The 114701-nt window shown below is 72.8% G+C and carries 99 protein-coding genes and 6 tRNA genes (2 of these 105 cut by a window edge); 52 read left to right on the plus strand and 53 right to left on the minus strand.

What is annotated here, in order from left to right:
* The 3 genes from ATJ88_RS18070 to ATJ88_RS10155 all read left to right on the plus strand — a co-directional run.
* On the plus strand, positions 1–489 hold the 3' portion of the coding sequence (locus tag ATJ88_RS18070; RefSeq protein ID WP_141538647.1) for a hypothetical protein. It extends 126 nt beyond the left edge of the window; 489 of the gene's 615 nt are visible here — the last part of the coding sequence; its start codon lies off the left edge, out of view; the stop codon is at positions 487–489.
* 550 nt (positions 490–1039) lie between these two features.
* Positions 1040–1327, plus strand: coding sequence for a transposase (locus tag ATJ88_RS10150; RefSeq protein WP_170023584.1), 288 nt, complete (start codon positions 1040–1042; stop codon positions 1325–1327).
* Positions 1324–2199 (plus strand): IS3 family transposase, encoded by an 876-nt coding sequence (locus tag ATJ88_RS10155; protein ID WP_098463725.1) that lies wholly within the window; start codon positions 1324–1326, stop codon positions 2197–2199. Before ATJ88_RS10150 ends, ATJ88_RS10155 begins: the two co-directional genes overlap by 4 nt.
* Before the next feature lie 300 nt (positions 2200–2499).
* Here the strand turns inward: ATJ88_RS10155 and ATJ88_RS10160 are convergent, their stop codons facing one another.
* The 4 genes from ATJ88_RS10160 to ATJ88_RS19020 all read right to left on the minus strand — a co-directional run bounded on the left by ATJ88_RS10160 (position 2500) and on the right by ATJ88_RS19020 (position 8938).
* Positions 2500–3096 carry a phosphoribosyltransferase gene (locus ATJ88_RS10160; RefSeq protein WP_141538648.1) on the minus strand — a complete coding sequence of 199 codons (597 nt, stop codon included), beginning with the start codon at positions 3094–3096 and terminating at the stop codon, positions 2500–2502.
* Positions 3097–3293: 197 nt separating this feature from the next.
* Positions 3294–4223: a DNA-processing protein DprA gene (locus tag ATJ88_RS10165; protein ID WP_098463727.1), complete on the minus strand. Its 930-nt coding sequence runs from the start codon at positions 4221–4223 to the stop codon at positions 3294–3296.
* 544 nt (positions 4224–4767) lie between these two features.
* Positions 4768–8487, minus strand: a complete 3720-nt coding sequence (locus ATJ88_RS10170) for a hypothetical protein (protein WP_141538649.1) — start codon at positions 8485–8487, stop codon at positions 4768–4770.
* Between the two features lie 328 nt (positions 8488–8815).
* Positions 8816–8938 (minus strand): hypothetical protein, encoded by a 123-nt coding sequence (locus ATJ88_RS19020; protein ID WP_281255248.1) that lies wholly within the window; start codon positions 8936–8938, stop codon positions 8816–8818.
* A 180-nt stretch (positions 8939–9118) separates the two neighbouring features.
* Between ATJ88_RS19020 and ATJ88_RS10175 the strand changes: the two genes are divergently transcribed.
* Complete coding sequence (locus tag ATJ88_RS10175; protein WP_098463729.1) at positions 9119–9427, plus strand: DUF7677 family protein; 309 nt, start codon at positions 9119–9121, stop codon at positions 9425–9427.
* Between the two features lie 927 nt (positions 9428–10354).
* Here ATJ88_RS10175 and ATJ88_RS10180 read toward each other — a convergent pair.
* Positions 10355–10606 carry a type II toxin-antitoxin system PemK/MazF family toxin gene (locus ATJ88_RS10180; protein WP_245852332.1) on the minus strand — a complete coding sequence of 84 codons (252 nt, stop codon included), beginning with the start codon at positions 10604–10606 and terminating at the stop codon, positions 10355–10357.
* A 296-nt stretch (positions 10607–10902) separates the two neighbouring features.
* Between ATJ88_RS10180 and ATJ88_RS10185 the strand changes: the two genes are divergently transcribed.
* From ATJ88_RS10185 to ATJ88_RS10210, 6 genes are all read left to right on the plus strand, one after another.
* A complete protein-coding gene (locus ATJ88_RS10185; protein WP_098463730.1) occupies positions 10903–11892 on the plus strand; it encodes an ABC transporter substrate-binding protein in 990 nt (329 codons plus the stop codon).
* A gap of 13 nt (positions 11893–11905) precedes the next feature.
* Positions 11906–12847 carry an amino acid ABC transporter permease gene (locus tag ATJ88_RS10190; RefSeq protein WP_098465266.1) on the plus strand — a complete coding sequence of 314 codons (942 nt, stop codon included), beginning with the start codon at positions 11906–11908 and terminating at the stop codon, positions 12845–12847.
* Positions 12844–13659, plus strand: coding sequence for an amino acid ABC transporter ATP-binding protein (locus ATJ88_RS10195; RefSeq protein WP_098463731.1), 816 nt, complete (start codon positions 12844–12846; stop codon positions 13657–13659). The genes ATJ88_RS10190 and ATJ88_RS10195 overlap by 4 nt, the downstream gene beginning before the upstream one ends.
* Positions 13656–14909 (plus strand): M20/M25/M40 family metallo-hydrolase, encoded by a 1254-nt coding sequence (locus tag ATJ88_RS10200; RefSeq protein ID WP_098463732.1) that lies wholly within the window; start codon positions 13656–13658, stop codon positions 14907–14909. Before ATJ88_RS10195 ends, ATJ88_RS10200 begins: the two co-directional genes overlap by 4 nt.
* Before the next feature lies 1 nt (position 14910).
* Positions 14911–16188, plus strand: coding sequence for a cyanophycinase (locus ATJ88_RS10205; protein ID WP_141538650.1), 1278 nt, complete (start codon positions 14911–14913; stop codon positions 16186–16188).
* An 89-nt stretch (positions 16189–16277) separates the two neighbouring features.
* A complete protein-coding gene (locus ATJ88_RS10210) occupies positions 16278–17180 on the plus strand; it encodes a MurR/RpiR family transcriptional regulator (RefSeq protein WP_098463734.1) in 903 nt (300 codons plus the stop codon).
* A gap of 265 nt (positions 17181–17445) precedes the next feature.
* Here ATJ88_RS10210 and ATJ88_RS10215 read toward each other — a convergent pair whose 3' ends face one another.
* Positions 17446–17880: a MarR family winged helix-turn-helix transcriptional regulator gene (locus ATJ88_RS10215; RefSeq protein ID WP_170023586.1), complete on the minus strand. Its 435-nt coding sequence runs from the start codon at positions 17878–17880 to the stop codon at positions 17446–17448.
* Between the two features lie 36 nt (positions 17881–17916).
* On the opposite strand from ATJ88_RS10215, the gene ATJ88_RS10220 reads away from it, so the two are divergent.
* Both ATJ88_RS10220 and ATJ88_RS10225 read left to right on the plus strand, forming a co-directional pair.
* On the plus strand, positions 17917–18813 hold the full coding sequence (locus ATJ88_RS10220) for an NmrA family NAD(P)-binding protein (protein WP_098463736.1): 897 nt from the start codon (positions 17917–17919) through the stop codon (positions 18811–18813).
* A complete protein-coding gene (locus tag ATJ88_RS10225; protein WP_170023588.1) occupies positions 18810–19448 on the plus strand; it encodes an NAD(P)-dependent oxidoreductase in 639 nt (212 codons plus the stop codon). Before ATJ88_RS10220 ends, ATJ88_RS10225 begins: the two co-directional genes overlap by 4 nt.
* Positions 19449–19489: 41 nt before the next feature.
* Here ATJ88_RS10225 and ATJ88_RS10230 read toward each other — a convergent pair whose 3' ends face one another.
* Genes ATJ88_RS10230 through ATJ88_RS10240 form a run of 3 tightly spaced genes read right to left on the minus strand, consistent with a single transcriptional unit; the run spans position 19490 to position 21818 of the window.
* Entirely contained in the window at positions 19490–20059 is a 570-nt protein-coding gene (locus ATJ88_RS10230; RefSeq protein WP_098463738.1) for a TetR/AcrR family transcriptional regulator, read from the minus strand.
* A gap of 14 nt (positions 20060–20073) precedes the next feature.
* Positions 20074–20874 (minus strand): hypothetical protein, encoded by an 801-nt coding sequence (locus ATJ88_RS10235; protein WP_098463739.1) that lies wholly within the window; start codon positions 20872–20874, stop codon positions 20074–20076.
* Positions 20871–21818: an ATP-binding cassette domain-containing protein gene (locus tag ATJ88_RS10240; RefSeq protein WP_098463740.1), complete on the minus strand. Its 948-nt coding sequence runs from the start codon at positions 21816–21818 to the stop codon at positions 20871–20873. The genes ATJ88_RS10235 and ATJ88_RS10240 overlap by 4 nt, the downstream gene beginning before the upstream one ends.
* An 847-nt stretch (positions 21819–22665) precedes the next feature.
* Here ATJ88_RS10240 and ATJ88_RS10250 point away from each other — a divergent pair.
* The 4 genes from ATJ88_RS10250 to ATJ88_RS10265 all read left to right on the plus strand — a co-directional run bounded on the left by ATJ88_RS10250 (position 22666) and on the right by ATJ88_RS10265 (position 26667).
* Complete coding sequence (locus ATJ88_RS10250) at positions 22666–23523, plus strand: SDR family oxidoreductase (RefSeq protein WP_098463741.1); 858 nt, start codon at positions 22666–22668, stop codon at positions 23521–23523.
* 29 nt (positions 23524–23552) lie between these two features.
* Complete coding sequence (locus tag ATJ88_RS10255) at positions 23553–23822, plus strand: DUF7218 family protein (RefSeq protein WP_098465267.1); 270 nt, start codon at positions 23553–23555, stop codon at positions 23820–23822.
* A gap of 133 nt (positions 23823–23955) precedes the next feature.
* Positions 23956–24609 carry a DUF305 domain-containing protein gene (locus ATJ88_RS10260; RefSeq protein WP_211287497.1) on the plus strand — a complete coding sequence of 218 codons (654 nt, stop codon included), beginning with the start codon at positions 23956–23958 and terminating at the stop codon, positions 24607–24609.
* A gap of 735 nt (positions 24610–25344) precedes the next feature.
* The gene (locus tag ATJ88_RS10265) at positions 25345–26667 is read left to right on the plus strand and encodes an ISL3 family transposase (protein ID WP_425432668.1); all 1323 of its coding nucleotides are present in this window, start codon (positions 25345–25347) and stop codon (positions 26665–26667) included.
* A 630-nt stretch (positions 26668–27297) separates the two neighbouring features.
* On the opposite strand, the gene ATJ88_RS18075 is transcribed toward ATJ88_RS10265, so the two are convergent.
* From ATJ88_RS18075 to ATJ88_RS10305, 9 genes are all read right to left on the minus strand, one after another.
* On the minus strand, positions 27298–27717 hold the full coding sequence (locus ATJ88_RS18075) for a toxin-antitoxin system YwqK family antitoxin (RefSeq protein WP_141538651.1): 420 nt from the start codon (positions 27715–27717) through the stop codon (positions 27298–27300).
* Positions 27718–27843: 126 nt separating this feature from the next.
* Positions 27844–28227, minus strand: a complete 384-nt coding sequence (locus ATJ88_RS18080) for a hypothetical protein (protein WP_141538652.1) — start codon at positions 28225–28227, stop codon at positions 27844–27846.
* Positions 28228–28282: 55 nt separating this feature from the next.
* Positions 28283–35875, minus strand: a complete 7593-nt coding sequence (locus tag ATJ88_RS10275) for an RHS repeat-associated core domain-containing protein (protein ID WP_098463743.1) — start codon at positions 35873–35875, stop codon at positions 28283–28285.
* A gap of 56 nt (positions 35876–35931) precedes the next feature.
* On the minus strand, positions 35932–39195 hold the full coding sequence (locus tag ATJ88_RS10280) for a LamG domain-containing protein (RefSeq protein ID WP_098463744.1): 3264 nt from the start codon (positions 39193–39195) through the stop codon (positions 35932–35934).
* A 602-nt stretch (positions 39196–39797) separates the two neighbouring features.
* A tRNA-Val gene (locus ATJ88_RS10285) sits at positions 39798–39869 on the minus strand.
* Positions 39870–39972: 103 nt separating this feature from the next.
* Positions 39973–40839, minus strand: coding sequence for an aminotransferase class IV (locus ATJ88_RS10290; protein WP_098463745.1), 867 nt, complete (start codon positions 40837–40839; stop codon positions 39973–39975).
* A gap of 5 nt (positions 40840–40844) precedes the next feature.
* A complete protein-coding gene (locus ATJ88_RS10295; protein WP_098463746.1) occupies positions 40845–41453 on the minus strand; it encodes a dihydrofolate reductase family protein in 609 nt (202 codons plus the stop codon).
* Positions 41454–41507: 54 nt separating this feature from the next.
* Positions 41508–41888, minus strand: coding sequence for a VOC family protein (locus ATJ88_RS10300; RefSeq protein WP_098463747.1), 381 nt, complete (start codon positions 41886–41888; stop codon positions 41508–41510).
* A 118-nt stretch (positions 41889–42006) separates the two neighbouring features.
* Positions 42007–43074: a chorismate-binding protein gene (locus ATJ88_RS10305; RefSeq protein ID WP_098463748.1), complete on the minus strand. Its 1068-nt coding sequence runs from the start codon at positions 43072–43074 to the stop codon at positions 42007–42009.
* Between the two features lie 114 nt (positions 43075–43188).
* On the opposite strand from ATJ88_RS10305, the gene ATJ88_RS10310 reads away from it, so the two are divergent.
* The 8 genes from ATJ88_RS10310 to ATJ88_RS10345 all read left to right on the plus strand — a co-directional run bounded on the left by ATJ88_RS10310 (position 43189) and on the right by ATJ88_RS10345 (position 45108).
* Positions 43189–43261: transfer RNA gene (locus tag ATJ88_RS10310), tRNA-Gly, on the plus strand.
* 59 nt (positions 43262–43320) lie between these two features.
* Positions 43321–43391: transfer RNA gene (locus tag ATJ88_RS10315), tRNA-Cys, on the plus strand.
* A gap of 1 nt (position 43392) precedes the next feature.
* Positions 43393–43467: transfer RNA gene (locus ATJ88_RS10320), tRNA-Val, on the plus strand.
* A gap of 220 nt (positions 43468–43687) precedes the next feature.
* Positions 43688–44059, plus strand: coding sequence for a rhodanese-like domain-containing protein (locus ATJ88_RS10325; protein ID WP_098463749.1), 372 nt, complete (start codon positions 43688–43690; stop codon positions 44057–44059).
* 45 nt (positions 44060–44104) lie between these two features.
* Positions 44105–44461 carry a DUF2277 domain-containing protein gene (locus tag ATJ88_RS10330; RefSeq protein WP_098463750.1) on the plus strand — a complete coding sequence of 119 codons (357 nt, stop codon included), beginning with the start codon at positions 44105–44107 and terminating at the stop codon, positions 44459–44461.
* Between the two features lie 112 nt (positions 44462–44573).
* Positions 44574–44649: transfer RNA gene (locus ATJ88_RS10335), tRNA-Gly, on the plus strand.
* A 1-nt stretch (position 44650) separates the two neighbouring features.
* Positions 44651–44725 (plus strand) — tRNA-Val (locus ATJ88_RS10340).
* A gap of 95 nt (positions 44726–44820) precedes the next feature.
* On the plus strand, positions 44821–45108 hold the full coding sequence (locus ATJ88_RS10345; RefSeq protein WP_245852337.1) for a hypothetical protein: 288 nt from the start codon (positions 44821–44823) through the stop codon (positions 45106–45108).
* Between the two features lie 18 nt (positions 45109–45126).
* Here ATJ88_RS10345 and ATJ88_RS10350 read toward each other — a convergent pair whose 3' ends face one another.
* Positions 45127–45360: a hypothetical protein gene (locus ATJ88_RS10350; RefSeq protein ID WP_098463752.1), complete on the minus strand. Its 234-nt coding sequence runs from the start codon at positions 45358–45360 to the stop codon at positions 45127–45129.
* Positions 45361–45665: 305 nt separating this feature from the next.
* Between ATJ88_RS10350 and ATJ88_RS10355 the strand changes: the two genes are divergently transcribed.
* Entirely contained in the window at positions 45666–47186 is a 1521-nt protein-coding gene (locus tag ATJ88_RS10355; RefSeq protein ID WP_141538653.1) for an alpha-amylase family protein, read from the plus strand.
* Here the strand turns inward: ATJ88_RS10355 and zapE are convergent, their stop codons facing one another.
* Positions 47187–48257 (minus strand): cell division protein ZapE, encoded by a 1071-nt coding sequence (gene zapE, locus ATJ88_RS10360; protein WP_098463754.1) that lies wholly within the window; start codon positions 48255–48257, stop codon positions 47187–47189.
* Between the two features lie 38 nt (positions 48258–48295).
* Between zapE and ATJ88_RS10365 the strand changes: the two genes are divergently transcribed.
* A complete protein-coding gene (locus ATJ88_RS10365; RefSeq protein WP_245852339.1) occupies positions 48296–49078 on the plus strand; it encodes a dihydrofolate reductase family protein in 783 nt (260 codons plus the stop codon).
* 39 nt (positions 49079–49117) lie between these two features.
* Positions 49118–49609 (plus strand): hypothetical protein, encoded by a 492-nt coding sequence (locus ATJ88_RS10370; protein ID WP_098463755.1) that lies wholly within the window; start codon positions 49118–49120, stop codon positions 49607–49609.
* Positions 49610–49796: 187 nt separating this feature from the next.
* Here ATJ88_RS10370 and cuyB read toward each other — a convergent pair whose 3' ends face one another.
* From cuyB to gndA, 4 genes are read right to left on the minus strand one after another with little or no spacing between them, the layout of a single operon-like run.
* On the minus strand, positions 49797–50525 hold the full coding sequence (cuyB, locus tag ATJ88_RS10375; RefSeq protein ID WP_098463756.1) for a cysteate racemase: 729 nt from the start codon (positions 50523–50525) through the stop codon (positions 49797–49799).
* On the minus strand, positions 50522–51805 hold the full coding sequence (locus tag ATJ88_RS10380) for a carboxylate--amine ligase (RefSeq protein WP_098463757.1): 1284 nt from the start codon (positions 51803–51805) through the stop codon (positions 50522–50524). Before ATJ88_RS10380 ends, cuyB begins: the two co-directional genes overlap by 4 nt.
* A complete protein-coding gene (locus ATJ88_RS10385; RefSeq protein WP_098463758.1) occupies positions 51802–53133 on the minus strand; it encodes a carboxylate--amine ligase in 1332 nt (443 codons plus the stop codon). Before ATJ88_RS10385 ends, ATJ88_RS10380 begins: the two co-directional genes overlap by 4 nt.
* A 7-nt stretch (positions 53134–53140) precedes the next feature.
* Positions 53141–54577 (minus strand): NADP-dependent phosphogluconate dehydrogenase, encoded by a 1437-nt coding sequence (gene gndA, locus ATJ88_RS10390; protein WP_098463759.1) that lies wholly within the window; start codon positions 54575–54577, stop codon positions 53141–53143.
* 217 nt (positions 54578–54794) lie between these two features.
* Here gndA and ATJ88_RS10395 point away from each other — a divergent pair, with 217 nt between their 5' ends.
* From ATJ88_RS10395 to ATJ88_RS10410, 4 genes are all read left to right on the plus strand, one after another.
* Positions 54795–55376, plus strand: coding sequence for a DUF3000 domain-containing protein (locus tag ATJ88_RS10395; RefSeq protein ID WP_098465270.1), 582 nt, complete (start codon positions 54795–54797; stop codon positions 55374–55376).
* The gene (locus ATJ88_RS10400; protein WP_098463760.1) at positions 55373–56599 is read left to right on the plus strand and encodes an HRDC domain-containing protein; all 1227 of its coding nucleotides are present in this window, start codon (positions 55373–55375) and stop codon (positions 56597–56599) included. Before ATJ88_RS10395 ends, ATJ88_RS10400 begins: the two co-directional genes overlap by 4 nt.
* 142 nt (positions 56600–56741) lie before the next feature.
* A complete protein-coding gene (locus ATJ88_RS10405; RefSeq protein WP_098463761.1) occupies positions 56742–58010 on the plus strand; it encodes a thiolase family protein in 1269 nt (422 codons plus the stop codon).
* Between the two features lie 6 nt (positions 58011–58016).
* Positions 58017–60161, plus strand: a complete 2145-nt coding sequence (locus tag ATJ88_RS10410) for a 3-hydroxyacyl-CoA dehydrogenase NAD-binding domain-containing protein (RefSeq protein WP_098463762.1) — start codon at positions 58017–58019, stop codon at positions 60159–60161.
* Between the two features lie 112 nt (positions 60162–60273).
* On the opposite strand, the gene ATJ88_RS10415 is transcribed toward ATJ88_RS10410, so the two are convergent.
* From ATJ88_RS10415 to ATJ88_RS10430, 4 genes are all read right to left on the minus strand, one after another.
* Positions 60274–61452 (minus strand): IS30 family transposase, encoded by a 1179-nt coding sequence (locus tag ATJ88_RS10415; RefSeq protein WP_141538634.1) that lies wholly within the window; start codon positions 61450–61452, stop codon positions 60274–60276.
* 302 nt (positions 61453–61754) lie between these two features.
* Positions 61755–62696 (minus strand): hypothetical protein, encoded by a 942-nt coding sequence (locus ATJ88_RS10420; RefSeq protein WP_098463763.1) that lies wholly within the window; start codon positions 62694–62696, stop codon positions 61755–61757.
* A 62-nt stretch (positions 62697–62758) separates the two neighbouring features.
* Positions 62759–63442, minus strand: a complete 684-nt coding sequence (locus tag ATJ88_RS10425) for an HAD family hydrolase (protein WP_098463764.1) — start codon at positions 63440–63442, stop codon at positions 62759–62761.
* A 20-nt stretch (positions 63443–63462) separates the two neighbouring features.
* Positions 63463–64308 (minus strand): SGNH/GDSL hydrolase family protein, encoded by an 846-nt coding sequence (locus ATJ88_RS10430; protein ID WP_245852341.1) that lies wholly within the window; start codon positions 64306–64308, stop codon positions 63463–63465.
* 118 nt (positions 64309–64426) lie between these two features.
* On the opposite strand from ATJ88_RS10430, the gene ATJ88_RS10435 reads away from it, so the two are divergent.
* A complete protein-coding gene (locus tag ATJ88_RS10435; protein WP_098463765.1) occupies positions 64427–65527 on the plus strand; it encodes a carboxylate-amine ligase in 1101 nt (366 codons plus the stop codon).
* Between the two features lie 70 nt (positions 65528–65597).
* On the opposite strand, the gene pflA is transcribed toward ATJ88_RS10435, so the two are convergent.
* The 3 genes from pflA to dxs form a co-directional block, all read right to left on the minus strand.
* Positions 65598–66461, minus strand: a complete 864-nt coding sequence (gene pflA, locus ATJ88_RS10440) for a pyruvate formate-lyase-activating protein (protein WP_098463766.1) — start codon at positions 66459–66461, stop codon at positions 65598–65600.
* 1 nt (position 66462) lies between these two features.
* On the minus strand, positions 66463–68727 hold the full coding sequence (pflB, locus tag ATJ88_RS10445; protein WP_098463767.1) for a formate C-acetyltransferase: 2265 nt from the start codon (positions 68725–68727) through the stop codon (positions 66463–66465).
* A gap of 129 nt (positions 68728–68856) precedes the next feature.
* The gene (gene dxs / locus ATJ88_RS10450; RefSeq protein WP_098463768.1) at positions 68857–70767 is read right to left on the minus strand and encodes a 1-deoxy-D-xylulose-5-phosphate synthase; all 1911 of its coding nucleotides are present in this window, start codon (positions 70765–70767) and stop codon (positions 68857–68859) included.
* Positions 70768–70825: 58 nt separating this feature from the next.
* On the opposite strand from dxs, the gene guaB1 reads away from it, so the two are divergent.
* From guaB1 to ATJ88_RS10485, 7 genes are all read left to right on the plus strand, one after another.
* Positions 70826–72274: a GMP reductase gene (gene guaB1 / locus ATJ88_RS10455; RefSeq protein ID WP_098463769.1), complete on the plus strand. Its 1449-nt coding sequence runs from the start codon at positions 70826–70828 to the stop codon at positions 72272–72274.
* A gap of 115 nt (positions 72275–72389) precedes the next feature.
* Positions 72390–73085, plus strand: coding sequence for an NUDIX hydrolase (locus ATJ88_RS10460; protein ID WP_098463770.1), 696 nt, complete (start codon positions 72390–72392; stop codon positions 73083–73085).
* A gap of 30 nt (positions 73086–73115) precedes the next feature.
* Positions 73116–73805: a DUF4241 domain-containing protein gene (locus tag ATJ88_RS10465; RefSeq protein ID WP_098463771.1), complete on the plus strand. Its 690-nt coding sequence runs from the start codon at positions 73116–73118 to the stop codon at positions 73803–73805.
* 93 nt (positions 73806–73898) lie between these two features.
* On the plus strand, positions 73899–74795 hold the full coding sequence (locus ATJ88_RS10470; RefSeq protein ID WP_098463772.1) for an aminoglycoside phosphotransferase family protein: 897 nt from the start codon (positions 73899–73901) through the stop codon (positions 74793–74795).
* 17 nt (positions 74796–74812) lie between these two features.
* On the plus strand, positions 74813–75334 hold the full coding sequence (locus tag ATJ88_RS10475) for a DUF1801 domain-containing protein (RefSeq protein WP_245852344.1): 522 nt from the start codon (positions 74813–74815) through the stop codon (positions 75332–75334).
* Between the two features lie 121 nt (positions 75335–75455).
* A complete protein-coding gene (locus ATJ88_RS10480; RefSeq protein ID WP_098463773.1) occupies positions 75456–75863 on the plus strand; it encodes a PadR family transcriptional regulator in 408 nt (135 codons plus the stop codon).
* Entirely contained in the window at positions 75863–77212 is a 1350-nt protein-coding gene (locus ATJ88_RS10485; protein ID WP_098463774.1) for a permease prefix domain 1-containing protein, read from the plus strand. Before ATJ88_RS10480 ends, ATJ88_RS10485 begins: the two co-directional genes overlap by 1 nt.
* 3 nt (positions 77213–77215) lie before the next feature.
* Here ATJ88_RS10485 and ATJ88_RS18340 read toward each other — a convergent pair whose 3' ends face one another.
* Positions 77216–77620: a TetR family transcriptional regulator C-terminal domain-containing protein gene (locus ATJ88_RS18340; protein WP_170023590.1), complete on the minus strand. Its 405-nt coding sequence runs from the start codon at positions 77618–77620 to the stop codon at positions 77216–77218.
* Between ATJ88_RS18340 and ATJ88_RS10490 the strand changes: the two genes are divergently transcribed.
* Positions 77615–78415 carry an alpha/beta hydrolase gene (locus tag ATJ88_RS10490; protein ID WP_170023592.1) on the plus strand — a complete coding sequence of 267 codons (801 nt, stop codon included), beginning with the start codon at positions 77615–77617 and terminating at the stop codon, positions 78413–78415. The genes ATJ88_RS18340 and ATJ88_RS10490 overlap by 6 nt on opposite strands.
* On the opposite strand, the gene acnA is transcribed toward ATJ88_RS10490, so the two are convergent.
* Positions 78364–81132: an aconitate hydratase AcnA gene (gene acnA, locus ATJ88_RS10495; protein ID WP_098463776.1), complete on the minus strand. Its 2769-nt coding sequence runs from the start codon at positions 81130–81132 to the stop codon at positions 78364–78366. The genes ATJ88_RS10490 and acnA overlap by 52 nt on opposite strands.
* A 271-nt stretch (positions 81133–81403) precedes the next feature.
* Between acnA and ATJ88_RS10500 the strand changes: the two genes are divergently transcribed.
* The gene (locus ATJ88_RS10500) at positions 81404–82123 is read left to right on the plus strand and encodes a DUF5701 family protein (RefSeq protein ID WP_098463777.1); all 720 of its coding nucleotides are present in this window, start codon (positions 81404–81406) and stop codon (positions 82121–82123) included.
* Between the two features lie 32 nt (positions 82124–82155).
* Here the strand turns inward: ATJ88_RS10500 and ATJ88_RS10505 are convergent, their stop codons facing one another.
* Complete coding sequence (locus tag ATJ88_RS10505; RefSeq protein WP_098463778.1) at positions 82156–83163, minus strand: GT-D fold domain-containing glycosyltransferase; 1008 nt, start codon at positions 83161–83163, stop codon at positions 82156–82158.
* 220 nt (positions 83164–83383) lie between these two features.
* Here ATJ88_RS10505 and ATJ88_RS10510 point away from each other — a divergent pair, with 220 nt between their 5' ends.
* Positions 83384–84415 (plus strand): M14 family zinc carboxypeptidase, encoded by a 1032-nt coding sequence (locus ATJ88_RS10510; protein ID WP_245852346.1) that lies wholly within the window; start codon positions 83384–83386, stop codon positions 84413–84415.
* Between the two features lie 43 nt (positions 84416–84458).
* On the opposite strand, the gene ATJ88_RS10515 is transcribed toward ATJ88_RS10510, so the two are convergent.
* Positions 84459–85751 (minus strand): class I SAM-dependent RNA methyltransferase, encoded by a 1293-nt coding sequence (locus tag ATJ88_RS10515; protein WP_098463780.1) that lies wholly within the window; start codon positions 85749–85751, stop codon positions 84459–84461.
* A gap of 10 nt (positions 85752–85761) precedes the next feature.
* Complete coding sequence (locus tag ATJ88_RS10520; protein WP_098463781.1) at positions 85762–87762, minus strand: APC family permease; 2001 nt, start codon at positions 87760–87762, stop codon at positions 85762–85764.
* A gap of 94 nt (positions 87763–87856) precedes the next feature.
* Between ATJ88_RS10520 and ATJ88_RS10525 the strand changes: the two genes are divergently transcribed.
* A complete protein-coding gene (locus ATJ88_RS10525; protein WP_098465273.1) occupies positions 87857–88519 on the plus strand; it encodes a potassium channel family protein in 663 nt (220 codons plus the stop codon).
* A complete protein-coding gene (locus ATJ88_RS10530; RefSeq protein ID WP_098463782.1) occupies positions 88519–89193 on the plus strand; it encodes a potassium channel family protein in 675 nt (224 codons plus the stop codon). Before ATJ88_RS10525 ends, ATJ88_RS10530 begins: the two co-directional genes overlap by 1 nt.
* 92 nt (positions 89194–89285) lie before the next feature.
* On the opposite strand, the gene ATJ88_RS10535 is transcribed toward ATJ88_RS10530, so the two are convergent.
* The 4 genes from ATJ88_RS10535 to dut all read right to left on the minus strand — a co-directional run bounded on the left by ATJ88_RS10535 (position 89286) and on the right by dut (position 91769).
* Positions 89286–90086 carry a DUF3159 domain-containing protein gene (locus tag ATJ88_RS10535; protein WP_245852348.1) on the minus strand — a complete coding sequence of 267 codons (801 nt, stop codon included), beginning with the start codon at positions 90084–90086 and terminating at the stop codon, positions 89286–89288.
* Entirely contained in the window at positions 90083–90451 is a 369-nt protein-coding gene (locus ATJ88_RS10540) for an OB-fold nucleic acid binding domain-containing protein (protein ID WP_098463783.1), read from the minus strand. The genes ATJ88_RS10535 and ATJ88_RS10540 overlap by 4 nt, the downstream gene beginning before the upstream one ends.
* A 5-nt stretch (positions 90452–90456) precedes the next feature.
* A complete protein-coding gene (locus ATJ88_RS10545; RefSeq protein ID WP_098463784.1) occupies positions 90457–91194 on the minus strand; it encodes a DUF3710 domain-containing protein in 738 nt (245 codons plus the stop codon).
* Between the two features lie 92 nt (positions 91195–91286).
* Positions 91287–91769 (minus strand): dUTP diphosphatase, encoded by a 483-nt coding sequence (gene dut, locus ATJ88_RS10550; protein ID WP_245852349.1) that lies wholly within the window; start codon positions 91767–91769, stop codon positions 91287–91289.
* Positions 91770–91812: 43 nt separating this feature from the next.
* On the opposite strand from dut, the gene ATJ88_RS10555 reads away from it, so the two are divergent.
* On the plus strand, positions 91813–92307 hold the full coding sequence (locus ATJ88_RS10555) for a DUF3093 domain-containing protein (RefSeq protein ID WP_098463785.1): 495 nt from the start codon (positions 91813–91815) through the stop codon (positions 92305–92307).
* A gap of 93 nt (positions 92308–92400) precedes the next feature.
* Here the strand turns inward: ATJ88_RS10555 and ATJ88_RS10560 are convergent, their stop codons facing one another.
* From ATJ88_RS10560 to ATJ88_RS10570, 3 genes are all read right to left on the minus strand, one after another.
* Positions 92401–92700: a DUF4193 domain-containing protein gene (locus ATJ88_RS10560; RefSeq protein WP_098463786.1), complete on the minus strand. Its 300-nt coding sequence runs from the start codon at positions 92698–92700 to the stop codon at positions 92401–92403.
* A 221-nt stretch (positions 92701–92921) separates the two neighbouring features.
* Complete coding sequence (locus ATJ88_RS10565) at positions 92922–93767, minus strand: inositol monophosphatase family protein (protein WP_245852351.1); 846 nt, start codon at positions 93765–93767, stop codon at positions 92922–92924.
* A complete protein-coding gene (locus tag ATJ88_RS10570) occupies positions 93764–94429 on the minus strand; it encodes a trimeric intracellular cation channel family protein (protein ID WP_098463788.1) in 666 nt (221 codons plus the stop codon). The genes ATJ88_RS10565 and ATJ88_RS10570 overlap by 4 nt, the downstream gene beginning before the upstream one ends.
* 136 nt (positions 94430–94565) lie before the next feature.
* Between ATJ88_RS10570 and sepH the strand changes: the two genes are divergently transcribed.
* Positions 94566–95738: a septation protein SepH gene (gene sepH / locus ATJ88_RS10575; protein ID WP_098463789.1), complete on the plus strand. Its 1173-nt coding sequence runs from the start codon at positions 94566–94568 to the stop codon at positions 95736–95738.
* Positions 95739–95769: 31 nt separating this feature from the next.
* Here the strand turns inward: sepH and ATJ88_RS10580 are convergent, their stop codons facing one another.
* Genes ATJ88_RS10580 through ATJ88_RS10595 form a run of 4 tightly spaced genes read right to left on the minus strand, consistent with a single transcriptional unit; the run spans position 95770 to position 100997 of the window.
* Positions 95770–96417 (minus strand): thymidine kinase, encoded by a 648-nt coding sequence (locus ATJ88_RS10580; protein ID WP_098463790.1) that lies wholly within the window; start codon positions 96415–96417, stop codon positions 95770–95772.
* Positions 96418–96429: 12 nt separating this feature from the next.
* A complete protein-coding gene (locus tag ATJ88_RS10585) occupies positions 96430–97638 on the minus strand; it encodes an alkaline phosphatase family protein (protein ID WP_098463791.1) in 1209 nt (402 codons plus the stop codon).
* Complete coding sequence (locus ATJ88_RS10590; RefSeq protein WP_098463792.1) at positions 97635–98234, minus strand: DUF5998 family protein; 600 nt, start codon at positions 98232–98234, stop codon at positions 97635–97637. Before ATJ88_RS10590 ends, ATJ88_RS10585 begins: the two co-directional genes overlap by 4 nt.
* 60 nt (positions 98235–98294) lie before the next feature.
* On the minus strand, positions 98295–100997 hold the full coding sequence (locus ATJ88_RS10595) for a GNAT family N-acetyltransferase (protein WP_098463793.1): 2703 nt from the start codon (positions 100995–100997) through the stop codon (positions 98295–98297).
* A gap of 143 nt (positions 100998–101140) precedes the next feature.
* Between ATJ88_RS10595 and ATJ88_RS10600 the strand changes: the two genes are divergently transcribed.
* Entirely contained in the window at positions 101141–101881 is a 741-nt protein-coding gene (locus tag ATJ88_RS10600) for a hypothetical protein (RefSeq protein WP_098463794.1), read from the plus strand.
* An 18-nt stretch (positions 101882–101899) separates the two neighbouring features.
* Here the strand turns inward: ATJ88_RS10600 and ATJ88_RS10605 are convergent, their stop codons facing one another.
* A complete protein-coding gene (locus tag ATJ88_RS10605) occupies positions 101900–104023 on the minus strand; it encodes an alpha/beta fold hydrolase (protein WP_098463795.1) in 2124 nt (707 codons plus the stop codon).
* 50 nt (positions 104024–104073) lie between these two features.
* Positions 104074–105165, minus strand: a complete 1092-nt coding sequence (locus ATJ88_RS10610) for a class I SAM-dependent methyltransferase (RefSeq protein WP_098463796.1) — start codon at positions 105163–105165, stop codon at positions 104074–104076.
* Positions 105166–105306: 141 nt separating this feature from the next.
* On the opposite strand from ATJ88_RS10610, the gene ATJ88_RS10615 reads away from it, so the two are divergent.
* The 4 genes from ATJ88_RS10615 to ATJ88_RS10630 all read left to right on the plus strand — a co-directional run bounded on the left by ATJ88_RS10615 (position 105307) and on the right by ATJ88_RS10630 (position 111341).
* Positions 105307–108024, plus strand: coding sequence for an ATP-binding protein (locus ATJ88_RS10615; RefSeq protein ID WP_098463797.1), 2718 nt, complete (start codon positions 105307–105309; stop codon positions 108022–108024).
* Positions 108025–108172: 148 nt separating this feature from the next.
* Entirely contained in the window at positions 108173–110659 is a 2487-nt protein-coding gene (locus ATJ88_RS10620) for a DNA gyrase/topoisomerase IV subunit A (protein ID WP_098463798.1), read from the plus strand.
* Positions 110660–110697: 38 nt separating this feature from the next.
* Entirely contained in the window at positions 110698–110928 is a 231-nt protein-coding gene (locus ATJ88_RS10625) for a FitA-like ribbon-helix-helix domain-containing protein (protein ID WP_098465276.1), read from the plus strand.
* Entirely contained in the window at positions 110925–111341 is a 417-nt protein-coding gene (locus ATJ88_RS10630) for a type II toxin-antitoxin system VapC family toxin (protein ID WP_098463799.1), read from the plus strand. Before ATJ88_RS10625 ends, ATJ88_RS10630 begins: the two co-directional genes overlap by 4 nt.
* 15 nt (positions 111342–111356) lie before the next feature.
* On the opposite strand, the gene ATJ88_RS10635 is transcribed toward ATJ88_RS10630, so the two are convergent.
* Positions 111357–112079, minus strand: a complete 723-nt coding sequence (locus ATJ88_RS10635) for an alpha/beta fold hydrolase (protein WP_098463800.1) — start codon at positions 112077–112079, stop codon at positions 111357–111359.
* 99 nt (positions 112080–112178) lie between these two features.
* On the opposite strand from ATJ88_RS10635, the gene ATJ88_RS10640 reads away from it, so the two are divergent.
* Positions 112179–112586 (plus strand): GNAT family N-acetyltransferase, encoded by a 408-nt coding sequence (locus tag ATJ88_RS10640; RefSeq protein WP_211287498.1) that lies wholly within the window; start codon positions 112179–112181, stop codon positions 112584–112586.
* 21 nt (positions 112587–112607) lie between these two features.
* On the opposite strand, the gene ATJ88_RS10645 is transcribed toward ATJ88_RS10640, so the two are convergent.
* The 3 genes in view from ATJ88_RS10645 to ATJ88_RS10655 are tightly spaced (at most 51 nt apart) and all read right to left on the minus strand, a layout consistent with a single transcriptional unit that may run on beyond the window.
* Positions 112608–113285 carry a TIGR00266 family protein gene (locus ATJ88_RS10645; protein ID WP_098463801.1) on the minus strand — a complete coding sequence of 226 codons (678 nt, stop codon included), beginning with the start codon at positions 113283–113285 and terminating at the stop codon, positions 112608–112610.
* A gap of 51 nt (positions 113286–113336) precedes the next feature.
* Complete coding sequence (locus tag ATJ88_RS10650; protein ID WP_245852353.1) at positions 113337–114014, minus strand: lysoplasmalogenase family protein; 678 nt, start codon at positions 114012–114014, stop codon at positions 113337–113339.
* A gap of 16 nt (positions 114015–114030) precedes the next feature.
* Positions 114031–114701 carry the 3' portion of a GNAT family N-acetyltransferase gene (locus ATJ88_RS10655; RefSeq protein ID WP_098463802.1) on the minus strand. Its footprint extends 460 nt past the window's final position, so 671 of the gene's 1131 nt are visible here — the last part of the coding sequence; its start codon lies beyond the right edge, outside the window — the gene reads right to left on this strand; the stop codon is at positions 114031–114033.

The following is a 114701-nucleotide window of genomic DNA, read 5'->3' on the forward strand; positions in this document are numbered from 1 at the left end:
TTTCTTGAACTCGGCGACCTTGGCGACCAGCAGTCGGAAGCCACGGGAGGGGTAAGCCCACTCTTGCTGGGTCCTGTTGACACGCTCTTTTGTGACACGCTCAATGATGCGAGTCACATGATCATTTCGTATGCGTCCGAGCCGGATGGCGATTGGCCCGGTGGTGAAGTCCGACTCTTTTGCGGGACTGAGCAATCGTCAGGGTATAAGCATATCCGATACCGCCACCAAACAGATTGGACGCTGAAAGGCGAGTCGGTGGGATATTTCAGCTCGTGGGACGACCTGATGGATAGCATGGTCTGGATCACATTGCTGTCTACGGCCGACGAAAGGTTGACCGTGAACCAGGGATCCGGCAAGTTCTGCATGACCACACCGGTGCAGTTCTACGTAGGCGACGCCATGGTTGGCACCATGGACCCTCGCATCGTTCTCTCCGAGAATAACATGTTGGTGATCACCGCCATTCCGGGCGGAGGCTGCTGACCAAATGCAGATTCGAGTCGCCAACGAATACTCTGTCACCTGGCCGTTGTGGGGTCCAGATGGAATGCTTTGTCCTGGCGACCTCGAAATCGATCCCCAACTTCGAGCAATGATCCTTGATTGGGCGCAATGGTTCAATCGCGACTACCACTACCTCACTGGCTGGCCGTCTCGCGAGGATATGGAGCGGCATCGCGCCGATGGTCGGACGATCGTTGCAAACCTCCAGAGTGAGTTCGGCAGAGAGCACGTCGTAATTCTGGACTATTGGGAAACAAACTTCAGGAACGACGGGGGCGGCCAACTGCCGTAACAGATGTGGCGACGGTTCGTAATCCTGGGGTTCGGTGGCGCCCCGTCCTTCTTCGGGAGGTCGGGGCGCTGTCGTGTGCGGCGGTCTTACTCGGCGGCGGCGCTAGTGACGACGACCTCACTGGTGCCGAGCCAGATGGGTCTGCCTGAGTAACGGTGGGTGGGTCTCGGCGGAGCCTGACCCGGTTTCCCGGACACCTGATCTGAGGCGATGATCGTCTCGGGAGAGGAGCCCGTGATGCCTGCAGCCAAGCCGCCGGAGTTCCGGCGTCGAGCGGTGGACCTGGCCCGGCGTGGGGACGCGCCGGTGCGGCAGGTCGCGAACGATCTGGGGATCAGCGAGTCGTGCCTGCGCCGGTGGATGAAGGTGGACGACGTCGACGCCGGCCGGCGTGAGGGCCTGACCTCCGCGGAGCGCAAGGAGCTCGTCGAGCTCCGTCGCCGCACCAGGGTGCTGGAGATGGGCAGCGTGATCCTCAAGCGCGCCTCGGCGTACTTCGCGCGGGAGAACGTGCTCCCAAAATGATCGCCCGGTGCGTTCGTGAGCTCGCCGACGACGGGGTGCCCGTCGCGGTGGCGTGCCGGGTGCTGGGCATCTCGCGGTCGGGGTTCTACGAGGCCACCGGGCGGTCGCCGTCGCCGCGTGCGGTCGCTGACGAGCGGCTGTCTGCCACGATCACGCAGATCCATCAGGCTTCGCGGGCGACCTACGGTGCCCCGCGCGTGCATGCCGAGCTGCGTCTTGGGCTGGGGATCCGGTGCGGGCGCAAGCGGGTGGCCCGGCTGATGCGGCATGCGGGCCTGGTCGGGGTGTGTCACCGGCGCAAACGTCGCGGGCACCGGCCAGCGCCGGCACCGCACGAGGACCAGGTAGCCCGCGACTTCACTGCCGCGGGTCCGGACCGGCTGTGGTGCACGGACATCACGGAGCATCCGACCGGTGACGGGCGGGTGTACTGCTGCGCGGTGCTGGACGTGTTCACCCGGCAGGTCGTGGGCTGGTCGATCGCGGATCACATGCGCTCGGAGCTGGTGGTGGACGCCCTGGAGATGGCGCGCTGGCGACGCCGTCCCGCGCCCGGCACCATCGTGCACGCGGACCGCGGAAGTCAGTACACGTCCTGGATCTTCGGCCACCGGTTGCGCGCCGCCGGCCTCCTGGGATCGAAGGGGCGGGTGGCATCGAGTGTGGACAACTCGATGATCGAGTCGTTCTGGTCCTCGATGCAGCGCGAGCTCCTGGACCGTCAGCAGTGGCACACGCGCGCCGAGCTCGCCTCGGCGATCTTCGAGTGGATCGAGGGCTTCTACAACCCCGTCCGCCGTCACTCCGGACTTGGCTACCGCAGCCCCATCGAGTTCGAGAACCTTCACACCGCCGCCCACGGCGCGGCATGATCAACCAACCGAAACTGTCCGGAGAAGCGGGTCAGGCTCCAAGGCCCCCCAATCCAGCATTTCTGCTGGTCAAGTGGCCTTTCTGCGGTGGGCGATACTGGGATCGAACCAGTGACCCCTTCGGTGTGAAGGGCAGTAGCGCGATCTACCACCTGGGGGAATGCGCGAGATTCCGGGGATTGCAGTCGATGACTGTCGGGTACTTTCGGGGCCTGTGGGGATGCCGTAGATGCCCACTTAGATGCCCACGCGCGGTGGAAGCGGGCGAGCCCGGACCAGCGCGAGTCCCGGGCCGCGCGGTCATGGGCAATCGGCGCCGGTCCAAGGACAGACTCGGTAGTCGAAGTCGCGTCGGGCATGCTCAGACCTGAGGAACTCGGCGTTCGGGCTGTATTCGGGGCCCAGCACGCGTGCGACTGTCAGGATCGACACAGACCGAGCGCCCGCCTGTTTGAGCGCGACGGCGACCGATTGCGCGCTCCCGCCGGTCACCCAGGAGTCGTCGTAGACCGCGACGTGAGTGTCGGGCGCGATGCCGCCGACGACCTCCACGTTCTCAGGACGGATGTCGCGCTGCTTGGTCGCTCCGGCGCGGAGTTTCGTCTCGAGCTCGTAGCCCGAGACGAAGAGTGGCGACAGCACCGTTCCTGGCTCGCCTGCGATCAGGCGGTGCAGCGGGTGCTCACCGACGTGCTGGGTTCCCGCGACCGTCGTCCATCGGAAGTGGCTCATGCCCGCCAGCCTCAAGTCGCAGTCCACGTGCCCCAGGATCGCGAGCGCGAGCAGCGAGCGGACGACGTTCGTGTGGGTCAGCTGCGGTGTCGCCGCCTTGTAGCCGAACATCGCTGTGTACATCTGGTCGCGCATTGATGCGCTTGGCTTGACCGCGTACACCATGGACGTCACCCGGTCAGCAAGGGGTAGGCCAGAGTCACGCTGCTGCTTGCATGGGTAGCACGTCGCGTATCCGCCGGTCGGGGTTCCGCACGCCGAGCACGTGACGCCTGAGATCCTCAGGACGTTACGCAGATAGCCGCCGGCGTTGGCCGCCAGTGCCTGTCCAACCGGCACAACACTGGCAGGGAGCTCCCGCATCATGCGGCGGTCGGGGCAACGCTACCGATAGCTTCCAGGGCCAGCGCCAAGGAGGCCTGAGCGTCGAGCACTTCGTCGATCGTCTTGTCCAGGTCGTCGATCCCGGTCACGACGTGCACCCCGGGGCGCCCGACGAGTGCGGCGCCCCACTGGGTCCGTTCGGCGACCATGTCAGTCAGTATCACTGGCCGCCCATGTTCGACGGCGACCCGTGCCTGAATGCGCGTCCCCGACGTCTCGCCTGCTTCGACGACGATCGTGCCCATCCCGTATCCGGACATCGCGGTATTGCGGATCGGGAACGCTGACTTCGACGGTTCGGCGTCCGGCCAGAACTGCGACAAGACAAGACCTCGCCGCCCGATCTCAGCTTGAAGCTTCCGGTTCGTCGCCGGGTACGCGCGGGTGATGCCAGTTCCAATGAATGCGGCTGTTCGTCCCCCGACCGCGAGCGCGGCACGGTGCGCGGCGGTGTCGACGCCAGCAGCGAGGCCAGCGATCACAGTCAGCCCCTTGGAGACGAGCAGCTCTGCGGCCGCACCGGCAATCTGATGACCGCGTTCCGAGGCCTTGCGCGAACCCACGACCGACATGCCGCGGTCCTCAGGTACCAGTGCGCCTTCGGCAAACAGGAACGGCGGGACTTCTCGGATGTCGCGCAGTCTGCTAGGGAAGTCAGGGTCGAGCACCGTCAGGAACCGCAGCCCGTCCTTCTCCCACCGCAGTACGTCATCGCGCGCCTCATCGAGAAGTTGCGAATCGCGTGGATCGGGCACGAGGGAGTCACCCTCGACCAGCTCCTTCCATACGCGCACAGCGTCGCCCGCGTACCAGATCTCAGTCGCCAGGCTGTTCCATCCGTGTCCGCGGACCTTTGCGCGCAGCAGCGCGACCGTCGCGGCGGCCTGGTCCACTGCCTGCGTTGTCATGACACCAAGATTACGGCCCACCACTGACGTCGGCCGAGAGGCGAGACGTCAATCGCTACGGAGCAGCAGCGACAGATTGGTCGGAGCAGTGGTTCCTAGGGACCTCATCACAGGCCTTGCTCAGGATCCCGCATGACGAGGCACGCGTCGATCCTGGTTGTGAGTGGCCCGTTCTCCGGGCTCCGGTCACCTCGACTGAGACGAGCTGGATGGACGCTCGTCCGCAACGGTCGAGAGAGGTCTTTACAGAGAGGGAGCGTCGACGAGGCTCGCGCCCAGGCAGGCCTTACCGCCACGGGTCCGGCCGAGCGGTCGAACGGCTCGACCTCGAAGGAGACGATAACCCTGTGCGCCTGCTCGCGGCTGGCTTCGCACACGCGCACAACGCCATCCAGCAACTCATCGAGGTCGTTGACGGGCTCGATGAGCCGATGCGGTGACCGACCAAGGTTACGCACCCGGCGCCGGGTCGAAGCGCTGCCCGGTCATCACCGCCGTCCTCGCCGGGAGCTCACAGTCCGATGCAGGGTTCATCGAGGGCGCGTCAGGCGATCGAGCCTCTCCACAAGTCCCAACGGAGCGACTCGAAGATCAGCCCGATGCGCTCGTTGGCCTCCGTCGTCGAAGCGAGAGTCATGCTCGCGGCGATTCGTCCAGCGAGCGTGTCCGCTGGCGCTTTTGCGTCTTGGTCCTCTGCCAGAACGCGAACTTCAAGGTCCGCAAGGTACGCCTGGATGTCACCGGGGGTGTCGGCGCTGCGGGACAGGTCAGCCAGCCTGTCCATGGCCATACGAAGCCGCGCGTGCTCGGAGTCGCGGTACGCCGCCAGGTCGGGTGCGAGGGAGCGGCGGCGGGCCAGAACGTGAAGGCCCGACAGGGATTCCAGCGCACCATGGGCGTCGATCACGCAGTCAGTGAGCGGTGTTGGGGCGGGTCTTCCGATCTGATCGGACCAGGTCGCCAGGAGATCCGCACCCGGGAAGGCCGTGGTCTGAAGCGCCACCGCAGCCTGACGGACGGGGCGATCTCCGACCAGCGGGGTAATCAGGATCGGCGGACGTGCAGCGCGGACGGCGTACTCGGCCTCAATCAGCTCGCGGAGAGCTTCCGCTGCCGTCATCCACGCCTCGGGTGAGGTCGCCGGCACGCCGATCGCGACCTCGGTCGGCGGCCAGTAGACCGCGTCTGGCTTCTCAAGGTCGCGCGTCCAGATGACAAGCTCGATACCCAGCGACCCGGCGAGTTCCTTCAGCCCGTCAAGCATCAGGCCGGTCCGACGGCTGACCATCTCGCGGGCAGCGCCAGCCGCACGACGTAGGGCGGTTGTGTACGGTCCCGATCTCGCGATGCCCGCAACCGCTCGGGGTTGCAGCTGTCCCCACGCGAGCTCCGCCAGCACCGCGTGGAGGTCTGACAGCTGCTGATCCATTGCCTGGAGTTCGCCAGGCGGGTCGCTGTCGACCAGGTCCCAGCGCTCAAGCTGCGCGGCGCGCAGCCCATCTCGGCGAAGTGTGTCGCCCGTGAACGCGGCGAGGCTCGGCCATCCGTCAGCAGGGCCTTGGAGGCGCCCGGGCAGGTTGTCGACGACGCCCTGGATGAACGAGTGGAAGTGGTCGTTGTCCAGGTTTGGTACCTGCGCGCCGGGACGCAGCGTCACCTCGATACGGTCGATCGGGACGGTCAGCGTGTCAGCCCGCTCACGAATCGAGGTCCTGCGAGCCTCGAGTTCCCGTTCCTCGTCGGGTCTGCCCTGCGAGACGCACCACAAGAGCGTGAGGTCGTCCAGGAATCGCGCTGTGTCGCCGACGAGCTCGGTGACCGTGGCGAGCCGTGTCGTGTGATCGATCGTGCCCGCGGCCGACGCCGCGATCTGCGCGCGGACTCGCGTCCACTGAACGGCAGAGTCGGAGTGATCGTAGCGCCGTTCAAGGGTGGAGACGCCGATCACGTGGTCGCGGAACCCGAGCGGTACGTCACCAGGCAACAGGGTCTGGACGTCTGCCTTGTCGCACGCTGGCAAGCACCTGAGCAGCCTCCGCGCGAACGCGCGGTTCGAGTCGTCCGGCTCAGGATTCACCACGTCCGACACGTGCAAGATCCGCGCGTAGGCGACCCGGACGCCGCCACGGCTGTGTTCGGCGACCTCGACCAGCCCCGGCGTCGAGTCCAAGAGGCGGTCGAAGACACTCTGCCGCCCTCCCGACATCTCGAGGATAGTCGTTGCCAACTCAAGGGACACCTCGCGGGCTACCGCCAGAACCTCCGCCAGGTCGTCGGCGGACGCCTTCTGCAAGCACTCCGCGAGGGCCGTGTTTGCACGCCCAAGCTCAGTTAGAGCGGGGGCCTCGAGCTGTCGGCCCGCGAGCGCGCCAAACACAGCCATCGCGCCAGGGAGGTTTGCCCCGGCCGCGAACCTGCTCACGCGCAGATTGCCGATCATGTCCAGGAACTCGTCACGCAGGGCCAGGGGCTCGAGAGCCATCCCGGGCAACGCCGACTCGATCTCTGGACGTAAGCCGATTTGCGGATGGCTGCCCATCAGTGCGAGCTGGATCGTGATCGCACGCTGCGCGGGCGCCACCGCGTTCGCTTCAAGACTGCGCGCCCAACTCTGTGCGGTGGCACGGAAGTCCGCGATGCGTAGGGCGTCAAGGACCGATGCCAGGCACCGCGCGTCGGACCTCCGCTCGACCTCGTGTGCGAGGACCGTCAGGAGCTCCCCAGCGATCTGGGGCACGTCTCGGAGCACGCCCACCACGAACGGCCGGAGCTGCGGCTCGTCCAGAAGCGCCAGGACGTCGCGGACCGTCTCGATGAGCACCGGTGGCGGCACCGTATGGACAGCATCGCTGAGTGCGACCGAGCGAAGCTGGTGCAGACCAACAAGGCGCGTGCCCAGGGCGTCCACCAGGTGCTCGCTACGAAGGCGGGCCAGCGCCTCACGTAGCTCCGGATCGCCAAGGTGAAGGTGCCGCTGGACGTCGCGTATGTCGAGGTTGGCGGACCAGCGGTGTGCTGTCGCGACCAGCGCCACTAGACGAAGTTCGGTTTCCCGACCTTCGCTCACCCGGCGACGAACCTGCTCGGTGATCACGTCGCTGAGCCGGCGTCCGCGTGTGAGCAGGTGGGTGTACTCGAGCGTCAGTCCCGCGGCGTCCTCGTACGCCTCACGCCAGTGGGTCGCGGTGGTGGCCCCGGACCGGACGAGCGCGGCGTGGATGTGAGCGGCGACCTCTTCGTCGAGGACGACGTCCGTCGTGTCGCACTCGGGCAGCGTCCGGAGGGTGAGCAAGTCCTCGGTCCTCGCCGAGCCCAGGAGCAGAACGTGGGGGATGCCCGCGAACGCTCGGACGAGTGAGTCCCAGGCTTGCGTTGGACCGACCGCGACACCGTCGACGATGAACCCGATCGGAGATCTCGACGATGGCATCGACGCGCTGGCGAGGTCGACGATCGCCGCCACGTCCTCATCCTGGAGCCGGCGCACCCTGTACCAGAGGGCGTGGCGGGTCGAGTATGCCGCCGCCCACATCACCGTGGACTTGCCGACCCCTGATGGGCCGGTGACGAGTACCCGCCCGCGACGATCGAGCCCCGTCACGACCTCGCCGGTAAGTGAGGGCCGAGGCGTCGGCAGCCCGGCGACGACGTGCCCGGGTTGGACGTCCATGCCCTCGTAGAAGCCGTTGCTGGCCAGGGGAGTGTCGAAGTCGACCGGCTCGCACGCCCCCGTCGCGAGCGCCCGCTCGAGTGTCGCGTTGTCGAGTACGCCGACGAGCGCTGTGGCGATCGACTCCGCACGCGTCCGGTCGATGCCCCGTCGGTCGACGATGGAGGGAGAGGTGTTCACGTCTGCCGAGGCGGCGACCTCGTCCCGGAACGCCCGCACGATCGGGTCAGCGGCAGCCGGCACGAGGCTGAAGCGGCGAGCAATCGCGTCCCGGGCCTCGTCAGCTGCCGTCGTCCACGGAAGGACGAACACGGTCACCTGTCGGCAGAACTCGCGGACCGCGTCCTCGTTCTGCTCCCGCCGGCGCGCCAGCGCCAGGACGGCCTCGATGATCCGCGCGGCCTCAGGCTGCGCGCTAAGCGCGATGTCCCACTCCGCCAGCACGAGTCCATCGATGGCCCGTTCCACGACGAGCACCGGGCGCCCGCTGACGCCGGCAGCGATGCGTGCCGCGTGCTGTGTGAAGAGAGCGAGCAAATGCTCTGCAACATCGCTAATAGCGAAGTCGCCGACGCGCGCCTGGCGCGACTTCACTTGGACGTGCCAACCGTCGGAGCCCTCGCACGACAGGTCCTCAAAGCCCTCAGGGACTACGGCATCCACGCTGAAGCGGCCAGTGAGCAGGCCCGCGCACAGCCACGCTCCGACTACGTCCTGGAAATGGAAGCCTCGTCCGGATCGGGCGCCCGCGCGCGTCCTGCACCAAAGGCGTTCCGCACCATCGTCGATCTCATTCGCTGGTCGCCCACCATCGAGCTCCGCGGGATCGGGTGCAGTGGTCGCGGCCGGGCGCAGAGACCGAGAACCACGCGTTGCGGTCCGCTTAGGTGTTCGCCGTTTGGAGGGGCTGGCCACACGAGCATCATCGCAGGCCGCACGGCGTGTGGATACGTGGGGAAGCGTCCGCCTCGACGACGACCCGCGCCGCATTCTCCAGAAGCACCAGCCAGAAGGCGCGGGCGGCCGCCGGGGGCAGCATCGTCACGGCGCGCACCACTGCGCGCGCAACCTGCGCGCGCTACCGGCAACCGTCGGGTCTGTCCGATGAACGGCGGGCGGGCCACGGCTAGGAACAGGAAGCCTCGTGCTGACGACCTCGAGGGCGGCTACAGCGTGTCTCCAAACCTGCGGCGAATGAGCCATCGATGGCCGTACTGTCAACGCTGTGACCACAAAGCTGTCCCCCGGGGCGTCTGGTGCGCTGCGGCGATTCGCGGGTTGGGTTGCTCGCGGCTCGGTCGGGCATCCACTGCTTGAGGGTGTCGAGTACTGGGACGTCCTGCGTGACGAGGCCAGTTCGATGGAGACGCTGTTCGCGGTGTTCGCCAACGTTCTGGAACTCGACGACCAGGGTGAGCCGGTGAACGAGAAGTACGCCGAGCGGCGAGCCGCGGCGTGGCTCTACCGGTACTGCACCGGCAAAATGCCGGAAGGTGAGGCCGAGATCGAGAACTGGGAATCGGCGTTGTACTGACGTGTGCGGGCCCAGGCGCGGAGCCAGACGATGATCGCGGCCAGGACGACGGCACCGCGCTAGCTCGTGGCAGGGCTTGACCCCGTGAGGTGGACACGCTGATTCCGGGCCCGGCCCGGAGGAGGGCTGATCTCGGTCGCGTCCGGGTGATCCGCTCCTCCCGCCGCCGAAGCCCCGAAGAACTACACCGTCCTCGAGATGCCCTCTCCTCCACGCGCCCTTCCCCCGCCCTCACGACCCACCCCCAGTGCCCAAGTACGACACTCAGCGAACGGGCTCCTACCAGGAGCCAGTCAGTGCGGAAACACCGAAGAGGTCAGTGAGGAATAGGAGGGCTCGCCGCACCCGCGGCTCGAGTGGCCCTCAGCCGAACACGACAGCCGGCGACCGTCGGCCATGCGGCGTTCGCCCAGGTGAGAACGGGTTCAGGACGACCGAGGCACCGGCGTCAACCGCGCCCACTCCCCCACGCCGCGCCCCCACGCCGCGCCCCCACGCCGCGCCCGACGGGACGCTTCCCCACCCGCCCAGATGGCGGGAGATAGACCAGCAGTTAAGCCAGCAGCGCTCGACCCCGGCAAAGCGAAAGGCCCCCTGACCGGCATTTGTGCTGGTCAGGGGGCCTTTCTGCGGTGGGCGATACTGGGATCGAACCAGTGACCTCTTCGGTGTGAAGGCAAACAGACCACCGAACCCGTCCCCCTGAACCGCAGAAACACGCCGTTCCCGTTCACCCCCGTCCGCCCATGCTCGAACCCGTCAACCAGCAGATGGACCAGCAGCCGATGCTGGGATCGCCCCGACGGTTGTCTCGCGAGCTCGCTCCTGTGAGACGTATGCCCCACCCGCCAGGGAGCCCTCCACATCCAACGTCACCCGCGAGCACCCAGGCACCCCGCCGATATCGGTGCGGGCGCAGTTCCCGGATCACAGGTCCTCCACGGGGAGCCCGAGATCACGGGCGACAGCCTCCTCCACGACGGCGAGCTCGCCTGCCGACAGGTAGCCGACGGGATCCGCACCGACATACGCGTCATCGATCGCGCGCACCCGGTCGACGAGGAACACTGCGTCGCGGCCCGCACCCTCGAACTCCGGGCGGAAGGACAACGGCGCATCGGACGTCAAGGTCGGCACGATCGTCACGACCGACCAGGGGGCCTCGGACGGGGACAGCACCAGCCGTACCGTCTCCCACCCTGCTCGCGCCCCGACCCGAACCCAGATCGACGGGATAGACCGCCCCCGCGGATCACCAGGAGTCCGGCTCGTCGTTCACGTTCTCGCCACGATGGGCGAGCATGTCCGCGCGAGCCTGCTCAAGCCACCGCTCCTGGACCAGGGTGCAGCCATCAGCCTGCCAGCGGAACGGCGACGCGCCACGTTACGTTCCGGTTACTCATACACGTTACATATTCTGCACTGACATCTCGGTGTGTAATGTGCGTTACACCTACTCGACGAGGAGAACGCTCATGCACCTCTCGCAGTCCCACCGCACCCTCACCGCGTGCGCGGTGGTCTCCCTTTCGGCCCTCGCTCTTACCGGCTGCGCCGGAACCGACGCCGACGAGGCCGCCGCCGCGGCGAGCCCGAGCGGCGCCACCGCGGCCACGGAGACGATGGACCCCGTGGAGGTCGCCGGCGTCGACATCGCCGTCGACGCCGAAGCGCGGGAACTCGTGCCGCAAGCCTTCCTCGACACCGGCACGGTGCGGGTCGCCACCGACGTGCCCTACCCGCCGTTCGAGATGTTCGAGTCGGAGGGGTCGGACGTCATCACCGGCTTCGACTACGACCTGGGGCAGGCCATCGGCGCGCGCCTGGGTCTCGAGTTCCGGTTCGAGCCGCAGAAGTTCGACGGCATCATCCCAGCCATCCAGGCAGGGCAGTTCGACGCCACGATCTCCGCGATGACGGACACGGTGGAGCGGCAGGGCGCGCTGACGTTCGTCGACTACTCGGCGTCGGGCACCGGGCTGCTCGTGGCCGACGGCAACCCTGAGAACATCACCACCTACACCGACCTGTGCGGCAAGGCGGTCGCCGCCCAGAGCGGCAGCAAGCAGGTCGAGCTGGTCGAGAGCTGGGCGCCCGAGTGCGAGGCGTCAGGCGCCGGCCCCATCGAGCTCAAGACCTACCCGAAGGACTCCGACGCCCAGCTCGCCATCCGCAGCGGCGCGGTGACCGCCTCGGTGATGACCAAGCCGTCGGCCGGCTACGTGGCCAAGACCGCGGACGACGGCGCCGCGTTCGACAGCATCGACGACCCCGCCGCCCCGAACGGATACGACGCCACCCCGAACGGGATCGGCATCGCCAAGTCCGCCACGGGCCTGCCCGAGGCGGTGCAGGCCGCCCTGCAGACGCTCATCGACGACGGCACCTACGAGGTCATCCTCGACAAGTACGGCCTGACCGGCATCGCCGTCGACGAGGCGACCATCAACGGCGCGACGTCCTGACGTGGCCACCTCGATGATCACCACAGCTGCCCCAGGGGCCGGCGGTCCCGGGGGCGCCGGCACCCCGCCGGACGACGCCCTGCCCGTCGTCCCGCTGCGCCACTGGGGTCGACTCGCTGCCGGAGCGGCCGTCCTGGTGCTGACCGTCTCGTTCCTGCTGGCCCTCGGCCGGAACCCGAACCTCGACTGGCCGACGGTCCGCGAGTACCTCTTCGCACCGCTGACGCTGCGCGGGCTCGTCGTGACGATCTGGCTGACCGCCGCCGGCATGGCGATCGGTCTGGTCGGCGGGGTCGTCGTGGCCGTCATGCGACTGTCGTCCAACCCGGTGCTCCGGGTCGTGGCGAGCACCTACGTCTGGGTCTTCCGCGGGACGCCGATACTCATCCAGATCATCTTCTGGGGGTTCCTCGGCGCGTTCATCCCGACCATCACCCTCGGCATCCCCTTCACGGACGTCGTGTTCTTCACGGCGGCGACGTCGGCCCTCGTCCCGGCGACCGTCGCGGCACTGCTCGCGCTCGGCCTCAACGAGGTGGCGTACGCCGCGGAGATCGTGCGGGCGGGCATCCAGTCGGTCGACGAGGGCCAGACCCAGGCCGCGAAGGCGATCGGCATGACGCCCGCCCAGACGCTGCGCCGCGTCGTCCTCCCGCAGGCCATGCGCGTCATCGTCCCACCCATGGGCAACGAGACCCTGACGATGCTCAAGACGACGGCCCTGGTCTCGGTGATCGCCGGGCACGACCTGCTGTCCAACCTGCAGGCCGTCTACGCCCAGAACTTCAAGGTGATCCCCCTGCTGGTCGTCGCGAGCATCTGGTACCTGGTGCTGACGTCGCTGCTGTCGATCCCGCAGCGCCGCCTGGAGCAGAGGTTCGGGCGCGGCGTGTCACCCACCGGCGCCCGCCGTCCGCTCGCCCGCGCGCTCAATATCCGGAGGTCCGCACGATGACCACCACCGCACCCCACGCCGACCCATCGGTGCAACGGCACGACCCTGCCCGCGATCCGCTCGTCGACGCGCGCGGCGTGGTCAAGACGTACGGCGACCACACCGTCCTGCACGGCATCGACCTGCAGGTCCACGCGGGGCAGGTGGTATGCCTGCTCGGTCCCTCGGGTTCCGGCAAGTCGACCTTCCTGCGGTGCATCAACCACCTGGAGCGGATCGACGGCGGCCGGCTGCTCGTGGACGGCCAGGACGTCGGGTACGAGCAGCGGCACGGCAAGCTCTACGAGCTCACCGAGCGGCGCATCGCCCGGCGCCGCGCCGACATCGGCATGGTCTTCCAGCGGTTCAACCTCTTCCCGCACCGCACGGCGCTGGAGAACGTCGTCGAGGGCCCAGTCGTGGTCCGGCGCCGCGCGCGCGCCGCTGCGCGGGACCGCGGGATGGAGCTGCTCGACCGGGTCGGCCTCGCGCACAAGGCCGCTTCCTACCCGGCACAGCTCTCCGGCGGGCAGCAGCAGCGGGTCGCGATCGCCCGAGCGCTCGCGATGGACCCCCGCCTCGTGCTCTTCGACGAGCCGACGTCCGCCCTCGACCCCGAGCTCGTGGGCGAGGTCCTGGACGTCATGCGGGACCTCGCGGCGGACGGCATGACGATGGTCGTGGTGACGCACGAGGTCGGCTTCGCTCGCGAGGTCGCCGACACGGTCGCGTTCCTCGCCGACGGGGTCATCATCGAGTCCGGGGACGCACGGCAGGTCCTCGACGATCCCCGGCACGAGCGCACCCGCTCGTTCCTCGCGAGGGTCTTGTGACGGCCGGGGCCTCGACGGCGGACGCGCTGGACCTCCCGCCGGGGGACGACGACCTGAGCGCCCGGCTCCTGCCGGCCGCTCGCGCCGCGCACGCCCGGTACGTCGCCGAGCTCGTCGAGCTCACGTCGTTCGACTCGGGCACGTGGAACGCCGCCGGCAAGCGTCGCGTCGTCCAGTGGTGCTCTGCGCGGCTGCACGAGATCGGCGCGCAGGTCGACGTCGTCGACGTGGACGCCGACACCGACGGTCCCCCCGTCGGCCCGGCGCTCGTGGCGCGGCTCGCCGTCCCGGGCACGGCACGGGTGCTGCTGCTCGGGCACAGCGACACCGTCTTCGCCGACGGGACCGCCGCACGACGTCCGCCGCGGCAGGTCGACGGGCGCCTGACCGGTCCGGGGGTGTGCGACGACAAGGGCGGGGTCCTCGCCGGGATCCACGCCCTGACGCTGCTCGCCGAGCTCCCCGGCCCACGCACGGGCGAGGCCGTGCTGCTCCTCAGTCCGGACGAGGAGGTGGGGTCGCCCCGCACCCTAGCGCTGCTGCAGACCCACGCTGAGCGGGCCGACGTCATCCTCGGGCTCGAAGGATCCCGCGAGAACGGTGATCTCGTGGTCGCCCGGAAGGGCGCGTGCGACGTACGGATCGAGCTTCGCGGGCGGGCCGCGCACGCAGGTATCGAGCCGGAGCGTGGCGCGGACGCCGCCCTGGCCGCGGCCCGGCTGGTCCTGGACCTCCACCGGGCGGCGGCCGACCGCCCCGGGGTGAGCGTCAACGTCGGCGTGGTCCGGGCCGGCGATCGACCCAATGTCGTCGCCGACGAGGCGGAGCTGCAGCTCGAGGTCCGCGCGCCGACAGCCGCCGCGCTCGACGAGATCCTCGACACCGTCGACGGTCTCGTCACGGCGGCGACCCAGGGGGGCATCACAGGCCGGTCCGTGCGCACCGACTACTGCCCGCCGTTCGAACCATCGCCCGGCTCGGCCGCGCTCCTGCACCTGGCCGAGCTCCTCGGTGCCCGGATCGGCGTGGCGGTCCGCGGAGCGTCCACCGGCGGCGTGAGCGACACGAACTTCGCGGCAGTGACCGGCATCCCCGCGCTCGACGGGCTCGGACCGGTCGGGGGCGGGGACCACGGCGAGGACGAGTGGATCGACCTCGACTCCGTGCCGTACCGCATCGCCCTGCTCGCCGGTCTCGTCGCCGAGGCCGGTCGGGTCGTCCACCAGAACACCACCGAGAAAGAGGCCTGAGATGAGAAGGACACGTCAGCGCACCGTCACCGTCGCGCTGGTCTGCGGTGCCGTCGCCACGGCGCAACTAGCCGTCGTCCCGGTGGCCACAGCCGTCGACGACGGCGACGGCGGTCAGCTGGTCCTGGTCGGTGGCTCCCTCGCCGACGACAACGAGCAGATCTACGGCGAGATCGTCCGACGGGCAGGTGGGGCGGGCGCCCACATCGGGATCGTCACCGCAGCCGCGGTGCCCGAGTCCCAGGACCCTGACGCGGGGACCGCGAACGCGAACAACTCGGTGTACAACGGCGAGTTCTACGGCGACCTCCTCGAGGAGCACGGCGCCGGACGCACCACGTGGATCCCGCTCGACCTCGACCATCCTGAGGCGGCCCTCGACCCGCAGGTGGTCGACGAGGTCGAAGACATGACCGGATTCTTCTTCGGCGGCGGCGACCAGTACCGGTACGTCACCCTGATGACCGATGGAGCGGACCAGCGGGACACCCCGCTGCTCGCGGCGATCCGCGACCGGTTCGAGGACGGCGCCGTCGTCGCCGGCACGTCCGCCGGGATGCAGGTCATGGCGAGCGAGAACATGGTCACCGGCGGCGAGAGCTGGGAAGGACTGGTCGACGGCAGCTCGCCCGGCTACTCCGACGACGCCACCGAGCTGAAGCACCTGCCCGCCGGGGGTTTCGGCTTCTTCACCTCCGGACTCCTCGACACGCACTTCGGGGCGTGGGGTCGGCAAGGCCGTGCCGTGCGCCTCGCGAGCGACACCGGGGAGGACCGGGTGTTCGGGGTCGACCCGAACACCGCCCTCGTCGTCGACCGCGCCGGCACCCGCCGCGAACGCCTGCGCGTCATCGGGACGAACGCGGTGAACGTGCTCGACCTCCGCGCAGCCCGTACGACCGAGGTCCGGGGACACTGGGGCATCATGAACGTGCGCTGGACCTCGCTGAGCGACGGGGATCGCTACGACCCGGCGCGCTGGGCGACGACTCCCGCGCCCGGCTCCACGACGTGGCGGCCCGACGCGTGGGGCATCCAGGCGCAACGCACGGACATCTTCTCCTCGCTCGCCGGCGACGGCACCGAGTTCGTGCTCAGCGACCTCGCCCACGACCTGGCCTCCTCCCGCGACCGGGCCACGATCGGCACCACCTACGAGTCCGGACCGACCTACCGGGCCCTGCTGGTCGAGGGAGCAGACTTCCGCGCCCGCTCGCACGATGGCGCCACCGCGACGTCGTTCGAGAACCTCCGGCTGAACCTCCTCCCCGGGAGCTGACCAGCCCGGCGGGGCAGCGTCGCCGGCGGCCATCACCCCTCGCCCGCTTGCTACGCTGCCCCGCAAACACCACCAGAGGGGAAGGTCCAATGACCTCAGGGACCGGCTCGACAACGCCCCCCGCCCCGACGTCCGACGCCTCCGGCCTGGCGGACCAGATCCGACGGCGCCTCGGTGACTGCAGCCCCGCGGAGCGGAAGGTGGGGCGCGCACTGCTGGCCGCCTTCCCGTCGGCCGGGTTCGAGACGGTCGCCGCACTCGCCGCCCGCGCCGGTGTGAGCGGCCCGACGGTGGTGCGCTTCGTCGGACGGCTCGGCTTCACCGGCTTCCCCGACTTCCAGGCGGCGCTCAGGGCCGACCTGGACGACCGCAGCGCTTCTCCCCTCGCCCTCTACGAGACGCGACGGGTCGCCGAGGCCACCGGGGCAGACGAAGCCCTCGCCCGGTACGCACCCGCGGCCGTCGACTCGGTACGGCGCACCTTCGCCGAGATGCCACCCAGCGACTTCACCCGCACGGTCGCGATCCTCGCCCGCGAGGCCCGCCGGGTCCACGTCGTGGGAGGCCGGTTCAGCCGCCTCGTGGCGATGTACCTCGTGCAGCACCTCCAGCAGATGCGACCCAGGGTCGACTACCTGTCGGAACGGCCCGAGGGGCGCAGCCACACGCTGACCGACCTCAGCGCCCGGGACGCTCTGGTCGTCTTCGACTACCGACGGTACGAGCAGGACTCGGCCAGGCTCGCGCAGTTCGCAGCGACACGGAACGCGACGGTCGTGCTCTTCACCGACGCCTGGCTCTCCCCCATCGCGTCGCTCTCCACGGCGGTGCTGCCGAGCAGCACGGGGACGGCCTCGGCCTACGACGCGATGTCCCCCGCCATGGCCTTGGTCGAGGCCGTCGTGTCCGGTGTCCTCGCCGAGCTCGGCGAGGACGCCCACCGGCGCATGCAGCGCATCGAGCAGACCGGCACGACCCTCGACATCTACTGACGCGGGCCGCACCGGCCGTCACTGCTCGGCGACGACCAGCACGATGGCCTGCCCGGGCGCCAGCGGGGGGCATCGGCAGCCCGACCTCGGTCAGCACGGAACCTGGCAGCACGACCGCGACGGCCGCCCACCAGGACGGCGGCTCATCGCTGATCACTGACGACCAGTGGTGGACCGGCGAGGTCGACCCGCGACAGCCGGTCGGCACGGCCCTGCCCTGGTTCGTCCTGACCCGGGACAGCTCAGGCAGCGGGCACAACCTGCGTCACCGGGGGGTGCTGGCAGCGGCGAAACGGCTCAGGCTCACGGCCAACGTGTGGACGTCCTCGCCGCTCCACCCGTCGAGAAGGTGCGCGAGGCGCGCGAGCCTGAACGCGGTGGCGCGGTCGGCGAGGGCTCGACCCTCAGGGGTCGCGACGACCCGCACCTGGCGGGTGTCGTGCTGCGCGGACGAGCGAGCCACGGTTCCCGCCCGCTCGGCTCGGGTCACGAACCGGCTGGCGGTCGAGTGGGCGACGGCGAGCCGCGCGGCGACGTCCCGGACGCTCTGACCATCCTCGGGCAGGCCGTCGAGGACGAGGAGGGTCGACAGCTCCACCGCCCGGCCCTCGTCGTCCAGGAACTGTGGCGCCGCGAGGAACCGGCGCAGGCCGATCAGGGCCTGATCAAGCGACCGCAGGTCGCGATGTCGCGCCGTCATGCATGTATCGTACATAGATCGACACGGAGGTGACGCATGATCCTGGTGACGGGTGCGCGCGGGAACGTGGGCTCGGTAGTCGCGCGCGAGCTGCGCACGGCGGGCGCTTCCCTCCGCTCGGGCGTGCGCGCCCCGGCGGCCGGCGCGGCCGACGATGTGGCCTTCGACTTCACCGACCCTGCCACCTGGGCCGCAGCGTTCGACGGCGTGACCTCGATGTTCCTGGTGCGCCCGCCGGCGATCGGGAACGTCAGGCGTGACCTGCTGCCCGCGATGGCTGCCGCCCGCGATGCCGGGGTCGAGCACGTCGTGTTCCTGTCGCTGCAGGGCGCGGAGAAGAACAAGGTCGTCCCGCACGCCACCGTCGAGTCCTGGCTGCGTGGGTCCGGCCTGGCCTGGACGTTCGTGCGGGCCTCCTTCTTCCATCAGAACCTGTCCATCACCCACGCGAGCGACGTGCGCGACCGTGACGAGATCCTGGTGCCCGCCGGCCGGGGTGCGACCGCGTTCGTCGACGCCGAGGACGTGGGCGCCGTCGCCGCGGCCGCCCTGCTCGACCCCGCACCGCACCGAGACCGGGCATGGACCGTCACCGGGCCACGCGCACTGACCTACGGCGAGGTCGCCAGCATCCTGTCCGCCGAGCTCGGCCGCCCCATCCGGTACCCGCGCCCCGGAGCCCTTCGCTACGCCCGCCACGCCCGACGCACCCTCGAGATGCCGTGGGGCATGGTCGCCGTGACCACCGCGATCTACACCACCGCCCGTCTCGGCCTGGCCGCCGGACTCACCGACGACGTCCGCACCGTGCTCGGCCGCGACCCCATCGACCTCGCGGCCTTCGCCCACCGGGAACGCAGAGCATGGCTCCGCTCCCCGGCCCGAAACGACACCCCGACCGACCCCGCCCCGAACACCCAGGACACCCCGTGAACATCGCCCTGCTCGGCGCCACCGGACGCACCGGACGCCACACCCTCGCCACCGCCCTCGACCGCGGACACACCGTCACCGTGCTGACCCGCGACCCGGCCCGCCTGCCGGACGCCGTGCGCTCCCGCGTGGCGACCGTCGTCGGGGAGGCGACCGACCCCGCCGCGCTCGCCCGGCTGCTCGACCGCGCCGACGCCGTCGTCTCCGCCCTCGGACCACGCGCCAAGGAGCACGACCTGCACACCCGCACCGCCCGGGCGCTGGTCGAGATCATGCAGGCGAGCGGTCCGCGCCGGTTCGTCGGCGTCAGCGGGGCGGGCATCGACGTCCCTGGCGACCAGAAGGCTGGCAAGGACGTGGCGATCAGCTGGCTCATCCGCACCCTCGGTGGTGCCGTCGTGAAGGACAAGCCGGCCGAGCACGCCGTGTGGGCGGCGTCCGGACTCGACTGGACCCTCGTGCGCCCGCCCCGCCTGGTCGACGGCCCTCCGACCGGCCACCTGGAGCACGACGCGCACCGGTCGACCCGCTCGACCACGATCCTCCGCTCGGACCTCGGCGCGTTCCTCGTCGACGTCGTCGAGCAGGACCTCTACGTGGGTGTCGCGCCGTTCGTCGCGACCGCGCGCGGCTGACACCGCGCCGAACGAAATCGTCCATCGGTCCGAGCCGGACGTCATTCTGGCGGGAGCATGCCGTGGACGAGGAGTTCGACGCAGTCGTCGACGGTCGGTCCGGCCCCTATCGCCGCCGTGAACAAGGTGGCCAGGAGCGCGAGGGTCGCGGTGCGCGGATCGACGTCGCCACGGAGTCGGCCGAGGCTCCGCTCGGCGGCGAGGTACGCCTCGAGCTGCGCGGGAGGACCGGTGAGGTCGGCGCCCGCCACGAGGTGCTCCTCGCGGGAGCGCGCGAGCTCGGGGTCGAGCAGCATGGCGAGCTCGAGGGGGATCGCCTCGGCCTTCACCCCGGCCAGCCGGTGCAGGCACTCGCGGAGGTTGTCACCGACCGACGCCTCGCCCGCGCGAGCCGGGAGCCCGGCGAACCACTCGTCCACCTGGGCGTTGGCGTGCATCACCGCCGAGCCGAACAGTGCGAGCTTGTCGGGGAAGTGCCGGTAGATGGTGGCCTCCGAGACCCCGGCCTGCTCGGCGATGGCCCGTGTCGTGGCACGCGCGTAGCCGTCCCGGGCGGCGACGACCAGTGTCGCCTCCAACAGGTTGGTGCGGGTTCGAGGTCCCCGGGGCATGGTCGTCCTTCCGGTCAGTCGGTGATGTCCCGTCGAGCGAACACCACCAGGGTGATGACGAGGCAGACCATGACGTACGCGGCGCCGAGGGCGAGTGCGGTGCCGTAGGAGAGCACGTCGTTCCCGCCTGCGGCCAGTGCGCTGATGGTCGAACCCGGGAGCCAGTCTCGCAGCCCGTCGAAGGCGGCGGTGAGCACCGACTCCACGACGAGCACCCAGCCGGCCCCGACCGACACGGCCACGGCCGCGGAACGGGTCACGACGGCGAGGACGAGCCCGATCATCCCCCACACCAGGAGGGCGAGGAAGAGGTCGATCCAAGCGCCGACGACCACCGCCACCGTGTCGGTGCCCCAGGCCGTGAGGTCGAGGTCCGAGGTACCGCCCACCACGGGTGCGGCCAGGAGGTCGACGAGCATGGCGACCGTGGTGGCGGCCGCGGTCCACAGGGCGAGAGCGCCGACCTTGCCGACGACGAGCTTCCAGCGCCGCGGCTGGGCGGCGACGAGAAGCCGGACCAGGCCGGTCGAGTGGTCGGCGGCCGTGAGGACCGCCCAGAACGCGAGGGCCACGATGCCGAACATGCTCGACGCGGCGGCGAGCGGCGCCATGATGCCCCGCGCGGACTCGAGGGTCTCCACGGAGGGGAAGGCGACGCCGGGACCCGCAGCCGGAGCCCCCGCCGGGTCTGTGGAGAGCTGGAAGATCACCACGACGATCATCACGGCGAACAGGGCGGTCAGGCCGAACCAGGCGCCGAGCACGCCCGGTCGACGCGACCTCGTCAGCTCGCTGCGCAGGGCGTGCAGCATCATCGACCTCCTTCGGCCTGGCGAGCGCGGGCAGCCGCGACCTCGCCGTCGTCGGTCCCGGTCAGGTCGAGGAAGACCTGCTCGAGGGACTCACGGACGGTTCGCAGCTCGGTGAGGGTGATCCCCACTGCCGCCGCTTCCCGGTTGATGTCGGCGGCACGTCCGGCGGCGCCGACCACCCGGACGCCGGCACTGGTCGGTTCCACCTCGTGACCTGCGCCACGGAGCGTCTCGACGAGCGCGGGAAGGTCAACAGCGCGCTCTGGTACGACGTCGACGTGCCCGTGGGAGCGTGCGAGCAGGTCGGCGACCGGACCGGAGTAGAGCAGCTCACCGAACCGGATGACCACGAGGTGGTCGCACACCGCCTCGATCTCGGAGAGCAGGTGGGACGAGACGACGACGGTGCGCCCTTCCTGCGCCAGCGCGCCGAGCAGGGCACGGATCTCGACGATGCCCGAGGGGTCGAGCCCGTTGGTCGGCTCGTCGAGCACGAGCAGCTCGGGATCGGGCAAAAGTGCCGCGGCGATCCCGAGGCGCTGCTTCATGCCGAGGGAGAACCGCTTGACGGGTTCACGGTCTCGGCCGACCAGGCCCACGATGTCGAGGACGGCGTCGACCCGGGAGGCGGGGAGCCCACGGACCTGCGCCAACGACGCGAGGTTGGCCCGTGCGGACAGGCCCGGCACGAAGGCCGGGTTCTCGACCAGCGCGCCGACACGGGCCAGGTAGGCGCCGTCACCCTCGACCGGCTGCCCGAGCATCGTCGCGGTGCCCGACGTCGGCCGGATCAGGCCGAGCAGCATCCGGATCATCGTGGACTTGCCGGAGCCGTTCGGGCCGACCAGGCCCACCACACCTCCGGTCGGTATACGAACGCTCACCGCATCGACGGCGACCACGTCGCCGAACGTCCGGGTGAGCGACTCGGTCGTGATCGCGCTCATCGCATCTCCAAAGTCAGTGAGTACTCACTTACATTACCGCATCCACGAAGGGTCGATCACGGACGACGACCCGCACGGCCCCGACGAGCGTGTCGCAGACCGCGAGGACGTCCCCCCTCAGCAAGCACCGGCGACGTGACGCCGTCGGCACGGCACGTCTGGCCGGCCTGCTGGTCGGCCCGCGCGGGGCAGGTTCGTTCCACGGCTACGAACGCGCCGGCGTCCGCTCCCCGTCGCCCCTCGCCGCGCTGCTGCGGGCCCGCCACGCCGGCACGTTCCTCGTGCCCACCGACACCGGCTGCGCCGACCCCGACCACCGGAGGACACCAGGAAGGCACTGTTCTCGCCGAGACCGGCACCGACGGGCGACCCGTCGCCTACGACCGGGTCGCCGGAGTCGTCGTCACCGGCAACCAGGAAGGCGCGCACCACGTCATCTCCGAGGTCTCCGGCGCACTCGCCAACATCGGCTACACCATCCCCGGAAAGGCCTGGACCTACTGGAACCAGGGCCCCGGACCGGGACCCGACTACCCCGGCACCGACCACGGGCACGAATGGTCCTACCGCAGCGGACGACTCATGGCCGCCAACCTGCACCGCGTCGCGCTCGCCCCAGAACCCGGGGCCGCACCCGACAGCCGGACGGTCTCGTCCTCGGAGCTCCAGGAGGGCGAACGGTTCGCCGCCGATAGAGCCCGGTCGCACGATCCCGGTGCCCGGCCTAGCGTGGAACGGGCGAGGTCGAGCACACGGCTTCATTCCCGACGATCACCGCACCCGGCGTCCCTGGTCCCCCAGGGAGGCCCACACCGTGGCCCGGGTGCGGCACGAGGAGGACCGAACCATGACCGACGACGCCTTCCCTGCCCAGCAGCAGCAGCCTCCCGGCCTGACCGAGGAGATGACCCCCACGCCGGACCATGGCGAGCACAGCTACCGCGGCTCCGGCCGCCTCGAAGGGAGGCGAGCCCTGGTCACCGGTGGGGATTCCGGCATCGGGCGTGCCGTCGCGATCGCCTTCGCCCGCGAGGGGGCCGACGTCGCGATCGGCTACCTGCCCGAGGAGCAGCAGGACGCCGAGGAGACCGCCCGCTGGGTCACGGAGGCTGGCCGCACCGCGACCCTCCTGCCGGGCAACCTGACCGAGGAGCGGACCGCCCGGGCACTGCCCGGCCGCGCCACCGAGGCCCTCGGCGGGCTGGACGTCCTGGTGAACAACGCCGGCTTCCAGATGGCTCGCCGCGACGCCTTCGAGGACGTCACCACCGAGGAGATCGACCGCGTGATGCGGACCAACCTCTACGCCCTGTTCTGGGTGACGCAGGCGGCCCTGCCGCACCTGAGGGAAGGGTCGAGCATCATCAACAACTCCTCGATCCAGGCCTACCAACCCTCGACGTCCCTCCTGGACTACGCCTCGACCAAGGCGGCCATCAACAACCTCACCGTCAACCTCGCCGCAGAGCTCGGACCGCGCGGCATCCGGGTCAACGCCGTCGCCCCCGGCCCGATCTGGACCCCGTTGCAGCCGGCCACCCAGCCCGAGGAGAAGATCGAGAAGTTCGGACAGGACACCCCGCTGGGGCGGGCCGGGCAGCCCTCCGAGGTCGCTCCCGCCTTCGTGTTCCTCGCCTCACCGTCGGACGCCGCCTACGTGTCGGGCACGGTGCTCGGCGTCACGGGCGGCAAGCCCGTCTTCTGACGACCCGACGACCATCAGGAGGAAGCACCATGCCACGACGTGACCCCGGCCCCAGCGTCAAGGACGACGAGCTCTACGAGAAGCTCCGCGACGAGGGCAACAGCAAGGAGAAGTCCGCCAGGATCGCCAACGCCGCCGCCGCTGAAGGCCGCAGCACCGTCGGATCACGTGGCGGCGAGTCCGGCTCCTACGAGGACTGGACCGTGGACGACCTGCGCAAGCGCGCCGCCGAGCTCGACATCGAGGGGCGGTCATCGATGCGCAAGGCCGAGCTCATCGACGCCCTCCGCTCCCACTGAGACGCCCCCACCTGGGCGAAGCACTCCGCCAGTCCGGCAGCGTGACGCCCGCGCGCACCGGGCAGAGGCGGTGGCCGTTGCCACCACCGCGATCACGCATCCGTGCGGTGGACCGCCGAGAAGAAGGGACACCATGACCTCCCAGCACGACGACCAGCGCAAGGCGAGTTCCGAGGCGGCGCAGGCGGACCCCCGCCACGAGCGGCGCATGTACGCGCGCTTCGGCCTCATGATCGCCACCTCGACCGCGGTGATGTTCGCGCTGACCTACACCAACGCGTTCTCCATCGACCACGTGAGATGGAGCGAGGAACGGTTCTACATGGCAGTCCTCATGGGGGCCGCGATGGCGCTGGTGATGTGGGCCTTCATGCGCAGCATGATGTACAAGAACCGCACCTACAACATCGCACTGGTGCTGGTGGCCGTGCTGCTCGGCGGCTCCGCGCTGTATCTCGCCCGGTCCCAGGCCCTCGTGGACGACCAGGCATACATGAAGGGCATGATCCCGCACCACTCCATCGCGATCCTGACCAGCGAACGCGCGGACATCGACGACGTACGGGTCAGGGAACTCGCCGACGGCATCATCGAGGCCCAGCGCAAGGAGATCAAGGAGATGAACTGGCTGATCGACGACATCGAGACGAACGGCCCCGCGACCACACCCGAGCAGGCCGCAGAACGCCCCGTCCCATCCTTCGAAGGAACCGCTTCGGGGTCGCTCGAGGAGCTCGAAGCAGCCCTGATCGCTCTCGGCCTCGTCGAGCAGGTCCCCCAGAAGTGAAACCGGGGTCGGCCCGTTGCGTCGGTGCGGGCGTCCACTCCCTGTCGTCACCTTCCTCGATCGTGTCGTTCCTCTGCGTGCCCGGCGTCGTCGGCGACCATCACGTCAGGCGTCCGAACACCGCACTGCGTCAGGACGCTTCCTCGAGAACCAAGTCAGTGCGGAAACACCGAAGAGGTCAGTGAGGAATCGGAGGGCTCGCCGCACCCGCGGCTTGAGTCGGTCGCGGTCGAGCACGATGGCCGGCGGCCGCCCACCGTGAAGCGTTCACCGAGGTCAGGACCGGTTCAGGACGATCTGGCGACGGTGACAACCACAATCGCTCCCCCGCACCACGCACCCACGCCGGGCCCGGCGGCCAGTTCCCCCGCCCGCCCAAATCGCGGACGATAGACCAGCAGATAAGCCAGCAACGCTCGACCCCGGCAAAGCGAAAGGCCCCCTGATCCAGCATTTGTGCTGGCCAGGAGGCCTTTCAGAGGTGGGCGATACTGGGATCGAACCAGTGACCTCTTCGGTGTGAAGGCAAACAGACCACCGAACCCGTCCCCCGGAACCGCGGAAACACGCCGTTCCCGTTCACCCCCGTCCGTCCGTGCTCGAACCCGTAAACCAGCTCGTCGCGGATGAGGGGGGTCCCCGGTGACACGCCGGGCGTGGTGATGACGTCGGGGTAGGGGTCGAGGCCTCCAGGATCGGGAGCGACCAAGCATCCTGTTCCCGAGCGGCCTCGACGTGTCCGAGCCTACGGCCTGTGTGTCCTGCTGCCCTGATCCAAGATCCGCCGATCCGTACTGCGTCCGCTGTGATCTGCTGGTCGGGCTCGAGTCGTTGCACGTGATCGGCGTCGAGCGCGACGACGACGTGCTGTTCGTGGTCGTCGAGTCGACGCCCGGGCTGACGGGCTGCCCGGCGTGCGGCGTGGTCGCCGTGTCGAAGGGCCGCCGGGTGGTCGAGTTGATCGACGCCCCGGCGTTCGGGAGTCCGGTCCGGTTGCGGTGGCGCAAGCGGCGGTGGGTCTGCCCGGACCCGGGCTGCGAGGTCGGGTCGTTCACCGAGCAAGACGCCCAAGTCGCCGCCCCGCGGGCCGTGCTCACGTCGCGCGCGACCCGGTGGGCGACCGCCCAACTGCGGTCCGAGAACGCCTCGGTCGCGGGGTTGGCCCGCCAGCTCGGGGTGTCCTGGTGGACGGTTTGGAACGCGATCAGGCCAGCCCTCGCTGCGGACGAGTCACGCTTCGACGGCGTCACCACCCTCGGAGTCGATGAGCATGTGTGGCATCACGTCAGCCCGAAGGATCGCGGGCCGAAGGAGCTGACCGGGATGGTCGACCTGACCCGCGACGACCAGGGCCGCACTCGCGCACGGCTGCTGGATCTGGTGCCCGGCCGGTCCGGGACCGTCTACCGGGCCTGGCTGGACGCCCGCGGCGAGGACTTCCGCGACCGGGTCCAGATCGCGACCCTGGACCCGTTCCACGGCTACAAGAACGCCATCGACGACCAACTCCAGGACGCCACCGCGGTGCTGGACGCGTTCCACGTGGTCAAGCTCGCCGGCCAGGCGATCGATGAGGTCCGCCGCCGAGTCCAGCAGGCCACCCTCGGTCACCGAGGCCGGGCCGGCGACCCGCTATACGGGATTCGCAACATCCTGCGCGCAGCCCCGGAACGCCTCACCGACCGGCAGGTCAACAGACTGAACCGAGCGATCGCTGCCGACGACGCCCACGACGAAGTCCTCGTCGCATGGCAGGCCGCCCAGCAGATCCGCACCGCCTACCGCCTCAAGGACCTGACCCAAGGGCGACGACTGGCCGAACGCGTCCTGGCGTCCCTGCCGTCGTGCCCGATCCCCGAGATCGCCCGCCTCGGCCGGACCCTGCGCAAGTGGCGCACCGCGTTCCTCGCCTACTTCACCACCGACCGGTCCTCGAACGGCGGCACCGAAGCAGTGAACGGCCTCATCGAGCTCGCCCGCCGCATCGCCCGCGGCTTCCGCAACCGCGACAACTACCGCCTCCGCATGCTCCTCGTCGCCGGCGGACTCACCCCGTGACCCCCCTCAACTGCGAAGAGCCCAATAAGGCCAGATCCGCCAACATAGAAACGCCGAAAGCAGCCGTCAGAATCGGCCCTTTTCCGGCTCGATAATGCCCCTGGCGAGCCTATCGGCTCTCGCTAGCATATCCGGAATACGGCGCAGCCCTGACATAAGGCCCACGATATGGGCCGCTTCGCTACTCTCGAGACCTCGAGAGGTGACGTACAGAGGCCGTGTCGACTTGAGAACGCGGATCACCTTTTCCGCGTGTGTAGCGGAGCGGAAAGCGGACTTTGCCACGCCGATGACCGGCAGCCCTGTCCATTCAGCCACATACGCGCCCAAACCCAGACGGCCCTCAGGATCCAGCGTGACATACCCATCCACGACGATGATTTGAACCGGAGGCCCACCCCCAACACCTCCTGAATGCAAGGGAGTTCCGGCCTGTATAAGAGGCCCGACTCGTAGGGAGCGATCTGTCCTATCCTCACGACGCGCTCCGAAACGATGCGGGAACGCTTCAGTTCGTCACTCACTACCAGGGCCGTCCTCGCACCTCCTGAAGCGGGGCAGTGCACATCAACAGCTCCGACAGCGAAGGTGTCAGCCATCGTCAGACCTCATACGTCGATGATTCACGCGTCAATGATCCTCGGGCCAATCTAGTTCTCGTCGCAGATCGACCAGGAGCCGACCGACCTCGCTCTCGAGATCTATATGCTCTTCTTCGCTGAGATCTCCACTCGGATCTACAGCCCGCCTCCAAACGCAGATCCCGTAGGCATATCGCGATTCCTGCTCAAGGACGCCCGACTCTGAAAATTCCTGCAATAGTCCATGAAGGGTCCCATCGACATACCGAGCGATAACCTTAATTGCCCCTGACGGATACCAGTCCTTTGCAACGCCCTCCTGCCTTCCATCCACGTAACTAACTTCAGACCGGCCCAGCAACCCCAGGTCTTCGAACGCTACACCTGTGAATACTGATCCGTTGTATGTCGTGACAAGGTCCGAATCGAACTGCAGCCCAGATGCCGGTACAACCAGGGGGCTCATCACTTACGAGGTCCTTTGCGCATTGCAGAAGAGTTGACCAATCTCCACGCATGGGGATCGGAGGAGTTTGAGCGCCACCCGTACCGGGCAGTCCAGGCGTGATCACCTTACCGTCCGACTTGTGGAGACTCATGTTGGGCCAGATATATCACGCTCCTTCAAACTGGCAAAAACGTCATCGGCACTAACAGGAATGTCGACTTCACCAAACACGCTGACAAAGCGCGCTCTCCCTCTTACGAAATCGGCCCGAATAGAACTCGTCACGTCAGGTTCCGTCAGTTCCCGCCCTGCCGCATCTGTCAAACTTCCGTTGAAGTGGCTGCTAATCTGCGCTAGCAGCCCGTCCAAAATATCGACTACGGAGACCGGGTTTGTGACCGCGACGCGAAACTGGATCTCGTCGACGCGCGGTCCATCAGTTCGCACCGATAGATCGATCCAATAGTTCGAACCTGCGACAACGAACGTGCCGTGAGCTTCGGCGTCGACGGCCCCCAGCAAGTTCAGCACTTTAACAAGTTCCTCGAAACCGGCACTTGCAGGCTTAAATCGATACGATACCGACTCAATTCCCATATGACACACCCAGCCAGTTTGGCTCCCCGACATCGAACCCGTATTGAACGTACGACTTCTCCACTGGAATACCGCTTATCCGACTCGCGACGTATCGATGATGTCCATCGAGAATAACCTCAGTCCCGTCTTTCATGCGCTCTACTTCAATCGACGGCAGCTTGTCCCCCGCGCGAAGGCGAAGAACGTAATTGTCTACAACATCCTTCTCGATCCAGTCTTGGGATGGTCTGAGGGCATTGTGAGCGGTCCCGACGATGTCGCTACCAGCATCCGAAATGGCAGCTGCCGCGTTTGCACCGGTATTGCGAGTCGGGCAGTTGTGGACCAAGATCGCGTCGGACGCGATTGCGGGCGGGCCCCGGGTGGGGTGGGTGTCCAGTGTCGTGGCCGTCGACACGACGTGGTAGGTGTGCAGACCTTCGACGGTCAGGTTGTAGGCCGGCTCGAACCTCACCTCCCTGGTCTGGACGGCTTGGACCTTCATCGTGCCACCATCACCGGTGGCCACCATCTCGCCCGCACCGAGCTGGTCAGCCCGCTCGAACTCGCGGTCGGACTGCGACCAGAACGGGTGATCCTCCGTGGTCACGATCTCGCGCCGCTCCCCGGCAGCAGTCGTCAACACCAAGGTGATCATGACGTCGTCGTGCCCGTGGACCGCCTGCACCTTCTTGGCGTGCCGCTCACCTGTGTCCGGATCGGCCGCGATCACCAGATCGCCGGGCTGGACCTCGTCGATCGCCTTGGCCGTGCCGTCAGCCATCAACACCCCGGTCACGCCCGCGAACGAACATCTACCCCCATTCAGGCGCAGGTTCGTCACCGCCCCGGCGACCCGCTGCTGGGTCGCCTTCGCGGCCGCGACCGCCCGGCTCTGCGCCACCCGCGCCACGGTCGAACTCACCGAGGACGACACCCGCTGCGTCACCGCGCTCGACACCGACCGGATCGCGTTCGCCGCCGCAGCAGCCGCCGACGGACCGAACCGGCTCACCACCGCGCTCACTCCCGCGCTGGCCAAACCCGTAGCCGCACCGATCCCGGTCTCGACCGCGAACCCCTTCCAGGTGAACGGCTCCTTCTTCTCCACCTTCGTGCGCCACAGGTTCGACACCGCGCCACCGACCGCGCCCGCCGCAACGGCACACCCGACCGATCCGGCACCCGCCGTGACGGCCATGCAACCGGCGAACGCCAGCCCACCCACGACGCTCCCGACGATCGCGGCCTGGTTGTCCTTGACGAACGACGTCACCGCACCGGCGGCCTTCGACACCCCCGACTTCGTCGCGTTCCACGCGTTCGACAACCACGACTCACCCGACGGGTCCGAGTAGGTGACCGGGTCGTTCCCCGAGTACACGTACGCGTTGAACTGCGCAGGCGTGCCGGCATCAAGCTGCGGGTCGACCGACACGAACCGCCCCAAGCCCGGGTCGTAGTACCGCGCCCCCAGCAACACCAACCCGGTACCGGTGTCCTCGACACCGCCGGCGCCGGCCAGGAACCGGCGATCCCCCGGCAGCCGGTCGGCGCCCGTGAGGGTCTCGCCGCTGTCGGTATCGGTCCTGGACGGGGTGCGGTCGGCGCCGAACGGGTCCGAGTACAGCCGTGTCACGGAGTCCTCGGTCCACACCGTGTTCGGTACCGCAGCGACCGGGGTGCCCTGCCGGTCACACACCAGCGAGGTCACCCCGCCCAGACCCCGGCCGGTGCGCACGGCCACCGTCTGCCCCGCGAAGCTGTAGTAGCGCACCACCCCGACCGCGCCCGCCTGATCGACGTGAACCTCCTGCCCGCCGGGCAGGTACACCGTGATCCCGGTCGCGTCGGTACGGGTAATCCGTTCTCCCGCCGCGGAGTAAACGAACGACGCCTCACCGTCTTCGATCGTGTTCTCCCCCTGGGTGCCCTCGCCGGTCGTGGCGACGGTCGCGAGTTCGCCCTCGCCGTCCCACCCGAGCAGTTGCGCCGCCTCCAGCAGGCCGTCACCGTCGCTGTCAGCCTCGACCTGCGCCGTGTCCGCGGCATCAACCGGCTCGCTGGACTGCCGCGTGGTCTGGTTGCCGGCCGCGTCATAGGTGTAAGAGGCGACTTCGACCGATGGCGCAGTCGAGACCGTGGCCTCCGGCCCGACCTGTCGACTGACGGACGTGACCTGATGCGGTCCGGCAGCGCCCTGAGCATGCCGATAGGTGGTACGAACCACGTCGTCGGTCGCCGCGGCCGCCGTGATGGTGTGGGCGCTGAGGCTGGTGCGGTTGCCGAGCTGGTCGTAGGTGTACCGCTGCCAGTACGGGGCGGCGCTGGCGTCCGAGCCGCCGACGTCACCGGTGTCCACCTCGTCGATCGATGAAACGCACGTCGCCTCGAGCTGCGTCCATGCGCCGACCAGTCGTCCGAGCCCATCCAGGTCGAAACACTGGGTGTCATCGTTCTCCGAGTCACCGCTCGCCGGTTCGCCGACGTTGGGCGTGTCACGGATACGAGTGACGTTGCCGGCGGCGTCGTAGCTGTAGGTCATGTTGACGTCGCGCCCGTCGAAGCGTTCACGGTCGAGCCGGATGCCGTCCAGCCGTCCTGTGGGGTAGTCCCAGTCGTAGGTGACGACCGCGCCGTAAGTGTTGCCCAGGTCCATGGCCAGGGGGCGGCCTTCGGCGGTGAACTGCGAGTCCGCCACATAGGTGCCCCAGCCGAAGCCGCCGCCCATCCACACCGGTAGGCCGGCGTCGTCGTAGAACGTCGTCACATGCTCGGATCCGAGCACCGCCACATCCGGTGTCGCGGCGTCGTCGTCGGTAGCGGTGGCGCCGGGCAGGACCTGCTGACGCACCGAACCGTCGATCCGGTAGTCGTAGGTCGTCGTGAACTGACGCTCCACCAGGCCCTCGAGGCCCGGTAGGTCGTCGGGCAGCACCATCGTCGTCGACGTCGCCCGGTAGGCGGCGTCGTAGGCGTCGATCCTCGTGGTGTAGGGCTCGCCGTCCTGGTAGCGGGTAGAGCTGGACGGCAGTCCGAGCGCCGCCTTGTTCCCCGGGCCGGGAGTGGTGTCGTAGGTCCAGGTCGAGCGCACCGAGCCGGCGCCGTCGGCGACCTGCATGGGGCGTCCCAGCGCGTCGTAAGAGTAGACCAGCGTGTTGGCCTCGCGGACCGCGGTGCTGGCGCCGGTGGCGTTTGCGTTGCCGTTGACCGTGCGCTCGACCTGTCCCGTCGAGGTGTACCTCGTGGTCGTCACTCCGGCGTCGGGGTCGCTCGCGCGCACCTGGCGACCGCCGAGGTCGTACCCGTAGGTCCAGGCGTTGCCGCCAGGGTCGCTCATCGAGGCCAGCTGGCCGAGCCGGTCGAACTCGTAGGTGGTGGCCTGATAGGCGTTCGTGGCCAGGTTCTCCGGTTGGAAACCGGGCAGCGTCGAGGAGACGTACCAGTGCCCGTCAGCGCGGTCGGACGAGACCGTCGGCCGGTTCTTGTGCTCCCACAGCGCGGTCGTCCGCCCCCGACCGTCGGTCACGGTGGTGGTCGCGGTGCCACCGTCGGGCGGCACCACCGTGGTGTACGGAGCGTCGTACCGGGTCACGGTCCGCGACTGCTCCTTGGTGTGGTCGTCCTCCACGCCGGTGTAGAAGATCTGGTCGGTCACGCGACCGGCGCCGTCATAGGCGTAGACCGTGGCCGACGGTGCCACGAGCGTGGGCTGCACGGGCTGGTTCGACACGACGCCGGTGGCGGGTTGGGCGGTGGTCTCCTTCCACACGCGTCCGGCGGTGTCGTAGAACACCTGGGTCACCAGTCGCCCCCGGGTGGCAGCGTCGTCCTGACGCCGCTCCCCGGTGTCCACGACCTCGTCCTGGGTCTGGAAGACCCGCATCAGGCCGTCGTGGAACTCCGCGCTGACGTGCTGCACGGGCTTGTCGTCGCTGTCCGCTCCCAGGGTGCGGGTCAGCACCACGTTGAGGCCGTTGGCACGGGTGGTGTACTCGTAGGCGATCGACGGCTTGCCCAGCCCGGCATGCTCCGGATAGGTCACGGTCCGCAGCCGTCCGAGCGCGTCATACGTGCCGCGGGTGGACTGCCCGTTCGCGTCGGTGCTCGCGGTCATCAGCCCGGTCACCTTGTCGAACGTCACCGAGGAGCTGAACGCGGGCTTCGGGCCGCTGCCGTCCGGGTCCGGCGTGGTCGTGGTCACCGTGGCCGGGATGACCGCGCTCGCCGGGCTGTAGGAGGTCGTCGTCACCTTCCCGGCGACATCGGTCACGCCCGTCACCCGGCCGTAGGCGTCGTACGTCATGCGCTGGGTGGTGACATATCCCGCGCCGGAGCCGTTGCCGACCGTGGCGGTCTCGCGATCCAGGTCCGGGTCGAGACCCTGCACCGATGTCGGCTGGCCGACGCTGTCGTAGGTGGTGACCTGGTCGCTGACGACGTCCAGGGGTCGGGACACCTGTCCGCCCGTGACCTTCGCACAGGTGGCCGCAAAGGTCTGGGTTCGCCCGGCCAACGCGATCATGTTGCGATCGGCCAGGGTCGAGACGTCGTCGTGGGCGTAGGTGATCTGCGTGCAGGTGTCGTCGGTCGTGGACGACACGTCGCCAAGGTCCTCGGCACGCACGACCTGGCCGGCCGCGTCGGTCCACGTTGCCGACTGGGTCCTGATCGCGACCAGCCCCGCCGCGTCCAGCTCGAACCCGTACGCGGTGGTTCCAGCCTGGCGGGTGACCTTGGTGCCGTCGGCACCGGTAGCCACGACCACCGGTGCTTGCGGCGACGTGACGCTCCACGACACCGCCTGGTCCTCGGTTTCGCCGTCATGGACGATCGTCTCGACGACGGTGCCCGCGTGTGCGTCGTGGTCCTTGACCGTGATCCGGTCACCGGCCGGCCCGACCTGGAAGTCGCCTCCCGATCCAAGGCCGCGCAGGTAGCGGGTGGTGGTGGAGGACGCCTGGCTGCCCTTGCCCTCGGTGGTCACGACCGTGCGGTAGCCGCGGAACTCTGACCAGGTCACCTCCTTCTTCTTGGTCAGGGGTCCCGACGGCTTGACCCACTTCGCGTCGCCGACGTATTCGTAGCGGGTCACGAGCTGACCTGAGCCCGTGACGACCTCCCCCGCCCCCGTGGTGGAGGCACCGTTCTGGACGACCGCGGCTACGACGTACTTGTGGAACCAGTCCATCGGTCGGCTGTCGTCCTGCCAGTCCACCGGGAAGCACAGCTTCTCGTTCCCGGACAGCACAGCGTCCGTCGCCTCGGAGCTGACCGGCGAGGTACCGGCGCTGCACTCGGTGCGGTAGGTCGGGGTGATCAGCGCACCGGACTCGGTCCGGATGCCGGTCATGCGCGGCCGGTACATCGGGGGCAGCCCGTCGCCGTCACGGTCGACCCGGTTGGCCAGCATCTCGCGCGCGAACTTCACCGCGTTGTTCGACAGGTCGTCGTCGGTCGTCACGGTTCCGCCGTGCCCGGTGTGCCGGATCGAGGCGAGCCACATCACCTTGCCCGAACCGTCACCCAGCGACCCGTCACCGGGTGCGACGAACGACTGGTTGAGCTTCCAAGAATCCACCGGCTTGTACGTGCTGCCGTCGAGCACACGGGTGACCACACGGTCGAGGCGGTACAGCGTGTAGAACGACGGCGAGATCGCGTCGATGCCGCACGAGTTCGCCGACTTGTAGCAGACCAGGTCCCCCGGGACGTCCGGCCAGGCGGACAGGTTCTGCTTGACGCGGCCGGCGTCACAGTTGACGCCGGTGCCCGGCACGCATCGGGTGGCGTACTCCAGGTCGACCCGCACCGGTGCCGATCCCGACTCGGCGCCAGCGCGTGTGCCGTACAGGATGCGGCTCAGGTAGCCGCCCGCGGTGTAGGCAACGACGTCGTCATCCAGGTTGGGGGTGTACTTGCGTGTCTCCTTGGAGTACACGTACGTCATCGTGCCGCCGGTCGGCTCCTGGACGTGCTCGAGCATCCATCGGTACGTCTGGTCCGACGCGGACGCCGCGAAGCCGCCCTGCGCGGACGTCTTGTGGCCGGCCTCCCCCTCATGGTTGCCGTAGACGGGCATCGTCCACGAGCTGCCCGTCGCCAACCCGTCCGAGGTGCGCTTGCCACGGCCGAACGTGTAGATGGTCCCGTCGGTCGCGGTGACGACCCAGTACTCACCCTCGGCGTCGCCGTTGCTGGCTCCGGTCTTGCGTTCGACGCGGGTCCCGTCGACCTTCTTCGGCACCCAGCCGCTGGCGGTCTTGACCAGGTCGACGGCCGCGCCGTTGAGGACCATGGTCGCGTTGTCCTCGCCCACGCACATGTCGCCCGTGGTGTGCCCGACGTTGTTGGCTGTCTTGCCGTCGACCGGGTCCTGGTCGTCCGCACAAGGGACGAAACGGCGCTCGATGTAGGACTCGGTGAGCGACCAGCCCTCCCCGACGACCCCGGACTGGTTGTTCGTCGAGGCCACCCGCCCGTCGGAGGCCGCCGAGCTGTAGGACAGATCAAGCTGCGGGCCGGGTCCGGTGACCTGCGGCATAGAGAGCGGATAAGTCCAGGAGAAGGCGCCGGTATTCCCCCCAGCGCCCCAGGATGCCGCCGGTGCCAGGGAGGTCGCACCCCAGTCGCCTGCCCCGCCGGACGACCCAGCGCTCAACATCATCGTGACCGCGGTACCGGCAGAAAGGTCCACCGAAGCGGCCAAGGTCTGGGCGGCCGCGTCGCTGGTCACGTTGCTGACCCGCGACTGTTCGGTGCAGTCCGCCGACCAGGTGGCGCAGCTCGGCACCTCGACCAGGGTGAGCCGGGACTCCCAGTCCCCGCCGGGGATCTGGTCAGTGGAGGCGAGCGTATCGGCGAACTCGTCGTAGTCGACCTCGACATCGACGACGCCCAGGTCGGATTCCTCGTTGACCGATACGCCCCCATCGGGCGCACCAGCCTTCACCGACTTGTCGATCTTCGCCCGCTCAAGCACCGGTTGGATCCGCACGAGAAGTGCAGGTGACCCGTCGGGCGTCACCCGCTCAACTGAGACACTGATCGCCCCCTCAGCTTGCTCGTCGCTGGCGACCGTGAGGGCGACGTCATCGACCTCAAGGCGCTGGGGGTTGGCGGTCAGGTCGAGGACCTCAAGACCAGCCGCGTCGCCCGGCGACCCTGAGGAGTCGCCGCCGGCCGCGGCCAGGGACCGGGCCGATGACTCGCCGGCGGGATCTGTCGGGTCGGCCGGGACCTCCTCGACCGGCTCGGTGGAGCCCTCGGCCTCGGGAGGGTCTCCCACCGCAGGAAGGTCTGCCTCGGGCAAGAACTCTTCCGGCGCCTCGGAAGGTCCCGGCGTCGGCTCCCAGGTCGATGCGGTCAGGTCGGCCGTTGCTGCTGCCACCTGACCGTCAGGGACGGTCTCGGCGAAGTTCTCGGCACGTGCTTCCAACCGGTCGATCTCCGCCTCCGCGGCGGCCTCGGCCGCGACGGCCTGCCCCACGACCGGGGTGGTCGCCGCCACATCGACGCCCATCAGCAGGGCCACGACCGCGGCGACCGCGCTCAGTCCGAGTCCTACCCGCCGACGCCGCAACATGTCGTAGCCGTACATTCTCACCCTCGTCGAAGAATCTCCACCACAACCGTGTCCAACCGCCGCGCGCCTGCTCACGAGGTGGCCTCGTTCTCGTCGGCGTCGTCGCCCCAGGTCGGGTCCACGTCGTCGACCCCGTGGCCCTCGAGATAGGAGAACGCCTCGGCCCCCTGGCACAGACGGCGGATCTTGGCCTCGGCCAGGACCTCGCCACGGAAGATGCGCACGTTGTCGATCAGCCCGTCCCAGTAATTCGACGGACTGCCACCGATGAAGCCCCGTCCTACGACGAACCGGCCAGGCGACGCCGGAAGGTTCGCCGTCATCGAGGCCACACTCACGACCGGCTCGCCGACCGCAGGCGCATTAGGAGTGCCCGCATCGCACACGTACAACCGCAACTTGCCCTCGGGCTTGTCGTACTCGCCCAGCAGGTGCACCCACTGCCCGAGCTGCACCGGCACCTTCGACATCGTGTATGTCGTGGCGTTCGTCGTCACGTCACGGTTGACGCCGAACGCCCAGCACCCGGCCTCGACGGTCGGACAGCCGCTCGGCCGGTAGCCGAGCCGGAAGCCGTTGTACAGCGGCGCCTCCTGCGACAGCGCGGTGTACCAACCGGTGCGCGCTGCGTCCGCGTCGAGCTTGACGTGTGCCGAAACGACGAACGACGCGGTGGTATCGATCACGGGCGCCTCCGACCAAGCGATCTTCTTGTCCCGGGCCACCAGCGCCGAGTCGCCGTCCCGCGCGCCGAACTCCTGGTGGGGCCCCGCCGCGAACAGCACGCCTGTCTCCGAGAGCGTCAGCTGCCCGGCTGAAAGGAACTCACCGCGCTCGGCATCGAACACCGCGGTGTCCTGGCCGCGGTTGTCCGAGTCATCGAAGGTCCACACGCCGTCTTCCCGCGCAGCGGCAACATCGAACTCGTACTCGGCGTCCGAAGTCAGGTTGGACTTGTCAGCGACCTTGGCGTAGAGGAACTTGGGGCCCGTCCCCCCAGGACTGGCGCACACGGTCGTGCGCCGTGTCGAGTCCAGCGTCACCTTGGTGGTGTTGGTCCGTGTCGCGTAGCCCCACCACACGGTGGTCGAATCGGTCGACGGAGCGTAGATCTCGAAGCATCCGGTCAGCCCGAGGCCACCGCGTTCTTTGTCCGTCTCGTAGAAGGCCTCAGCGTCCGGATGATCGCGTACCGGTGTAATCACCGGTGCGGCAGGTGCCGAGTTGTCGACACGGAAGTAGCAGGCCTTCGAGTCCCCGTAGCCAACGCTCCTGCCGCTCTTGTCCTTGATCTGCGCTCGCCACCGGTAGGTGACGCCGTTCGAGAGTTCCTTGCCCTCCGGCACGCGCAGCGTGAACCGGACTCCACTGCCATCCGGTGGCGTCTGCCAGTCCTGCCAGGCGGACTCCCAGACCCAGTCACCGGTGGCGTGGTTGACCACCACGAACTGCACGCTCACGGGCTGCTTCTCCGGGTCATTGCCCACCACCGAGAGGATGGGCCGCAGCCACCGTGAGGTCCGGGGCGCCGAAGAGCTCTCACTGCAGCCGACGTTCGCGCCATCGACCAGCGTTTGGTGGCCATAGGGCGCCGCCGGCGCTCGGCTGTACTCCACGGAGAACCGGGCGTCGTACCGCAGTTTCTTCCACGAAACCATGTCGGTGTTCGAACTGCTCCGGATACCGAGGTTGATGCCCGACCAGCCGTTCGAGGCGATGAGGTCACCCACCTCGGTTGCGTCCCACTCCGTCCAATGCGCCCCACCGCACGACGAGGAGTAGTAGGCGTCGTCGACTGCGCTGATGCGGAACGACGAGTCCCAAAGACCCGCATGGTTCGACCAGGTGGTCGACGAGCTGATCGCCGGCGTCCGGTACAGCTGCATCGTGGTCTTGGTGCAGCTGAAGGAATGGGTACCGTACGCACGGAACGTGGCACCGAGGACGTCGGCCGGATCGAGGTCACCGATGAAGGACAGGCCGGAGAACTTCCACACCAGGCGTTGAACGTTCGAGCGGTCGCACGCCGGATCACGGGACACGTCGCAGAACCCCACGCCCGCCGACCCCGCGAACTTCCATCCCGTCGCGCTCGTCGGCCATGCCTGCTTCAGCACCGTCCACCCGCTCCGACTGCCTGACACCGCAGGATCGACGAACATCGGGAAGTTCCCTTCCGGGTCCGTCACCATCTCTTCGTCCGCGCGGATGACCGCGCTGTGGCCGTCCTCAGCGATGACCGCATCGAGTGCTACCGCCGCCACGCCGGACTGCTCGACCAGCAACTCGTCAGGCACCGACTCCTCTGAGAGCAGCTCGTCACGGCTGTTCGTCTGACCACTCTGCGTCGTCCGTGCCAGATCCTTCGACCCGCTCGAACCAACGGTGGCCGTGCCCGACTCCCACTGCCACCCTGGCGAGCCGCTGAAGGTCAACTCGCCTGCCTGATCGAGCGCGTAGAAGCCCGTGGGGCCCGAGGACTCGACCGAGGCTTCACCAGCTGTCGTGCGGGAGGCACTCGCCGCGGGAGCTGGGCCGCCCGCCTCGCTGGGATCCTCCCAGGCGCCGTCCGGCGTTCCGTCCTCAGGAATCGGATCGGGTGCCATGCCATCGTCCTCGGGTGCCTGATCCGACAGGACCAGGCCGCCTGAGACACCGACATGGAATCCCAGACCGGCTTCGCCAGTGGCCTCCACCAGTCCGGCGCCCGCCGCAGCATCGGCGACCCTCAGCACCGGAGTGAAGCCGGTCGCATCCGGCTGGATCATCACGACCAGGTCCGCTCCAGCAATCGGCTGCCCGTCCGGCCCGGTCACGGGGTACACCACACGAGTCGCATCCTTGGGATCGAGCGCCGGTTCACCGAGCCCGAGAGGGTCGGGCAGGCTCATCGACAACGCCTGCTCGTCCGACCGGATCGTCATGAACGGATCGCCGCCAGCCACCACGCCGGCCAGATCCATGTCGAACACCGGCGAAGTGACACTTGGGACCCCGTCGCCGTCCAACATGATCGTCGCGTCGGTCGGCTCCCAGGCACCCCCAAGATCAGTCCGCACGGCTCCGGACGAGGCGTCCGCCCTGATGGTCTGGCGCGGCGTCGCCCAGAACGTGTCGTACTCAGTCCGCAGCGACTCGATCTCGATGTCCTTGTCGCACGCCTCGGCCAGCGCGAACGCCTCGGACTCCGTACGCACCGAGGACACGCCACACTCGATCGAACCATCGTCCGCTGTCAGGAACGCGCTGGCCGCGACGACACCTCCGGAGACGAGGGACAGCGCAGCCACGCCGACAATCAGATTGCTGCCACCGGCCCCGATCCGTACCGCCATCGAACGTCCTCTCACACCCGCCCGACGCCACTCCCAGCGACAGGACAACGCACAAGAACATATGAGACATACGTGCCCAAGAGAACGAAACAGCCGATGAACGGCAGATGCACTTCTGCCAACCGAACGGTGCAGCACCCACGATTCACCCCGACCCGCCCGTGTCCAACGCGGCAGGGATGACCCACGCACTCGTCCGCACCCGCACAACCCACCCCGGCCGGGCTCCTACGACCCGGACGGCACATGTGCGAGCCCTCCCGGGAAGACGCGAGCCTTGGTGCGGAGACACCGAAGAGGTCAGTGAGGAATCGGAGGGCTCGCCGCGCGCGGTTTGACGGTACCGCGGTCGCACACGACAGCCGGCGGCCATCGGCCGCGCGGCGTTCACCCAGGTCAGAACCGGTTCAGGACGACCGAGACAACGGTGACGGTCGAGCTCAGTCCCTTGCCCCACGCAACCACGTCGAGCCCTACGGAACGCTCCCCCACCCACCCAGATCGCGGGAGATAGACCAGCAGATAGACCAGCAGCGCTCGAAGGGGCAGAACGAAAGGCCCTCCGATCCAGCATTTCTGCTGGTCAGAGGGCCTTTCTGCGGTGGGCGATACTGGGATCGAACCAGTGACCTCTTCGGTGTGAACGAAGCGCGCTACCCCTGCGCCAATCGCCCCGGGTGCGAGGTAGATAGTAGTCACGGATCCGCCCAGGTTCCAAACCGGACGCGCGCGACGTGTCCCACACCCCCGCCCGGAGGCGGACTCGAACGTCCCAGGTCAGGGGTCGAGGCGCTCGCGGCAGTTCTTCTCGAACACCTCGCGGACCGCGAGCGTGACCTCGCCGGCCGCGACGGGCGCGCCGTCGAGCCACGTCACGGGCTGGACGTTGCGCCCGGAGGAGGTGAGAGCGAGCTGCGCGCGGCCGGCGGTGACGTCGTCGAGCACGGTGAAGGGCAGCTCGTCGACGCCTGCCTCGCGCACCGGCAGGCCGGCCTCGGCGCCCCACTCGAGCACGAGGGCACGCGTGATGCCGGCGAGGCAGCCGGACTCCAGGGTCGGCGTGAGGAGCTCGCCGTCACGCTCGACGAACACGTTGGAGCCCGTGCCCTCGCAGAGCGCGCCGACGGTGTTGGGCAGGATCGACTCGTCGGCGCCCTTGGCCTTCGCGTCGGCGAGCGCCACGACGTTCTCCGCGTACGAGGTGGTCTTGAGCCCGGCGATCGGGGACCGTTCGTTGCGCGGCCACGGGGAGCGCGCCGAGTGCGACGTGGGGGTCATGGCGCCGTCCTGCGCGGCCACGACGACGGTCTGCGCGCCCGCGACGCGTCCCGAGCCGAGCGGTCCCACGCCGGCGGTGACGGTGATGCGCAGCCGTCCGTCGAACGGGCCGGCCTCGCGTGTGGCGGCGTCGAGGACCGCGGCGACGCCGTCGCGGACCTTGCCCGCGTCGGGGGCGTCGAGGCCGAGGCCTCGTGCGGAGCGTTCGAGGCGGGCGAGGTGCCGCGTGAGGGCGAACACCTGCCCGTCGAACACGGTGCACGTCTCGAAGACGCCGTCCCCCACGGTGATGCCGTGGTCGACCGCGCTCAGCGCGGCCTCGTCGGACCCGACCAGTCGGCCTTCGGCCCAGATCACGAGAGTCATGGGCCTCAGTCTGCCCGACGCCGGTAGGTGAGGTGCGTCACCTCGGGTGTCCAGCGCGCCCCGGCGGGGTCGAGGTCGAGCCGGCCGACGCCGTCGAACAGCCGGGTCCCGCCCGGGACGGCGAGCACGACGGGCACGACGTGGATCCGCAGCTCGTCGACGATGCCGGCACGCAGGCACTGGTTGACCAGGTCGGTGCCGCCCGCCACGGAGACGGGGCGCTCGCCGGCGGCGAGGCGTGCCCGGGTCATCGCCTCGACGAGTCCGTCGGTGACGAACGTGAACGTGGTCTCCCCCATCTCGAGGGGTTCGCGCGCGTGGTGGGTGAGGACGAAGACGGGCGCCCGGTAGGGCGGCTCCTCGCCCCACCACCCGCGCCACGCGGGGTCCCAGGGGCCGGTGTCGGGCGAGAACATGCCCCGCCCCATGACGTAGGCGTCGGCGTCGAGGATGCCTGCGATCTCGTCCTCGTGGTTCGCGGCGTGGTCGAACATCCAGGAGTGCAGCACCTCGCCGGTGCCGACGACGTCGCCGAAGGGGCGTTCGCGGGTGGGGTTCGGCCCGGCGGCGTATCCGTCGAGCGACACGGTGAGGTCACAGGTGACGATGCTCATGCCGGTCCGACCGTCGCGGTGGGCGGGACTCATCGGCCGCGACCGGCGGGTGGCTCACGGACGGTAGGTGCCGAGGCTCCAGAGGTTGCCCTCGGGGTCGGCGACGGTGGCGGTCCGTCCGCCGTAGTCCTGCTCGCGCGGCGCCAGGAGGGGCCGGCCGCCCGCTTCGACGGCGGCGACGTACACGGCGTCGAGGTCGTCGACGACCAGGTAGGCGGCGCCCGTGCCGGAGCGTTGCGGCCAGTCGGGGTTGTCGCGGACGGGTCCGAGCATGAGCCCGCCGCCGCCGGGCGCGTCGAGCTCGGCGTGCACGACGGCGTGGGGCGGGTCGGGCGAGCGGTGCACGGCACGCTCGACGAACCCGAGCGAGCGGAGCCAGGAGAGGGCGGCGTCCGGGTCGCGGTACCTGAGGGTGAGCCACAGCGCTGTCGTCATGCGGACCTCCGTCGTGGGCGGGGCGCGGGAGGTGCTCCCGCGCGCGACCCCGAGGGCGGTGCCGGTGGCGGCCCCCGGGGCGGGGTCACCCGTCCACGGTAGCCCCGCCGGGGGCGACCTACCGGGTGGAGGCGAGCCCGACCAGCCGGGCGGCCTTGAGCTCGGTCTCGTGCCACTCGGCGGCGGGGTCGGAGCCCCAGGTGATGCCCGCGCCCGTGCCGAAGCGCAGCACGCCGTCGGCCCACCAGAAGGTGCGGATGCCCACGGCGAGCTCGGCGCGGTCGCCGTCGACCCAGCCGACGGCGCCGCAGTAGGGGCCGCGCGGCGTGGGCTCGAGGTCGTCGATGATGCGCAGCGCCGACGACTTGGGCGCGCCGGAGACCGAGCCGGGCGGGAACGTCGCGGCGAGCACGCGCCGCCAGCGGTCGGGGGCGGCGGCGACCTCGGGGGCGAGCCGCCCGTGCACGCGGGAGACGAGGTGGACGAGCCCGGGGTGCTCCTCGACACCGAGGAGGTCGGTGACGGCGACGGTGCCCGGCGCGCACACCTGTTGCAGGTCGTTGCGCACGAGGTCGGTGATCATGACGTTCTCGGCCCGGTCCTTGGGCGTGAGGCCGTCGGCGGTTGGTGCCGTGCCCTTGATGGGCCCGGAGCCGAGCCGGCCCGCGTCGAGGGACAGGTAGAGCTCGGGCGAGGCGGACACGACCCAGACGGGGTCGACGCCCGTGCTCGCCGGGACGTGGACGGCGGAGGCGTGCGGGGCCGGGTTCCCCGCGGCGAGCCGCGCGGCCAGCGCGGCGGCGTCGGGCTCGACGTCCGGCGCCCCGCCGGTCAGCGGGGCGCCGAGGACGCGACAGACGTTGACCTGGTAGACGGTGCCCTCGCGCACGTGCTCGCGGACCCGTGCGACGGCGGCCTCGTAGGCGGCCCGGTCGAGGGAGCTGTGCCAGTCCTGGGGGCGCGGGCCGCGCCACGGGCCCGCGACGGGGGGACGGGCCTCGTCGACGGCGTGCGCGAAGCGCCACGCACGGGCCCGCCCCCCGCGCCCGTACGCCTCGAAGTCGACGACGACGAACCACGGTCCGGGCTCCGCGAGCCGCTCCGGGTGGACGGTGAGGTCCACGCACTCCACGACGTCGGTGGCGAGTCGGCCGCCGAAGGAGGCCCAGGAGGTCGGGGGAAGCACGGCGCAACGCTATGCCAGCGGCCGGCCGCGGGGCGATTGGACGGATTCGTCATCGGTCCACTAATGTTCTGTTCGCGCCGGAACGCAGGGGGAAGCCCCGAGCAGGCCGGTCGCGCGGATGTAGCTCAGTTGGTAGAGCACCACCTTGCCAAGGTGGATGTCGCGAGTTCGAGTCTCGTCATCCGCTCGGAGGCCCGTTCCCCGGCCGTCTCGGAGACGAGGCCCGGCGAGCACGTCTCTCAAGGTGGTGGGTTGGCCGAGAGGCGAGGCAGCGGCCTGCAAAGCCGTATACACGGGTTCGAATCCCGTACCCACCTCGGGCGATTGGCGCAGCGGTAGCGCGCTTCCCTGACACGGAAGAGGTCACTGGTTCGATCCCAGTATCGCCCACCAGCACGTGAAGGTCCCTGGTCTGCGCAAGCAGGTCAGGGACCTTTGTCGTTCCCGCGCACCCCTCGCCCACGCCACCTCTCCCGTCGCCCGCGCGACGACCAGGGATCGCCGCCTGTGCCGCGCTCGTGGACCCACTGGCTTCGTTCAATACCCCCGGGGGTATCAGGTAGGCTGCCTCGCGACGGGCGCCACGGCCCGTCCCGACGGCGAGGAGATCACGATGAGCAGGACGAGGACGACCCTGGGCACGGCGCTGGCACTGACGGGAGCCCTGGCGCTCGCGGGGTGCGCGGACACCGGGACGGCGGACACCCCCCTGGACCCCGACGCCGTCGTCATCGACGTGCGCACGCCCGCCGAGTACGCCGAGGGCCACCTGGAGGGCGCGCTGAACATCGACGTGCAGTCCGCCGACGCCGTCGCGCGGTTCGACGAGCTCGACCCGACCGGCACCTACGTCGTGTACTGCCGCTCCGGCAACCGCGCGGAGGCCGCGCTCGACCTCCTCACCACGCAGGGCTTCGACGACGTCACCAACGCCGGGAGCCTCCGGCAGGCCGCCACGGCGACCGGCCTCGACGTCGTGGGGTGACCAGCCCCCCTGCGGTCGGAGGCGGCGCGGCGTAGCGTCGAGGGCATGTGCCGCAACATCACCACCCTGCGAGGCCTCGAACCGCCGGCCACCGGTGAGGAGATCGAGGCCGCCGCCGCGCAGTTCGTCAAGAAGGTGACGGGCGTGGCCTACGACGCCGCCCCCGCCACACGCGAGCCCTGCGAGGCCGCCGCCGCGCAGATCGCCGCGATCGTCACCGACCTGCTCGCCGAGCTCCCCGCCCGGCGCAACCCGCCGCCGACCGTGCCGCCGCTGCGCCGGCCCGAGGTGCAGGAACGGATCGCGGCCCGCGAGGCCGCCCACCGCGCCGCGCACGAGGCCGGCCGGGAGCACGGTCACGACCACTCCCACGAGACCTACCGGAGGGCCGCCGCGTCGTGACCGGCGGGCAGAGGCGCAGGTCACACCGGACGCGATTGGACCTCCGGGCCCCGGGTCAAGTAATGTTCACCAGGCGCCGGAACGCAGGGCAGAAGCCCGAAGGACCGGTCGCGCGGATGTAGCTCAGTTGGTAGAGCACCACCTTGCCAAGGTGGATGTCGCGAGTTCGAGTCTCGTCATCCGCTCCACGGGCGATTGGCGCAGCGGTAGCGCGCTTCCCTGACACGGAAGAGGTCACTGGTTCGATCCCAGTATCGCCCACCACGAGCAAGGCCCCGGAGGATGCCCTCCGGGGCCTTCTGCTTTCCCTGCAGGCCCCTCGCACGGGCCTCGCGGCGCGGCGGGTAGGCTCCTGCCTGATGACCACGACTCCCGACGGCCACCCCGCCGTGTCCGCGGCGATGCACGAGGCGAAGAACCGTGCGCGCGCCGCGCACGTCACCGTGGGCCAGGTGCGACACCTCGACGACGGCCGGGTGGAGATCGACTGCTCGTGCGGGATGGTGCTCACCAACGGCCCGCAGTGGTCGCTGGACGAGCACATCCGCCTGCACCGGGCCGAGGCCCGCTACGTGGCGCTCAGCGAGGTGGCGCCGGCCGGGATGCCGCGCCTCATCGCCGTCGGCGCGGACCGTCTGCCGCGCTGACGGTCTTCCCCCGCCGGCTCAGAGCTCGTCGGGGTCGTCCCACGAGTGGCCGCTGGAGGCTCCCTCGATGGGTCGCCGCTCGCTCTGCGACAACGAGGTCGGCGCCTTGGTCGCGTCTCCCCCGGTGCGCGGGTCCCCGTGCGGGTCTTCCGCCGACCGGCGTCGGGGCGCGATCCGCGCCTGCGAGGCGATCGACTCGTCCAGGAGCGACCGTGCCCGGGTGGGGCCGGCGTCCTTGCTGTCCGTGATCATGGCCCACATCTACCAGGGTGCGGCGCGTCGCGCCTGTGCTTGGCACAGTATTTTCCGGACGAACACGCCCTCGTCATGATTCCGGCACCCCGCCGGCACGCCGCGCGGGGACGACGCCGCCACGCCCCGGTCACCCGACGCGGCCCCACCGCCCGAGGGCTAGGGTGTGCCACGTGACCGACGCCGATCCGGCCCACGAGGCAGGGGTCGTCGCCGGGACCCCTGCTCCGGGGCCACGCCCCCGGGACTCGTGGCCCGGACGCCGACCGATGGTCTGGGCCCCCCGCGCGCACACCGTCGAGGTCGTGCTGCCCCAACCCTCCGGACCCGCCACCCGCCTCCCCCTGCGGCTGGTGGGCGCGCACGAGCCCGGGTACTGGCGCGCGGACGCCGAGCTCCCCGTCGGCACCGACTACGCGTTCTCCGTCGACGGCCGCGCACCGGTGCCCGACCCCTGCAGCACCTCGCTGCCCGCGGGCATCCACGGCCCCAGCCGCGTCCTCGACGAGGACTTCACCTGGACCGACGACGCCTGGACCGGCGCCCACCTCTCCCGCGGCGTGCTGCTCCACCTCGACGTCACCCGCGCGACCCCCCAGGGCGACCTCGACGCCGCCGCCGCCCTGCTGCCCGAGGCCGCCGCGCTCGGCGTCGACGCCGTCGAGCTCGCCCCCGTCGCGCAGTTCGACCCCGCGCTCGGTCCGGCCGCGGGCGTCCGCCTGTTCGCCGTCCACGCACCCTACGGCGGCCCCGCCGCGCTGCAACGGTTCGTCGACACCGCCCACGGTGCCGGCCTGGCCGTGGTCCTGGACCTGCCCCACCGGTGGGCCGTCGCCGACGGGCTCGGCCTGCACGCGTTCGGCCCCTACGCCAACGGCGCGCGGATCGGTGCGCGGGCCGGGAGCCCGACCGACGCCGACACCCCGCGCGTCAACCTCGACGGCTCCGGGTCGCGCGGCCCCCGGGACTTCCTCGTCGCCGACGCCCGGCGCTGGCTCACGACGTTCCACGTCGACGGGCTGCTGCTCGACCTCGACGTCCTGGTCGACCGCTCCGCCGCCCCGTTCCTCGGCGAGCTCGCCGAGGCCGTGCAGGCGACCGGCGCGGAGACGGGACGCCACGGCGCCCTGCTCACCGACGGCCGCGGCATGAGCGACCGGCTCACCACGCTGGTGCGAGGCCTGCTGGACGGCCGGCTCTCCGACCCGTCCGGCCTGCTCAAGCAGCTCTCCGCCGACGTCGCCAACGTCGGTGCCCCGCCCCGGGACGCCCCGGTGGGGCTGCGCCGCGCCTACCGGGCCACGCAGCGGTCCGGCCCCGTCCTGGTGGGCGAGCTGTCACGCCTGCCCGCGGCGGCGCGCGCCCTGCCCTGGGCCGTCGACACGGACCCGGACCGCGACCCGGACCCTGACGGCGACGAACGGGCCATCATGCTGGCCGTCGTCCTGCTGGCGGGCACGGCCGTGGTGCTGGACACCGAGCACGTGCCGCTCGGCTGCCCGGAACCGACGTCGCGACGCCTGCGGGCCTGGACGCGCACCCTGCTGACCCTGCGGTCCGCCGTCCTCGACGACGTCGACGTCGACGTGGAGGTCACGGCGGAGGACGACGTGGTGGTCGTGCGGCGCGGCCGCTCGGCCCTGCTGCTGACCCTCGCTCCGGGCGAGCACCGCGTGGACCTCGGCCGCCGGCTCGCGACCTCGTCGACGACGTGGCGCGTCGCGGCGGCCTGGGACCAGGAGCGGACCGAGGTGCTGGCCGGGCGGCTGCACGTGCCCGGACGGTCCGCCGTCGTCCTGCGGGAGGACCCCACCGACGTCCTGTGATCAGACGTCGGCGAGCGCGCGGCCGTCCTGCGCGAGCGCACCGAGGCGCGACAGGGCGCGGTAGTACTTCTTGCGGTACCCGCCGCGCAGCATCTCGGGCGTGAACAGCGCGCGCTGGTCGGCGCCGTCGACGCCGGCCAGGAGCACCGGGACGTCCCGGTCGTAGAGGCGGTCGACCAGCACGACGAGACGCAGCGCGACCTCCTGGCGCGTCACCGGGCCGAACCCGGTGAGCCCGACCAGGCGGACGCCGTCGAGCAGGGCGCCGTACCGGCTGGGGTGGACGGTCGCGAGGTGCGCCAGCAGGTCGCCGAAGTCGTCGAGGACGGCCCCGGGGGTGCTCGCCACGACGGAACGCACGGTGGCCACCGGCAGCGGCTCGGAGTCCGTGACGACCGCGCGGTGCCGGTAGTCGTCGCCGTCGACGCGCAGCACCTCGAACCGGGCGGCGAGCGCCTGGATCTCCCGCAGGAAGTCCTCGGCGGCGAACCGTCCCTCCCCCAGCGCGTCGGGCAGGGTGTTCGACGTGGCGGCCAGCGCGACCCCGCGGTCCGCGAGCTCGCGCAGCAGTCGCGACATCAGCACGGTGTCGCCCGGGTCGTCGAGCTCGAACTCGTCGATGCACACCAGGCGGCGGGTGGCGAGCGCCTCCACCGTCGGCAGGAACCCGAGGGCCCCCACGAGGTTCGTGTACTCCACGAACGTGCCGTAGGCGGCGCTGCCGGGACCGAGGGCCTCGTTCACGGCGTGCGTGAGGGAGGTGAGCAGGTGGGTCTTGCCGACGCCGAACCCGCCGTCCATGTACACCGCGGGCACGGACCGGCGGCGGCCGAGCAGGGCGCGCAGGCCCGACGGGGCGGGTGCCGCGATCTCGGCGGCGACCTCCTGCAGGCGGGCGAGGGTGGCGGCCTGGCTGGGGTGGTCCGGGTTGGCCCGGTAGGTCGTGAACCGCGCGTCCGCGAAGTGCGGCGGCGGGACGAGGTCGGCGAGCAGCCGGTCGGTCGAGACGGTGGGGCGCACCGCCACCAGCGAGGCGGTGGCGGTCGAGTCCGGGGACTGCACGGCTGTCACGAGGGTCCAGCCTAAGCGCGCGGCGTAGCCTGTCGCCTGTGAGTTCCACCACCTCCCCCGACCTGCCCGCGCTGCACCTCCTGCGCCCCGACGTCGCCTCCGTCCCGCCCGCCACCGGCGAGCCGCGGCTCGCGGAGCTCTACCGCCCGACGGCCGGCCGGCACCTGCGCGTCAACATGGTGTCCACGGTCGACGGCGCCGCGTGGGGCGACGACGGGGTGTCGGCGTCGATCAACGACGCGGCAGACTGGCGCGTCTTCCGGGTGCTGCGCGCGCTCGCGGACGTCGTGCTCGTCGGGGCGGGCACGGCCCGGGCCGAGCAGTACACGCAGCTCGACCGGCCGCGCGACCTGGGGCACCTGCACCCGGGGCCGCTCGAGCTCGCGCTGGTCACCCGCCGGGGCGAGGTGCCGGACCGGCTGCTCGACGGCGGCCGCACGCCCTGGGTCCTCACGGGCGAGGAGGGTGCCGCGGCGGCGCGCGCCGCCGTCGGCGACCGGGCGGTCGTCGTGCCCGGCGCGACGACGGCGGTGGACCTCGCCGCCGGCCTGGAGGTGCTGGCCGGGGCGGGGCTGCGGCACGTGCTCGGCGAGGGCGGCCCGCACCTGCTGGGGTCGCTGCTGGAGGCCGGCCTGGTGGACGAGCTGTGCCTCACCACCACGCCGAACGTCGCGGGGCCGGGGCCGGGCCGGGTCGTGGCGCCGGTGCGGCACGGGCACGCGCCGGCCACCCACCTGCGCGACGCGACGCTGGGCCACCTGCTGGTCTCGGACGCCGGCACCCTGGTCGCCCGCTGGGAGCTGGCCCGCCGCGCCGGGTGACGCCTCGCACCGGTAGGGCGGGTGCCGTAGGTTGCTGACATGTCCGACACCGCTCTCACCGTCGTCGTCCTCACGGAGGACGCCCTGACCACCGCCGACGTGCAGCACATCACGTCGCTGCACCCCGACCAGGACGTCGCCTACCGCGTCCTCGTCCCGGCGGACACCGAGCACAACGTGATCTCCTCGGTGATGGACCACCTGGGCATGCTGGAGCTGCGCGCGGCGTGGCAGGAGCTCATCGGGCGGGAGCCGAGCCCGGAGGCCGCGACCCGGACCGCGGGCGAGCAGGTCGTCGAGTCCGTGGAGGCCCTGCGGGCCACGGGGGCGGTCGCCACCGGCGAGGTCACGCAGGACGACCCGCTGCCCACCCTCGCGGCGGCTGTCGCGGCGGGCGGCGACGAGGTCGTCGTGGTCACCTACCCGCACGCGGTCGAGGACACGTTCCACACCGACTGGGCGTCCCGCGCCCGCGAGGAGCTGAAGGTCCCGGTGCTGCACCTGTACGCGGGCACCTCCGAGCTCGGCTGAGGCGGAGGTGCAGCGGACGGTGGGAGCGAGGCACGAGCGCCCCGCCGACCGCGGAACCGCAGCCTCGGCCGACAGAAGGCTCGGCTGAGGCGGAGGTGCAGCGGACGGTGGGAGCGAGGCACGAGCGCCCCGCCGACCGCGGAACCGCAGCCTCGGCCGACACCGACACTGCTGAGGGGCCCGTCCCCTACCGGACGCGGTGCCCGGCGCGCCGCACGGTGGCGCGCACGAGCTCGTCCATGGAGTCGAGGAACGGCGGTTCGGCGAGCAGGTCGTGGTCGACGGCCGCCACCGACAGCTCGGTGCAGCCGAGGACGACGACGCCCGCGCCCCGCTCGACGAGGCGTCCGGCGACGGCGCGCAGGGTGGCGGGGTCGGACGGCAGGCCGGCCTTGACCTGGTCGTAGATGACCTCGTTGACGAGCGCCTGGTCCCCCTCGTCGGGGGTGACGACCTCGATGCCGTGCGCGGCGAACGCGTCCCGGTAGACGCCGGAGGCGACGGTCCCGGCGGTGGCGAGGAGGCCGACGGCGGTGGCGTCGGGGGCGCGGTCGCGGGCGGCGGCCACGGTGACGTCCACGATGGACACGAACGGCACGGTGATCGCGTCGAGCACCTGCTGGGTGAAGTAGTGCGCGGTGTTGCAGGGCATGACGAGGAAGCTGACGCCGAACGCCTCGAGCCGGGCGGCGTCGCGGGCGAGCACCGGGCCGGGGTCCGCGGCGGAGCGACCGAGCACGAAGTCGGTGCGGTCCGGGATCGTGGCGTGGTTGAGCACCACGAGGTCGACGTGGTCCTGGTCGCGGGCGGCGTCGGTGAGCTGGACGACGCGCTGCAGGAAGTACGCGGTGGCGAGGGGCCCGACGCCGCCGATCACTCCGACCGGCGGCGTCGGGACGGGGGCGTGCTCGCTCACGCCCGGCCCTTCCAGGCGAGGCGGCGGGCCTCGGCCAGGGGGTAGTGGCGCCCGTACTTGCGCCACTGGTTGAGCTGGGCGATCGCCAGGTAGGCGATGCGCCGCGGGTCGGTCTCGGCGCGGTACCACAGCGGGTTGGTGGACCGGCCGCGCCGGGCGAGCCGCTTGGCCTCGGCCCGCACCTGCGGGTCGGCGACGTAGCGGCGCAGCAGCGCCCCCGGCAGCACGGTGTACAGGTGCCGGGCGGTGAGCTCGCCGGTGGGCGACAGCTCGGCGTCGGACCCGAGGACGGCCCGCGGGTCGGGGTCGAGGCCGCGCAGGTGCTCGTGGACGTAGAACTTCACCGCGTTGGCGCCGGCGGCGGTGATGTAGAAGTTCGAGCGTCCGAGGCGCGGGTTGAGCTCGAAGAACACGTAGCGGCCGTCGCGCGGGTCGTACTTCAGGTCGAAGTTGGCGAACCCGGTCCATCCGACGTGCTCGAGCAGGCGGGTGGCCTGCTCGACGACCTCGGCCTGGGTCTGCGTGATGATCCCTGCGGGGTTCCCGAGCGCGCCCGGGGTGTGCTCCTCGAGGAGCACGTGCCCGAACGCGGAGAACCGCACCTTGCCGGACGCGTCCGAGTAGCAGGTGAGGATCCGCATGCCGGAGTCGTCGCCCGGGATGTAGTCCTGGATGACGAACGCCCCGGCGTACCCGGCGACGCGCACCCGCTCCATGAGCTCGACGAGCTCGGCGCGGGTGTCCACGAGGAACACCTTCTTCTTCCCGGCGAACTCGACGTCGTGGTAGGCGGCCGTGCTGGCGGCCTTCGCGATGACGGGGAACGTCAGGCCGGAGGTGTCGGGCTCGCCGCCGGCGGCGACGTCGTGGACCACCGTGGTGGGGTGCGCGAGCCCGAGCTCGGCGCACAGGTCCCCGAAGCCCTCCTTGTCGGTGAGCTGCAGCAGCAGGTCCTCGCCGACGTACGGGATCGTGTACCGGTCCTCGAGGTGGTGGCGGTTCTGCACGAGGGTGCGCACCAGCCAGTCCGCGGACCCGACGGCGACGAGGTCGGCGTCGGGGTGCTGGTCGGCGATCGTGCGCAGGCGCGCCACGATCGCGGCCGGGTCGTCGATGGCGGGCTCGGCCACGTGGTGCAGGATCCGCGAGTGCCGCACGAGCCCGGTCGACATGCCGGACACGACGACCGGCTTGACGCCGTACGCCTCGTGGAAGGCCCGGGCCAGGGAGTAGGCGCCGATGTCGCCGCCGAGGACGACGGGCTGCAGGCGGCGGGTCACCGGCTCCCCTTCCCTGCCGTGCGGCGGGCGGTGGCCTGCTGCGCGGCGGCGTAGTTCGCCTCGAGGGCGCTCGTCGGGTAGTAGCGGCGGTACTTGCGCACGTGGTTGACCAGCGCGGTGAGCACGTACAGGCGCCGGCGCGGCGAGGCGTCGGCGGCGTACCGCAGCGGGTGGACCGTGCGGCCGGTCCGCATGAGCCCGACGACGCGGGCGCGCAGCCCGGCGTCCAGCACGTACCGGCGCAGCAGGCGGTGCGGCACCACGCAGTACAGGACCTCGCGCGAGGCCGTGACGGGCTCGCGTCGTACGCCGCGGATCACATCGTCCACCAGCACCTCGGTCGGGTTCTGCCCGCCCGCGGTGAGGTAGTAGTTGTTGCGGCCGATGCGCGGGTTCTGCTCGAAGAACTTGAACACGCCGTCGCGCGGGTCGAGCTTGACGTCGAAGTTCGCGAAGCCGTGCCAGCCGGTGTGCTCGTTGATCCGCTGCGCGGCCTCGAGGATCTCGGTGATCGGCTCGACGATCATCGCGGACGGGTTGCCGCGCGCCGCCGGCGTGCGCTCCTCCAGGAGCACGCGCGCCGAGCAGCGCAGGGTCACGCGACCCGAGGTGTCGGTGTACGTCGTCACCGAGCGCATCTCGGTGTCGTCGCCCGGGATCATCTCCTGGACGAGGAACCGGCCCGTGAACCCGGCGCGGCGCAGCGAGCCCCACAGGCTGTCGAGCTCGTCGCGCGACGCGATCTCGTAGATCTTCTTCTTCCCGGCGAACTGCACGTCGTGGTAGTCCGCGCTGGAGGCGGGCTTCGCGATGACCGGGTAGTCGAACGCGACGGGCTGGGGGCGCCAGCCCTCGGCCTGCGCGTCGGCGAAGTCCTGGATGACGGTCGCCGGGGTGGGGATGCCGAGCTCGTCGCACACGGCGGAGAACTCGGCCTTGTCGCAGATGCGGTCGATGAGGTCGACGTCCGCGTACGGCAGCACGTACCCCGCGGCCTCCAGGGTGGCGCGGTGGTGCGCGAGGATGCGCACCACCCAGTCCATGTTGGACTGCAGGAGCAGCGGCTCGGTGTGCCCGGCGGCACGACGGTCCGCCGCGACCTTGCCGAGCGTCGTGACGATCTCGGCGGCGCTGGTGCCGGAGAGCACGGTGTCGATGAGCTGGGAGTGCGCGATCGGGCCGGGCTCGGCGAACGCCACGACGGTCGTCCGCTGGCCGAAGGCCTCGTGGAAGGACCGGGTCAGCGCGTACACGCCGATGTCCGACCCGACGATCACGGGGTGGAACTCGGGGCGGTCGGCCCCGGGCCCCGACTGGGCGGTGGTCACGGGTGCGTCACGCCTCCTGCTCGGTGCGGTCGCCGGACCACAGCGTGTGGAACGAGCCGTCGCGGTCGGTGCGGCGGTAGGTGTGCGCGCCGAAGAAGTCGCGCTGCGCCTGGATGAGCGCGGCCGGCAGGCGCTCGGCCCGCACGCCGTCGTAGTACGACAGCGACGAGGAGAACGCCGGGGCGGGGATGCCGGCGGTGGCGGCCTGCGCGACGACGCGACGCCACGCGGCCAGACCCTCGCCGACGGCGTCGGTGAAGTACGGGTCGGCGAGCAGCAGGGAGAGCTGCGGGTCGCGCTCGTAGGCCTCGGTGATGCGGTTGAGGAACCGGGCTCGGATGATGCAGCCGCCGCGCCAGATGCGGGCCATGGCGCCGCGGTCGATGTCCCAGTCGTTCTCGGCCGACGCCGCGGCGATCTGGTCGAAGCCCTGGGAGTACGCGACGACCTTGGAGGCGTACAGCGCGCGACGGACGTCCTCGACGAACGCCTCCCGATCGGTGATCTCCAGGGCGGTGGCGTGCGCCGGCAGGGCGGCGCGACCGGCCTCGCGCTGCGGCACGGAGCCGGACAGGGCGCGGGCGAACGTCGCCTCGGCGATGCCGGTGATGGGCACGCCCAGGTCGAGGCCGTTCTGCACGGTCCAGCGACCGGTGCCCTTCTGCTCGGCCTGGTCGAGCACGATGTCGACGAACGCGGCGCCGGTCTCGGCGTCGACGTGCTGCAGGACGTCCGCGGTGATCTCGATGAGGAACGACTCGAGGTCGCCGGTGTTCCACTCGGCGAAGATCTGGCCGATCTCGGCGGCGGACGCCCCGAGGCCCTGCTTGAGCAGGTCGTAGGCCTCGGCGATGAGCTGCATGTCGGCGTACTCGATGCCGTTGTGCACCATCTTGACGAAGTGGCCGGCGCCGCCGGGGCCGACGTAGGTGCAGCAGGGGGTGCCGTCGACCTTGGCGGAGATCGCCTCGAGGATCGGGCCGAGCGACGCGTAGGACTCGCGCGTGCCGCCGGGCATGATCGACGGGCCGAGCAGGGCGCCCTCCTCGCCACCGGACACGCCGGTGCCGACGAAGTGCAGGCCGCGGGCCCGCAGCGCCTCCTCGCGCCGGATCGTGTCGGGGAAGTGCGCGTTGCCGGCGTCGACGACGATGTCGCCCTCCTCCAGCAGCGGCAGGAGCTCGTCGATGACGGCGTCGGTCGCGGCGCCGGCCTTGACCATGATCACGACCTTGCGGGGCCGCTCGAGCGAGGCGACGAAGTCGGCCATCGACTCCGAGGGGACGAAGTCGCCCTCGTCGCCGGCCTCGTCCATCAGGGACTGCGTCTTGGCGAAGCTGCGGTTGTGCACCGCGACCGTGTAGCCGTGACGCGCGAAGTTGCGCGCGAGGTTGCGCCCCATCACCGCGAGTCCGGTGACACCGATCTGGGCTCGTGCTGTCATCGCTTCCTGCTTCCTTGACGAGATCGTCCCGGGGCTGCTCAGCGGCAGCGACCCGGTGGGCCGCGACCAGCCTAGTCGGACCCGCGGGGGGCTCCGGGAGGGGGCCGCGATCCGGACAACGCTTGCCCTGCCCGTCCGGGGCGCCGCGCCGGTCCGCGGACGACCCGCCCGGCACGTCGCGGCCGCGTCGTCGGGGGGCAGGCGTACCGTGACCTGCGTGAGCGCCCACCCGCCCGAGGTCCCGGAACGGTTCGCGGCCGCCCTGGAGTCGCTGCGCGGCCGACGGACCCGTCCCGAGGTGCGCCTGGTGGAGATCCCCGGGCCGACCCGGGTGGCGCCGTTCAGCCTCGCGGTCGAGGGCGAGGTGGTCGCCGACGACGTCGAGGTCGCCACGGGCCGGTTCGTCGTCCTGCACGACCCGGCCGGGCAGGAGGCCTGGCACGGCGACTTCCGCGTGGTCACGCTGGTCCGGGCCCAGCTCGAGGCCGAGCTCGCCGCCGAGGACCTGCTGGGCGACGTCGCCTGGACGTGGGTGACGGAGAACCTGGAGGCCGCCGACGTCGGCGCGACCGCCGCCGGCGGCACGGTGACCCGGGTGCTGTCCCGCTCGTACGGCGCCCTGGCCGCCACCCCGGACGCCGTCGACCTCGAGATCCGCGCGTCCTGGACGCCGCTGGACACCGACCTCGGCGCCCACCTGGAGGTGTGGGCGGACCTCATGTCGACCGCCGGCGGGCTGCCCCCGCTGCCCGACGGCGTGACGGCGCTGGACGTGCGACGACGTACCGTGGGGCCATGAGCTCCGGCGTGCCCTCGGTCGACCCCGACGTCGTCCCCCTCACCGAACCGGCCGACGGCGTCGGGCCGGTCGTGTCCACCCCGATCGCGTTCTCCCGGGTGGTGGACGCGTTCGCGGCCGGGTCCGGTCCGGTCGCCGCGGACGCCGAGCGCGCCTCGGGGTACCGCTACGGCCAGGCGACCTACCTGGTGCAGGTGCGGCGCGCGGGCGCGGGGACGGCCCTGCTGGACCCCGTGGGCGTCCCCGACCTGTCGGCCCTGGGCGCCGCGGTCGGTGACGCCGAGTGGGTGCTGCACGCCGCCTCCCAGGACCTGCCGGGGTTCGGCGAGCACGGGCTGCACCCGGCACGCGTGTTCGACACCGAGCTGGCCGCGCGGCTGCTCGGCATGCCCCGGGTGGGCCTGGCGGCCGTCGTGGCGGACACCCTCGGCCTCGGCCTGGCCAAGGAGCACTCGGCCGTCGACTGGTCGACGCGTCCGCTGCCGGAGGACTGGCTGCGGTACGCCGCGCTCGACGTCGAGGTCCTGGTCGAGGTCCGCGACGTGCTCGCCGACCGCCTGGAGGAGGCGGGCAAGGCGGAGTGGGCCGCGCAGGAGTTCGAGCACGTGCGCACGCTGCCGCCGCCCGCGCCGCGGGTCGACCCCTGGCGGCGGACGTCGGGCACGCACACGGTGCGCGACCGGCGCCGCCTGGCCGTGGTGCGCGCCCTGTGGGAGGCGCGCGACGACGCGGCCCGCCGCCGGGACGTGTCGCCGGGGCGGGTCCTGCCGGACCGCGCGATCATCGCGGCGGCGAACGCGCTGCCCCGCACCGTGCCGCAGCTCGTCGCGCTGCCCGAGTTCGCCTCGAAGGGGGCCCGGCGCCGGGCGCCCGCGTGGCAGCGGGCGATCGACGAGGCGCTCGCGCTGCCCGAGTCGGCGCTGCCCGCCACCCGCGGACCGCGCTCGGACGGTCCGCCGCCGCCGCGGGCCTGGGCGGACCGAGACCCCGTCGCAGCGCGGCGGTTGGACGTGGCGCGCGACGTCGTCGCCCGGCTGTCCGAGGAACTGGCGGTCCCGGCGGAGAACCTGCTGCAGCCGGATGCCCTGCGCCGGGTGTGCTGGACGCCTCCGGACCCCGCGACGGCGGCGACGATCGGCGACTTCCTGCGGGACCGCCAGGCGCGCGAGTGGCAGGTGGGGCTCCTCGCGGGGCCGCTGGCGGAGGCGTTCGCGACCGCCTGACCGCGTCTGATACCCCGTATCAGATGCCCTATGCTGTTCCCGGTACTCGCGGTAGCGTGTACCGGGAGCGGACGACATCCGCCCCGAGCGACGATGCTCCCGCGCACCGTCGAAGAAGACCATCGCAACGGACGGAGCTGCCATGACCGTGGCCCACCAGCCCGGCACCACCACCCGCGACCCGGCACGACGCGCCCTGCGCGACGTCGTCTTCGTCGAGGGCGTGCGCACCCCCTTCGGCAAGGCCCGGCCGGACGGCCTGCTCGCCGGGACCCGCGCCGACGACCTCGTCGTCAAGGCGATGCGCGAGCTGCTGCGCCGCCACCCCGAGCTGCCGCCCGAGCGCGTCGACGAGGTCGCGATCGCCGCCACCACGCAGCAGGGCGACCAGGGCCTCACCCTCGGCCGCACCACCGCCATCCTCGCCGGTCTGCCCACCTCGGTGCCCGGCTACGCGATCGACCGCATGTGCGCGGGCGCCATGACCGCCGTCACCACCACCGCCGCGACCATCGCCGTCGGCTCGGCCGACGTCGTCATCGCCGGCGGGGTCGAGCACATGGGCCGCCACCCGATGGGGCTGGACGCCGACCCGAACCCGCGGTTCGTCGCCGAGAAGCTCGTCGCGCCGGACGCCCTCAACATGGGCGTCACCGCCGAGAACCTGCACGACAAGTTCCCGCACCTGACCAAGGCGCGGGCCGACGCCTACGCCGTCAACACGCAGGCCAAGTACGCCAAGGCCCTCGCGAACGGCGACATCGGCCCCGAGGTCGTCCCCGTGGCGACGCGTCGCGAGGGCACCGGCTGGACCCTGGCCACGACCGACGAGCTGCCGCGCCCCGAGACCACCGTCGAGGGCATCGCGAACCTCAAGACGCCGTTCCGCCCCGGCGGCCGCGTCACCGCGGGCAACGCGTCCCCGCTGACCGACGGCGCCACCGTCGCGCTGCTTGCCGCCGGCGACACCGCCGACGAGCTCGGCCTGCCCGTCGCGATGCGGCTGGTGTCGTCGGCGTTCGCCGGGGTCCCCGCCGAGATCATGGGCTACGGCCCCGTGCCGTCCACCGACAAGGCGCTCGCCCAGGCCGGCCTGAGCATCGACGACATCGGTCTGTTCGAGATCAACGAGGCGTTCGCCGTGCAGGTGCTCAGCTTCCTCGACCACTACGGCATCGCCGACGACGACCCGCGGGTCAACGCCTACGGCGGCGCCATCGCCGTGGGGCACCCCCTGGCGAGCTCGGGCGTGCGCCTCATGACGCAGCTCGCGCGCCAGTTCGCCCAGCTCCCCGAGGTGCGCTACGGCATCACGACGATGTGCGTGGGCCTCGGCCAGGGCGGCACCGTGATCTGGGAGAACCCGCACCACGCCGACTACTCGGGCCACGTCCCGACCACGGAGGGCTGAGCCAAGATGACCACCACCACCGACACCCCGGCCGCCCGCGCCGAGCGGGTCACGCACTCCTTCGTCGCGGACGTCGAGCTCCCCGGCGGCCAGGGCACCCTGGCCCTGGTCACGCTGGACAACGGGCTCGACCACACCAAGCCGAGCACGCTGGGTCCCGAGGGCATGGCCGAGCTGACGGGCGTCCTGACGACCCTGCAGCAGCGCGCCGCGGCCGGCGAGATCGCCGCCGTCGCGATCACGGGCAAGCCGTACTTCCTGGCCGCGGGCGCCGACCTGCTGGGCGTCAGCGCCGTCGGCTCGCACGAGCAGGCCCTGGAGCTGGGCCGGTCCGGCCACCGCGCCTACGAGCTGCTGCACACGATGGGCGTGCCCACGTTCGCGTTCGTCAACGGCCTCGCCCTCGGCGGCGGCCTCGAGGTCGCCCTCAACTGCGACTACCGCACCGTCGCGTCCGACGCCGCGGCCCTCGGCCTGCCCGAGACCGGCCTGGGCCTCGTGCCCGGCTGGGGCGGCGCCTACCTCGTGCCGCGGCTGGTCGGCATCGAGAAGGCCGTCGAGGTCATCCTCACCCGCCCGGCGGCGAACAAGCCGTACAAGCCCGCCGAGGCGCTGAGGATCGGCCTCGTGGACGAGCTGTTCGAGCCCGCCGACTTCCTCGAGCGCTCCATCACGTGGGCGGCCGCCGTGCTGCGCGGGGACGTCGTCCCGGCGCGCCGCGACCTCGACCCCGAGCCCGTGTGGGACGCCGTCGTCGCGGGCACCCGCCAGCAGCTCGACCACCTCGTGGCGGGCTCGCGCCCGGCGCCGTACCGGGCGCTCGACCTGCTCGCCGCAGCCCGCACCGCGACCCGCGCCGAGGCGTTCGCCGCCGAGGACGAGGCGCTGGCCGACCTCATCATGTCCGACGAGATGCGCGCGTCCGTGTACGCGTTCGGGCTCACCTCGGCCGGCAAGAAGCCGAAGGGCGCGCCCGCCGCCGACCTCGCCCGCCCCGTCACCCGGGTCGGGATCGTCGGCGCCGGCCTCATGGCCGCGCAGATCGCGCTGCTCGTCTCGCAGCGCCTCGGCGTGCCCGTGGTCATGCGCGACCTGGACGCCGAGCGCGTCGAGAAGGGTCTCGGATTCGTCCGGGCCACCACCGAGAAGCTCGTCGGCCGCGGCCGGATGACCCCGGAGGCCGCCGCCCGCATCGTGGCGAGCGTCTCCGGCACCACCGACGTCACCGAGTTCGCGTCGTGCGACGTGGTGGTCGAGGCCGTCACCGAGGTCATGGGCCTGAAGAAGAAGGTCTTCGCCGAGCTCGAGGACATCGTCTCGCCGGACACGATCCTCGCGACGAACACCTCGGCGCTGTCGATCACCGAGATGGCCTCCGACCTGCGCCACCCCGAGCGGGTCGTCGGCGTCCACTTCTTCAACCCGGTCGCCCAGATGCCGCTGGTCGAGGTCGTCCGCGCGGAGAAGACCTCCGACGAGGCCCTCGCCACCGCGTTCGCGATCACCAAGAAGCTCCGCAAGACGGCGGTGCTCGTGGCCGACCGGCCCGGGTTCGTCGTCAACCGGCTCCTCGTGCTCGTCATGGGCAAGGTCGTCGAGGCCGTCGAGAACGGCACCTCGGTCGAGGCGGCCGACCGCGCGCTCGCGCCGCTCGGCTTCCCCATGCCGACGTTCGAGCTGTTCGACCTCGTCGGCCCGGCCGTCGGCCTGCACGTGCTCACCTCGCTGCGCGAGGACCTGGGCGACCGGTTCCCCCGCTCCCCCGGGCTGGAGAAGCTCGTCGCGGACGGCACCCGCGTGGTGCTCGACGCCCCGGCCCCCGGGATGCACAAGCCGGTCGACCCGGCGATCCAGCAGGTGTTCGGCGAGTCGCTGCCCGTCGGCACCGAGGGCCGCGCGGGCACCCCGGTGCTCGACGAGGCGGGCGTGCTGGACTCCGTGCTCGCGGCCCTGACGGTCGAGATCGGGCACATGCTCACCGAGCAGGTCGTGGCCGACCCGTCGCAGATCGACCTGTGCATGATCCTCGGCGCGGGCTGGGGCTTCCACACCGGAGGCATCACGCCGTACCTGGACCGCACGGGGTACTCCGAGCGCGTCCTCGGCCGGCGCATCCTGCCCGACGGCGTGGCGAACGTCCCCGGGGCCTGATCGCCCGATCACCCCGACCCTCCTCGCGGTCACCTGACACGACCTCCGCGGAGTCACCACCGGTGGCCCGGTCCCGCCGGCGGTTTCCAGGGGTCCTCGCAACACCTGATGGTTATGTGGCCGTCAGTAGACCACGCAGACGCTCGGCTGGGGTATCCCAGTCGAGCGTCTTGCGTGGTCGGCCGTTGAGTTCCTGGGCGACGTGTTCGAGGTCTTCGGGCCCGTAGGCCCGCAGGTCGGTGCCCTTGGGGAAGTACTGACGCAGCAGACCGTTGGTGTTCTCGTTCGATCCGCGCTGCCAGGGCGAGTGCGGGTCGCAGAAGTAGACCGGCACGTTCGTGGCCATCGTGAACTGGCGATGGGCGGCCATCTCGCTGCCCTGGTCCCAGGTCAGCGAGCCACGCAGGTGCGCGGGCAGGGTCCCGATCAGCGGGACCAGAACGTCGCGGACCTCCTCGGCGGTGTGTCCACCGGGCAGGTGTCCCAGGAGCACGTAGCGGGTGGTGCGTTCCACCAGGGTCACGATCGCGGACTGCGAGGCGGTACCCACGATCAGGTCACCTTCCCAGTGGCCGGGCACGGCCCGGTCGGCGACCTGGGCCGGTCGTTCGGAGATCATCACCATCTCGTCGGCGAACCGGGGCGTGCGCTGCTCCGCGCTACGGCGCGGCTTGCGGCGGGTGCGTCCGGTGCGCAGCGCGGCCGCGACCTCACGACGCAGCCCGCCGCGGGCCTGGACGTAGAGCGCCTGGTAGATCGTCTCGGTACTCACCCGCATGCTCTCGTCGTTCGGATACTCCTTGACCAGAGCGTGACAGATCTGTTCGGGCGACCACCGCACCGCGAGCTTGGCGGTCACGTACTGGCGCAGCGGACCATTCACGGCGAGCTTGGCCCGCTTGGGGCGCGCCCGAGACGCCACCCAGGACCGCTGGGCCGCATGGGGTCGGTAGACCCCGCCGGCCGACCGGGCGTCGATCTCACGCTTGATCGTCGAGGCCGGGCGCCCCAACGCCCGCCCGATCGCCCGCAACGAGGCGCCCTCACGGCGCAGGTCAGCGATCTGCTCCCGCTCCGCCAACGTCAAGAACCGTGGATCCAGCTCGGCCTCCAGCGCAGCGAGCGAGGGCGTGATGGCCACTTCCACATGAGTCGTCACGCCCGTGGTGTAGTCCACCCGGCGACCATCCGGGTAGATGCGAGCCCCGCGAGCCTTCCGTACCCCGGCGTCCCAGTCCAGCGCGGTACGCACGTTGACCCCGACCTGCTGCGCGGCCCGCCGCCGGGACATACCCGTGCGGCGAAGCTGTTCGTACTCGACCCTGCGCGGATGCGGGCCACGCCCACCCTGCCCCTCAGAACGCCGACCAGCCTTGCGCACCCACCCGGCAGCCGTATGCCTGTTCACCCCGACCACGCGCGCCGCGATCGTCGCACTCGCTACCTCGTCGAAGACCTCGAAGAACCGCGCCCTGAGCTCTGGTGAAACCACGATCCCCGCAACCCCCTGAAATCCAGGGTGTTGCGGGGATCGCTAGAACCGGCCGCCCAGGGACCGGGCCACCGGCGCGTCATCGGCGGCTACCCGTCGGGCTACCCGTCGCCCAGGTCCCGGACGAGACCCGCGGCCTCGTCGCGGCGTCGGACGGCGTCCGCGAGCGTGCGCTCGGCACGACGGCGCGCCCGCTCGGCGCCGCGCCGCGCGGCACCGGCCGCCGCGACCTCGTCCTCCAGCACCGCGAGCCGGTGCCGCAGCGCGGTGCGCTCCGCGTCCAGGCGCCGGGCGACGTCGTCGAGCCGGGCGACCTCCTCGTGAGCGACGACGCGGTCGCGCTCCCCCGCGGCGACGTCGTCCTCGGCGTCCGCGAGCGCCTGCCGGGCCTCGGCCCGGGCGCGCTCGGCCAGGGGCCCGGCATCCTCCTGCGACCCCCTCGGGGCAGACCCCTCGTCGCCGCCGGCCGTCGCCGCCGGACCGGGGACGGCGCGCAGGTGCCGTGGCCGGTCGTCCTGGACGGGGGCGATACCCAGCTCGTCGGGCAGGGCGACGGCGGACGCGGCGTCGGCCCGGTCCACCCCGGTGGCGCGCAGGGCGCCGACGAGCAGGCCGCTGCGGACCGCGCGTCCCGCGTCGTCGTCGATCATCGCGGCGGTGAGCGTGGACTCGACCTGCCCGGACACGGCTGCGGAAACGGCGACCCCCGCGTCGGCGGCGAGGTCGCGGGCGCGGGCCGTCACCGCCGCCGTGAGGCGCCGCCGCTGCGCGGCGAGCGCGCGCAGCCGGGGGCCGTCGAGGTCGGACTGCGCGTCGCGAAGCGACGCCCCCAGTGCCACGACCTGCTCCACGAGGTCCGGCTCGGCGCGCACGAGCAGGTTGACCACCCAGGCCGCGGTGGACGGCTTGCGCAGCGCCTTCACCCGCCGGGCGAGGTCCTCGTCGCCCGCCCGCAGGTCGCGTGCCCGCGCGTCCCGGGCGGCGATCATCTCGCCCGGCCCGAGCGCGTACAGCTCGGCGGCGACCTGCGGCAGTGTCGGCACGCTCCCCACTATCCGGGTGGTCCCGCGGGCCGCAACCGAGGGGCCGCACCGGGCCGGCGCCGCTACGGCTGGGCGGGCAGGACGCGCCAGTGCCCCTCGGCGGCGAGCGCGATCACCTCGCGCGCCGTGGGGGCGTGCACGTCGGGTCGCGCGCCGCCGGTCCAGGTGCGCCCGTGCGACACCCAGCCGGTGCGGGTGCGCGCGGCCCGGCCGGCCGCGACGTCGGTGTGCGCGGCGTCGCCGATCATCCAGACCCGGCGCCGGTCGGCGTCCGCGGCGTCCAGGCGTTCCAGCGCGATGTCGATCAGCCGCGGGTCGGGCTTCTCCACGCCCTCCTCGCCGGACACGACGACGGCGTCGACGTGGCCGGCCAGCCCGCAGCGCTCGATCTTGCCGCGCTGCTGGTGCGAGACCCCGTTGGTGACGACCGCGACGCGGTGGCCCGCGCCGCGCAGGACGTCGAGGGTGTCGAGCACGCCGTCGTAGACGCGCACGTGGTCGCGGATGCCCGTCCGGAACTCCTCGACGACGGCGTCGAGGTCGGCCGTGCCGGTGTCGCGGCCCAGCCGGTCCACGATGACGCGGGCGACGTCCCGCTTGGGGGCGAACCCGCCGCCGTCGGCCGCGACGATCGCGGCGAGGTCGTCGTCGGTCGCGCCGGCCTCCGCGACCGCGGCGGCGGCCCAGGCGGCGAAGGCCGCGTCGCGGGAGACGAGGGTGTTGTCGAGGTCGAGCAGCCAGATCACCGGAGCAGGCTACCCGCCGCTCACCCGGTCGTGGCCGGGCGTCCCACGGCGCCGGGGGCCAGGTGGCCGGGCGGCGCGGCGTCGCGCTCGCCGAGGGCGTCCAGCACCCAGGGCACGAGCGCACGGGCCGTGCGCCGGTAGCCGAGCGCGCTCGGGTGGAACCGGTCGAGCGCGAACGCCTCGTCGGGGCGGTCGACGAAGAACGTCCCGACCGCCTCGGCGAGCGACACGGCGTGCGCGCCCGCCCGCCGGGCGGCGACCGACTGCGCGGCGGCGAGCTGGCGCGACGCGCGCGCCCCCAGCGCGCGCAGCGGCTGCGGCACGGGTCGCAGCGCGCCCAGGTCGGGGCACGTGCCCACCACGACGGCGCTGCCGAGGCCGTGCAACCGGTCGATCACCTCGACCAGGTGGCGGGTGGACGTCGCGACCGGGACGCGGTGGGTGACGTCGTTGCCGCCCACCACGACCACGGTGACGTCCGGCCGGTAGCCGGGCGGCAGCACGTCGAGCTGCGCGCCGACCATCGACGTCTCCGCGCCGACCACGGCACCGACCCGCAGCCGCACGGGCCGGCGCAGCCGCTTCGCGACCCCGCGGGCGACGCGCCCGCCGAGGGTGTCGCGGCGGTGCTCGGCGCCGAGCCCCGCGGCGATCGAGTCGCCGAGCAGGAGCAGGTCGACCGGCTCGCCGCCGAGCTTGCGGCGCCACACGCGGTCGGCGTCCGGGGCGACCTCCCCGAGGGCCTTGCCGATGCGGCGGCGTGCCACGGCCGCCTGGCGGCGCAGCAGGGCGAGCGCGAGCACGGCCGCCGCGGCGGCGGCGGACGCTGCGGCGAGCGTGAGCAGGGCGGCACGGACGGGGGTCACCCCTGAGTTGAAGCACGCCCGCCTGAACGGACGGTGACCGGCGGGTGGCGTCGTGACGACGGCCACAGGTGCGGCGGTTCACCGCGCGCCCCGGGCGGGCGGCCCCCATGATGCGTGCATGACGGAGCCACGCACGATGGGTGTCGAGGAGGAGTTCCTCCTGGTCGGACCGGACGGGTCTCCGGTGGCGAAGGCCGCCGAGGCGCTGGAGGCGAGCGGGAACGACGGCCGGTCCACGGGGACGGGAGCCCTGGAACCGGAGTTCATGGAAGAGCAGCTGGAGACGGCGACGCACCCACGGGCGTCCCTGGAGGACCTGGCGCGCGAGATCCGGGAGGGCAGGGCCCGGGCGCAGAAGGCGGGCGACGTGGTCGACGCGCGAGCGGTCGCGCTGGCGACGTCGCCGATCCGGTTCACGGGCACGACGGTGTCGCGGCTGCGGTACCTGCAGGCGCGGGAGTTCTTCGGGATCACGGCGCGCGAGCAGCTCACGAGCGGGTGCCACGTGCACGTCGCGGTCGCGGACGACGACGAGGGCGTGGCGGTGCTGGACCGGGTGGGTCCGTGGCTGTCTGTCCTGACGGCGCTGAGCACGAACTCGCCGTTCTGGCAGGGCGAGGACACCGACTACGCGAGCTTCCGCTCGCAGGTGTGGGCGCGCTGGCCCACGTCGGGGCCGACGCGACCGTTCGGCACCCCGGCGGAGTACCACGCGGCCGTCGAGGCGCTGGTGGCGACGGGCACGATCCTGGACCAGAACATGGTCTACTTCGACGCCCGGCTGTCGCCCCGCTACCCGACGGTCGAGATCCGGGTCGCGGACGTCTGCCTCGACCCGGACACGGCGACGCTGCTGGCGGCGCTGGCGCGCGGGCTGGTGGAGACGTCCGCGCGCGCGGCGGCCGACGGGGCTCCACCGCCGCCGTCGCACCCCGAGCTGCTGCGCACGGCGTCCTGGCGGGCCGGGCGCTCCGGCCTGGCCGGCGAGCTGGTGTCCCCGCTCACGTGGCGTCCCGCGGGAGCGCACGACGTCGTCGGGCAGCTCGTGGCGCACGTCCGCGACGCCCTGGTGGACGCGGGCGACCTCGACGCCGTCACCGACCTGCTCGGTCGGCTGTGGTCGACCGGCGGCGGCGCGGCGCAGCAGCGCGCCTGGTACGCCGAGTCGGGCGACCTGCACCGCGTGGTGGAGCGCGCCGTCGAGGTGACGCACTCCTGACGCCCCGCGGGAACGACGACGGCCCTGCCGCCGCCCGGTCGGGGAGGCGGCAGGGCCGCGTCGTCGGTGCTCAGTAGGTGGCCAGGCCGCGGGCGCGGAACACGTCGCGCACGGCCTCGGTGGCCTCGGGCGTCGGGGGCTCGGTGTCGCCCAGCTCGTAGGTGCGCCCCAGCTCGGCCCACTTGTCCCGCGCCATCTGGTGGAACGGCAGCACCTCGACCCGCTCGACGGTGCCGGGGCGGACGGCCTCGATCGCGGCGACGTGGTCGGCGACCCGCGCGACGTTCCCCGGGTCGTCCGTCAGGCCCGGCACGAGGACGAACCGCACCCACACGGCCACGCCGCGCTCGGCGAGCCTGCGTCCGAACGCGAGCGTCGGGGCGAGGGAGCGCCCGGTGACCCGCTGGTAGGTCTCCTCGTCGCCGGCCTTGACGTCGAGCAGCACCAGGTCGGTGTCGTCGAGCATGGCGTCGGTCGCGTTCGCGCCGAGGAAGCCCGAGGTGTCGAGGCAGGTGTGCACCCCGAGCTCCTTCGCGCCGCGCAGGACGCGCGCCGCGAACGCGGGCTGCATGAGCACCTCGCCGCCCGACAGGGTGAGCCCGCCGCCGGTGGCGGCGAACACCCCGCGGTAGCGCGCGACGCGGGCCAGCAGGTCCTCGGCGAGCACCGCTCCCCCGTCCTTCATCGCGAGGGTGTCGGGGTTGTGGCAGTACAGGCACCGCAGGGGGCACCCGGCGAGGAACACCGTCATGCGGGTGCCGGGGCCGTCGACGGCCGTGACGAGCTCCCAGGAGTGCACCGAGCCGAGCTCGCCCGACCGCATCAGGGCGAGGCGGTCGGAGCGCTCGACCTCGGTGGTGTCCAGACCCCGCAGGCCTGCGCCGGCCCGGCGGCGGGCGGAGGGGGGATCCAGCAGCACCGGGCCGGCGGTCATCTCAGATCCCTCCGTGGAAGGTCCGGTTCAGGACGTCCAGCTGCTGCTCGCGCGTGAGCCGGACGAAGTTGACGGCGTACCCCGAGACGCGGATCGTCAGCTGCGGGTAGTTCTCGGGGTGCTCCATGGCGTCGAGCAGGGTCTCGCGGACCAGCACGTTGACGTTCATGTGGTACCCGCCCGCACCGAACGACGCGTCCAGCAGGCCCGCCAGGTTGGTCACCTGCTCGGCCTTGGTGCGGCCCAGGCCCGACGGCACGATCGTGTTCGTCAGGGAGATGCCGTCCTGCGCCTCGTCGTAGGGCAGCTTCGCCACGGACAGCGCCGAGGCGAGCATGCCGTGCGTGTCGCGGCCGTTCATCGGGTTGGCGCCCGGGGCGAACGGCTCGCCGGCGCGGCGGCCGTCCGGCGTGTTGCCGGTCGCCTTGCCGTAGACGACGTTCGACGTGATCGTCAGGACCGACTGGGTGGGCAGCGCGTCGCGGTACATGGGGTGCTTGCGCACCTTGGCCATGAACGACTCGACGAGCTCGACGGCGATGTCGTCGGCACGGTCGTCGTCGTTGCCGTAGGCGGGGAAGTCGCCGTCGATCTCGTAGTCCACGACGACGCCGCGGTCGTCGAGGACCGGCATGACGGTGGCGTACCGGATCGCCGACAGGGAGTCCGCCGCGACGGAGAGCCCGGCGATGCCGCAGGCCATCGTGCGCAGCACGTCCCGGTCGTGCAGCGCCATCTCCAGGCGCTCGTACGCGTACTTGTCGTGCGACCAGTGGATGCAGTTCAGCGCCTCGACGTAGGTCTCGGCGAGCCAGTCCATGGTCTGCTCGAAGCGGGCACGCACGTCGTCGTAGTCGAGCGGCACGCCCGCCTCGACCGGCGGGAACGCCGGGGAGACCTGCTTGCCGCTGACCTCGTCCCGGCCGCCGTTGATCGCGTACAGCAGGGCCTTGGCCAGGTTGACGCGGGCGCCGAAGAACTGCATCTGCTTGCCGATCGCCATCGGGGAGACGCAGCAGGCGATCGCGGCGTCGTCGCCCCAGGCGGTGCGGATCTCGTCGTCGGACTCGTACTGCACCGCCGAGGTGTCGATGGAGACCTGGGCGCAGAACTCCTTGAAGCCGGTGGGCAGGTCGGCGGTCCAGAACACGGTCATGTTCGGCTCGGGCGCCGGACCCAGGTTGTACAGGGTCTGCAGCATGCGGAACGAGTTCTTCGTGACCAGCGTGCGGCCGTCGGTCCCCATGCCGCCGATGGTCTCGGTGACCCAGGTCGGGTCGCCGGAGAACAGGGCGTCGTACTCGGGGGTGCGCAGGAACCGCACGATGCGGAGCTTGATGACGAAGTCGTCCATGACCTCCTGGGCCTCGGACTCGGTGATCCGGCCCGCGGCGAGGTCCCGCTCGATGTAGACGTCGAGGAACGTCGAGGTGCGGCCCAGCGACATCGCGGCGCCGTTCTGCTCCTTGACCGCGGCGAGGAACCCGAAGTAGAGCCACTGCACGGCCTCGACGGCGGTGCGGGCCGGGCGCGAGATGTCGACGCCGTAGGAGGCCGCCATCTCCTTGAGCTCGCCGAGCGCGCGGATCTGCTCGGCGTGCTCCTCGCGCTCGCGCACGATCTTCTCGCTGAAGGGCTCGGCGTCGAGGGTCAGCTTGTCGAGCTTCTTCGCCTGGACCAGGGCGTCCACGCCGTACAGGGCCACGCGACGGTAGTCGCCGATGATGCGGCCGCGGCCGTAGGCGTCGGGCAGGCCGGTGACGATGTGGGAGGAGCGGGCGGCGCGCACGTTCGGCGGGTAGATGTCGAACACGGCCTGGTTGTGCGTCTTGCGGTAGGTGGTGAACACCTCGCGCAGCTTCGCGTCGACGGGGTAGCCGTAGGTGTTGAGCGCCCCCTCGACCATGCGCCAGCCGCCGTACGGCATGATCGCGCGCTTGAGCGGGGCGTCGGTCTGGAGGCCGACGACGATCTCGTTCTCCACGTCGATGTAGCCGGGCTCGTGGGCGGTGATGCCGGCGGGGACGTCCCAGGAGACGTCGTGGACGCCCTTCTCGCGCTCGGCGGGGAACATCTCCGACAGGCGGGCCCACAGCGCGGAGGTCCGCGCGGTCGGGCCGGCGAGGAACGCGCCGTCACCCGTGTAGGGGGTGTAGTTGCGCTGGATGAAGTCCCGCACGTCGACGCCGTCGCACCACGGGCCGGGGGTGAACCCCTCCCAGGCGACGTCGACGTTCCCGGTGCTGCTCTCGGCCTGGATCGTCATGGTCTTCCTTCCCTCGAGTCCGACACCACCAGACTAAGTGAAGGTCTTCACAAGCACCGTGACCCACGAGACATCGACCCTGTCTCGTGCGTCACTCCCGGTGTCGCGACCGTCCGCGTCAGCGCGCCGTCACTCCCCCGGCAGGGCCGCGAGCGCCTCCCGCACCACGTCCTCCGCCCGCAGCCGACGGCTCGCCAGGACCTGCGACCGGGTGGCGTGCGGGATGAACTCCACCGGGAGCCCGCGGTGCACGAACGGCGTGCGCACGCCCTGCTCGGCCGCGCGCTGCGCCAGCGTCGCGCCCACGCCGCCGTCGACCACGCCGTCCTCCACGGTGAGGACCAGGTCGTGCTCCCCGCAGAGCTTGACCAGCACCTCCGGCACGGGCAGCACCCACGTGGGCGCGACCACCTCCACCCCGAGGCCGTGCGCCGCCAGCGACTCGCCCGCCGCGAGCGCGACCGGGGCCATCGCCCCGACGCCCACCACGAGCACCCGGCGCCCGTCCGGGGCACCCGCCCCCGGGTCGTGGCGGGCGAGCACGTGGACGCCGTCCAGGTCCTCCAGGGCCGGCGACTCCTCGGGCAGGGCGCCCTTGGGGTAGCGCACCACCGTGGGCGCGTCGTCGACGTCCACGGCGGCGCGCAGAGCCGCGCGCAGGGTCGGCTCGTCCCGGGGCGCGGCCAGCCTCAGGCCCGGCACGACGCGCAGCACCGCCATGTCCCACATGCCGTGGTGGCTCGGCCCGTCGTCCCCCGTGACGCCCGCCCGGTCGAGGACGAACGTGACGCCCGCGCGGTGCAGGGCGACGTCGAGGAGCACCTGGTCGAAGGCGCGGTTGAGGAACGTCGAGTACACCGCGACCACCGGGTGCAGCCCCGCGAACGCCATGCCCGCCGCGGACGTCGCGGCGTGCTGCTCGGCGATGCCCACGTCGACGGTCCGGTCGGGGAACTCGCGGGCGAACGGGGCCAGGCCCACCGGGTTGAGCATCGCCGCGGTGACGGCCACGACGTCCGGGCGGCGCCGCCCGATCGTCACCATCTCCTCGGCGAACACCTGCGTCCAGCCGAACCGGGACGGCGCGACCGGCAGGCCGGTCTCGGGGTGGATGGCCCCGACGGCGTGGAAGCGGTCGGCGACGTCCTCCTCCGCGGGGCTGTAGCCGCGCCCCTTCTCCGTGATGGCGTGGACGATGACGGGCCCGCCGAAGTCGCGGGCGCGGCGCAGCGCCGCCTCGACCGCGGCGACGTCGTGCCCGTCGACCGGCCCGACGTACTTCAGGCCGAGGTCCTCGAACATGCCCTGCGGCGCGACGACGTCCTTGATGCCCTTCTTGAGGCCGTGCAGCCAGTCGTACGCGAACCTGCCGGGCGGGCCGGTGCGCTGCTGCAGGGTGCGCTTGCCCCAGTCGAGGAACGCCTCGTAGCCGCGCGTGACGCGCAGCGTGTCCAGGTGGTTGGCCAGACCCCCGACCGTCGGCGAGTAGGAGCGCCCGTTGTCGTTGACGACGATGACGAGCCGCCGCGTCGGGTCGGCCGCGATGTTGTTGATGGCCTCCCACGCCATGCCGCCGGTCAGCGCCCCGTCGCCGACCACCGCCACGACGTGCCGGTCGTGGCGGCCCCGCAGGTCGTGCGCGCGGGCGATGCCGTCCGCCCAGGACAGCGCCGTGGACGCGTGGGAGTTCTCCACCACGTCGTGCGCGGACTCCTCGCGGCTCGGGTAGCCCGAGAGCCCGTCGCGCGTGCGCAGGCCGCTGAAGTCCTGCCGGCCCGTGAGGAGCTTGTGCACGTACGCCTGGTGGCCGGTGTCGAACACGAGCGTGTCCCGCGGGGAGTCGAACACGCGGTGCAGGGCGATCGTGAGCTCCACGACCCCGAGGTTGGGCCCGAGGTGCCCGCCGGTGCGCGAGACGTTCTCCACGAGGAACGTGCGGATCTCCGCGGCCAGGCGCACGGACTGGGCCGGCGTCAGCCGGCGCACGTCCTCGGGCTCGGCGATGCGGTGCAGCAGGCCCCTGCGGTCCGGCGTCGTCATCCGCCCACTGTAGGCGGCCGGCGGGGGCAGGACCCGGCGGGCGGGGTAGATTCCTGGTGTGCGTTTCCTTCCCGGCCAGCAGCCCACCTCCGACCTCACCTACGGCGACGTCTTCATGGTCCCGTCGCGCTCCGACGTGACCAGCCGGTTCGACGTCGACCTGTCGACCGACGACGGCACCGGCACGACGATCCCCGTCGTCGTGGCGAACATGACCGCCGTGGCGGGGCGTCGCATGTCCGAGACCGTCGCGCGCCGCGGCGGCGTCGCGATCCTGCCGCAGGACATCCCCGGCGAGGTCGTCGCCGACGTCGTCGCCGACGTCAAGTCCAAGGACCCCGTCGTGGAGTCCCCGGTGGTCGTCACCGGGCAGGACACCGTCGCGGACGTCCTGTCGCTGCTCGGCAAGCGGTCGCACGGCGCGGCCGTGGTCGTCGACGACGGCCGCCCCGTGGGCGTCGTCACGGCGGACGACTGCACGTCCGTGGACCGGTTCGCGCGCGTCGGCGCCGTGATGTCGACCGAGCTGGTCACCCTGGAGGCCGCGCAGGTCGAGGCCGACGGGCTGCCGGCCGCGTTCGAGCGCCTGCACGCCGCGAAGGTGCACCTCGCGCCGGTCGTGCGCGACGGTCGCCTCGTGGGCGTGCTGACCCGCAAGGGCGCCGTCCGCTCCACCGTCTACTCCCCCGCGCTCGACGCGTCCGGCCGCCTGCTCGTGGGCGCCGCCGTGGGCATCAACGGCGACGTCGCCGCGAAGACCGCCGAGGTGCTCGCCGCCGGGGTCGACGTGCTCGTCGTCGACACGGCGCACGGCCACCAGGACAAGATGCTGGCCGCGCTGCGCGCCGTGCGGTCGGTGGACCCCCGGGTGCCGGTCGTGGCGGGCAACGTCGTCACCGCGGACGGCGTGCGCGACCTCGTCGAGGCGGGCGCCGACATCCTCAAGGTCGGCGTCGGGCCGGGCGCCATGTGCACCACCCGCATGCAGACCGCGGTGGGTCGTCCGCAGTTCTCCGCCGTGCTGGAGTGCGCGGCCGCGGCGCGTGAGCTCGGCAAGCACGTGTGGGCCGACGGCGGCGTGCGCCACCCCCGCGACGTCGCGCTCGCCCTGGCGGCGGGCGCGTCGCAGGTGATGATCGGCTCCTGGTTCGCCGGGACGTACGAGTCCCCGGGCGACCTGCACGAGGACGGCTCCGGGCGCCTCTACAAGGACTCGTTCGGCATGGCGTCGGCCCGCGCGGTCGCCGCCCGCACGGCCGGGGCCGGGTCGGCGTTCGACCGGGCGCGCAAGGCCCTGTACGAGGAGGGCATCTCGACCGGCAAGATGTACCTCGACCCGCGTCGTCCCGGCGTCGAGGACCTGCTCGACGAGATCACCTCCGGCCTGCGCTCGAGCTGCACGTACGCCGGCGCCCGCACCCTGGCGGAGTTCGCCGAGCGCGCGACCGTCGGCATCCAGTCGGCCGCCGGGTACGCCGAGGGCATGCCGGTCGCCACCTCCTGGTGACCCGGGCGCGACGCCCCGTGCGCGACCCTGCGGCCGGGGCCCGGCGGCGGTCCACGACGGTCGGCAGCGGCATGGTCGCCCGTCCGCGCCGCCCGGTCGGCGTTAGCCTGCCCAGGTGAACGACCACCCCTCCGCCCAGGACCAGCTCCGCGCGCTCGCCGGCGACGGCGCGTTCGCCGGGCCGTGGCGGCACGCCCGCGGCACGCTCGACCCGGACGCCGTGCGCCCCGCGTCCGTGCTGGTGCTGTTCGGCGTCCTGGACGGCCTCCCGTCCGACCACGCGGCGCAGGCCGAGGCCGTCTCGGCCGACCTCGACGTGCTGCTCCTCGCCCGCGCCGCGACCCTGCGGTCCCACGCGGGCCAGGTCGCGTTCCCCGGCGGTCGGGCCGACCCCGGGGAGGACGCGGTGACCTGCGCCCTGCGCGAGGCCACCGAGGAGACCGGCGTGGACACCAGCGGCGTCGAGGTGCTCGGCACCCTGGACGCCCTGCCCATGCCGGTGAGCAACCACGTCGTCACCCCCGTGCTCGCCTGGTGGACGCGGCAGTCCCCCGTGGGCGTGGTCGACCCCGCCGAGTCGGCGCACGTGTTCCGCGCCCCCGTCGCGGACCTCCTGGACCCGGACCGACGCGTCACGACCGTCCTGCGCCGCGGCGGCCAGGTGTGGCGCGGCCCCGGGTTCGTCGTCGACGACGACGGGAACCGGCACCTCGTGTGGGGCTTCACGGCCGGCATCCTCGACGCGATGTTCGACCACCTCGGGTGGACCGAGGACTGGGACCGCGGCCGCGAGCTGGACGTCGAGCCGTGAACGTCGGGGGCGGCCGCTAGCGTCCCACCCATGACCGCCCCGTTCCTCGCCCTGCGCACCGGCACGCCCGCCGGCACCCCCTACGCCCTGACCGTCCACGACCTCGGCACGCTGCACGTCCCGTCCGGGCGGCTGGAGGCGTCCGACCCCTACGTGAACCTCGGCGAGGGGCTCGTCGTCCCCGTGCCGCCCGGCACCTACCCGGTGCACGTGACCGTCGCCGACGTCTCGCGCGAGCAGGACGGCAGCCACCGGCGCGAGGCGTACCTGTCGGTCGTGCTCGACGACGCCGCCCGCACCGCCGGGAGCGCCCGCCCGTTCGTCCCGGCCGGCGAGGAGCCGGGCACCGACGGCACCGTCCACGGTGTCCCCGTCGACGCCGGCACGGTCGCGTTCGCCGACGCCACCGCCGCGGCGGCCGCGACCACCGCCGTCGACGACCTCTACTCCGAGGTGTACGACCACGACGGCCCGGACGCGTGGTTCGCGCGCCAGGACGACGCCGACCACCTGGTCGAAGGCTGCGCGAACGTGTCCCTGCCCGGGCACGGCACCGCCAACGTCGTGCTCGCGCACTCCGGCTGGGGCGACGGCTTCTACGCCGTCGTGACGACCCACGACGAGGCCGGCGCCCTCACCGGCGTGCACATCGACCTCGGCGTCGTCGACGACGGGCCGTGGTGGGTCGAGTCCGACGCCGAGGACGAGGACGAGGACTGACCGTCGAGGGGACGTCGGTCCCCGCGCGAGCGGCCCGGGGTCGGTGACGAGCGGTCGGTGGTCCGTGGTCGGCGGCCCGGCGACAATGGTCCGATGGCCGCCGCGGAGATCGAGATCGACGTCGCGCTGGTGCGCGGGCTCCTGACCGAGCAGCACCCCGACCTGGCCGGGCTGCCGCTGCGGGTGGTCGCGCAGGGCTGGGACAACGTCATGACCCGGCTCGGGGACGACCTGGCCGTGCGGCTGCCGCGCCGGGCGATCGCCGCGCCGCTGGTCGAGCACGAGCAGGAGTGGCTGCCCCGCCTCGCCCCGCACCTGCCCGTGCGGGTGCCGGTCCCGGTGCGGATCGGCCGCCCCAGCACCGCCCTGGGCTACCCGTGGTCGTGGTCGGTGGTGCCCTGGGTCCCGGGGCTGCGCGGCGCGGACGTCCCGCGGGCGAGGCGCGGCGACGTCGCCGCTGCCCTGGCCGGGTTCCTCGCGGCGATGCACCGCCCCGCGCCGCCCGACGCCCCCGAGAACCCCTACCGCGGCGGCCCGCTGGCCGGCCGCGACGGCCCCGTGCGGGACCGGCTCGCGGCCGGCGTCACCACCGAGGTGGACCGCTGCCTCGCGGTGTGGTCGCAGGCCGTGGCGGCCGAGCCCTGGCACGGGCCCGCGCTGTGGCTGCACGGCGACCCCCACCCCGGCAACCTCGTGCTCGCCGACGACGGCGCGACGGTGACGCTCGCCGCCGTCGCCGACCTCGGCGACCTCACCTCCGGCGACCCCGCGACGGACCTCGCCGCCGCCTGGACGGTGTTCGACGCCGCGGGTCGCGAGACGTTCCGGGCGGAGCTGGCCGGGCCCTACCCCGGCGACGACCCGGTCTGGGTGCGGGCCCGCGGCTGGGCGCTGACGATGGCGACGTCGATGCTCACCTCCGGTCCGGAGCACGCCTGGCTGCTCCCGCTCGGCCGCGAGGCGCTGGCCGAGGTGCTCGCCGAGGCCTGACGGCCCACACTGGGGCCATGGCGACTCCCGCGGACGGCCGGTCCGAGACCTCGGGTCCGGGCTTCCCGGCGGCGGGACCGCCGGACGTCGACGGCGCGGGACCGCAGGCGGCGGTGCCGGACGACGTACGGGCCTTCCTCGACGCGGTGCCGGGTGCGCGTCGACGGCGTGACGCCTGGACGCTGCTCGCGCTGATGCACCGGGTGACCGGGCTGGCGCCGCAGTTGCACGGCACCATCGTCGGGTTCGGCACCTACCACTACGAGTACGCGTCGGGCCGCTCGGGCGACGCCCCGCCGGCCGCGTTCGCCCCGCGGAAGGCGAACAGCGTCGTGTACCTCATGGACGGGACCGACGCGCACGCGGACGACCTGGCGCGGCTGGGGCCGCACCGCACGGGCGTGGGGTGCCTCTACCTGACCGACCTGGACAAGGTCGACCTGGCGGTGCTGGAGACCGTCGTCGCGGACGCGTTCGGGACGCTGACGGCGGATACCTACGGGCTGCGTGCCCGCGACGGCGGACGACGGGTCGACTGACCCCGCCGCGAGGTCGGGCGTCCGGTCGTGACGTCCTCCCTCGACGGAGCTGGTGCCCTGCTCTTGCCAACCCTCGCACCACGAGGGTTAGATACCTCGTAGATCGAGGGATAGAGGAGCTATGCACATCGACAAGGACCTCGTCGCCGCCTCGGCGACGCCGCTCGTCCTCGGCATACTGGCCGAGGACGAGTCCTACGGGTACGCCATCGCCAAACGGGTGGCCGAGCTGTCCGGCGGCCACATGGAGTGGACCGACGGGATGCTCTACCCGCTGCTGCACCGCCTGGAGAGGAACGGCCTCGTCGAGGCCTCCTGGGGACGCTCCGAGACCGGACGCCGCCGCAAGCACTACGCGATCACCGCCGCCGGGCGTGCCGCGCTCGCCGAGCGCCAGGAGCAGTGGGAGGTCGTGCACGCGGCGCTGTCCCGCGCGTGGGAGTCGGTCGCCGACGCCACCCGACCCACCCGTGACGCCGTCCTCGGCGGCGGCCTCGGCACCTCGGCCGCGGCAGGAGGGATCACCTGATGGACGAGCCCACCGCCCTGGACGCCCAGGTCGCCCGCTGGCGCGACTACGTCAGCCGCCACCGCGCCATCGCCCCCGCGGACGTCGACGAGATGGCCGACCACCTGCGCGAGCGCATCGACGACCTGCGGGCCGCCGGTCTCGACGACGAGGAGGCGTTCCTCGTCGCGGTCAAGCGCATGGGCAGCCTCGACGCCGTGTCCCGGGAGTTCGCCCGGGAGCACTCCGAGCGCCTCTGGAAGCAGCTCGTGCTCGTCCCCGCCCCGGGCGCCGACGACCGGCGCGCGCCGGCGTGGCGCGAGCTCGGCGTCGTCCTCGCGCTCGGGGTGGGCGCCGGGACCGCGGTGAAGGTCGGCGCCACCACGCTCGCCGACGACACCTTCGCCACGAACGTCGCGTTCCTCGTCCTGCCGTTCCTCCTCGGCTACTTCGCCTGGAAGCGTCGCGCACCCCTGGCGCTCGTCGGCGCGCTCGTCGCGGTGCTGGCCGTCACGTGCGCGGTCGTCAACCTGTACCCGTTCGCCGACGGCGGCTCGACGATGGTCCTGGCGGCGCTGCACGCCCCGGTCCTGGTGTGGACCGCCGTGGGCGTCGCCTACACCGGTGGACGCTGGCGCTCGGGCGACCGGCGCATGGACTTCGTCCGGTTCACCGGCGAGCTCGTCATCTACGTCGCCCTGCTCGCGCTCGGCGGCGGGGTGCTGCTCGGCCTCACCGCCGGGCTCCTCGCCGTGGTCGGCGTCGACCTGGAGCCCGCCCTCGAGGGCTGGATCCTGCCGTACTGCGTCCCCGGCGCGGTCCTGGTCGCCGCCTGGCTCGTCGAGGCCAAGCAGGAGGTCGTGGAGAACATCGCACCCGTGCTGACCAGGGTGTTCACGCCGCTGACCACGGTCATGCTCGTCGTGTCGTTCGTCGTCCTGCTCACCGCCGGCGGGCTCACCACGGTGGACCGTGAGCTGCTCATCCTGCTCGACGCCGTCCTGGTCCTCGTCCTGGCGCTGCTGCTCTACTCGATCTCGGCCCGCGACCCGCTCGCGCGACCCGGGTTCTTCGACGCGCTCCAGCTCGCGATGGTCGCCGCCGCTCTCGCCGTCGACGCGCTCGCCCTGACCGCCATGCTCACCCGGATCGCCGAGTTCGGCGCGAGCCCCAACAAGGTCGCCGCGCTCGGGCTCAACCTGGTGCTCCTCGTGCACCTGGTGCGCACCGGGTGGCTCCTGCTGGGGTTCTGCCGCCGCCGCGCCGGGTTCGGCGCGCTGGAGCGCTGGCAGACGACGTACCTGCCGGTGTACGCGCTCTGGGCCGCGGTGGTCGTCGTCGGGTTCGGGCCGCTGTTCGGCTTCGCCTGAGGTTCAGGGAAGCCGCGCCGGATCGGCGCCGCGGCCGACGAGGAGCGCTCGCACGGCCCGCAGCGCCCGGTCGTCGGCGGTGGCATCGTCCAGCAGGAGGGAGCGGTCGTTGGCCGCGCCGAGCAGGCCCACGACCTCGAACACGACCTGGTCGGGCTCCGTCCCCGCCGCGAGGTCGCCGGCCTCGACGGCGAGCGCGACGTGGTGCGCGAGGTAGCCGTCCCACTCGCGGCGCACCGCCACGACGGCGTCCCGGACGGGGCCGGGACGGGAGTCCGTCTCGGTCTCGACGGCACGGAAGAACCAGCCGCCGGCGAACGTCCGGGTGCGGGAGTACTCGCTCCAGCCCCGCGCCAGGGACCAGACCCGGTCGAGACCCGGCGCGGCGGACCGGGCCGGCTGGTGCACGGCTGGCAGCTGCGCGCCTCCCGCTTCGGGGCCCTCGTGCGGGCCCTCACCGCGGCCGGGTGGCGGGTCGAGTCCTACGACGCCCCCGCGCACGGCGCGTCCGCCGGCGACCGGCTCACACTCCTGGAGCACATGGCCGCGATGCGCGCCGTCGAGGCAGCCTGCGGTCCGTTCGACGCCGTCGTCGGTCACTCGCTCGGGGCCTTCGCCGCCGGGACCGCCCTGCACGAGGGGTTCTCGGCGCGGCACTTCGTCTCCCTGGCCGCGCCCACCGGCTTCGACTCCGTCGTCGCGACCTACATGCGCCTCGTCGGCCTCTCCCCCGTCCTGCACGAACGTCTCTGCACGCGCATCGCCGCCACCACGTTCCCCGGCCACCCCGACGTCCGCGACCGGTTCGACCTGCTGCGCCACCCCGTGCCGGACGCGGTGCGCACCCTGTTCGTGCAGGACACCGACGACGCGATGCACGGCGTCGCCGAGGCGCACGCCCTGCACGCCGCGCACCCCGGCAGCGAGCGACCTGCGGGTCACCTCCGGGCTGGGTCACAACCGCGTGCTGGACGACGACGCCACCGTGCGCGCCGTCGTCGCGCACCTCGCCCCCGTCCACGCCTGACGAGGAGCCTCAACCCCTCACCCTCACCCCCCACCGTGACGGGGGACGCACGACGACGCCCCGCCGCTCCGCAAGAGGAGCGACGGGGCGTCGTGTGCTGTCGGCCGTCAGGCGATCCGGAGGATCAGGCGACGAGCGAACGGAGCACGTACTGCAGGATGCCGCCGTTGCGGTAGTAGTCCGCCTCGCCCGGGGTGTCGATGCGCACCACGGCGTCGAACTCGACGACGGAGCCGTCCGCCTTGGTGGCCTTCACCGCGACGGTCTCGGGCGTGGTGCCCTCGTTGAGCTCCGTGATGCCCGCGATGTCGAACGTCTCGGTGCCGTCCAGGCCGAGGGACTCGACGTTCTCGCCGGCCGGGAACTGCAGCGGCAGGACGCCCATGCCGATGAGGTTCGAGCGGTGGATACGCTCGAACGACTCGGTGATGACGGCCTTGACGCCCAGGAGCGCGGTGCCCTTGGCCGCCCAGTCGCGGGACGAGCCGGAGCCGTACTCCTTGCCGCCGAGCACCACCAGGGGGGTGCCCTGCGCGGCGTAGTCCTGCGCGGCGTCGTAGATGGTGTCCTGCTCGCCGGAGACGAAGTTGAAGGTGTAGCCACCCTCGACGCCGTCCAGCAGCTGGTTCTTCAGGCGGATGTTCGCGAACGTGCCGCGGATCATGACCTCGTGGTTGCCACGGCGCGAGCCGTAGGAGTTGAAGTCACGACGCGCCACGCCGTGCTCGGCCAGGTACTTGCCGGCCGGGCTGTCGACCTTGATCGCACCCGCGGGCGAGATGTGGTCGGTGGTGACGGAGTCGCCGAGCTTGGCGAGCACGCGGGCACCGGAGATGTCCGAGACCGGCGACGGCTGCGCACCCATGCCCTCGAAGTACGGGGGCTTGCGCACGTAGGTCGACTCGCCGTCCCACGCGAACGTGTCGCCCTCGGGCGTCTCCAGCGCACGCCACCGGTCGTCGCCGGCGAAGACGTCCGCGTAGTCGTCCTCGAACATCTTGCGGTCGATCGAGGCCTCGATGGTGGCCTGGACCTCGTCCGGCGTCGGCCAGATGTCCTTGAGGAAGATGGGGTTGCCCGCGTCGTCACGGCCCAGCGGGTCGTGGTCGAAGTCGAACTCCATGGTGCCGGCCAGGGCGTACGCGATGACCAGCGGCGGGGACGCCAGGTAGTTCATCTTGACGTCCGGGTTGATGCGGCCCTCGAAGTTGCGGTTGCCGGACAGCACGGACACGACGGCGAGGTCGTGCTCCTGGACCGCCTCGGAGATCTTCTCGTCGAGCGGGCCGGAGTTGCCGATGCAGGTGGCGCAGCCGTAGCCGACCAGGTGGAAGCCCAGCTTCTCGAGGTACGGCCACAGGCCGGACTTCTCGTAGTAGTTGGTGACGACCTGCGAGCCCGGGGCCATGGACGTCTTGACCCACGGCTTCGAGGTGAGGCCCTTCTCCACCGCGTTCTTGGCCAGCAGCGCGGCGGCGAGCATGACCGACGGGTTCGAGGTGTTGGTGCACGACGTGATCGAGGCGATCGCGACGGCGCCGTGGAAGAGCTCGAACTCCTTGCCCTCGGAGTCCGTCACCGGGACGGTGCGGCGCACCTGGGCGTGGGTCGACGGCGAGTCGGAGGCCGGGAAGGACTCCTTCTCGGCCTCGTCGACGGAGTCGATGACGTCGGCGGCGTAGCTCGGCAGGTCGCGCGCGAACGCGGACTTGGCGTTCGACAGCTCGATGCGGTCCTGCGGGCGCTTCGGGCCGGCGATCGACGGCACGACGGTCGCCAGGTCCAGCTCGAGGTACTCGGAGAACACCGGCTCGACGTAGTCGGCCGACTCCGGGTCGAGCCACAGGCCCTGCTCCTTGGCGTACGCCTCGACGAGCGCGAGCTGCTCCTCGGACCGGCCGGTCAGGCGCAGGTACTCGACGGTGACGTCGTCGATCGGGAAGATCGCGGCGGTCGAGCCGAACTCCGGCGACATGTTGCCGATGGTGGCGCGGTTCGCGAGCGGCACCTGGCCGACGCCGGAGCCGTAGAACTCGACGAACTTGCCGACGACACCGTGCTGGCGCAGCATCTGCGTGATCGTCAGGACGACGTCGGTCGCGGTGACGCCGGCCGGGATCGAGCCCTTGAGCTTGAAGCCGACGACGCGCGGGATGAGCATGGACACGGGCTGGCCGAGCATCGCGGCCTCGGCCTCGATGCCGCCGACGCCCCAGCCGAGCACGCCCAGGCCGTTGACCATCGTGGTGTGCGAGTCGGTGCCGACGCAGGTGTCGGGGTAGGCGCGGAGCACCGGCGCGGACCCGTTCACGGAGACCTCGCGGGTCATGACCGTGCGCGCCAGGTACTCGATGTTGACCTGGTGCACGATGCCGGTGCCCGGGGGGACGACCTTGAAGTCGTCGAACGCGGTCTGACCCCAGCGCAGGAACTGGTAGCGCTCGTGGTTGCGCTCGTACTCGAACTCGACGTTGCGCTCGAACGCGTCGGGGCGGCCCGCGACGTCGATCTGCACGGAGTGGTCGATGACCATCTCGGCGGGCGCGAGCGGGTTGATGCGGGTGGGGTCGCCGCCGAGCTCGGCGACGGCCTCGCGCATGGTGGCGAGGTCGACGACGCAGGGGACGCCGGTGAAGTCCTGCATGATCACGCGCGCCGGCGTGAACTGGATCTCGGTGCTGGGCTGGGCGTCGGGGTCCCAGCCGGCGAGGGCGCGGACGTGGTCCGCGGTGATGTTCGCACCGTCCTCGGTGCGGAGCAGGTTCTCGGCGAGGATCTTGAGCGAGTACGGAAGCCGCTCGAGGCCGTCCACCGCCGACAGCCGGAAGATCTCGTACGAGTTCTCCCCGACCTCCAGGGTTCCCTTGGATCCGAATGTGTCCACGCTGCTCACTGCTGCTCCTTCTGCGGGGCTGGCCGGCGCGGGCACCGCGTCGACGCGAGAGCGCAGCGGTTCCGACGCCGTGACGTCCGGGGGCTCCACCCCCGGCGGACGCGGACGTCGCGGGGGCTGTCCCCCAGCATAGCCTATGTATCTTGACGTCAAGATACTCAGGGCGGCCTCACCGCCCGCCGGGTCCGACCCCGGCCGCCGGGAACGACCCCGGCCCGGCGCGCGTTGCACCAGGGTCCCTCACGCCGCGAGGGACCGACGGAAGGAACCCATGGCCGAGACGTCCCTGCGCACCGACCCGACCACCACCGCCTCCGCACCCCCCGACCTGCCGCCCCTGACCGACCAGGCCGAACGGCTGGTCGACCTGGGGCTCGTCCCCACCGACCCCGCCGACGGCACCCTCGACGCCGCGACGCTGCGCCGGCGGGCCGCCGACCTGACCGGCTCCGGGGCGCCCGGCGCCCTGCTGGTCGTGCACCCGCGGCACCTGCCGCCCTCGGCGCTCGCCCCCCACCTGCTGCGCACCGTGCGCACGCGCGGCGGCGAGGTGGAGCGCCCCGGGTTCGTCGTCGAGGACATGACGGACGTCGACGCGTTCGCTCCCGTCCCCGACCTCGACCTGCCCGACGCCGACGTCTGGGCCGTGCTCGCCCCCGACCGCGGCGACGACCTGGCGAACGCCTCCCCCGAGGAGGCCGTCGTGGCGCTCGCCGCCCGGTCGCGCACACCCCTGACGCTCGGCGAGGGCGCCCAGTGGGTGCTCCAGTCCCCCGGCGTGCTGGAGCCCGGCCGCTGCTTCATGACGATCGGGTCCCGCGTGCGGCGCGCCGACGGGAGCGACGACGCCCGCACGCCCGCGCTGTGGATCTCCGGCGGCACGGGACGCGACGGCGCCGGGCGCCGCGGCGCGGCGAAGATCGGCTGGTGCTGGTGGCGCAACCGTCACACCTGGCTCGGTTTCGCGTCCGCCGCGGCGCGCCGGGCCTGACGGACCGCTGGGCCGCCGGGCCGCCGCCCCCGTCAGGACCGGCGAGCCGCCCGGCGGACCGCAGGGGTCTTCTCGGGCTTCGGCGCGCCGTCGACCACGTTGAGGTAGCTGTTCGACAGGTGCCCGACGTCGATCGCCCACACGCCCGCGCGCGCCAGCCGGCTCGCCAGGATCGTCCCGGCGGGCCCCAGCGCGAGCAGCACCAGCTCGTCGGACGCCCGCGCGACGATCTCGGCCTCCAGCTCGTCCAGCACCTCGAAGGCGTGCCGCGGCACCGTCCAGAGGTGGTCCACGGCCGCCACGTCGTCGAACAGCGCCGGGACGAGGTCGAACCGTGAGCCCCGACCCGTGACGACCAGCACCTTCTCGTCCGCCCACACGTCGCGCCACAGCCGTACGGCGTCGTCGCCGAGCTCCAGGAAGCAGATGGGGCGCGAGACGTGGCTGTTGCCGAACCGCCGCCCCTCGGGCACGACCCGGCGGACGTCCTGCCACACGAGCTCCCACACGCCGCTGTTGTGCGCGGTGCGGAAGGTCTGGGGCCAGCCGACGAGCAGCCCGTCGACGGGCTCGGCGGCCAGGGTCTCGCGCAGCGCCGCACGGATCTCCGCGCTGTTCTTCTGGAACCCGAGGTCGTACAGCGGGTCGACCATCATCCGGAGCTCGCCGTCCCCGAACCGGGCGAAGCTGGTGCGCTCCCGCGCCAGGAGCTCCAGCGTCTCGCGCAGCGTCATCTGGCGCTGCGCGGTGAACTCCAGCACCTCGCTCATGGTCGAGGCCGTGGCCGCGGTGCGCAGCGTGGTGAGCTCCTTGCGGCCGGACTCGGCGTCCTTGCGGGTGGCCGCGACGTCGGCCCCGATCCGGTCCAGGCGGACGGAGAGCTGCGCGGTGAGGTCGGCGACCTGCCGCTCGAGCTCGGCGACGCGGCGCGCCGTCCGGCGGGACACCGTGACCTGCGTCTCGGCCGCCTCCCGCAGCCGTCGCAGCTCGGCCAGCGCCTCGCCCGCCACCCGTGCCCCAGGGAGCCTGAACGACCCCATCACCCACCACGCTCCTCGACGTACCCGTGCCGACCTTCGTCGGCCGGACCCCGAAAGCCTAGCCGGGTGCGGCGGTCCGGACGTCGCCACCGAGGAGCCGTGCACCGACGGTCCGTGCGGCGTCGGCGCGGTGCGGTGCGGGGTGGCGGTCCGGCCGCCCTGCTGACACGGTGGCCGCAGGCGCCGACCCGGCGTCGCGTCACCGTCGATGGAGGAACTCGTGCGACCCACCCGTGCCACGGCCGCCCTGGCCCTGCCCGCCCTCGTCCTGCCCCTCGCGCTCGCCACGGCCGCACCGGCGGCCGCCGACCCCGTCCCCGGTGGCCCGTGGGTGTGCGGGGCCCAGCCGATCTCCCTGGCGGGGCTGACGAGCAACGACGAGCTCGCCGCCGAGCTCGCCCGGCTCGCCGCCCGCCACCCCGGCATCGTCGAGGTGGAGGAGATCGGCCGGTCGGTGGAGGGCCGGCCGCTGGAGGCCGTCACCGTGGGCGACGGCCCGCGCACCCTGCTGGTGCTGACGCAGGTGCACGGCGACGAGCCGATGGGCACCGAGGCCGTCCTGCAGCTCCTCAAGGCGGCCGCCGCCCCCACGCCCGCCGGTGCAGCGCTGCGCGAGGGCGTGACGATCGTCGCGGTGCCGCGCATCAACCCGGACGGCTGGGAGAGGTACCAGGACCGCGACTTCGCCGACGGGCTGGACCCGCGCCGCAACGCGAACGACATCGATCTCAACCGGGCGTTCGGCCCGACGACCGTCGACCTCGCCCTCGCGCCCGAGGCCGTCGCGGTGCAGGACCTCGTGGAGGCCACCGAGCCGGACCTCGTCCTCGACTACCACCACCAGGTGAGCTACACGACCGAGGGCACCGACGACCTGGTGACGATGTCCGTGCTGTGGGGCACCCACCCCGACGTGGCCCCGGACGTCGCCGACGACGGTCGCCGCGCCGTCGCCGTCATCGGGGACTCCCTGGCGCGCAGCGGGCACGCCGAGGTCACGCTGTACCCGCGCAGCGACACGGCCACCACGGCCCGCAACGGCCTCTCGCTCGACGGCTACCCGACGGTGCTCGTGGAGCAGCGCGGCCAGCAGGAGGTCGGGCAGAAGGGCCACGGTGCGCTGGTGCGCGAGGCGCTCGTGAGCATGCGGGCGGTCGCGGACTCGCTGGCCGACGGCTCGTTCGACGCCGTCTCCCCCGGCGACGCCGACCTCCTGCCCGAGCGGGGCGACCGGGTCCGCGAGAACTGCTGACCGGCCCGCCGGCCGGCCCGACGACCGGGCCGGCCGGCGCGGCTCAGCGCTCCAGGACGGCGACGGCCTCGACGTGGTGGGTGTGCGGGAACAGGTCGAACGCGCGCAGCGCCGACAGCGCGTAGCCGTGCTTCCCGAGCAGGCCCACGTCACGGGCGAGGGCGGCGGGGTCGCAGGCGACGTACACGACCCGCTGCGGGCCGCGGGCGGCGACGGCGTCGACGACGGTGCGCCCGGCCCCCGCGCGCGGCGGGTCGAGCACGACGACGTCCGCCGCGCCGAGCGCCCCGTCGGCGGCGTCGCCGTCGGCGAGCACCTGGTCGACGGCCCCGAGGTGGAGCTCGACCTGGGGCAGGTCGTGCACGTTGCGGCGGGCGTCCTGGACGCCGCGGGCGTCGCCCTCGACGCCGATGACGCGGCCGGACTCCCCCACGGCGTGGGCGAGCGGCACGGTGAAGAGGCCGGCGCCCGAGTACAGGTCCAGCACGGTGGCGCCGTCGACGTCGCCGACACCGGCGAGGACGGCGTCGCCCAGCAGGGCGGGGGCCCCGCGGTGAACCTGCCAGAAGCCGTCGGCGGCGACGCGGAACCGGTGGGTGCGGCCCGCGAGCGTCACCTCCTCGGCGACGGCGCGCCGGGCGGTGGGGCGGGAGTCCGGGCGTCCGCGGTGCCACGGCACGCCGTCCACCAGCATGAGGGGGCGTCCGCCCGCGGCGGGCGCGACGAGCTCGATCCGCTGGCCGGGACGCCACGTGCGGGTCCAGACCTGCTCGGCGTCCGCGAGCGCCGCGACGTCCTCGGTGGCGAGCGGCATGGCGTCGAGGGGCACGACGTCGTGGGAGCGGAAGCGCCGCATGCCGGCGCGGCCGGCGTCGTCGGCGACGAGGTCGACGCGGGTGCGGTAGGCGAGGCCGTGACGGGCGTCGTCGCCGTCGACGGCCTCGACGGTGACGTCGCGCTCGAGGCGGGCGAGGCGGGCGAGCTGCTCGGTCAGGACGTCGGCCTTCCATCGCCGCTGGGCGGGCAGGGCGACGTGGGAGAGCTCGCCGCCGCCGACGCCGCCGGGGCCGGCCTGGGGCCAGGCGGGGGCGACGCGGTCGGGGGACGCCTCGTGGACCTCGACGGCGTCGGCCCGCCAGTAGCGGTTCCCGCCCTCGGTGACGCGGGCGCGGACGCGCTCGCCGGGCAGGGCGTGCCGGACGAAGACGACGCGGCCCTCGTGACGGGCGACGCAGTGGCCGCCGTGGGCGACGGGCCCGACGACGAGCTCGATCTCGGTGCCGACGTGGGGGTCGGCGGGGCGGGGGCGCGGGGTGGAGCGGCGGGGGCGGGGCACGCCCCCATTGTCACCCGTCGCGGCGGCCGTTCTCGCCGGACCGGTCGGGGTCGAGGGTCGCGCTGCCCGCCGACGACAGCTGCCAGGGCACGGAGGCGACGACGACGCCGGGGGTGAACAGCAGGCGGCCCTTGAGGCGCAGGGCGGACTGGTTGTGCAGGAGGTGCTCCCACCAGTGCCCCACGACGTACTCGGGGATGTAGACGACGACGAGGTCGCGGGGGGACTCGCGCCGCAGGGACCGCACGTACTGCAGGACGGGCCGGGTGATCTCGCGGTAGGGCGAGTCGAGGACGCGCAGGGCGACGGGCAGGTCCAGCGCCTCCCAGCGTTCGCGCAGGTCGCGGATCTCGTCGGGGTCGACGCCGACGGTGACGGCCTCCAGCGTGGAGGGGCGCGACGCGCGGGCGTAGGCGAGGGCGCGCATGGTCGGCTTGTGCACGCGCGAGACGAGGACGACGGCGTGGACGCGGCTGGGCAGGGCGCGGGCCCCGGCGACGTCGTCGAGGGCGAGCTCGTCGCGCACGCGGGCGTAGTGGCGGTGGACGCCGCGCATGACGACGAACAGCAGGCCCATGGCGACGAGGGTGATCCAGGCGCCGTGCGTGAACTTCGTGACGAGGACGATGAGGAGCACGGCGGCGGTGAGGACGAACCCTGCACCGTTGACGACCCGGGACCAGCGCATCTGGCGGCGGGCGCGGGGGTCGGGCTCCTTGCGCAGCCCGCGGCTCCAGTGCCGCAGCATGCCGAGCTGGGAGAGCGTGAAGGAGACGAACACGCCGACGATGTAGAGCTGGATGAGGGCGGTGACCTCGGCGCCGAACGCGAGGACGAGCACGGCGGCGGCGACGGCGAGGGTGACGATGCCGTTGGAGAACGCCATGCGGTCGCCGCGGGTGTGGAGCTGGCGGGGCAGGTAGCCGTCCTTGGCGAGCCGGGAGCCGAGCACGGGGAAGCCGTGGAACGCGGTGTTGGCGGCGAGCAGCAGCACGAGCGCGGTGACGCCGGTGATGACGACCGCCACGAGGCCGGCGCCGCCGAACACGGTCTCGGCGAGCTGCGCGAGCACGGGGTGCTGCTGGTAGCCGTCGCCCACGGGGAGGCCGTCGCGGGTGAGCTGGGTGGCGGGGTCCTCGACGAACTTGATGCCGGTGGCCCCGGCCAGGAACAGGATCGTCAGGAGCATGACGGCGGAGATGCCGCCGAGCAGCGCCAGCGTGATGGCGGCGTTGCGGTGGCGGGGCTTGCGGAACGACGGCACGGCGGTGGTGACGGACTCGACGCCGGTGAGGGCGACCGCGCCGGAGGCGAACGCGCGGGCCACGAGGAACGCCCCGGCGACGCCGATCAACCCCTGCTCGAGGCCCGCGGCGGGGACGATGTCGAAGGACGCGCTCTCGGCCTGCGCCAGCGAGCCGCTCAGGTGCTGCACGGCTCCGGTGACCGCGAGGATCCCGACGGCGCCCATGAAGCAGTAGATGACCACGACGAACACCCAGGCGGCCTCACGGACGCCGCGCAGGTTGACCACGGTGAGCGCGAGGATGAGGAAGACCGCCACCCAGGGCTCGTAGCCGCGCGCGGCGGGCACGACGACGGCCAGGTACTGGGAGGCGGCCGACAGGGACACCGCGACGGTGAGGACGTAGTCGAGGAGCAGCGCGGACGCCACCCCGATCCCCGCGGTGGGCCCGAGGTTGGTGGTCGCCACCTCGTAGTCGCCGCCGCCGGAGGGGTAGGCGCGCACGATCTGCCGGTACGACGCCACCACCACGAGCAGCACCACGACGACCGCGAGACCGACCCACGGGGCGACCGCGGTGGCGGCGACGCCCGCGAGCGCGAGCATGAGCAGGATCTCGTCCGGGGCGTACGCCATGGACGACAGGGCGTCCGAGGCGAACACCGGCAGCGCCGCCCGCTTGGGCAGGACCGCCCCGCGGGTGGAGTCGCTGCGCAGCGGCCGACCGACGAGCAGGCGCTTGGCTGCATCCGCGATGTCCGACACGGTGACACATGCTATGCCCGCCGGGGCACCGCGGCGCGGGGGTCGGCGCCGCGTGACCGGTGGGTATAGCGTTTCGGCTGTGCACTTCGTGATCATGGGCTGCGGCCGCGTGGGTTCCACGCTCGCCCAGACGATCGAGTCGAACGGTCACTCGGTGGCCGTGATCGACCAGAACCCGGACGCGTTCCGACGGCTGCCCGCGGACTTCAGCGGGCACCGGGTCACCGGCGTCGGGTTCGACCGGGACACCCTCAAGCAGGCGGGTATCGAGGACACCTACGGGTTCGCCGCGGTGTCCGACGGCGACAACTCGAACGTGCTCGCGGCCCGGGTGGCGCGCGAGACGTTCGGGATCGAGCACGTCGTGGCCCGCATCTACGACCCGCACCGGGCGGAGGTGTTCCAGCGGCTCGGCATCCCGACGGTGGCGACCGTCCGCTGGACGGCCGACCAGGTGCTGCGCCGGATGCTGCCGCTGGGCGCCACGGACGAGTACCGCGACCCGTCGGGCGCGGTCCGGCTCGCGGAGGTGGACTACCACCCCGGTTGGCTGGGCCTGTCCGTGCGCCGCATCGAGGCGACCACGCGCGCCCGGGTGGCGTTCCTCACCCGGTACGCGGAGGGCACGATCGTCGGCCCCGACACCCTGCTCCAGGAGAACGACGTGCTGCACGTGCTGATGCACAGCGACGACGCCCCGCGCGTGGAGCGGCTGCTCACCCACGCCCCTGGTCCCGAGCACGAGGAGCGCGGCTGATGCGGGTCGTCATCGCGGGCGCCGGCTCGGTGGGCCGGTCGATCGCCGCCGAGCTGCTGGCCAACGACCACGAGGTCGTGCTGGTGGACAAGAACCCGTCGGCGATGCGCGTGTCGCAGGTCCCGGACGCCGACTGGCTGCTGGCGGACGCGTGCGAGACGACGTCGCTGGCGGGCGCGGACGTCGGGTCGGCGGACGTCGTCGTGGGAGCCACCGGCGACGACAAGGTCAACCTGGTGTTCTCGCTGCTGGCCAAGACGGAGTTCGCGGTGCCCCGCACGGTGGCACGCGTCAACAACCCCCGCAACGAGTGGATGTTCGACGAGTCCTGGGGCGTCGACGTCGCGGTGTCGACGCCGCGCATCATGACGGCGATGGTCGAGGAGGCCGTGGCCGTCGGCGACCTGGTGCGGATCTTCACGTTCCACCAGTCGGGGGCCGACATCTTCGAGGTGACGCTGCCGACGGAGTCGCCGCTGGTGGGGCTGCGCGTCAGCGACGTGCGCTGGCCGGCCGACACGGTGCTGGCGTGCGTGGTGCGCGGCACCCGCCCGTTCGCGCCGACGGGCGACGACGCGCTGGAGGTGGGCGACGAGCTGATGCTGGTCACGGGCCGGGAGGCCGACACCGCGGCGCTGCAGCAGCTCGTCGTGGAGGGTCCCGAGCTGGGCTGAGCCCGCGCACGCGCCGTGCACGACGACCGGGGGCCCGGTCCGGGTCTCCCCCGGACCGGGCCCCCGGTCGGCGCAGGTGGTCGCGCCGCCCGTCAGGCGGGTGCGGCGGCGGGCCGTGGTGCGCCGCGCACGACGACCCAGGTGAGCCAGAGCACGAGGCCCCACAGCGGGATGCCGAGCGCCAGGTGGGCCGTGCCGAGCCAGCCGACGTCACCGGCGAGGTAGAGCGGCACCTTGACGGCCAGCCGGATGCCGAACAGGCCGACCCAGAACCAGCTGGCCAGCGTGTACCGGCGCACGAGGTCGCGGTCCTGGCGCCACGCCACGAGCGCTGCCCACGGGCTCGGCTCGGTGGCCCCGGCCGTGCCCCGCTCGTCGTCGGGCCGGTCGGCCTCGGCGGCCTTCTGGACGGCCTGCTCGGCGAACCCGGAGCGGATCGCCTCGACGAACAGCCCGACCAGCGGCCAGCGCAGGGCGATCGAGACGAGGAACGCGACGAGGTAGGCGGCGTTGGTCCACAGCCCGACGGCGTAGAAGTCCTCCGCGTCACCGGTGCGCCAGGCCCAGAACACGCCGACCGCGATCCCGAGGACGCCACCGAGGGCCTGGGTGACGGGGGTGCGCTGCACGAGCCGCGCCACCACCGCGACCAGCGCCGCGGCGCTGGACGACACCAGCGACCAGGTGAGGTCCTGCGTCACGACGAACACGACGACGAACACCAGGCCGGGCAGGATCGCCTCGACCATGCCGCGGACCCCGCCGACGGCGGAGCCGAACGAGAACTCGTCCCCGACGACGGCGCGGACGCCGCGGGCCGCCTTCGCGGTGACCTTGGCGGTGTCGGACACCTCGGGGGTGCCGGACGACGGCTGGGGCGGGGGCGTGCTCACTCGCCCGCCCAGGCGCGCAGCTCGTAGCGGGGGTTGTACAGCGTGCGGCGGCCGTCGCGGAGCGTCACCATGCCGTCGACCCGCAGGCGGCGGCCCGGCTCGATGCCCGCGATCTCGCGGCGGCCGAGCCACACGAGGTCGAGGGAGCCGGTGCCGTCGAACAGCTCGGCCTCGACCGTGGGGACCTCGCCGCGCGGGTGCAGCACGACGGAACGCAGGACGCCCGACACGGACACGCGGCAGCGCGGCGCGGCGTCGGAGACGGGGGTGCAGCCGACGACCTCCGCGGCGGCGTGCCGCTCGTCGTCGGCGGCGACGTCGTCGGTGGAGGCGAGGGCCGACCGGACCAGGGTGCGCAGCGACATGGCCGTCAGCGGATCTCGGTGATCTCGGGCCCGCGCTTGAGCGGGTCGAACGCGGGGGCCTCGTCGCCGGTGTCGACCGGGGCCGCGGCGGCGTCCTTGCGGGCCTGCTCGGGCAGCGTGAGGGCGAGGAGGTCGCGCGGGGGACGCGGGCTGCCGTCGCGGACGACGACCACGTTGGCGAACACGGACTCCAGCGGCTTCGCGGCCTCCGGGTCCACGGCGGCCCGGCCGGACAGGACGCCGCGCAGGAACCAGCGGGGGCCGTCGACGCCGACGAAGCGGGCCGGGCGGACGCCGGTCGTGCCGTCGGGCGCGGTGGCGGGGACGCGGGCGATGAGCTCGCGGCCGAAGACGCCGGGGACGTCGTCCACGGTGCCGCCCTGCTTGGTCAGGGAGGTCGCGATCTCCTCGCGCACCTCGTCCCAGATGCCGTCGGTGCGCGGGGCGGCGAAGGCCTGCACCTGCAGCACGGAACCCTGCAGGGAGGCGGCGACGCCGGTCACCTTCTGCGACTTCTTGTCGACCTCCATGCGCAGCTGGAGGCCGGGCAGGACCGGCAGCCAGATGGCGCCGAGGTCGACCCGCGGACCCATGACCGACACCTGCGAGGAGTCGAACGGCCCGCGCTGGGGCGCGTCGGGGGCGGCGGCGGCAGCCTGCGCCTCCTGGCCTGCCGGGGTGCTCTCGCCCTCGAGCGCGGACTCGGCTTGCGTCGACGACGCCTTGCGCCGGAACAGACCCACCAGGGATCTCCTTGTCTCGTCGGTCGGCACGGCGTTGCGCCGTACCTCTCCCAGCGTAGACCGCCGTGGCCGACGGTCCGTGAACCCGCAGGTCAGGCCCGGCCGAACCCTCCGCTGGAGCCGAACCCGCCCTCGCCGCGGTGCGACCCCGGCAGGGTCCGGGCGACCAGGAAGCGGGCGTGCTCGACCTTCTGGACGACCAGCTGGGCGACCCGGTCGCCCCGCCGCAGCCGCACCGTCTCGCGCGGGTCGGTGTTCGCGAGGATCACCTTGACCTCGCCGCGGTAGCCCGCGTCGATCGTGCCCGGGGCGTTGACGACCGTGACACCGTGCTTGGCCGCGAGGCCCGAGCGGGGGTGCACGAACGCGGCGTAGCCCTCGGGCAGCGCGATCGCGATCCCGGTGGGCACCAGCGTCCGCTCGCCGGGGCCGAGCTCGACGTCGACGGTGGTCACCAGGTCGGCGCCCGCGTCACCCGGGTGGGCGTACGACGGGGCGGGGACGCCGTCGAGCAGGGTCACCAGCACGTCCACCGTGCTCGGGTCGGTCGCCGACAGGTTCGGGTCATGAGGCACCGGGGCAGCCTATCCGACCTGCCGGGCCTGCGATGATGTCCCCATGAACGACGTGTCCGCCCGACCGGGGCACGCCCCAGAGCCCGTCCCCGCCCCCTTCCGCGAGCGGCTCCTGCCCGGTCCCGGCGCCTGGCTGATCGCCCTCGGGCTCGGGGTGATCGCCGCCGTGATCATGCTCCCGCTGCAGCCGCTCATGGCTCCCGGCGTCGGTGTCCTCGTGGGCGCGGCCACCGTGGTGGCCCTGGTGGCGACGTCCCCGGTGGTCGAGGTCGGCGACGGGGTGCTGCGGGCCGGCCCGGCCCGGGTCCCCGTGGACCTGCTGGGCCGGGTCACCCCCATCTTCAGCGCCGAGGAGATGCGGGTCGCGCTCGGTCCCGACCTCGACGCCCGCGCCTACGTGTGCCTGCGCAGCTGGGCCCGCACCGGGCTGCGGGTCGAGCTGCGGGACCCCGGCGACCCGACCCCCTACTGGCTGGTCTCGACCCGCCGCCCGGACGAGCTGGCCGAGGCGCTGGTCGCCGCGGGGGCCGGGGGCTGACCCGGGCGGCGCTCGCCGGCGCCGGGGTACGACGAAGGCCGTCACGTCGAGGACGTGACGGCCTGTGTGTCGGTACGGGTGGGTGCGGGGCCGTCAGGCCGCGCACTCGGTGCAGATCATCTGGCCCTGCTTCTCGTAGGCCAGCTGGCTGCGGTGGTGCACGAGGAAACAGCTCGAGCACGTGAACTCGTCCGCCTGGCGAGGCAGGACGCGGACGGCCAGCTCCTCGCCGGAGAGGTCGGCGCCGGGGAGCTCGAAGCCTTCCGCGGCCTCGGTCTCGTCCTCGTCGACGACCCCCGACGACTTGTCGGAACGACGGGCCTGGAGCTCCTGGATCGAGTCCTGCTCGTTGTCCTCGTCGTTCTTGCGGGGTGCGTCGTAATCGGTGGCCATGTCTGGTGTCACGCTCCGTGTTCTCTGGATCGGTACGCGCTGATAATGCTCGGCGGTCAGGTTTTGTTCCCGTTCGGCCACCGGATTCTGCACCATCGGCGCCGGGCTCGCGACACGACGCGGTGTCGTGCCGGTCACATGCGGTCTGACCTGCACGAACACTACGACACCGGCGGCCGACGACCGGCCCGTTCCGGGGTGTGGACAGGTGCGTGCCGAGGTCAACGACCGGGGGCGTCGGCTCCCGCGGACTCGAGCAGCGCGACCAGCTCGGCCTGACGCTCCGCGACGCCCGCCACGGTCATGTCCGACGTCGCCGGCGCGCCGTGCAGGCCGGACACGCGGGCACCCGCCTCGGCGGCCACGAGACCGCCCGCCGCCATGTCCCACGGGTTCAGTCCGCGCTCGTAGTAGAGGTCGAGGGAGCCGTCGGCGACGAGGCACAGGTCGATCGCGGCCGACCCCAGACGGCGCACGTCGCGCACGCGGGGCAGCACGTGCACGAGCACCTGCGCCTGGTGGGCCCGGCGGTCGGCGTCGTACCCGAACCCGGTGCCCACCAGGCAGGTCTGCAAGGAGGCCGCCGAGCGGACCTGCACCGCGGTCCCGTCCCGGTCGGCGCCCTGACCGCGGCCCGCCGACCACGTGACGCCGTCCACGACCGAGTGCACGGCCCCGGCCAGGACGGTCCACGACGCGGGGTCCGGGTCACCGGCGACCACGGCGACGGACACGGCCCACGAGCTGACGCCGTAGAGGTAGTTGACGGTCCCGTCGATCGGGTCGACCACCCACGTGAGGCCGCTGGTCCCCGCTGCGGAGCCGCCCTCCTCCCCCAGCACCGCGTCGTGCGGCCGGTGCACGGCGATCCGGCGCCGCAGGAGCTCCTCGGAGGCCCGGTCCATCGCGGTCACGGGGTCGACGTCGCTGGACTTCGTGGCGGCGACCTCCACCCGGTCGGGGCGGCCGCCGCGGACCAGCGCGCCGGCCTCCAGGGCCAGGCGACGGGCCAGGTCCCGCAGGGCGGCGACGTCGGGCTCGGACGGGACGCGCGGTGAGGTGGTCACGTGTCCATACTGCCCGAGTCGCGACCCCACCGGCCGGTCCATCCCACCCCGACGTGCGGCACGAGCCAGCCCCGCCACAGCGCCAGCAGCCGGAAGCCGAGCACGACGACCGCGACGAGGACGGCCGTCCACCAGGACCACAGGTCGGCCGTCCACAGCAGGCCGACCGCCCCGGCGCCCAGGATGGCGGGGATGGCGTAGAGCTGCCGGTCGGCGAAGATGAGCGGCACCTCCCCCACGAGCATGTCGCGCAGCACGCCGCCGCCCACGCCGGTCAGGACGCCCACCACGACGGACGCGAGGAGCCCGGCGCCGAGCTCGAGGGACTTGGTGGTGCCCTGGACGACGAACAGGGACAGCGCGGCGGCGTCGAGCACGATGACGCTGCGCCGCAGCCGCGCGAGGCCCGGGTGCAGGACGCAGGTGACGAGCCCGGCGCCGACGGCCGCGACGACCAGCGGCCACTGGGAGATGCCGACGGGCGGGGTGTCCCCGATGAGGACGTCGCGCAGGATCCCGCCGCCCAGGCCGCACACCCAGGCCAGGACGAGGACCCCGAACACGTCGAACTTCTTGCGCACGGCGGCGAGCCCGCCCGAGACGGCCGAGACGAACACCGCGACCAGCTCGAGGACCGTCGTTCCGGCGGCCAGAGTCTCCATGGCGCCATCCTCCCAGGCGTGCCGCGGGGCGGCGAGAATGCGCGGCACACCGACGCGCCTGCGTCCGCAGCCGCGCACCGGGTGGCACCCTCGAACGAGCGGGCCCGCCGCGCGGGCGGGCTGCTGAGGAGGAACCATGGCCGAGCTGGAGCTCGTGACGCTGCACGAGGACGCCGAGCGCCTGGTCCTGCGCGGGCCCGGGGGCGTCGAGCACACCCTGGCGATCACCGAGGCCCTGCGGGCCGCGGTGCGGCGCGACCGGCCGCGGACGGAGGCGCTGCGCGCCCAGTCCGAGGCGACGCTGCGACCCCGCGAGGTGCAGGCGCGCCTGCGGGCGGGCGCGTCCGCGGAGGAGCTCGCCGCCGAGTCCGGGCTTCCCCTGGAGCACGTGCAGCGGTACGAGTGGCCGGTCGTGGCCGAGCGCGACCACGTCGTGGCGCAGGTGCGCTCCCACCGCGTCGACCCGGAGTCCGCCACGACCCTGGGTGAGCTGGCGGACCGGCGGCTCGTGGCGCGGGGCGTCGAACGGGACGGCGCGACCTGGTCGGCGCGCCGCGAGGGCTCGGCACCGTGGCAGGTCGAGGTCCGGTTCGTGGCGGGCGACCGCGAGCGGACCGCCACCTGGTCGTTCGACCCGCGCGGCCGGGCGGTGCAGTCGGTCGACGACGAGGCCCGGTGGCTCGGCCAGCCCGACGACCCCCTCTCGCCCGAGATCCTCGGTGTGCCCGCGGGCCGACCGGCCGCGCGTCGGCCGGTCCCGGCCGACGACTCCACGGCGCGACTCCTGGACGACCTCGCCGACCGGCGTGGGCAGCGGCCGTCGCGGAACCGCCCGGGTCGCCCTGACCCGGAGGCCCCGGGCGACCGGGACGCCGAGGGCCCGGACGACGCGGACCCCGCCCCGGCCCGGATCGTCGACCTCGGGGCGCGCCGCGACGCCGGACGCTCCGGCCCGCCGGAGCCGGTGCCCGTGGGGGCCGACGCCGCGTCCGGGCACGAGCCCGGTCCGGTGCCGCGCGACGCGGCCGACCCGCCCGCGGACCACGACGACTCGTCGGGGCGGCAGGGTCCCGACGTGGCCACGCAGGGCGTCCTCGACGACGACCTCGGCGCGGACGCCCCGCCCGCGCGGCCGCGGCCCACGATCGACGCCGCGCGCACCGTGGTCGGCGAGGTGCCGGCGCCGCCGTCCCCGCCGTCGGCGGACGCCAAGCCGTCGGCCGCGCGCCGCGGCGGCCGCAAGGGGCGCCCGCAGGTGCCGTCGTGGGACGAGATCGTGTTCGGCGGGGCGCGCCCCTCCTCCCCCTGACCCGGCCCCGCCTCCTCGGACGGGGGGCGGGTCAGGGCACGTCGAGCAGCGTGCCGGTGGCCGGCGCGCGCCTCCGGGCGGCGTCGGCCGTCATGCGGCGCATGTGGTGGCGGCGGCACAGCACCTCGTACGCCACCTCGCCGGCGCCGGAGCGCACGTCCCCGACGACGACCTGGTCGCCCTCGACCACCATGACGCCGTCCACCGTGCGCGCGTTGTGCGTGGCCCGCGCCCCGCACCAGCACAGCGAACGGACCTGGAGCACCTCGACGCGGTCCGCGAGCTCGACGAGCCGCGCGGAACCCGGGAACAGGCGGGTGCGGAAGTCGGCGGTGATCCCGAAGGCGAACACGTCGATCTCGGTCTCGTCGACGAGCCGCGCGAGCTGCTCCACCTGCTCCGGCGAGTAGAACTGCGCCTCGTCGCACACCAGGTAGTCCACGGGCCGCCCCTCGCGCCCCTCGGCCTCGATGACGGCCCAGAAGTCGGTGTCGTCACCGACCTCGCGGGCGTCCACCTCCAGCCCGAGCCGGGACGACAGCCGGGACGCACCGGCGCGGTCGTCGCGCGTGAAGATGATGCCGCGCCGGCCGCGCGCCCGGTGGTTGTGGTCGGTCTGCAGCGCCAGGGTGGACTTGCCGGAGTCCATGGTCCCGGAGAAGAAGACGAGCTCGGCCATGAATGGTCCTCCTCAGGCCGCGACGAGCAGCGGGACGTGCATCTCGGTGGGGGTGAGCGACCCGTGCACGCCGGGCATCTGCCGGGCGGGCGCCGGGTGGATCCGCGAGTCGACGACGGTGGCGCGGCCCCGGGCCACGGCCAGCACGTCCCCGACGACGGGCCGGACGTGGTCGGCGACGGGACCGAACCAGCCGGCCGCGACCGCGTCGGCACCCGTGACCACCAGCGCGTCGTCGCCGAGGGCGTCGGCCCAGCGGGTGGCGAGCGCCGCGACGTCCGCGCCGGGCGCGGCGTAGACGTGGCCGAACCGCGGCTCGCCGCCCAGCAGGGCGACGTCCCGCGCGAGCTCGGGGTGCGTGGCGACGTCGTGCTGGCGCGCCGGGTCGGTGGCGACCATCCCGTGGTCGGCGGTGACGACGACCACCGTGCCGCGCGGGACGGACCGGGCGAGGCGGCGCAGCTCGCCGTCGACCTCCTCCAGGGCGTGCCCCCACTGCCACGAGTCGGGGCCGTCGCGGTGGCCGGTCTTGTCGACGTCGCCGAGGTAGAGGTACACCAGGCCCTCGGCGCGCAGGGCCCGCACGGTGGCGTCGACGGCGTCCGCGGCCCGTTCCGCGACGACGTGGCGCGGGCCGCGCAGCGCGGCGCGCGTCATGCCGGACCCGGCGAACTTGGCGCGGCCGGGCGCGACGACGGGGAGCGCGGCCCCGATCTGCTCCAGGACCGTCGGCTCGCGCTGCAGGTCCTGCGGGTCGACGCCGAACGTGCCGGACATCTTGGGTCCGGGCCGGTACGGGTCGGACTGCTCGGTCCACGACACGAGGGTCGCCAGGCCACCGGTCGCGGGGTTGCGCTGGGTGTAGCCCAGCATGCCCGTCAGGCCGGGCGAGGTGCCGGTGCCGAACGTCGCCAGCGCCGCCGCCGTGGTGGAGGGCGCGCTCGTGGTCACGGTGCGGCCGTCGCGCAGCAGGCCCCGAAGGAACGGGGCGTGGCCGCCCCGCTCGGCGAGGTTGTGCATCCCGAGGCCGTCGACGAGCACGACGACGACCCGGCGGGCGTCGGGCAGGCCGAGCGCGGCGCGGGCGGTCCCGGACTCGATGCCGGTGGCGGTGGTGACGTCGATCCCGAGGCTGCCGGCGACGGCGGGCAGCACCGCGGCGAGCGATCCCGTGCCGTACGAGGGCGCCGTGAGGTCGTCCGGCAGGACGATCGTGCTCATCGGGTGGCGCGCCCGCCCGTCCCGGTGGCGGCGGACAGCTCGCGCGCGAAGGCCATGGCCCGGCGCACGGCGTCCCGCCCCTCGGCGGCGCTGCTCACCCGCACCACGACGTCGTCGGGCGTCATCTGTCCGGTGAACCCGTGGTCGGCGTCGCATCCCGGGTCGGGGCACTGCGCGGGCTCCAGGTCGATGCGCGAGACCGCGCCCCAGCCGATCGCGAGCGTCAGCTCGGCGGCGCTGTCCCCCGGCCGGTGCTCGGCGGGCTCGGCCACGACGTGGGTGAGCGCCACGGACCGGATCTCGGCCAGCGGCACCGCCTCGGTGGTGGCGGCGGCCGAGGACGGGTTCGCGGCGTCGCCCTCGTGGTCGTCGACGTGCGCGGTCACCAGGCGGGTCGGCGTCAGCGCCAGCACGGTGAGGTGGCGGCGCACCTGGCTGTCGAAGGTCGTCTCGGCCTGCACGAGGTGCGCGAGGACCGTCTCGTCGGCGAGGGCCACGTCGACGACGTCGGTCACGAGGTCGGGGTAGTAGCCCGCACGGTAGATGTGGGCGTCGAGCTCGTCACGGAGGTTCTTGCGGGTGGTCGCGGAAGGCACCTGCGCATTGTCCCACTGTCGCGGGGTCCCGGGCCATGCGCGTCGTCGGAGGTGCACGCGCTACCCCGGCAGGGCCCGGCGCAGCGCGTCCGCGCGCCGGCCCGCGAGCCGCAGCCGGCCCGACGCGTGCAGCACGGACGCGCCGTCGGCGCCGACCACCACGGGGTACAGCTCGAACGCCGCGAGCTCGGGCAGGTCGTCGGCCATGACGGAGACGCGCGCGAGGACGTCCTCCAGGGCGTCGACGTCCACCGGCGGGGCGCCGCCGTACCCGTACAGGCGCGGCGCGGCGCGCACGGTGGACACCATCGCGGCGACGTCGACGTCGGTGAGCGGCGGGATGCCGTGCGCCACGTCGTCGAGCAGGTCGACGGCGTCGCCCGCGAGGCCGAACGACACCATCGGGCCGAACAGGGGGTCCTCCGCGGACCGCACGACGCAGGCCACACCCTTCGGCGCCATCGCCTGCACCTCGAACGCGGGGTCGGTCTCCCCCACGACGTCCCGCGCGACCGCGCACAGCCGGGCGACGTCGTCGCGCAGGTCCTCGGGGCCGGTGATGTCGAGCCGCACCCCGCCGAGGTCGGTGCGGTGCCGCAGCGCCGGGGACGAGCTCTTCAGCGCGACCGGCCAGCCCACCTCGTCGGCGGCGGCCACGGCCTCGTCGGCGGTGCGGACGAGCCGGGCGGGCCACAGCCGGATGCCGTAGCAGTCGAGCAGGGCCGCGCCGTCGTCCTCGGAGAGCTCGTGCGCCCCGTCGGCGGCGAGCCAGTCCTCGACGAGCCGGCGGGCGCGGCGGGTGTCGATCCCGTCGGGTGCCACGTAGTGACCGCGGTCCTCGGCGCGGGACCGGGCGTGCTCGGCCACCTTGCCGAGCGCGACGACCGCGTCCTCCGGCGTCGAGAAGGCCGGGACGTGCACCAGCGAGCCGTCCGGGGCGGGGGCGGTCAGCTCGTCCGGCATGCCGTGCAGGCCCAGCATCGACACCACGGTGGTCCGGCCGGTGCGCGCCGCGGCCTGCGCCACCGCCCGCGCCACGGCACCGGTGCGGGGCTGCACCACGGGGACGTCCACCGCCACGACGGCGTCGCACGCCCCGGGGGCGTACAGGGCGTCCACGGCCCGGGCGATGTCGTCCTCGTGCGCGTGCGGCTGCAGGTAGTCGCTGGACGCCGCCACGACCAGCCCCTCGGAGGCCGCGGCCTCGGCGACCAGCACCGCGAGCGCCGACGACGACGCGAGGATGCCGACCCGGTTGCCCGCGGGCAGGGGCTGGTGGGCGAGCACCTGGGCGACGTCCATGAGCTGGTGGGTGTTGTCGGCCTGGATGACGCCCGACTGGCGCAGCAGCTCGTCCAGCAGGCGGCGGGGCGCGTGGGTGGCGCGGACGGCGTGCCCGGGCGGCACCACGTGCCCGGACCTGCCTGCCGTCGCCACCACCACGGGCTTGACCGCGGACAGCCGGCGCGCGATGCGGGAGAACTTGCGCGGGTTGCCGATGGACTCCAGGTAGAGGCAGACCACGCGCGTGCCGTCGTCGTCGAGCCAGTACTGCATGAGGTCGTTGCCGGAGACGTCCGCCCGGTGCCCGGCCGAGACCAGCGAGGACACCCCGAGCCCGCGCCGCCGCAGGGTCGCGGTGAGGGTGACGGCCGCCGCGGCGGACTGGCAGAACAGCCCGACCACGCCGGGGGCGGGGGCGTGCAGCGCGAGGGAGGCGCGCAGGCCCGCGCCGCCGGTGGTGGTGAGCAGGCCGAACGACACCGGTCCCACCACGCGCAGGCCGGCCGCGTGCGCGGTGCGGACCACGTCCCGGCGGCGCTCCAGCCCCTCGGGCCCGGACTCGGCGTAGCCCCCGGACAGCACGACGACGCCGCGGGCGCCGGCCAGCGCGACCCGGCGCACGACGTCGACCGCGGTCTCGGGCCGCACCGCGAGCAGGGCGAGCTCGACCTCGCCGACGTCGTCCCAGCCGACGGCGAGCCGTACCCCGGCGGGGACGTCACCGGGCACGTCGAGCGCCACCAGCTCCGTGTCGCCGGGGTCGGCGGCGGCCGCGTCCAGCACCCGTCGTGCGAGCAGGCCCTCCGGCGTCGACGCGTCGGGGCCGGCACCGACCAGCAGGACCCGGCGCGCCGACAGCAGCCCGTCCATCGACCGCGCCTCGGCGCGGTGCTCCCGGTCGGCCATGACCGCGCGGGACCGCTCGGTGGGGTCCAGGTCGATGCCGACCGACACCACGCCGTCGTCCAGGTGCTGCGAGATCTCGTACCCCGCGTCGCGGAACACACCCAGCATCGCGCCGTTCTGCGGCAGGACCTCCGCGGTGAACCGGCGCAGCCCGCGCTCGCGCGCCGCGGCGGCGACGTGCTCCAGCAGCACCGACGCCAGCCCCTTGCCCTGCAGGGAGTCCGCGATGTTGAAGGCGACCTCCGCCTCGCCGTCCGCGATCGTGTCGAACCGCGCCACGCCGAGGATGTCGTCCCGCTCGGTGCCGTCGTCGGCGCGGCCCGGCCGCACCGCGACCAGTGCGACCCGGCCGGTGTGGTCGACCTCCACCAGGCGTCGCAGCTCCCGGTCGGTGAGCCGGGCGATCGGCGCGAAGAACCGGAAGTACGTCGACCGCTCCGACTGCCCGGTGTGGAAGCGTTGCAGGGCGTCCGCGTCGTCCGGGCGGATCGGCCGCACGTGCATCGTGCTGCCGTCGCGCAGCACGACGTCGGCCTCCCACTCGACGGGGTAGGCGGAACCGGCGGCGTCCATCCGAGCAGGCTAGCCGCTGCGTGCGACGACCGCGCCGACGACCGCGCCGACAGGTGATCCCCAGGTTCGCCGCAGGCTCGTCCGAGGTTCGCGCGCCACGGTGGCACCGATCCCGAGGACCTGCGAGGACGAGGAGCACCACGATGAGGCGACGGTTCTGGCGAACGACGGCGACCGCCTCCGCGCTCGGCCTGGCCGCGCTCGGCGTCGGGTCCGCCGCGAGCGCCGAAGACCTGGCGACGACGACCGACGAGACCGTGCGGACCACCGTCGTCGTGGGCGCCCCGACTCTCGCGCGGACCGGCACGGGGTCCGGCACGGCGACCGACACCGCGGCGGCCCGCTGGGCGGCGGCCCTGCAGGAGCTCGTCGACGACGGGACGATCACCGCGGAGCAGCGCGACGCCGCCGTCGCCGGTGTCACGGGGCGTCGCACGGCGACCCGGACCACGACCGTGACGTCGCCGGGCAGCCGGACCGGCACCCCGTCCGGCGGCTCGTCCCGCGCGGTGCCGGGTGCGGTGGCGGGCACGGCCTCGGTCCCGGCGTCGGGCACGTCGACCGACGAGGACGTGCCGGTCGTCGACCACGCCTGCGCCGCCGTCACGCTGGGCCTGACCGTCGAGGAGCTGCGCACGGCCCTGGCGGAGCACGGGGCGACCCTCGCCTCGGTGGCGGACGCCCGGGGGGTGGGCGCGGGCAGCCTGGTCCGCGCGCTGACGACGGACGCCGGCCGGCGGATCGACGCGGCCGTGGCCGCCGGGTCCCTGTCCGTGGACGACGCCGCCGAGCGGACGGCCGTGCTCGCCGCCGTCGTCCGGGACGCCGTCCAGGCCGAGTACCCCGACCCGCTCGTCGCCCGGCGCGGGCTGCGGACCGTCTGAGCTCAGAGTCGTCCGGGCTCAGAAGAGGTCGGCGAGGAGCGCCGCGGCCCGGGCGGCGCCGTCGGTCTCGACGGGCCGGTAGCGGACCTCGGTGCCCACGGCCTTGACGATCTCCTCGGCGAGCAGGTCGGGGTCGCAGGCGTCCTCGTACGGCACGCAGCGGCCCGCCGCGTACCGGTCGAGCCGGTGGCGCACGTGCAGGTTCTGCTCGAAGTGGTCGCGCAGCGGCACGTAGAGGAACGGGCGCTGGGCGGCGGCGAGCTCCATGCAGGTGGTCAGGCCGCCCTGCACCACGGCCAGGTCGCACGCGGCGAGGTGGCGGTACAGGTCCGGCAGGTAGCCGAGGACGTCCACGCCGTCGTGCCGCGGCAGGGCCGCCGGGTCGATCCGGGGCCCGGCGACGACGACGAATCGCAGCTCGGGTCGGCGGCGGCGGGCCAGCGGCGCGGCGTCGAGGACGCGCCGCAGCAGCGCCTCGCCCACGCCGGACCCGCCCACGGTGACGAGCACCAGCAGCTCGTCGGGGCGGCAGCCGAGGGACTCCCGGGCGGCCCGGCGGTCGGCCTCGTCCGGGGGCTCGAAGCCGGTGACGTAGCCGGAGAACGAGAAGTTGCGCTCGGTCCACTCCCGGATGCCGGGCAGGCCGGGCCCGAACGCGTCGTCCACGACGTCGCCGGGATTGCCGACGAACACCGAGGCGTCCCGCAGCCGCCGGTAGCGGGAGCGCTGCTCGATCATCTCCGCGTTGTAGTCGGCGGTCAGCGCGGCCTCCGCTCCCCCGCCCCACGGCATGGGCAGCCAGCCCACGAAGTCGGTCATCCAGGCGTAGGAGTACCGCTTGAGCTCGGGGTTCTCGTGCAGGAAGTAGTCGACGTCCCAGGCCTCGTCCGCGACGACGAGGTCGTACGGCGTCTCGCGCACGACGTCGTCGAACACGAGGAAGTTGTGCACGAGGATCTCGTCCATGCGTCGCACGGCCTGGAACGCGTGCAGGTCGTGGTCGGCGGACTCGTCCTCGATGTGCGCGGACTCGCTGGCGAGCCATCGCGACGCCGGGTGGACCCGCTCGCCCGCGTCGGCCAGCACCTGCGTCACCGGGTGCTGGGCGAGCCAGTCGACCTCCAGGTCGGGGTGGTGGCGGCGCAGCTTGCGCGCGACGGCGACGTCACGGCGGGCGTGCCCGAGCCCGATCGGCGAGGACAGGTACAGGGCCCGCCGCCGGCGCACGGCCGCCCGGGTCCATGTGCTGCGCCGCGTCGTGCGCACCGGCGGCGTGAGGGAGTCGACGAACTCCTCGATCAGCCGGTCGACGACCACCGGGTCGCGGGACAGGGGCACGTGGCCGCCACCCCCGATGGTGACGAACCGCGCCCCCGTGAGCTCCGCGAGCCGCGCGCCGACCTCGTGCGAGGTGTTCCGGTCGTCGTCGCCGTGCATCACGAGCACGGGACAGGCGACCTGCGCGCACCGCTCCGGTGTCACGGGGTGCTCCCCCGCGCCGACCGTGGCGGCGCCGAGCGCCTCGGGGTCGGCCTCGAGGCCCCAGCCCACGGCGTCCTCGATCTGCTTCGTCGAGTGCGGCTCGGAGAACACCTGGGCGAAGAAGAAGTCGAGGAAGTCCCGCCAGGCGGCCGGGCCCTGGCGCCAGTACGGCAGGTTGCACTTCGCCCAGCCCTCGGTGGTGGCGAGCGGCTCGGTGAACGACTGCCCGCGGTCGGGCAGCGGGCCCGCGAGGCTCGGGATCGACGGCGCGATCGCCACGAAGCCGTCCACCCGCTCGGGCGCCGCCGTGGCGAGCGCGACGCCCCACGTCGCGCCGGCCGACAGGCCGACGGCGACGGCGGAGGCGGTCCCCGTGGCGTCGAGGACCGCCACCGCGTCGGCGGCGTACTCGTCGGGCGAGTAGGCGGCCGGGTCGTGAGGCCGGTCGGACCGGCCGCACCCCCGTCCGTCGAGGACGACCACCCGGTATCGCCGGGCGAGGAACGGGATCTGGAGCTTCCAGAACCGCGAGTGGATGATCGACCACGTCGGCAGCAGCAGCACCGTCGGCGCGCCCGGCCGTTCGTAGAGGTCCCACGCCACCCGCACGCCGTCGCGCACGACGACGCCCGTGACGTCCGGCCGGACCGGTGCCCCCATCGTCCTCACCCCGTCCCTCAGTCTGCTCCCCGGGCCTCCGGCTCGCGCCGTCAGCGCCGCACCTCGTAGACGAGGTTGAAGGGCGTCTGCGCGGCCACCTCGAACCGGCCGAACCCGGCGGCGGTGGCGACGTCGTGGATCCGCGCGGGACCGGCCTGCGCGCCGAGGGCGAGCCCGACGTCCTGCGAGAGCGAGGACGGCGTGCACAGCAAGGTCGAGAAGCCGTAATAGGCGCGGCCGATGGGGTGCAGGTTGTCCTCGACGCGGTCCCCGGCCGCCGGCTCGACGATCATCCAGGTGCCGTCGTCGGCGAGGGCGTCGAGCACGTGCCGCCCGGCCCCCACGGGGTCGCCCATGTCGTGCAGGCAGTCGAACATCGTCACGAGGTCCAGCCCCGTCTCGTCGAAACCGTCCGCCGTCGCGACGGCGAACCGCACCCGGTCGGCCACGCCGGCCTCGGCCGCCCGCTCGCGCGCCGCCTCGATCGACCCCTCGTGGTAGTCGTAGCCGACGAACGTGGAGGCCGGGAACGCCTGCGCCATGAGGATCGTCGAGGCGCCGAAGCCGCAGCCGACGTCGGCCACGGTGGCCCCGCGCTGCAGCTTGTCGACGACGCCGTCGAGCGCCGGGAGCCACGCGGCCACGAGGTTCGCGTGGTAGCCGGGGCGGAAGAACCGCTCGGTGCCGGCGTGGACGTCGTGGGTGTGCTCGTGCCAGCCGAACCCGGTGCCGTTGCGCGCGGCCTCGACGATGTGCTCGGTGCCGTGCAGGGCGCCGAGCGCCGTCTGGAACAGCCCCGGCAGGAACGCCGGGCTGTCCTCGACGGTGAGCGCCACCGCCTGCTCGGGCTCCAGGGTGTAGCGGGCCGACGCCGGGTCGTAGGTGACGTAGTCGCCCGCGGCCTGGGCGTTGAGCCACTCGCGCACGTACGGCTCGGCGGTGCCGGTCCGGTCCGCGACCTCGGCCGGCGTGCTCGGGCCGTGGGCCGCCAGGTCACGGTAGAGGCCGAGCCGGTCGCCCAGCACGACCAGGGCGGTGTTGAGGGTCGCACCGGCGTCGCCGACGGCGCGGCCGACGAACGCCATGAGGGCGTCCATGTCGATGGCGGGCGCCTCGGTCGGCGGGTTCTCCAGGGTGGTCATGTCCTTCTCCTTCGTCGGGTGCCGGCCCGTCGCCGGCAGGTGTCCCGTCACTCCCCCGACGCTAGGAACCGGGCCGGGGCCGCCGCGTCCGGGGACCCACCTGGTGGTGCGACGACCGCCCCCCTGGTCGAGACTCGGGGCATGCTCGTGGGGCGGGACGACGAGGTGGCCGCGCTGGGGCGGCTCGTCGCCGGGGCGCGCCTCGGCCGCGGCGGCGCGACGGCGCTGCTCGGCGAGCCCGGGATGGGCAAGAGCTCCCTGCTGACCGACGCCGCCGGGCGGGCGGGCGGGACGTGCCGGGTCCTGACCGCCCAGGGGGCCACCTCCGAGACGGAGGTGGCGTTCGCCGGCCTGTCCCAGCTCCTCGCGCCGGTCCTCGACCGGGTCGACACCCTGCCGGCGCGCCAGCGGGACGCGCTGCGCTCCGCCCTCGCGCTCGGCGCCCCCGCCGGCGGCGACCGGCTGGCCGTCGGCGCCGCGACGCTCGCCACGCTCACGCGGTGCGCCGAGGAGTCGCCGGTCGTGGTGCTGGTCGACGACCTGCACCTGCTGGACGTGCCGTCGGTGCAGGCGCTGACCTTCGCGGCGCGTCGGCTGGCCGCCGACCCGGTGGCGATGGTCCTCGCGGGTCGCGACCCGGAGGCGGCGGCGGCCGTCGAGGGGCTGCCGGTGCGACGGCTCGGCGGGGTGTCCGAGGAGCAGGCGCGGGTCCTCGTCGAGGACGCCCTGGGCTCCCCCGTCCCGCGGGAGCGCCTCGCGGAGCTCTACCGGCGCACGGGCGGCAACCCCCTGGCGCTCGTCGAGCTCGCGACCGACCCCGACGCGGGCGCGGAGATGCCCGGGCTGCCGGCGGCGGTGCCCGAGGCCGTGGCCCGCACCTTCGAGCACCGCGTCGCCCGGCTCCCGGCGGCCGCGCAGGCGGCGCTGCTCGTCGCGGCGGTCGCGGACGGCGACCTCGCCACGACCACGGCGGCGGCCCGCGCCCTGGGTGCGGACGCCGCGGACCTCGGTCCGGCCGAGGACGCCGGGCTCGTGCGCACCGCCGGCGGCCGGGTCGTGTTCCGCCACCCCCTGCTGCAGTCGGTGGCGTACACCCGGCGCCCCGCGACGGAGCGCCGGGCGGCCCACCGCGCCGTGGCCGACGCCCTGCTTCCCGGCGACGAGGACCGCCGCGCCTGGCACCTCGCGGAGTCGGTGGGCGGCGTCGACGCGCAGGTGGCCCGGCTCGTCGAGGCGGCGGCCGAGCGCGCCGTGGACCGCTGGGGCTGCGCCGTGGCGTCGACGAGCTTCGAGCGGGCCGCCGGGCTCAGCGTGACGCCCGCCGAGCGTGCCGGACGGCTCGTGCGGGCGGCCGAGAACGCCTGGGCCGCCGGGGACGCCCCGCGCGCCCTCGCGCTGCTGGACGAGGTGGCGGTGCTACGGCCGGAGCCCGCCGTGGCGTTCGCGGCCGACGACCTGCGCGCCACCGTCGCGGTGCACACGGGCTCGCTGCGCCGCGCCCTGGAGATGCTCGTCGACCTCGCCCACCGCGCGCCCGACGCCGCGACCCGGGCCCGCCTGCTGGCCGACGGCGTGCACGCCGCACTGTTCCTCGGCAGCACCCCGACGGCGTCGGGGCTCGCGGACGAGCTCGCCGACACGCTCCCCGACCTCACCGAGCCCGTCTCCCGGGCCGTCGCCCTGCTCGCGTGCGGCGTCGCGCACGTGCTGGCCGGCCGGGACGGGTCCGCGGAGTTCCGCGCGGCGGTCCCGCTCCTCGAGGCGGCCGGCGCGCCCGCCGCCGGGGACCTGCGGTGGCCGTGGGTGATGTCCGCGCCGCTGTTCCTGCGGGACACCTCCGGGGAGTCCTCCGTGCGCCCGCGGGTGACCGAGGCACGCCGCGCGGCGACGCCCGCCGCGCTCCCCGGCCTGCTGTTCGTCATCGCGCGGTACGAGGCCACCGTCGAGAGCTGGAACCGCGCCGAGGCCGACTACTCGCTCGCGATCGAGGTCGCCCGCGAGACCGGGCAGACCACGGAGCTCGCCGCCTCGCTCGCCGGGCGCTGCTGGCTGGCCTCGCACCAGGGCGACGCCGAGGGCTGCCGTGCCGACGCCGCGGCCGCCACCGCGCTCTGCACGCAGGGTGACCTGCAGTTCTTCGCCGCCTGGGTCCGGTTCGCCCTCGGCGACCTCGCGCTGTCCGACGGCGACGCCGGCACCGCCGTCCGCGAGCTCTCGACGCTGCAGGACCTGCTCGCCGGCCAGGGCCTCGCCGACCCGGACCTGTCCCCCGTGCCGGAGCTCGTCGAGGCGCTCGTGCGCACCGGCGAGGTGGACCGGGCCCGCGAGATCGCGCCCGGCTACGTGGCCGCCGCGGAGGAGAAGGGCCGGCCGTGGGCCCTCGCCCGGGCCCGCCGCACCACGGGGCTGCTCGCCGACGACGACGTCGACGACGCCTTCCGGGCCGCGCTCACGCTGCACGCGAGCACCCGGGACGCGTTCGAGACCGCCCGCACGCACCTCGCGTACGGCGAGCGCCTGCGCCGGGCAGGGCGGCGGGTGGACGCCCGCGAGCAGCTCCGGGCGGCGCTCGGGCTCTTCGAGGGGCTCGGGGCGCGGCGGTGGGCCGACCGGACCGCCGCGGAGCTGACCGCGACCGGCGAGTCGGTGCAGCGCTCGGGCACGGGCTGGCGGGCCGAGCTGACGTCCCAGGAGCTCCAGGTGGCCCTGCTGCTCACCGACGGGAGCACCACCCGGGAGGCCGCCGCGGCCCTGTACCTGTCGCCCAAGACGGTCGAGTACCACCTGCGCAAGGTGTACACGAAGCTCGACGTCCACTCGCGCGACGAGCTCGCGGCGCTGCTCACCGACGGCGGCTGAGGTCGAGCGCCCGAGCCGACCGCGGGACCCTGCGCCCTGTCGTCGAGGTTTCGTCCTCGGCTGGCGCTACGCTGCCCTCGAACGCCTGTCCGTGTCCCCGGCACGGCGGGCCCGACCACCCGAGCTGAGCCACCAGGAGCCGCACCGCATGGCGCGCACGAAGCCCGCACCCGTCGCCGACGAGCCGTTCGACGAGAAGATCGTCGACATCGACGTCGCGCAGGAGATGGAGACGTCGTTCCTCGAGTACGCGTACTCCGTCATCTACTCGCGTGCGCTGCCCGACGCCCGGGACGGCCTCAAGCCCGTCCAGCGCCGGATCCTCTACATGATGGCCGACATGGGCCTGCGCCCCGACCGGCCCTACGTGAAGTCGTCCCGCGTGGTCGGCGAGGTGATGGGCAAGCTGCACCCGCACGGCGACGCCGCCATCTACGACGCGCTCGTGCGGCTCGCCCAGGACTTCTCCCTGCGCCTGCCGCTGGTGGACGGGCACGGCAACTTCGGCTCGCTCGACGACGGCCCCGCCGCCCCCCGGTACACCGAGGCCCGGCTCGCCGCGCCGTCGACCGTCATGACGGCCGGCCTCGACGAGGACGTCGTCGAGTTCGTCCCGAACTACGACAACAAGCTCACCCAGCCCGAGGTGCTTCCCGCCGCCATCCCGAACCTGCTCGTCAACGGGGCGTCCGGCATCGCGGTGGGCATGGCCACGAACATGCCGCCGCACAACCTCGTCGAGGTCGTCGCCGCGGCCCGGCACCTGCTCGACAACCCGGCCGCGACGCTCGAGGACGTCATGCGGTTCGTCCCCGGTCCCGACCTGCCCAGCGGCGGCAAGATCGTCGGCCTCGACGGCGTGCGCGACGCCTACCGCACGGGCCGCGGCACGTTCCGCACCCGCGCCACCGCGCGCGTGGAGAACGTCACCCCGCGCCGCAAGGGCATCGTCGTGACCGAGCTGCCGTACACGGTCGGCCCGGAGAAGGTCATCGAGAAGATCGCCGACGGCGTCAAGGCGAAGAAGATCCAGGGCGTCGTCAACGTGCAGGACCTCACCGACCGCGCCCACGGGCTGCGCGTCGTCGTCGAGGTCAAGACGGGGTTCGACCCCGACGCCGTGCTGGAGCAGCTCTACCGCGCCACACCGCTCGAGGACTCGTTCGGCATCAACAACGTCGCGCTCGTGGAGGGGCAGCCCCGGACCCTGGGCCTGCTGGAGCTGCTGCGCGTGTGGGTGGACCACCGCATCGACGTCGTGCGCCGCCGGTCCACGTACCGGCTCGGCAAGCGCAAGGACCGCCTGCACCTCGTCGAGGGTCTGCTGGTGGCGATCCTCGACATCGACGAGGTCATCCAGGTCATCCGGTCCTCGGACGACGCCTCCGCCGCGCGCGAGCGCCTGCGGTCCGTGTTCGACCTGTCCGAGCCGCAGGCCACGTACATCCTGGACCTGCAGCTGCGCCGCCTGACGAAGTTCTCGCGCATCGAGCTGGAGTCGGAGAAGTCCGAGCTCGAGGCCGAGATCGCCGCGCTGGAGGCGATCCTCGCGGACGAGGCACGCCTGCGCGGCGTGGTGTCCGACGAGATGGCCGACGTCGCGGCGACGTACGGCACGCCGCGTCGCACCGTCCTGCTGGACTCCGCCGGCGGCACCGCGTCGTCGCAGGCGACGGTCCCCGCACGGGGCCGCAACGCGCCCGCGATCGACCTGGAGATCAAGGACTCCCCCACGCGGGTCCTGCTGTCCGCGACCGGGCTGCTGGCCCGCACGTCGGGCGAGGGCGCCGAGGCGCCGGTCGAGCGGGCGGGACGGCGCCACGCGCACGACGCGCTGCTCGGCGACGTCGGCACGTCGACGCGCTCCGAGGTGGGCCTCGTCACGACCACGGGCAGGCTGCACAAGCTGTCCGTGCTCGAGCTGCCCGCGCTGCCCGCCACCGACGGGCCGCCGTCGCTGTCCGGCGGCGTCCCGGTGCGCGAGATGGTCACGCTGGAGGCCGGTGAGGAGCCCGTGGCCGTGGTGTCGCTCGCCGAGGACGCCCCCACGCTGGCGCTCGGCACCCGCCAGGGCGTGGTCAAGCGCGTCGCCGCCGGGGACGCCCCGAAGAACGGTGACGTGTGGGAGGTCGTGGCCCTCAAGGACGGCGACGCCGTCGTGGGTGCCGCACCGGCGGGCGAGGGCGACGAGCTGGTGTTCGTGGCGTCCGACGCGAGCCTGCTGCACTTCGACGCCTCCGCGGTGCGTCCGCAGGGTCGGGCCGCGGCCGGGATGGCCGGCATCCGCCTCGGCGCGGGCCAGCAGGTCGTGTTCTTCGGCGTGGCGCGGGCCGCGACGCGCGACCTGCACACCGTCGTCACGCTCGCCGGGGCCTCCGGGGCGCTGCCCGGCACGGGCGGCGGGTCGGTCAAGGTCACGCCGTACGAGCTCTACCCCGGCAAGGGCCGCGGCACCGGCGGCGTGCGCGCGCACCGGTTCCTCAAGGGCGAGGACGCGATCGTCCTGGCCTGGGTGGGCGAGGGCCCGGCCCGCGCGGTCGGGTCCGGCGGCCAGCCCGTCGACCTGCCGGAGGACAACCTGCGCCGCGACGGCTCGGGCGTGCCGCTGGCGGGTCCGGTCGCCGCGATCGGCTGACCTTCCCATGCAAGGTGCATGCGCGTAGTGTGGTGTGCATGTCCACGCTCCAGGTGAGGGACGTCCCCGACGACGTCAAGCAGATCCTCAAGGTCAGGGCGGCCGCGGCCGGTCAGAGCCTCTCGGAGTACGTGCTCCACGAGCTCCAGGAGCTCACCGGCCGCCCGACCCTGGCCGAGCTGAGCGCACGGATCGAGGCGCGAGGAACCTACGCCCCGACGCGGAGCGCCGCCGACGTGCTCGCCGACGAGCGGGCCGCTCGCCGGTGACGCTCGTCCTCGACGCGTCCGTCCTCGCCGAGTTTCTCGTCGGCAGCCCTGCCGGCCGGGAGGCCGCGCGACGGGTCGGTGGGGGTGGCTCGCTGCACCTGCCCCACCTCGCCGTCGTCGAGGTGACGTCCGTGCTGCGCGGATGGGTCGCGGGAGGTCACGTCCCCGCCCAGCGCGCGGAGGGCGCGCTCGAGGATCTCGCCGCGCTGCGCGCCGACCGGTGGCCGATCGAGCCGCTGCTGGGGCGCGTCTGGGAGCTCCGGGCGAACCTGACCGTCTATGACGCGACCTACGTCGCCCTGGCGGAGTCGCTCGGCGCCACCCTCCTCACGGCGGACCGGCGCCTCGGACGGGCGGCCGATCAGCTCGGCCGCTGCCCGGTCGAGCTGATCGACGCCTCGACCGGTCGGTGACGACCGCGCCGGTCCTCACCCCTCGCCGGTACGAGGGGCGAGCGCCGCGGCGATCGCGTCTCCCAGATCGGTCGGGCGAGTGAACATCGGCCAGTGCCCGGTCGGCAGGTCGACGATCTCGTAGTCGTGGTGCCGGGACAGCTCGGCGACGTACGGGTGGCCCTGCGCCATGAGGCCGCGCAGCACGTCGGACGGCATCTCCGAGGCGACGACGGTCGTCGGGACGTCGAGGCGGGACAGGTCGTCGGAGAGCCGGTGCGGCTCGCGGACCGTCGCGCCCGGCTGCGGCACGGCCCGCTCCCGGAACTGCCGGCGGAGCTCGTCGGTGAGCCCGACCAGCGACTGGTCGTCGAGGTCCGCCCAGTCCGGCAGGTCGTGGTCGACGACGTCGGCGGGCAGGTCCGCGTCCACCGCCTGACCGTCGGCGAACGGGCCGGAGTCGACGTACACGACCCGGGCCACGCGGCCCGGGCGTGCGTCGGAGGCCGCGTAGACCAGCCCGCCGCCGGCGGAGTGACCGACGAGGGCGACCTCGGCGTCCGCGGGCAGCGCGTCGATCTGCTCCACGACGGCGGCGACGTGGTCGGCGAGCGTGACGCCGGAGCGGTCGTCGTCGCCCGAGGCCATGCCCGGCAGGGTGAGGGGGTGCACGGTGTGCCCGGCCGCGACCAGCGGCGGGGTGACGGCGTCCCAGGCGGACGCGTTCAACCAGAAGCCCGGTACGAGGATGACATCCATCCCTCGAACCTAGGCGTGACCACCGACACACCCGCAGGGTGCCGACCCGCCGGGTGGACGCCCGCCGCGCGGGTCGGTGCCCGGTGGTTGGATCGCCGGGTGACGACGTACGAGTTCTCCGCGGACACGGACCGGATCGACACCGACTGGGTGCACGCGATCCTGTCGACCCAGTACTGGGCGTTGGGTCGCTCCCGCGCCGTGCAGGACGCCGCGGTGGCGGGGTCGCGCAGCTACGGGGTGTACACCGACGACGGCACGCAGGTGGCCTACGCCCGCGCGGTGACGGACGGCGCGACGTTCGCGTGGGTCGCCGACGTCGTCGTCCACCCGGACCACCGCCGCCAGGGGCTCGGCACGCTGCTGGTGGACGGTGTCATGGCGGACCTGGCGGGCGTGCGCCGCGTGCTGCTCAAGGCGTCGCCCGAGGGCCACGACCTCTACCGCAAGGCCGGGTTCGACGACCTCGACGAGCCGGGGGCGTGGCTCCTGCGCACGCTCTCCTGACCCGGGGCGGCCGCCAGGGCCCTACGAGCCGGAGCTCTGGGGGTTGACCCGGCGGATCCACCCGACGAGGTCGGCCGTCGAGCGCGTCTGGAGCCACACCCGCCCGGGTCCCTGGAAGTCGGTGACCAGGCCCTCCCCGCCGAGCAGGGTGGACTTCCAGCTCCCGGCCTTGCGCACCGCGTACTGCACGGTCTCGTCGAACGCGACGACGTGCCCGGTGTCCAGGGTCAGGGTCTCGCCGGGGGCGAGCTCGGTGGCGACGATCGCGCCGTACGACGACATGAGCAGGTCGCCGCGCCCGCTGCACCGCAGCAGGATGAGCCCCTCGCCGCTGAAGAACGACTTGCCGCCGCCCCACTTCGAGTCGACGTCGATCGCGGGGTCGGACGCGGTCCAGGACCCGGACTGCACGAGCAGCGCCGTCGCGCCGTCCAGGGCGACCTTGGTCATGTCGCCCGGCAGCACCGCGGCGACGCCTACCTGCCCGCCGGTGTCGGAGTGGAAGTCGTTGACGAAGAAGCTCTCGCCGCCGAGGCTGCGCCGCAGCCCCTTCATGAAGCCGCCCCGGGTGGACGTCTCCATCCGGACGTCGCCGCGGGTCATGGCCATCGCCCCGGCCTCGACCCGCACGGAGCCGCCGGGCGGGAGCGCGACGGTCCCCATGGCGAACGACGGGCCGGCGGTGACGGTGACGTCCATGAGAGCTCCCCCTCGGGTGCGCGCCGGCGTGTGCCGTCGCTGCCGGTCACGCTAGCGGCGGGCCAGCACCCCCGCCACCAGCAGCGTCTGCCCGGCGAGGTAGGTGAGCATCACCCAGAACCCGTCCAGCGGCGGCGCGAACCAGTCGGTGAACGCGCCGAGCGCGATCATCGCGTCGGAGGCCAGGAAGACCGCGCCGCCGATCGCGGCGAGGCGGTGCACGCCGGTGGAGAGGACCGCCATCGTGCCCAGGCACAGCGCGTACACGACGACGGCGACGCCGAGCACCCCGGCGCCGGGCAGGCAGAGCCCCACCAGGACGACGGCGGCGAGGACGTAGACCGCCAGGACGGCGGGGCGCCGCAGCACGGAGTCGCGGCGGTGCGGCCAGAACGCGACCGCGTACACGACCTGCGCCACGAGGAACCCGCCGACCATCGCGAGGAACGCGGCGTCGCCGTCGAACAGGTCCGGCAGGGTGTCCCCCACCCAGGAGAAGGCGAGCGCGACCAGCACGAGGCGGACCAGTCGCGGGCGGGGCGCGGCCGTGGCGCACCACAGGACGGCGGCGAGCGCCGGCATGAGGAACCACTGGGTGCGGTCGGCGAGCGGGCCTGAGCCCGCGAGCTGGGCGACGAGGTGGACGGCCGTGAGCAGCAGGAACACGGCGGCGGCGAGGCGGGTGGAACGTCCGCGCAGCGCCGGGCGGGTGTGGACGACGTCGGTCACCCGCGCAGCGTAGCGGTCAGAGCTCGATGCTCAGCATCCGCGATCCGTGGGTCTTGGCGTACCCGAGGCCGGCGTAGATGCCCTGGGCTCCGGTGGGGTTCTCCGTGTCGACGTCGAGGCAGGCGAACTCCATGCCGTCGGCCCGCATGGCGTGCATCCCCGCGACGAGCGCGGCCGGGGCCCCGCGGCGGCCGCGGTAGGCGCGGCGCGTGCCGAGGATCGCGGTGTACCCGAACGTGTAGCCGCGCACCGCGAAGTCCTCGTCGAACCGCTCGTTGAGGGCGTACGCGACGACGAGCGGCTGCCCGGCGCGCAGCGCGTCGGCGGTGGCGGCGTCGGTGTCGGGGTCGGCGAGGAGGGCGTCGACGTCCGGGTCGGGGTCGACCACCACGACGCTCCACTGCGGGGCGAACCCGGTGCGACCGTGGGTCCACTGCTCCGGGGTCTGGGGCTCGCTGCCCCAGTGGTCGCGGAACGCGTCGTTGTGCGCGAGGCGGGTCGCCTCGTCGAGGTCGGCGGAGAACGGGACGACCCGCAGGCCGTCGGGCGCGATGTCGGGCAGCGGGTCGGCGTCGAGGTGACGCAGGTCGCGGCGCAGCTCGGAGTAGAAGCGCCGGGGCGTGAACCCGGCACGCTCGACGATGCGGGCCTTCGCGACGGGGCCGTCGTCCTCGGCGTACACCGCGA

The organism is Isoptericola jiangsuensis (genome assembly GCF_002563715.1).
Taxonomy (GTDB): domain Bacteria; phylum Actinomycetota; class Actinomycetes; order Actinomycetales; family Cellulomonadaceae; genus Isoptericola; species Isoptericola jiangsuensis.

What these genes read in the sequence shown, in the direction of transcription:
- ATJ88_RS10150 (WP_170023584.1), top strand. Translation starts at nt 1,040, where the DNA reads ATGCCTGCAGCCAAGCCGCCGGAGTTCCGGCGTCGAGCGGTGGACCTG.
- ATJ88_RS10155 (WP_098463725.1), top strand. Translation starts at nt 1,324, where the DNA reads ATGATCGCCCGGTGCGTTCGTGAGCTCGCCGACGACGGGGTGCCCGTC.
- ATJ88_RS10160 (WP_141538648.1), bottom strand. Translation starts at nt 3,096, where the DNA reads ATGGTGTACGCGGTCAAGCCAAGCGCATCAATGCGCGACCAGATGTAC.
- ATJ88_RS10165 (WP_098463727.1), bottom strand. Translation starts at nt 4,223, where the DNA reads ATGACAACGCAGGCAGTGGACCAGGCCGCCGCGACGGTCGCGCTGCTG.
- ATJ88_RS10185 (WP_098463730.1), top strand. Translation starts at nt 10,903, where the DNA reads ATGCACCTCTCGCAGTCCCACCGCACCCTCACCGCGTGCGCGGTGGTC.
- ATJ88_RS10190 (WP_098465266.1), top strand. Translation starts at nt 11,906, where the DNA reads ATGATCACCACAGCTGCCCCAGGGGCCGGCGGTCCCGGGGGCGCCGGC.
- ATJ88_RS10195 (WP_098463731.1), top strand. Translation starts at nt 12,844, where the DNA reads ATGACCACCACCGCACCCCACGCCGACCCATCGGTGCAACGGCACGAC.
- ATJ88_RS10205 (WP_141538650.1), top strand. Translation starts at nt 14,911, where the DNA reads ATGAGAAGGACACGTCAGCGCACCGTCACCGTCGCGCTGGTCTGCGGT.
- ATJ88_RS10210 (WP_098463734.1), top strand. Translation starts at nt 16,278, where the DNA reads ATGACCTCAGGGACCGGCTCGACAACGCCCCCCGCCCCGACGTCCGAC.
- ATJ88_RS10215 (WP_170023586.1), bottom strand. Translation starts at nt 17,880, where the DNA reads ATGACGGCGCGACATCGCGACCTGCGGTCGCTTGATCAGGCCCTGATC.
- ATJ88_RS10220 (WP_098463736.1), top strand. Translation starts at nt 17,917, where the DNA reads ATGATCCTGGTGACGGGTGCGCGCGGGAACGTGGGCTCGGTAGTCGCG.
- ATJ88_RS10230 (WP_098463738.1), bottom strand. Translation starts at nt 20,059, where the DNA reads ATGCCCCGGGGACCTCGAACCCGCACCAACCTGTTGGAGGCGACACTG.
- ATJ88_RS10235 (WP_098463739.1), bottom strand. Translation starts at nt 20,874, where the DNA reads ATGATGCTGCACGCCCTGCGCAGCGAGCTGACGAGGTCGCGTCGACCG.
- ATJ88_RS10240 (WP_098463740.1), bottom strand. Translation starts at nt 21,818, where the DNA reads ATGAGCGCGATCACGACCGAGTCGCTCACCCGGACGTTCGGCGACGTG.
- ATJ88_RS10250 (WP_098463741.1), top strand. Translation starts at nt 22,666, where the DNA reads ATGACCGACGACGCCTTCCCTGCCCAGCAGCAGCAGCCTCCCGGCCTG.
- ATJ88_RS10255 (WP_098465267.1), top strand. Translation starts at nt 23,553, where the DNA reads ATGCCACGACGTGACCCCGGCCCCAGCGTCAAGGACGACGAGCTCTAC.
- ATJ88_RS10260 (WP_211287497.1), top strand. Translation starts at nt 23,956, where the DNA reads ATGACCTCCCAGCACGACGACCAGCGCAAGGCGAGTTCCGAGGCGGCG.
- ATJ88_RS10275 (WP_098463743.1), bottom strand. Translation starts at nt 35,875, where the DNA reads ATGTACGGCTACGACATGTTGCGGCGTCGGCGGGTAGGACTCGGACTG.
- ATJ88_RS10280 (WP_098463744.1), bottom strand. Translation starts at nt 39,195, where the DNA reads ATGGCGGTACGGATCGGGGCCGGTGGCAGCAATCTGATTGTCGGCGTG.
- ATJ88_RS10290 (WP_098463745.1), bottom strand. Translation starts at nt 40,839, where the DNA reads ATGACTCTCGTGATCTGGGCCGAAGGCCGACTGGTCGGGTCCGACGAG.
- ATJ88_RS10295 (WP_098463746.1), bottom strand. Translation starts at nt 41,453, where the DNA reads ATGAGCATCGTCACCTGTGACCTCACCGTGTCGCTCGACGGATACGCC.
- ATJ88_RS10300 (WP_098463747.1), bottom strand. Translation starts at nt 41,888, where the DNA reads ATGACGACAGCGCTGTGGCTCACCCTCAGGTACCGCGACCCGGACGCC.
- ATJ88_RS10325 (WP_098463749.1), top strand. Translation starts at nt 43,688, where the DNA reads ATGAGCAGGACGAGGACGACCCTGGGCACGGCGCTGGCACTGACGGGA.
- ATJ88_RS10330 (WP_098463750.1), top strand. Translation starts at nt 44,105, where the DNA reads ATGTGCCGCAACATCACCACCCTGCGAGGCCTCGAACCGCCGGCCACC.
- ATJ88_RS10345 (WP_245852337.1), top strand. Translation starts at nt 44,821, where the DNA reads ATGACCACGACTCCCGACGGCCACCCCGCCGTGTCCGCGGCGATGCAC.
- ATJ88_RS10350 (WP_098463752.1), bottom strand. Translation starts at nt 45,360, where the DNA reads ATGATCACGGACAGCAAGGACGCCGGCCCCACCCGGGCACGGTCGCTC.
- ATJ88_RS10370 (WP_098463755.1), top strand. Translation starts at nt 49,118, where the DNA reads ATGTCCGACACCGCTCTCACCGTCGTCGTCCTCACGGAGGACGCCCTG.
- gndA (WP_098463759.1), bottom strand. Translation starts at nt 54,577, where the DNA reads ATGACAGCACGAGCCCAGATCGGTGTCACCGGACTCGCGGTGATGGGG.
- ATJ88_RS10400 (WP_098463760.1), top strand. Translation starts at nt 55,373, where the DNA reads ATGAGCTCCGGCGTGCCCTCGGTCGACCCCGACGTCGTCCCCCTCACC.
- ATJ88_RS10405 (WP_098463761.1), top strand. Translation starts at nt 56,742, where the DNA reads ATGACCGTGGCCCACCAGCCCGGCACCACCACCCGCGACCCGGCACGA.
- ATJ88_RS10410 (WP_098463762.1), top strand. Translation starts at nt 58,017, where the DNA reads ATGACCACCACCACCGACACCCCGGCCGCCCGCGCCGAGCGGGTCACG.
- ATJ88_RS10415 (WP_141538634.1), bottom strand. Translation starts at nt 61,452, where the DNA reads ATGTCCCGGCGGCGGGCCGCGCAGCAGGTCGGGGTCAACGTGCGTACC.
- ATJ88_RS10435 (WP_098463765.1), top strand. Translation starts at nt 64,427, where the DNA reads ATGACGGAGCCACGCACGATGGGTGTCGAGGAGGAGTTCCTCCTGGTC.
- pflA (WP_098463766.1), bottom strand. Translation starts at nt 66,461, where the DNA reads ATGACCGCCGGCCCGGTGCTGCTGGATCCCCCCTCCGCCCGCCGCCGG.
- pflB (WP_098463767.1), bottom strand. Translation starts at nt 68,727, where the DNA reads ATGACGATCCAGGCCGAGAGCAGCACCGGGAACGTCGACGTCGCCTGG.
- dxs (WP_098463768.1), bottom strand. Translation starts at nt 70,767, where the DNA reads ATGACGACGCCGGACCGCAGGGGCCTGCTGCACCGCATCGCCGAGCCC.
- ATJ88_RS10465 (WP_098463771.1), top strand. Translation starts at nt 73,116, where the DNA reads ATGACCGCCCCGTTCCTCGCCCTGCGCACCGGCACGCCCGCCGGCACC.
- ATJ88_RS10470 (WP_098463772.1), top strand. Translation starts at nt 73,899, where the DNA reads ATGGCCGCCGCGGAGATCGAGATCGACGTCGCGCTGGTGCGCGGGCTC.
- ATJ88_RS10475 (WP_245852344.1), top strand. Translation starts at nt 74,813, where the DNA reads ATGGCGACTCCCGCGGACGGCCGGTCCGAGACCTCGGGTCCGGGCTTC.
- ATJ88_RS10480 (WP_098463773.1), top strand. Translation starts at nt 75,456, where the DNA reads ATGCACATCGACAAGGACCTCGTCGCCGCCTCGGCGACGCCGCTCGTC.
- ATJ88_RS10485 (WP_098463774.1), top strand. Translation starts at nt 75,863, where the DNA reads ATGGACGAGCCCACCGCCCTGGACGCCCAGGTCGCCCGCTGGCGCGAC.
- ATJ88_RS10500 (WP_098463777.1), top strand. Translation starts at nt 81,404, where the DNA reads ATGGCCGAGACGTCCCTGCGCACCGACCCGACCACCACCGCCTCCGCA.
- ATJ88_RS10505 (WP_098463778.1), bottom strand. Translation starts at nt 83,163, where the DNA reads ATGGGGTCGTTCAGGCTCCCTGGGGCACGGGTGGCGGGCGAGGCGCTG.
- ATJ88_RS10525 (WP_098465273.1), top strand. Translation starts at nt 87,857, where the DNA reads ATGGGCTGCGGCCGCGTGGGTTCCACGCTCGCCCAGACGATCGAGTCG.
- ATJ88_RS10530 (WP_098463782.1), top strand. Translation starts at nt 88,519, where the DNA reads ATGCGGGTCGTCATCGCGGGCGCCGGCTCGGTGGGCCGGTCGATCGCC.
- ATJ88_RS10540 (WP_098463783.1), bottom strand. Translation starts at nt 90,451, where the DNA reads ATGTCGCTGCGCACCCTGGTCCGGTCGGCCCTCGCCTCCACCGACGAC.
- ATJ88_RS10555 (WP_098463785.1), top strand. Translation starts at nt 91,813, where the DNA reads ATGAACGACGTGTCCGCCCGACCGGGGCACGCCCCAGAGCCCGTCCCC.
- ATJ88_RS10560 (WP_098463786.1), bottom strand. Translation starts at nt 92,700, where the DNA reads ATGGCCACCGATTACGACGCACCCCGCAAGAACGACGAGGACAACGAG.
- ATJ88_RS10570 (WP_098463788.1), bottom strand. Translation starts at nt 94,429, where the DNA reads ATGGAGACTCTGGCCGCCGGAACGACGGTCCTCGAGCTGGTCGCGGTG.
- sepH (WP_098463789.1), top strand. Translation starts at nt 94,566, where the DNA reads ATGGCCGAGCTGGAGCTCGTGACGCTGCACGAGGACGCCGAGCGCCTG.
- ATJ88_RS10580 (WP_098463790.1), bottom strand. Translation starts at nt 96,417, where the DNA reads ATGGCCGAGCTCGTCTTCTTCTCCGGGACCATGGACTCCGGCAAGTCC.
- ATJ88_RS10585 (WP_098463791.1), bottom strand. Translation starts at nt 97,638, where the DNA reads ATGAGCACGATCGTCCTGCCGGACGACCTCACGGCGCCCTCGTACGGC.
- ATJ88_RS10595 (WP_098463793.1), bottom strand. Translation starts at nt 100,997, where the DNA reads ATGGACGCCGCCGGTTCCGCCTACCCCGTCGAGTGGGAGGCCGACGTC.
- ATJ88_RS10600 (WP_098463794.1), top strand. Translation starts at nt 101,141, where the DNA reads ATGAGGCGACGGTTCTGGCGAACGACGGCGACCGCCTCCGCGCTCGGC.
- ATJ88_RS10605 (WP_098463795.1), bottom strand. Translation starts at nt 104,023, where the DNA reads ATGGGGGCACCGGTCCGGCCGGACGTCACGGGCGTCGTCGTGCGCGAC.
- ATJ88_RS10610 (WP_098463796.1), bottom strand. Translation starts at nt 105,165, where the DNA reads ATGACCACCCTGGAGAACCCGCCGACCGAGGCGCCCGCCATCGACATG.
- ATJ88_RS10615 (WP_098463797.1), top strand. Translation starts at nt 105,307, where the DNA reads ATGCTCGTGGGGCGGGACGACGAGGTGGCCGCGCTGGGGCGGCTCGTC.
- ATJ88_RS10620 (WP_098463798.1), top strand. Translation starts at nt 108,173, where the DNA reads ATGGCGCGCACGAAGCCCGCACCCGTCGCCGACGAGCCGTTCGACGAG.
- ATJ88_RS10625 (WP_098465276.1), top strand. Translation starts at nt 110,698, where the DNA reads ATGTCCACGCTCCAGGTGAGGGACGTCCCCGACGACGTCAAGCAGATC.
- ATJ88_RS10635 (WP_098463800.1), bottom strand. Translation starts at nt 112,079, where the DNA reads ATGGATGTCATCCTCGTACCGGGCTTCTGGTTGAACGCGTCCGCCTGG.
- ATJ88_RS10645 (WP_098463801.1), bottom strand. Translation starts at nt 113,285, where the DNA reads ATGGACGTCACCGTCACCGCCGGCCCGTCGTTCGCCATGGGGACCGTC.